A 113,382-nucleotide genomic window follows, 5' to 3' on the forward strand; every position below is an offset into this window, starting at 1 on the left:
CCGGAGTCCGGCGCTGACGCGGTCGTCGACGTCCGTCATCTCGGCGGGGGGGGGGGGGGGGGGGGGGGGGGGGGGGGGGCGGGGGGGGGGGGGGGGGGGGGGGGGGGGCCCCCCCCCCCCCCCCCCCCCCGACTGGTTTTCCGAGGTTCTGCCACCGCCTGGGCCTGCCATCGCTCGGCGTACCGCTGGACGTCTGCTGCTCGCCGTCGCCACGGGGTCCTGCTGGCGACGCCCGTCGCCCGGATCGGGCTGTGTGCCGCCCGGATCGGGCTGTGTGCCGCCCGGATCGGGCTGTGTGCCGCCCGGATCGGGCTGTGTGCCGCCCGGATCGACTGCCGGCGATCCGCCTGCGAAATCCGCATTGCCTTCCCTTTACGCGCTGACTCCAATCGGCTGAAATAAGTGATATAGATCACACGCTGACAGTTTGCTGATTTCTTCCGTTTGACCGAAATGCGCGGGAGAATCGGCGATGTTACTGCTGGTACGGACGTGACTCCTGGGGCAGTAGTTTCAATTACACAGTGCCTACCTGAACTGATTCGCGTCCGGCGCGCATGCGCCAGGCACGGTCACCTGCCGCCCTCGCGCGATGACGCTGGTGATGCCGTGCGTTAGCCAGAGTCGTCGAACGGCGCCTCTGTCAACCGGGCTAAGGAAGGGACGAGCACGTGCCGAGGAGACCGTTGCGCCGCACCGCACTCGGGTTCTTGCTATCTATCACCGCGACTTTTACGCTCGCCGGCACCGCCTGGTGCGACACCGGCAGTGCCTCCGGCCTCGGGCTGGGCAATGGATCCGGATCGGCGATCGGCGCCGGACTCAACAGCGGTTCGGCCGGGATACCGCTGCCGGTGCCCAGTGCGACCGGACTGTTGGCGCTGGCAGCCGCGACGACACAGCTCGGTAAACCCTATGAGTGGGGCGGCACCGGACCGTTCAGCTGGGACTGCTCGGGTCTGGTGCAGTGGGCTTTCCGACAGGCCGGGGTGAGCCTTCCACGCACGACCTGGCAGCAGGCCAAGGTGGGCACGCCGGTCCCGCGGGCCATTCTGATGCCCGGCGATGTGGTGGTACTGAACCGGGACGGTTCGCACGTCGGCATCTACGCGGGTCTCGGCCAGGTGCTGAATGCCTACGGCTCGGGTGTGCCGGTCGGCTTCACTCCGCTCGCCCAATTCGACATCTACGCCATTCGTCGCTTCTGACCGCAGCGCACTCGGCGGCGCCGGTGGGCATCGCACGCCGATTCGCCGGGCCTGTCCGCGACCGGAACATGGGAACGCCACACCGTGGAGCTACGGCAGTCGGAGTCCCGTCGGGTGGCACCGTCATTCGATTCGAACGAACGCGGTGTCATGTGCGTCCAAGGCTCATTGCCCGCTGATAGCGGTGGGCTATGGAACCGCATCTGCGCAATATCAGTACGTCGCCGGCGCCGGGCAACCGGTGACGTCAAACACAAGCCGAACGGCAAGTTGTACGCGGCCGAACCGATCCGATCCGGTCCGCACCGTCCTCGGGATCGTCAGGTGTCGAGGTCCTCGGCAAGAGTGCGCAGTACCGGGCCGTATTGCTGATGCGCCAGCGCCGAAGCGAATTGCGCGACCAAGTAGTCGGCCGGATTGCCGGTGTCGTACCAGCGGCCACGGATCACCTGACCGAACACGGGATTGTTCGCGGCGTGCACGTTGATCGCGTCGGTGAGATACACCTCCCCGGTGCGGTGCTCATGCCACGCTTCGGTCTGGGCGCGCAATTCCTCGATAATCCCCGGTGTGACCACGTAGCCGCCGATCGCGGCAAACGACGAAGGCGCGTCTTTGGGCTTCGGTTTCTCGCGCAGCCCGGTGATGCGCAGCAGACCGTTGCCGTGGTCGTCGGCCACCACCGGCACGCCGTAGCGTTGCGAGTGCGCGGGGTCCATCGGCATGAGCGCGAGGACGGGCGCTCCGGTGGCCTCGTAGGCATCGATGAGCTGCTGGGCGCGGGGCACTTCGGCCACGAAGACGTCGTCGGGCCACAGCACCAGCATCGGCTCGTCGCCGAGATTGCGGGCGGCGTTGAGCACCGGGGTGCCGTTGCCGTACGGGCCGTGCTGGTCGAGGTAGGTGATGTGGCCGAGCCGGGACAGTTCGCCGATCTCCTCGACCGCTTCGGCGAAGGCGGTCTTCCCGTCCGCGCGCAGCTGGGCGGCCAGTGCCGGGTTGGGGCGAAAATGGTCCTGGATCAATGATTTTCCGCCGCTGACCACGATGGTGATGTCGGTGATGCCCGAGGCGACCAGCTCGCGGACCGTGTGCTCGATCACCGGCTTGTCGCCGACCGGCAGCATCTCCTTGGGGATTGCCTTGGTCAGCGGAAGCAGCCGGGAGCCGATACCAGCGGCCGGGATGACGGCCTTGCGGATATTCATGGTCCGATCATCACATACCGAAGCCCGGGTCCGGCTGTGCGTACGCGGTACGTCGGCGGCTGTTCGAGACGGTTCGGTACATCCTCCGGCGCCGGAAATGGCGAGATCAGGACTCTTGTGGTGGGCGGGGATGGGCATCGACCAGGACTACGCGCCACGCCTGAAACCGATCGGGAACCCACAGTTGGCGCACAGCCACCGGATAGCGTCACCACCTGCCGGGACATGTCGGCGGTCGGGCGTACATTGCTGCCGTGGGTACCGGGAAGGCATGCGTGCGAGGCAGCGCCGGCCTGCTCGCCGTAGGCGATCCCTGGGCCGGGCGACCTATGGCGAAACGCCGGTGAGCAGCATGCGTCCGCCCGTGCTCACCGACGCGGACAGCGCTGCCCGGCGCTGGGTTCTGCACATCGATATGGACGCGTTCTTCGCCTCGGTCGAGCAGCTGACCCGGCCGACGCTGCGCGGACGGCCGGTGCTGGTCGGCGGCACCGGCGCGCGTGGTGTGGTGGCCGGAGCCAGTTATGAGGCCCGGGTGTTCGGCGCTCGCTCGGCGATGCCGATGCATCAGGCGCGCAGGCTGGTCGGAGTCACGGCCGTGGTGGTGCCGCCGCGTGGCGCGGTCTACGGGGTGGTGAGCGGACAGGTCTTCGACGTGCTGCGCAGCCGGATTCCGGTGCTGGAGACGCTGTCGTTCGACGAGGCGTTCGGCGAACCCGCCGAGTTGGCGGGCGCGACGGTGGCGGGGGTGCACGCGTACTGCGAAGAACTGCGCGCCCTGGTGCGCGAAAGCACCGGGCTGACCGCATCGGTGGGCGCGGGCACCGGAAAGCAGCTGGCCAAGATCGCCTCCAACCTGGCCAAACCCGATGGGGTCCGGGTGATTTCGCCGGTCGAGCAACCGCGGCTGCTGGCGGGGCTGCCGGTGCGGAAACTGTGGGGGATCGGGCCGGTTGCCGAGAGCAGGTTGCGCACGCTCGGCATCGAAACCGTCGGCGCCTTCGCGGCCGTGCCGGAATCGGAGGCGATGTCGATCCTCGGCGGCAGCGTGGGCGCCGCGCTGCACCGACTGGCACGCGGTATCGACGACCGTCCGGTCGCCGAACGGGCCGAGGCCAAGCAGATCGGCGCCGAGACCACCTACGAGAACGACATCGTCAGCCTCGCTCAGCTGCGTCCGGCCATCGAGGAGATGGCCGCGGCGGCGCACCGGCGCTTGATCGGGGACGGGCGCGCCGCCCGCACGGTGGTGCTCAAGCTGAAGAAGTCGGATATGAGCATTGTCACCCGATCCTTCACCTTGCCCTATGCGACCGAGGATCTGGCCACGCTCACCGCGGCTGCGCACCGCTCGGCGCTCGACCCGCTGGACCTCGGCCCGATCCGGCTGGTCGGGGTGAGTTACGGCGGCTTGTCCACGGTCCGTCAGGAATCGTTGTTTCCTGAGCTCGATCGCGGCCCGGTCGGCGAGATCCCCGCGGCGCAACCGGAAGCCGAGCCGATGCCGCGGGCCCAGGTGGCCGGCGCTGCACAGCCGGCCCCGGCGGTCACTGTTTGGCGTCCGGGCATGGACGTGACGCATCCTGAGCACGGTCATGGCTGGGTGCAGGGTGCGGGCTTGGGCGTGGTGACCGTTCGCTTCGAAACTCGTTCGACCGGTCCGGGTCCCGCGCGCACTTTCGCGGCCGATGACGCGGCGCTCACGCGGGCCGACCCACTGCGCAGTATGTTCTGACCCGCTGGGTGGCGGCTCGACATCGCCCGGCCGGACGCGTACGTTCGCTGCCGACGATATCCGGTGATCCGGTGCGAATCCGGGCGGCGGTGCCCGGTGCCGGTAGCCTGGGGCCTCGTGCAGCGCCGCCGATTCGGGTGGCGGTTGCCATGGTGGAGAACACGACACGGACCTCTCGAACGCAAAGGACGAGCAGTTGAAGCTTGGTAAGACTGGACGCATCGCGATCGCCGGCCTGGCGATCGTCGCCGCGCTCGGCATGACCGCGTGCGGCAACGACGACAAGGACAGCAAGCCCGCCGCCAAGACCTCGACCAGCGCCAAGGCGTCGGCGAACGCGAGCGCGAATCTGCCGCCGGTCCCGACCGCGTCGGAGCTGAACACCGCCCTCGCGCGGGCCCTGGACCCCACGGTCCCGGGTTCGGAGAAGCTCGATAACGTCCAAGGCGTCGAAGCCGATCCGACGCTGCCGGACCGCCTGTCCCAGGCCGCCTCCGGCGCCGACGTGAAGATCGAGGTCACCGACGTCACGTCGTTCGGCGACAGCGTCAACGCGAAGGCCAAGTTCATCCTGAACGGCCAGGAGAACATCGTCGACGTCCCGTTCGTCGCCGACAACGGCAAGTGGAAGATCCAGAAGGCCTGGGTGTGCACCATGCTCACCAACCTGGGCCAGCAGTCGCCGGCCTGCGCTTAGTCCGCGCGATCGGTGGGGCGGCCGCCGGGGTGAATCCGGCGGCCGCGCTTTCGTGAATCACCTCGCGCCACTGTGTGCTTCGAGCGGCCGCGGAATTCGGCGGCCCATGCCGGTCCTGCTGGATCGCGCACGTCGCGGTGGCCTGCGCGTAGCGAGTTCAGGTATGGCCGGTTGCGATGTAGCCGGGTGGGTCATGCGCCGGTCGTTCGTGTCGGCTGTTCGGTGGCGCTGCGGCGCGGCCGGGCGTGGCGGGCGCGCCGCAGCGCGTCGGTGGTGAAGATCGCCAGTGCGGTCCAGATCAGCGCGAAACCAGCCCAGCGGGAGGCGGGCATCGGCTCGTGCGCGATGGCGAGACCCCAGGTCATCTGGAGTGCTGGCGTGAGATATTGCAGTAAGCCCAGAGTGGACAGCTCGACCCGTTGGGCCGCGACGGCGAACAGTAGCAGGGGGACGAGGGTCACCGGTCCGGTCGCCATCATCAGTGCGAGATGACCTGGGCTGGAGGCGAATTCGCTGCGTCCGGTGACCGCGAGACCGATCGCGAAGACCAGCGCGAACGGTGCGGAGACGATGCCCTCGGCGGCGATGCCACGCAGGGCGTCCAGCGGGATCACCTTCTTGACCAGGCCGTAGGTGGCGAAAGAACAGGCCAATGTCAGGGCGATGATCGGCGGCCGGCCGTAGTCGACGGTGAGCACAACCACCGCCGTCGCGCCGAGGGCGAGCGCGGCCCACTGCGGTCTGCTCAGGCGCTCGCGGAAGATCACCACGCCGAAAGCGACCGTGACCAATGGGTTGACGAAGTAGCCGAGCGCGCACTCCACGATGTGGCCCGAAATGACGCCGTAGACGTACACACCCCAATTGAGCGCGATCGCCGCCGAGGCGACGGCCGCCAGCTGCCAGGTGCGTCGGCTGATGCCGCGCAGTTCGCGCAGCCGCCCGCCGGCCGCGAGTACGGCGAGCACCACCACGAGCGTCCAGACGATCCGCTGGGCCACCACTTCGCTCGCGTCGGCGAACGCCAGCAACCCGAAGAACGCGGGGAACAGTCCCCAGAGGAAGAACGCGCTCGTGCCGAACGCCGCACCGGGGAGGGACCTGCTTCGCCGCACGATGACGACCGTAGTTGTCCCGTAGCCTTGCGGTCATGTCGATTACCGCGCAGGCCTTGGCAGCCACCGGACTCACCGCGGCGGAGGTCGAGCAACGCCGCCGCGACGGCCGGACCAACGACGTGCCGGATCGGGCCGGCCGGTCGGTGCGCGACATCGTGCGCGCGAACGTCTTCACCAGGATCAACGCGATCCTCGGTGTGCTATTCGTGCTGGTCCTGGCCACCGGATCGCTGATCGACGGCATGTTCGGTCTGCTGATCGTCGCCAACAGCGCGGTCGGCATCATTCAGGAGATCCGCGCCAAACGCACCCTGGACCAGTTGGCTATCGTCGGGCAGGTCAAGCCGACCGTGCGCCGGGACGGCGCGGCCGTCGAGATCGCGCCGCGCGAGGTGGTACTCGACGACCTGATCGAGCTCGGACCCGGCGACCAGATCGTGGTGGACGGCACGGTCGAGGAGTCCGCGCAGCTCGAAGTGGACGAATCGCTGCTCACCGGCGAGGCGGACCCGATCGACAAGGCGGTGGGCGCCTCGGTGATGTCCGGCAGCTTCGTGGTTTCCGGGTCGGGCGCCTACCGGGCCACCAAAGTCGGCCGGGACGCCTACGCCGCGCGGCTGGCCGAGGAAGCGAGCAAATTCACGCTGGTGCACTCCGAGCTGCGCAGCGGTATCGACAAGATCTTGAAGTTCATCACCTATCTGCTCATCCCCGCGGGTTTGCTGAGTATCTACAACCAGCTGGTCGCCAGCAACGAGTCGTGGCGGCCCGCGGTGACCGGGATGGTCGCTGCGCTGGTGCCGATGGTGCCCGAGGGGCTGGTGCTGATGACCTCGATCGCGTTCGCGGTCGGTGTGGTGCGGCTGGGCCGGCGCCAGTGCCTGGTGCAGGAGTTGCCCGCCATCGAGGGGTTGGCCCGCGTCGACGTGGTGTGCGCGGACAAGACGGGCACGCTGACCGAGAACGGTATGCGCCTGTCGGACCTGAAGACGCTGAACACCTTCGACGACGCCGAGATCCGCACCGCGCTGGCCGCGTTGGCCGCTGATGATCCACGACCGAACGCGAGCGTGCAGGCGATCGCCGAGGCCCTGCCGGACGGTCCCGGCTGGCAACGCACGGCTGTCGCGCCGTTCTCCTCGGCCAAGAAGTGGAGCGGCTGCTCCTACGGCGAACACGGCGACTGGCTGCTCGGCGCGCCGGATGTGCTGCTCGACCCGGGCTCCGCGGACGCGCGTGTAGCCGAGGAACTCGGTGCCTCTGGCCTGCGAGTCCTGCTGCTGGCCCGTGGTGACCGTCCAGTGGACGCCCCGGACGGCCCCGGCCCGGTGCGGCCCGCCGCCCTGGTGGTGCTGGAGCAGAAGGTCCGGCCCGATGCCCGCGAGACGCTCGAATACTTTGCGGGCCAGAATGTTTCGATCAAGGTGATCTCCGGCGACAACGCCGTGTCGGTCGGTGCGGTGGCTTCCTCGCTCGACCTGCCCGGCGGCGACCACGCGATCGACGCGCGGGAGTTGCCGCAAGACCGCGACGGACTCGCCGACGTGCTGGATCGCAATACCACCTTCGGCCGCGTGCGGCCGGAGCAGAAGCGCGCCATGGTGGCGGCCCTGCAGTCCCGGGGGCACACCGTGGCGATGACCGGCGACGGCGTGAACGACGTTCTCGCGCTGAAGGATTCGGATATCGGCGTAGCCATGGGCGCGGGCAGCCCGGCGACCAGGGCGGTGGCGCAGATCGTGCTGCTGGACAACAAGTTCGCCACGCTCCCCTACGTAGTCGGCGAGGGCCGCCGGGTGATCGGCAACATCGAGCGGGTCTCGAACCTGTTCCTCACCAAGACCGTCTATTCCGTGCTGCTCGCGTTCCTGGTCGGTGCCGCCGGAATCGGTTCGCAGCTGTTCGACTACGAGCCGATCGGCTACCCGTTCCTGCCGCGGCATGTGACGATCGCGGCCTGGTTCACCATCGGCATCCCGGCGTTCATCCTCTCGCTCGCGCCCAACAACGAGCGTGCCCGCACCGGCTTCGTCGGGCGCGTCATGCGGTTGGCGATCCCGTCGGGCGTCGTGATCGGCGTGAGCACCTTCGTCGCCTACCTGATCGCCTACGCGGGGCCGCACGCGAGCGAGGAGCAGAAGGTCCAGGCCGGCACCACCGCGCTCATCACGCTGATCATGATCGCGGTGTGGGTGCTGGCCATCGTGGCGCGGCCGTACGTGTGGTGGAAGGTCGTGCTGATCGCGGTATCGGTGGCGGCGTACGTCTTCCTGTTCACTGTTCCGTTCACCCGCGAGTTCTTCAAACTCGACCCCTCCAACCTCGCGCTCACCGGCGCGGCGGTGGCCTGCGGCATCGTCGGCATCGTGCTCGTCGAGGCGGCCTGGTGGGTGAGCGCGGTGCTGCTCGGCGATAAGCGGCAACTGCTGCCCAGCTCGCCCGGCGGGGCCGCCTGACGGACTGGGCGGCTGACTTGCCGCGCGACGAGAAGCCTTGTGCGAGGCGGTCATTCAGGGTTGGGGTAGCTTCTCGGATATGGAGGTACTGCTGCACCAGATCGACGCGTTCGCCGACGCACTGTTCTCGGGCAACCCGGCCGCGGTGATGCCGCTCCCGTCGTGGCTGCCGGATGCGTTGCTGCAACAGCTTGCCGAGGAGAACAACCTCGCCGAAACCGCGTTCTACACATCGCACCTACCTCCCGAGGCGGGTGTGCCGCCGGGCGACTGGCCCGCCTTCCACCTGCGCTGGTTCACGCCGAAGGTGGAGGTCGCCCTGTGCGGGCACGCCACCTTGGCCAGCGCCGCGCAGATCCTCGTCGATATGCACCCCGGCGAGGATCGGGTGAGCTTCTACACCCGCAGCGGCTGGCTGCACGTCGAGCGCACCGTCGACGACGAGTTCGTCCTCGACCTGCCGGCCGTGCCGAGCGTTCCGGTGCGGCCCGACCCGGCGCTCGTCGCGGCGCTCGGGGTGCGTCCGGTGTGCGCCTACTCCGGCACCGACGAGGTGATCGTCGTGGCGACCGAGCAGCAGGTGCGCGACGTCGCCCCGGTGTTGGCCGCGTTCCCGGCGCTGCCGCGTGCCGCGATCGTCACCGCTGCCGGTGACGCGGTGGACTTCGTCTCCCGGGTCTTCGCCCCCGGGGTGGGCGTCCCCGAAGATCCGGTGACCGGCTCCGCGCATGCCCAGTTGGTTCCGCTGTGGAGTGAGCGGTTGGGTCGTACCGAACTGCGTGCCAGGCAACTGTCGCGCCGCGGCGGGAGCCTGCGCTGCGAGCTGACCGATGATCGGGTGCTGCTGTTCGGACGCTGCCACCGATACCTCGACGGGGTCGTCACCCTGCCGGACTGACAACTCTCCCGGGATGGATACGTGGACGTGCTACGGAGCCGGGACCGGGCCATCGTCGGGGCCGGGGAGGACGACGTCCTGGTATTCGCGCAGTAGCGGTACTACCGCGAAGCTACCCGCGACCGCGTCCGCGGGAAGCGCTTGGACGGCGCGGATACCGTTCTGTGCGGCCAGGTTTCGCAATTGAGCCAGTGGGCCGCGCACGACGAGTCCGACCACGCAGGCGCAGCCTGCCCGCAGGCGTTCGGCGGATACGGCGACGATACGGGCGGACCGGTCGTCGGCGGGGCGGGGCAGCAGCCAAGCCGCGTACTGCGCCGAATCCACCGCCGCCTCGACGCTTTCCGGGACCGGGACGGTGACCAGCGGGGTGTGCACGCGCAGCAGCGATATCCGATACAGCACCTGAGCGATGCGCATCCCGCCGCTGTGCGCCGGAATGTCTGCCGCAACCAAGGGCTCGGTGAACGAAACCAGCGCCCAGTGCTGTTGCTCGTCGGCACCAGCCAGCGAATCCCGGGCACGCGATAGATAATCCGCGACCTGTTCGCCCTGATCCGGCCCGAGCCGGTCGGTGGACACTCCGGCTTGGCGTGGCGGATTCAGCACGCCGAGCGCGATGATCAGCGTGATGAGCGCGCCGGTCGCCGCCGCGAGGACGACCTCGCGCCACGGCGACCGGCGTGGGTCAAACATTGCGCAGGACGTCCAGGGCGTTTTTCAGGTCGTCCGGGTACTCGCTGGTGATCTCCAGGTAGCGACCGTCGGCGGGATGCTGGAACCCGAGCGACCGGGCGTGCAACCATTGGCGTTCCAGCCCGAGCCGCTCGGCCAGACGCGGGTCCGCGCCGTAGGTGAGATCACCGCAGCAGGGGTGGCGGATCGCCGAGAAATGCACCCGGATCTGGTGGGTGCGGCCGGTTTCCAGATGGATGTCCAGCAGGCTGGCCGAGGGGAACGCCTCGACGGTGTCGTAGTGCGTGATGCTCGGGCGTCCGTCGGCGGTGACGGCGAACTTCCAGTCGTTGCCCCGCGCCCGGCCGATCGGGGCATCGATGGTGCCGCTGCTGGGATCCGGATGTCCCTGGACCACGGCGTGATACCGCTTGTCGACCGTGCGCTGCTTGAACGCGCGCTTGAGCACGGTGTACGCATGCTCGGACTGGGCGACCACCATCACCCCGGAGGTGCCGACATCGAGGCGGTGCACGATGCCCTGCCGTTCGTGGGCACCCGAGGTGGAGATGCGGTAGCCCGCGGCGGCCAGCCCGCCCACGACGGTCGGCCCGCTCCAGCCGACACCGGTATGCGCGGCCACGCCGACCGGCTTGTGCACCGCGACGATGTCGTCGTCGGCGTAGAGGATCTTCATACCCTCCACGGGTTCGGCCTCGATGGTCAGCTCCCGCTTGGGTTCCGGGAACACCACCTCCAGCCATGCTCCCGCCGTGAGCCGGTCGGACTTGCCCGCGGCGATGCCGTCGAGCTGCACCGAGCCCGTCTCGGCCAGCGTGGCCACGGCGGTGCGGGACAGACCGAGCAAACGGGACAACCCCGCGTCCACGCGCATCCCGTCGAGCCCGTCGGGGACCGGCATGGTCCTGGTCTCGCTCATGCCGCGCTGCCCTCGCTCGCGTCGGCCTTGTCGCCGCGACCGACACGCGTGCCGTTCGGCTCGAAGCCGAATACGGTGAGCAGCACCAGCAGAATCGCCCCGCACACAATGGCGGAGTCGGCCACGTTGAACACCGGCCACCAGCCGATCGCGACGAAATCGACCACATGACCCTGCAGCGGTCCCGGCGCGCGGAACAGCCGGTCCACCAGGTTGCCGAGCGCGCCGCCGAGCACCATGCCCAGGCCGATCGCCCACCACAGCGAGCGCAGGGTGCGGCCGATGCGCACCACGCCGATCACGACCGCGGCGGCGACCAGCGTCAGCAACCAGGTCATGCCGGTGGCCATGGAGAACGCCGCGCCCGGATTGCGTACCAGGGTCAAACGCGCGAAGTCGCCGATGATCGACACCGGTTCACCCGGCGTCAGGTTCGCGACCGCGATGGTCTTGGTGAGCAGATCCAGACCGAGGAGAACCGCGGCGATGACGAGCAGGATCCCCAGCCGCTGCGGCGGGATCTCCGTCGTCGGATCGGCGGTGTTGGTCGGGCTTTCCTCAGGTGGCCGGTCGTCACTCACACCGACCATCATCTCTCGAGCGCAATCGCGACCGGTACGCGCGTGGCGATTGCCCCGGCCAGGCGGCGCGGTTCGGGTTCGTATGGCACGCCCACTCGATGTCCCAGCTTGCACTCAGGAAGCGGTCGTAGTCTGTTGCTCGTGACGGTGTTGTCTTACCCCCACCATCGCCGGATCGCGCGCTCGGGTGTGCTGCTCATGGTGCTCGCGGTCGGGCTGTCCGCCTTCGGTGTCGGTTGCGCCGACGGCACCGAATCGCGCGGTGAGACCGACGGCACCGAGCCGGTCGGCATGCGCAAAGAAGTGACCGTGCCCATTCCGGCCGCGGTGACCACGGTCATGTCGGCCGGCGACGAGCCGCGTTCGCTGCTGCGGCCGGACTACCCGGCGGGCACGGTACAGCGCGTCACGCTCTACACCGCCCACCACATCGAGCAGCAGCTCGACGACCAGCCGATGCGCGATTTCTCCACCCCCGCGCTGACCATTCCGATGACCGCGCAGACCACCGCCGAGGGCATCGATCTGACCCTCGGTACGGTCACCTCACCGGACCCGACGCTGGCCAAGGCGCTCACCAAGATCGGCGGCTCGCACGCGGGCTTCGACCTCACCGATCTGGGTGCGATCACCGCGCTGCGGCTGGAGCCGGCGCCGGACGCGTCCAACACCGCGCGCGCCGCGCTCGAGCAGGCGTTCTACCAAGCCGTCTACCGCTCGATCGCGTTCCCCGACCAGCCGGTCGGGCCGGGCGCGGTGTGGACGGTGCGGCAGGAGGTCAACGGCGGCGTGCTGCTCGACCAGGTGACCACCGCGACGCTGACCGAGCGCGACGGCGACCGGCTCACCATCGAACTGCAGGTCACACAGACGCCGAAGTCGCTGGTGTGGAACCTGCCGAACCACGCGGGCACCCTGGACATCCGGGACTATGTCATGCAGGGCACGGGCACCATCACGGTGGATCTCGGCTTGCCGCTGCCGGTGGCCGGTTCGGTCACCGTCGGCGGGCACCAGTCCTACCGTGATCCGCGCAGCGCCAGCACGTTGCGGCAGACGCTCGGTACGCAGGTGTCGTGGACCGAATGATCCGCGCGTGCGGCCCGCTGACCGCCGCCGCCTCCGTTCTGCTCGCCTCGGGCTGTGGTTCGGCCGAGCCCGCGGCCGGATTGCCCGAGCTGCCGCCGCCGGGCGCGGTCGTCGCCGCCGCCCCGGTGACGGTCGCACCCGAGTCCGATTCCGATCGGCTGCGTGATCGGTTACTCAGCGACGCCGACCTGCCGCCCGGCTTCACCGAACTGCCGCCGCGCGCCGACGTGGGAACGGCACCGGCCGGCGCGTCGCCCACGAATCCGGTGGAATGCGCCAAGGTGCTCACGCCGCTCGGCGCGCAATATGCCGGCGCGCTGGCACAGGCCGCCACCCAATTCGCCGGGCCGAACTTCTCCAGTATCGATATCGACGCAGCGAGTTATCCGCACGACGCGGTCGCCGGCGCGTTTTCGGCTGTGCAGCAGCTGCTGCGCCGTTGCGTGCACTACTCGGGCGCGGATGCCACCGATATTCCGGTGGAGTATCGGATCGGCGGGCTGGCCCAGCCGCCTGCCGGCGATGCGCTCGCCTCCTTCCAGATGCGCGCCACCAGTGACGGTTTGACGCTCGGGTCGTCGGTGGCGATCGTGCAGGTCGGAAGCACCGTGGTCCAGGTCGCCGTGACTGCGCCGGAGGCGGTGGATCCCGGTGTGCTGAGTGCGTTGACCGATGTGCAGGTGCGTCGACTGGACGGCGTCGCGGGTCCCTGATTCCGGCGATCCGGCCCAGCGTGGCGGTCGGCGGGAATAGGCTCGGCATGATCCGACACCATGCCTCGACCGGAGGTCAACCATGTCTGATGTCAAACCCATTCCCGAGGGATATCCGGTGGTCTCGCCCGGACTGGCCATCGACGGCGCGGCGGCGGCGGTCGATTTCTACAAGAACGTTTTCGGCGCCACCGAACGAATGCGCATGCCCGGCCCGGACGGGAAGATCGCGCACTGCGAGCTGATGTTCGGCGATTCCGTCGTCATGCTCGGTGACCCGGCGCCGGATATGAACTTCCTCGACCCGAAGACGGTCGGCGGCACCCCGGTCAACCTCCATGTGTACGTCGAGGACGCCGACGCCGCCTTCGCCACCGCGCTGGCCGCGGGCGCCACCGAACTGGCGCCCATGACCGCACAGTTCTACGGTGATCGCAGCGGCTCCTTCGAGGACCCGTGGGGACACCGCTGGACCGTCGCCACCCACGTCGAGGACGTGCCGCCGCAGGAGATGGACCGGCGCATGGCCGAACAGTTCGGCGGCTCGTGAGCCGAGCCGCGCAGGTCAGCCGGCGATAATCGAATCACCTTCGACCCGAATGCTTTTCCGGGCGAGTGGGTCGGCGGCCGGCCCGTTCGCGACCGAGCCGTCGAGACCGAACCTGCTGCCGTGGCAGGGGCAGTTGATGGTGCCGCCGGACACTTCGACGACCTTGCATCCCGCGTGGGTACAGATCGAGGACAGCCCGACGAAGGCGCCGGCGCTGGGCTGGGTCACCACGGTGTCGCCGAGGACCACACCGCCGCCGACCGGGATGTCGGTCGTTTTGGCGAGCACCGTTGCCGGCTGACTCGCCGCGGCGGGCCGGCCATCCGGAGCGGGATTCGTCCCGGGTGTCGCGTTGTCTTTCGCCTCGGTGGTACAGGCGGCGAGGGCCAGGGCGGCCGCGGCGGCGCCGGCGCCGGCGATCACCACGTTGCGCCGGGTGTGTTCGTCGAATGTCATGTGTCGCGCTCCTTGCCAACCGCGGCCGGCGAGATGCCTGCCGTCGAGCGATCGCGGTAGTCGCCGGGGTTGTGCCGGTGCCGCTTTCGCCTTGTTCACGGAAGGGGCGGCCCTGCGGTTCAATTGGGCCGGATCCCGGGCGCGTCGGCGCGGCAGGGAGCTGGACGAGGTGGCCGAAACACCTGTCGGTACGACGATTCGGTGCGAATTGTCTCAGTGCGAATTGGGGTGGGCGCGAACGGCGGACCCGGGTCCCCTCATCTGTTCCGGCCGGGTCCGCCGTCCTCTTGTGGTTACCCGACCGGATCGTTTCGAACACGTCGATCTCGCGGCGGGCAACCTCGGGCGCCCCGCCTCGGTGCTGAGCGCCCCGGAGCACAACACGTCCCGGGGCCGGCCCAGGAGCGCGGGCGCTCACCCGCGACGGCGCGCTGCGTCGCCGCCGTGCAGTGCTCGGCCGAGTCGGTGTGCGGGCTTTCCCGGGCCGGCGGCCTGCCCGCGGGGTCTTCCGGCGCGAGCGCCTCGGCGCCGGTGAGCGCCCGCAGGTGCGGTGCCGAGTGCACCGCCTGCTCGGCGGGGGTGTTCACCACCCGGCGGCGGGTCCGCGAGCAGACAACAGCGCACGGCGATCAGTGCCGCCGCGGCAACGCGGGGGTGGCGGTCATGGCGGGGTTCGGCGTGGGGCGATTGTCGCCTCGACTCATCGCCTCGACCGGATTCGCGGATCACTCGCGGAAATCGGCCGCTCGCGCGGCGAGTCGCCAGGACGCGCCAGTGGTTGTTCGCACCGACACGCCGGGCGCCGAGGAGTTGCCGGTGTGCCGTGAAAAACCCGTCGGTGCGCACCCCTAGAATCGGTCCAGCCAACCCCCGTCGCGACCTTGGGAGGAAGGAACATCTTGGCCGCCTCGTCCGGATCGTTCGTCCATCTGCACAACCACACCGAGTACTCGATGCTCGACGGTGCCGCCAAGATCTCGCCCCTGTTCAGCGAGGCGAAACGGCTTGGGATGGACGCGGTCGGAATGACCGACCACGGCAACATGTACGGGGCGGCGGAGTTCTACAACTCCGCCAAGAAGCACGACATCAAGCCGATCATCGGCATCGAGGCGTACATCGCGCCCGGCTCCCGGTTCGACAGCAAGCGCGTGCAGTGGGGCGATCCGAGCCAGAAGGGCGACGATGTCTCCGGCTCGGGTGCCTACACCCACATGACCATGGTCGCCGAGACCGCGACCGGTCTGCGCAACCTGTTCACGTTGTCCTCGCTGGCCTCGCTCGAGGGCCAGCTCGGCAAGTGGGCGCGCATGGACGAGGAGATCATCGCCCAGCACGCCGAAGGCATCATCGCGACCACGGGCTGCCCCTCCGGTGAGGTGCAGACCCGCTTGCGCCTCGGCCACGACCGCGAGGCGCTGGAGGCCGCGGCCAAATGGCAGGAGATCTTCGGTAAGGACAATTTCTTCCTCGAGGTGATGGACCACGGCTTGTCCATCGAGCGCCGGGTCCGCGAGGGACTGCTGAATATCGGCAAGCAGCTGGGTATTCCGGCGCTGGCCACGAACGACTGTCATTACGTCACCAAGGATCAGTCGACCAATCACGAAGCGCTGCTGTGTATTCAGACCGGCAAGACGCTCAGCGACCCGACCCGGTTCAAGTTCGACGGTGACGGCTATTACCTGAAGTCCGCCCAGGAGATGCGCGCGATCTGGGACGCCGAAGTGCCCGGCGCCTGCGACAACACCGTACTCATCGGCGAGCGTGTGCAGTCCTACGACGATGTGTGGGCGCACCGCGACCGGATGCCGATCTTCCCCGTCCCCGAGGGCCACGACCAGGGCAGCTGGCTACGCAGCGAGGTCGACCTCGGGTTGCGGCGCCGATTCCCCGACGGCGCACCCCGGGAATACCTCGACCGCGCCGCCTACGAGATCGGCGTCATCCTGGAGATGGGTTTCCCCGCCTACTTCCTGGTGGTCGGCGACCTGATCAACCACGCTCGTGAGGTCGGCATCCGAGTCGGCCCCGGCCGTGGTTCCGCGGCAGGCTCCCTGGTCGCCTACGCGCTCGGCATCACCAATATCGACCCGCTGCCACACGGTCTGCTCTTCGAGCGGTTCCTCAATCCCGAGCGCGTCTCGATGCCCGATATCGATATCGACTTCGACGATCGCCGCCGCGGTGAAATGGTGCGCTACGCGAGCGAGAAGTGGGGCACCGACCGGGTCGCCCAGGTCATCACCTTCGGCACCATCAAGACCAAGGCCGCCATCAAGGACTCGGCGCGAGTCCTGTACGGCCAGCCCGGTTTCGCCATCGCCGACCAGATCACCAAGGCGCTGCCGCCGCCGATCATGGCCAAGGACATCTCGGTCTCCGGCATCACCGACCCGGACCACGAGCGGTACAAGGAAGCCGCCGAGGTCCGCGAACTCATCAACACCAATCCGGATGTCGCCAAGATCTACGAGACCGCGCGTGGTCTCGAGGGGCTGATCCGCAACGCGGGTGTGCACGCCTGCGCGGTGATCATGTCCTGCGATCCGCTGATGGACGCGATCCCGCTGTGGAAGCGGCCCCAGGACGGCGCCCTGATCACCGGCTGGGACTATCCGTCCTGCGAGGCCATCGGCCTGCTGAAGATGGACTTCCTCGGCCTGCGCAACCTCACCGTGATCGGTGACGCGCTGGAGAACATCAAGGCCAACCGCGGCATCGAGCTGGACATGGACAACCTGCCGCTCGACGACGGCGCGACCTATGAATTGCTTTCCCGCGGCGACACTCTCGGCGTTTTCCAGCTCGACGGTGGACCTATGCGCGATCTGCTGCGCCGTATGCAGCCGACCGCGTTCGAAGATATCGTCGCCGTCGGCGCGTTGTACCGCCCCGGCCCGATGGGCATGAACGCGCACAACGACTACGCCGACCGCAAGAACAAACGGCAAGAGGTCAAGCCGATCCATCCGGAGCTGGCCGAGCCGTTGAAGGAGATCCTCGGCGAGACCTACGGTCTGATCGTCTATCAAGAGCAGATCATGCACGTCGCGCAGAAGGTGGCCGGGTACTCGCTCGGCCGCGCCGATATCCTGCGTCGCGCGATGGGCAAGAAGAAGGCCGAGGTGCTGGCCGCGGAGTTCGAGGGCTTCGAGGAAGGCATGCAGGCCAACGGCTATTCCAAGGCCGCGATCAAGGCGCTGTGGGACACGATTCTTCCGTTCGCCGGGTACGCGTTCAACAAATCGCACGCCGCCGCCTACGGCCTGATCTCCTACTGGACCGCCTACCTCAAGGCCAACTACCCGGCCGAGTACATGGCGGGTTTGCTCACCTCCGTCGGCGACGACAAGGACAAGGCCGCGGCCTACCTGTCGGATTGCCGCCGCCTCGGCATCACCGTGCTGCCGCCGGACGTCAACGAGTCCGAGCAGAACTTCGCCTCCGTCGGCAAGGACATCCGTTTCGGTCTCGGCGCGGTGCGCAATGTCGGCGCGAACGTCGTCGCCTCGATCATCCAGGCGCGCAAGGAGAAGTCGAAGTTCACCGATTTCTCCGACTACCTGAACAAGATCGACGCGATCGCGGCGAGCAAGAAGGTCACCGAATCGCTCATCAAGGCAGGCGGTTTCGACTCTCTCGGGCACCCGCGTAAGGGCCTGCTGCTGATCCACTCCGATGCCATCGACGCGGTGATGGCGACCAAGAAGGCGGAGGCGATCGGGCAGTTCGACCTGTTCGGCGGCTTGGACGCGGACGAGTCGGTGACCTCGGTGTTCAACGTCAAGGTGCCCGACGACGAGTGGGAGTCCAAGCACCGGCTCGCCCTGGAGCGGGAGATGCTCGGGCTGTACGTGTCCGGGCACCCGCTCAACGGTGTCGAGCATGTCCTTGCGGCACAGGCGGATACCCAGATCCCGGTCATTCTGGAAGGCGACCTCAAAGACGGCACGCAGGTCACCGTCGGCGGCATCCTGGCTTCGGTGAACCGGCGCATCAACAAGAACGGCCTGGCCTGGGCGTCGGCCCAGCTGGAAGACCTCACCGGCGGCATCGAGGTGCTGTTCTTCCCGCAGGCGTACTCGGTGTACGGCATGGACGTCGTCGAGGATGCCGTGGTGCTGGTGAAGGCGCGGGTCTCGGTCCGCGACGATCGCATCTCGCTGATCGCCAACGATCTCGCCGTGCCCGACCTGTCCGCGGTCGGCGTGGCGAAGCCGCTCTCGGTCACCATCACCACCCGCATGTGCACCCCGGACAAGATCGGTGAACTCAAGCGGGTCCTGTCCCGGCACCCCGGCACCTCGGATGTCCATGTCCGCCATGTCGGCGCCCGAGACAAGACCACGCTGTGGAAACTGGACCACGCCCTGCGCGTTTCACCGTCCTCAGCCCTGATGGGCGACCTGAAGGCCCTGCTCGGGCCAGGGTGCCTGGCCAGTTGACCGGCGCAGCGTGCCTTCGGTTTCCTGATGGCAAGCGGCTGTTAAGCATTCGATAGGCGGGTTCGTGGAGAGTTCGGGGCGAAGGTCGTTCACTCCGAGGAAACGAGGATCGTCATGCAAGCCATTCTCCGCAGCCTGCGTCTGCTGATACTGGGCGTCACCCTGTTCGTGCCCGCGTTCGCTGTCGCGACGGTCGGCGCGGGCGCCGCGAACGCGGGCTCTATCTACGAGATCAAGTTCGCGCCCGGGACCGATCACGCGTCCGTCAGCGGCGCGGTGATCCGTGGCGACGCCGACACCTACGTGCTCGAGGCGCGGGCGGGGCAGACGCTGACCACCGATCTCTCCTCCGTCGAGGGCAATGCCCGATTCACCACCACCGCCCCGGACGGGCGCGTGCTGTGTGTCGAGGAGACCTGGAGCCGGATCACGCTGCCGCAGAGCGGGTACTACACCATCTCGGTGGCGCCGAGCCGCGGCAATGCGACCTACACCCTGTCGGTACGCATCGTCTGATTCCTCAGGGCGAGACCGCGACACCGAGCGTCTGGGCGACCAGGAAGCGCGGGGCCTGTTCCCCGTAGAACGACTCGGCCTCGCGGATCTCGAAACCGGCGGCTGTCACCAGAGCGCGGATATCGCGGTTCAGGTGGCATCCGCCGAACAGTCGTTTCTGGACCGGATTCAGCCGGTTCTGCCACACCCGCACGTTCTCGTCCGGCGCCCGCCCGTGTTCGACGAAGTGCAAGGTCCCGCCGGGAACGAGTACCCGGCGCACCTCGGCCAAGGCAGCGGCGATGTCGGGGATGGTGCACATGGTCCAGGTCGACAACGCGCAGTCGAAGGTATTGTCGGCGAACGGTAGCGCCTGCCCGTCCAGCCCGGCCCGCTCGATGGGCACGGTGGCAGCGGCGGCTCGTTTGCTCGCCAGCCGCCAGCCGAGATCGGCCGGTTCGACCGCGCTCACCGAGGCGACCGTCGCCGGGTAGAACGGCACGTTCAGGCCCGAACCGAAGCCGATCTCCACGACGCGTCCGTGCAGTCCCGCGCACACCCGCTCGCGCAGTGGGGCGAGGAACCGCATCCCGCAGGCCACGTTCACGATCCGGGGTAGCACCTGGTCGCCATAGATACCCACACCTCCACTCTGGCAGGGATCACCCGTTCCGGCCAGACCCAGCGACGCGTGTAGCGCAACAAGTGAGGAGCGGGTTCCCGGCGCCGGCGTCCACCCGGCGAGCGGCCCAGGCCCGTGGGATGCTGGCGCAGTGACTGTGTTCGAGGTGTGGGCGCCGCGGCCGGAGTCGGTACGGCTGGACCTGGATGGTGTGGACCACCGGATGACGCGGTCGCCGGACGGATGGTGGCGCGCCGACGTACCCGCCGCGTGCGGAGCCAGGTACGGGTTCCTGCTCGACGACGACCCGACCGTGCTGCCCGATCCGCGCTCGCCGCGTCAGCCCGACGGAGTGCACGCCCGCTCGGCCCTGCACACCCTCGATCCGGCGGGATGGACCGACGCGAGCTGGACCGGGCGGCCGCTGGCCGGAGCGGTCTACTACGAACTGCACATCGGGACCTTCACCGCGGCGGGGACCTTCGACGCCGCCATCGAGCGGCTGGACCACCTGGTCGAGCTGGGCGTCACCGTGGTCGAGGTGATGCCGGTGAACGCCTTCGACGGCACCCACAACTGGGGCTACGACGGGGTGCTCTGGTACGCGGTCCAGGAAAGCTACGGCGGCCCCGACGGCCTGCAGCGGTTCGTGAACGCGTGCCATGCCCGCGGGCTGGCGGTCTGCCTCGACGTCGTCTACAACCACCTCGGCCCGTCCGGCAACTACCTGCCGCGCTTCGGGCCCTACCTCACGCAGGATCGCAACACCTGGGGACAGAGCCTGAACCTGGACGGCCCGCAGTCCGACCACGTGCGCCGGCATGTCATCGACAACGCGCTGCGCTGGCTGCGTGATTTCCATATCGACGCCCTGCGGCTGGACGCGGTGCACGCCCTGGTCGACCGGACCGCCACACACGTGCTCGCCGAGCTCGCCGTCGCCACCGAACGCCTCGCCGCCCACCTGCGCAGGCCGCTGACGCTGATCGCGGAGAGCGATCTGAACGATCCGAAACTGATCACTCCGCGCGCGGCCGGCGGCTACGGGCTGACCGCGCAGTGGAACGACGACCTGCACCACGCTGTCCACGCCGCCGTCTCCGGCGAGCGGCAGGGCTACTACGGCGACTTCGGTTCGCTGCGTTGCTTGGCCGAGACGCTCACACACGGGTTCTTCCATGCCGCAACGTATTCCAGCTTCCGCGGCCGCACGCACGGCCGCCCGATCGACCCCGGCCTGGTTCCGGGCAGCGCGCTGCTTGCTTTCACCTGCGATCACGACCAGATCGGGAACCGAGCCCTCGGCGACCGGCCGAGCGCCTACCTGACCGACGGCCAGTTGGCGATCAAAGCGGCCCTGGTGCTGTGCTCGGCATTCACACCGATGCTGTTCATGGGCGAGGAGTGGGGGGCCGGCACACCGTTCCAGTTCTTCACTTCCCATACCGATCCGGTTATCGCCGCCGCGACCGCGGCCGGGCGCCGGGAGGAGTTCGCCGAACACGGCTGGCCCACCGACGAGGTGCCCGACCCGCAGGATCCGCGCAGCTTCCACCGGTCCAAGCTGGACTGGGACGAACTCGGGAAGCCGGCCCACGCCCGGCTGCTGTCCTGCTATCGAACCCTGCTCGCCGTGCGCCGGGACCGGCCGGAGCTAAGCGACCCGTTGCTGACCCATGTTTCGGTGAACTACGACGAGGTCGCCCGCTGGATCGTCGTGCATCGCGGCACGCTGGCCCTGGTGTGCAATCTGGGCGAGGACCAGGCCGTCGTGCCGGTCGCGGGCCTGCCGCTGCTGTCCTGGGAATCGCCGACCGCAGGCCCTGCTACGACAACCCTTCCCGGCCATTCGTTCACGCTGCTGGAGACGGCGCCGCCGGGCGCGCGGTGAGCGCGGCGGAACATAAGAACCGGTCCCTATCTGGGAGTTTGGTAAATAACGTACTCGCAACTGTCCGAAACGAAACTTTGCCCGCGTGTTCCACGCTATTACCGTGGAGGAATGAGCAACGTCGCTCCCGGGGACCTCGCGGTTCTTCCCCTGGGCATGGGTGGCAGCGCTGCCGCCGAATTCGCGCCATTCGTGCGCGCGTTCGCGCGCGCGTTCGGCAACCGCGCAGGTGCGGGCGCGGCGTTCACACTGCAGCGGTACGGTGAGCCGCTGATCGACGTCTGGATCGGCTCCGGTGGCGACGCCCCGTGGAGCAGGGACACCGGCACGATCATCTTCTCCGCCACCAAAGCGATCTCCGCCACGGTCGTGCACCGTCTCGCCGACCGAGGGTTGCTCGATTACTCCGCTCCGGTCGCCGAGTACTGGCCGGAGTTCCGGGCCAACGGCAAACACAAGATCACCGTCCGCCAGCTGATGACGCACCGAGCGGGGCTGTCCGCGTTGGCTCCGATCGCCACCGGCCTGGCCGACGTGCTGGATCATCGGCTCATGGAGCAGCGTCTGGCCGCGGCGAAGCCGGACCGTCTGCTCGGCGTTCCCACCTACCACGCGCTGACCTTCGGTTGGTTGGTCGCGGGCCTGACCCGCGCCATCACCGGCACCAGCCTGGCGGAGCTGATCCGTACCGAGGTCGCCGAGCCGCTCGGCATCGACGACGGTTTGCACTTGGGCAGGCCGCCCGCGGACGCGGCGATCAGCTACGCGCCGCTGGCGGGCACCCAGCTGAGCATGGCCGGAAAGCCGCTCGGCGCGGCGGTTCTCGGCCGCAGCCATCGGATTCCGGGTGCGCTCGGCGCCGCCACACGCTGCCTGTTCCTGCCCGGCCTGGAAGCGATTCTGGAGGGCAGGAATCCGCCGATCCTGGACACCGAGCTGGGCGCGGGCAACGGCGTGTGCACCGCGCGCGCCCTGGCCACGATGTACAGCGCGCTCGCCAACGACGGTGTTCTGGCCGGCCGCAGGTACCTCGGCGGCCACACCATGAAGGCGCTGCGCCGCATCGAGACCTACCAACCCGACCGCGCGCTGTTCTACACGCCGATGCTGTGGCGCCTCGGCTACCACTCGCTGCCGATGCCCGGCGCGCACGCCGGGTTCGGGCATGTCGGTCTCGGTGGCTCGTTCGGCTGGGCCGAGCCGCGGCTGGGTCTGTCGGTCGGGTTCGTGCACAACCGGCTCTCGGCCGCGCAGCTGCACTACGACCAGTCGGCCGCCTTCTGGCTGCTGCCGCCCATGCTGAACTGCCTACGTGCGACCCGCCGTCGGGTGCCGGAGACGGAGACGCCGAAGGCGGCCTGATCTCGGCGAGCCGGATCGCCCCGATCGCCGCGCAGCGCAACCGCCGTGCCTGAACCGGCCCGGCCGGCTCAGGTCAGGTAGCGGTAGGCAGGCGTGTCCGGCTCGAGGCGCTCGCACTGGATCGGGGACTGCCGCATCCGTTCCAGCAGCGGACCGAGGCCGTCTCGCGCGCCCAGTTCGATGCCGACCAGCGCCGCGCCCGTCTCGCGGTTGTTGCGTTTGACGTACTCGAACATCGTGATGTCGTCGTCGGGTCCGAGCACCTCGTTGAGGAAGCGGCGCAGCGCGCCTGGCTCCTGGGGGAAGTCCACCAGGAAGTAGTGCTTGAGGCCGCGGTGCACGAGCGAGCGTTCGATGATCTCGCCGTAGCGGGAGACGTCATTGTTGCCGCCGGATACCAGGCAGATCACCGTAGACCCCGGCTCCACGGTGATCTCGGCCAGTGCCGTCACGGCGAGCGCGCCCGCGGGTTCGGCGATGATGCCCTCGTTCTGGTACATGTCGAGCATGGTCGTGCAGATCGCGCCCTCATCGACCTGCATCATCTGGAAAGCGCCTGCACCCCTGGGGGATTCGGTGGTGGTCAGCAGCGGAAGCGAGGCATGCGAGACCACCCGCCCGCCGAAGCCGGACACCGCGGCGAACGGCACCGCGCCGACCCGCCGCACCGCGGCGCCGTCCACGAACGGATCGATCTCCGGCAGCGTCACCGGTGCGCCCGCTACCAGGGCCGCGGTCATCGACGCCGCGCCCGCGGGCTCCACGCCGAGGATGCCGGTGCGCGGGGACCTGCCGCGCAGGTAGGTGCCGATACCGGCGAGGCAGCCGCCGCCGCCCACCGGCACGATCACCAGGTCGGGCGAGGTGCCGAGCTGGTTCAGGATCTCCGCGGCGATGGTGCCCTGACCTGCCGCTGTGCGCGTGTCGTCGAAGGGCGGCACCATGGTCGCGCCGGTGCGCGCCACATCGTCGGTGGCGGCCGCGGCGGCCGCGTCGTAGGTCTCGCCGATGGCGATCAGCTCGACGAACTCACCGCCGTGCACCCGGATGCGATCGCGCTTTTGCTTCGGCGTCGTGGTCGGCACGTAGATGCGGCCTTTGATCTCCATCGTCCGGCACGCGAACGCGACGCCCTGCGCATGGTTGCCCGCGCTGGCCGTGACCACGCCCGCGGCGCGCTCGTCCTCGGACAACTGGATGACGAGGTTGTAGGCGCCACGCAGTTTGTAGGAGCGGACCGCGCCGAGATCTTCGCGCTTGAGGTAGACGTTCGCCCCGGTCAGCTTCGACAGCCGCTCACTGCGCTGTAATGGGGTCGGATCGATGACGTCGGCAATTCGCTCGGCGGCAGCATCGATCTCGTCCGCGGTGAGCGCGGGACGAGTGGCGGACAGTGCGTCGAGGACCTCGAGCGGATTGGACACCCGAAATATGCTGCCACCTGCCGCGGCGGCACGGTGCGGCGGGTGGCAGTGCCGTGGTCGCCCGGCCTACCGGGGAGTGAGGACGAAGAGCGGGATCTGGCGGTCGGTCTTGGTCTGATAGTTCGCGTAATCCGGCCACGCCGCGACCGCGCGCTCCCACCACAGCGCTTTCTCGTCCCCGAAGACCTCGCGCGCGGTGTAGTCCTTGTTCACCGTGCCGTCGCGCAGTTCGACGTGCGGTTCGGCCTTGATGTTGTGGTACCAGACCGGGTGCTTCGGTGCCCCGCCGAGCGAGGCGACCACCGCGTATTCGCCGTTGTGCTCCACCCGCATCAGTGGGGTCTTGCGTAGCTTGCCGGTCTTGGCGCCCTTGCTGGTCAGCAGAACCACGGGCTTGCCCTGGATCTGCGTGGCCTCGGTGCCGCCGGAGTTCTCGTAGCTCTCGGCTTGGGTGCGGGCCCAGTCGGAGGTGCTCGGTTCGTATTCACCTGTCAATGGCATGTCTGGGGCAACACGGCACGTATCAGCAGTGTTCCCGGGGCAAAAGTTCGCTCGCCCGAACATTGATTTCCGACTACCCTGTGGGGATGGCAGTGGTGCACCCTCCGACCCGCGGCGCGACGATCGACATCGCCGGTAGTGCCTGGCCGGTGCACAAGTTCGACGCGGTGGTGATCGGGCTGGTGACCTTCCTTCTGCTTGCGCTGATCACTGGATCACCGCAGGTCGCGGTGCTGACCGCGGCGGGGGTCGGCGCGGTGCGGTGGCTCGGCGGGCTGGCGGCTGCGCAGCGATAGCTGTCCGCTATGCCGGGGTGGCGGAGATTTGTCGACCTGCCGGTGCGCGAAAAGCGATTCACCCCAGCGGAATTCGAGTACTCGAATACGCGGGCCATGGGCAGGTTGTGCACGGCAGGATGAGGTCATGAAGCGCCTCGTTGTTTGCTGCGACGGCACCTGGAAGGCCGAGTCGAGCAGCACGGTATCGAACATCATCAAGATCGCGCAGACGATCCGGTTCGACGCGCCGGGGCCTGCGGGGGAGACGATCCAGCAGTGGGTCACCTATGTGTCCGGCCCGGGCGCCCGCGGCTTCCTCTCCGATCGCGTACTGGGCGGGGCCTTCGGACTGGGGCTCGAGGCGAACCTCTCGTCCGCATACTGGCATCTGGCTCTGAACTGGGAAGAGGGCGACGAGATCTACATCTTCGGCTTCAGCCGCGGCGCCTTCACCGCCCGCAGTCTGGCCGGGCTGATCAGCCGGATCGGCATGCTGACCCCGGAAGCGATGATCGACGGCAAGTACCCGGAGGGGTTGCGGATCTATCGGCAGCGGCCGCCCGCGAAGACCCCGCAGAACCCGGATCCGCCGGAGCCCGTGCAGTGGAAGGAGTTCCGCCGGAAGTACTCCCGCAGGGCCAAGATCGACTTTCTCGGTGTGTTCGACACGGTTGGTGCATTGGGGGTGCCGGGGCTCACCTCGTTGCGGCACCGGTTCCACGACGTCAAGCTCTCACGTGAGGTGTTCTGCGCCCGCCAAGCTCTGGCCATCGATGAGCGACGGCGCAACTTCGAACCGTCGCTCTGGACGGTGCCGGTCGAACCGACCGTGAAGTACCGTCGCGGATTCCAGCGGGTCGAGCAGGTGTGGTTCCCGGGCGTGCACAGCGATATCGGCGGCGGGTACGCCGAATGCGGCTTGTCGGATGTCACGTTGCGGTGGATGATCCGGGAGGCGGAGTCGGTCGGTCTGGCTTTCGACCGGGAGCGGCTGGCGGCGCTGGCGCAACGCTGCGGCGCCGCGGGCGCGGACCACATGCGGCTACACGACTCCCTCGGCGTGGGCTACCGCGTCCTGAACGTGGTTCGTACGCTCCGCCGCCCGCGCAGCCGCCGTTTCCATTGGGATTCCTGGCGCCGGATGTCCGGTCCGACCGACCAGGGGGTCCGGTTGGCGTCGAGCATCCAGGATGCTCCGGACTACCGTCCCGCGAACCTGCGCCGGTGGCGAGAGGAACTCGGCGGCGAGTTTCCGGCGGAGCTTGTCGAGCAGGTCGACGCGGTGACCGCCGGGCCGCCGCGGTCAGCGGACCAGTAGCGCGACCGGCAGCCGGGCGAACACTTTCTCCAGCCTGGCCCGGCCCTGGAAGGTGTGGCCGGTCAGCCGGTCGGTCCAGGTACCCGAGGGCAGGTCGAGAAATGTATCGCCCCAGCCGCTTTCAGCCAGGTTCACGCTGTGGCGGGTGGTGGCGACGATCACCCCCGGTGCTTCGGCCACACGACCGCGCGCGTAGGACACCACCTTGCTCGCGTGGTCTCCGGTGGCGAACAGCGGCCGATAGCTGCCGCCGACGAAACAGTCGGGACGTTCCCGGCGCAGCCACAACGCGTAGGCGACGATCCACAGCTTCGCCGCCCCGGTGGTGTCCAAAGCCGGTGTGCCGGTGAGTGATTGCAACATGCCCGCGCGGGCGGCGAAATCCACCGGACGGCGGTTGTCCGGGTCGACGAGCGAGTCCTCCCACAGCTCGCAGCCCTGGTAGACGTCCGGGATGCCCGGGCCGCACAACTGCAGCAGCTTCTGCGCCAACGAGTCCGACCAGGCATGCGGCGCCAGTTCGTGCACCAGGTCACCGAGCTCGGAGCCGACCGGCCCGTCGATCACCGCGTCGATCCAGGCGTGCACGGCGGCCTCGAATTCGGTGTCCGGCTCCTCCCAGGACGTCTTGCTGTTCGCCTCCCGGACCGCCTTCTCCGCGAACGCGTGCAGGCGTTCGCGCAGGCCCGGCACCGACGCGGCGGGCCGACCGTCCGCGGGCCACACGCCGAACATGTTCTGCAGCAGGAACAACGCGGTCGCGCCATCCGGGGCCGGTGTGGTCTCCAGCCAGGATTCGACGCTGCGCGCCCAGGTCTGCGCGGCCTGGGACAGCACGCCGATGCGCGCGCGCACATCCTCCCCGCGTTTGGTGTCGTGCGTCGACAGCGTCGTCATGGTCGCGGGCCAGCGCAGCGCGCGGGCGCTGTTGGACAGGTGGAACTCGTTGAGCGAGTGGCCGAATCGGGCCGGGTTGCCGCCCACTTCCTGCAAGGAGACCAGCCGCCCGGCCTGGTAGAACATGGTGTCCTCGACCGCCTTGGCGGTCACCGCCCCGCATACCTGGCTGAAGCGCACCGCCGCGTCCGAGTTGGCGGCCAACGCCGCGACCAGCACCGCCAGCGGCGCGGTGAGCTCGGTGTTGCGTTTCTCCACTTCGGCGATCACCGCGCCGACCATCCCGGCCAGCGGTGCGTAGTCGGCCCGGTACACCGGCATGAACGCCAGCACCTCGATGGTGGCGTTGGTCAGCGCCATGGTGTCGAAGCTCTCGGCGTTCGCGTCCTTTTTGATCGCGGCGACCAGCCGCCGGATCTCCGGCGCCAGAATGCTTTCCGCGACCGCGCGTTTGATCCGGTGCTCGGTCTCGCCGACCCATGCGCGATCGCTGCCGTGACCGGCGACGCGACGGGAGAGCTCGGTGAGCGCCGGTTCGCCCCGGGGGTCGACCAGCACGCCGCCGAAGTCGGCCAGCGCCTCGTAACCGGTGGTGCCGTCCACCGGCAGCGTCTCGTCCAGCGGTTCCCGGTTGGCCAGGATCTTCTCCACCAGCAGCAGCCGGTGCGGGCCGATCAGTCTGCGCAGCCGGGTGAGGTAGCCGGTGGGGTCGGACAAGCCATCCGGATGGTCGACCCGCACGCCGTCGATCAAATCGTGCTCGCACCAGGCGGCGAGTTCGCGGTGGGTGATGTCGAAGACCTCGGTGTTCTCCTGACGCAGCGCCGCGAGGCTGCTGACCGCGAAGAACCTGCGGTAGCCGCACAGCCCGGCCTTCCAGCTCACCAGACGGTAGCGCTGCTTGTCGTGGATGCGCAGCGCGTTGTCGCCGTCGGTACCCGGCGCGATCGGGAAACGCAGGTCGCGCAACGCGAGCATGGGTTCGCAACCGGATCGGTCGACGGTCAACGCGGCCGGATCGTTCTCGCTGTGCAGCACCGGCAGCGCCAGCCGCCCGCCCGCGCCGTTGCCCGGGCTCCAGTCGATGTCGAAGTAGTGCGCGAACCGGGACTCCTGGCCGTTCCGCAGCACGTCCCACCACCAGGCGTTCTGCCGTGGGTCGGCGACCCCGACGTGGTTGGGCACCAAATCCACGATCAGGCCCATGCCGCGGCCGCGCACTTCGTCGGCGAGCGCCTTCAGGCCGGCCGGCCCGCCGAGGGCCGCGGACACAGTGGTCGGATCGGTGACGTCGTAGCCGTGCGTGGAACCGCGCGTCGCGGTCAGGATCGGCGACAGGTAAAGATGCGAAATGCCCAGCTGCTGAAGGTATTCCGCGATAGTGCGGGCTTCGGCGAAAGTCACCGCGTCCGGTCGCAGCTGGAGCCGGTAGGTGCTGCGGATCGTTGTCCGGGGGGCGGACCTGCGGCGCAGGGATACCGGGTCGGTCACGTGCATCTTGGTGGAATCGGGTGCGTTCATCGGCATTCGGGTCAGGCGGCCTGGCGCAGGACGAGCAGACAGCGAGCTTCGACGGGGATGGTGGCGCCGCCGCTGTGGCCGGCATCGGCCAGGCCGGTCGGCGTCGAACAGTCCAGCGCCACAGACCATTCCGCGCCGCCGTCGGTGACGGGCAGCGCGAAGTCGATGGCCTGGTCGTGGGCGTTGAAGCAGAGCAGGAATGAGTCGTCGGTGATCCGCTCGCCACGCGGGCCAGGCTCGGGAATGCCGGCACCGTTGAGATAGACCGCCAGCGATTTGCCGAATCCGCTGTCCCAATCCGCGGCGGTCATCTCCTCGCCCGATGGGGTGAGCCACGCGATGTCGCGGGCGTCGCCGTTCGACCGGAGTGACCCACCGGCGAGGAACCGCCTGCGCCGGAAGACCGGATGCTCGGTGCGCAAGGCGATCACGGTGCGGGTGAACGCGAGCAGGTCGGCATTCGTGTCCCGCAGTGACCAGTCCATCCACGCCAGCGGCGAATCCTGGCAGTACACGTTGTTGTTGCCGTGCTGGGTGCGGCCCATCTCGTCGCCGTGCGCGAGCATGGGTACACCCTGGCTGAGCACCAGCGTCGCGAGCAAATTGCGGCTCTGGCGCTCGCGCAGCGCGCGGATCTCCGGATCGTCGGTCGGGCCTTCGACGCCGCAGTTCCACGACCGGTTCCAGTTCTCGCCGTCGCGATTGTCCTCGCCGTTGGCCTGGTTGTGTTTCTCGTTGTAGGACACCAGGTCCCGCAAGGTGAATCCGTCGTGCGCGGTGACGAAGTTGATGCTCGCGCTCGGTCTGCGCCCGGTGGCCTCGTACAGGTCGGAGGAGCCGGTGAGCCGGGCCGCGAACTCGCCCAGCGTCGCGGGCTGGCCGCGCCAGTAGTCGCGCACGGTGTCGCGGTATTTGCCGTTCCACTCCGTCCAGAGGCCGGGAAAGTTGCCGACCTGGTAGCCGCCCTCACCCACGTCCCACGGCTCCGCGATGAGCTTGACCTGGCTCACCACCGGGTCCTGCTGCACCAGATCGAAGAACGTCGAGAGCCGGTCCACGTCGTGCAGTTCCCGTGCCAGCGTCGCGGCCAGGTCGAAACGGAATCCGTCGACGTGCATGTCCAGGATCCAGTAGCGCAGCGAGTCCATGATCAGCTGCAAGGTGTGCGGGTGACGCACGTTGAGGCTGTTTCCGGTACCCGTGTAGTCCATATAGCGCGACAGGTCGTCGTCGACCAGGCGGTAGTAGGCGGCGTTGTCGATGCCCCGGAAGCCTATGGTCGGGCCGCGGTGGTCGCCCTCGGCGGTGTGGTTGTAGACCACGTCGAGGATTACCTCGATGTCGTCGGCGTGCAGCGCCCGCACCATCGCCTTGAACTCGGTGACCGCCGAACCGGCGCGGTCTATCGCGGCGTACTCGTTGTGCGGCGCCAGGTAGCCGAAGCTGTTGTAACCCCAGTAGTTGCGCAGGCCCTGGTCCAGCAGCACCCGGTCGTGGAGGAACTGGTGCACCGGCATCAGTTCGATCGCGGTGACGCCCAACCCCTTCAGATGGTCGATCACCGCGGGGTGGGCGATGCCGGAGTAGGTGCCGCGCAGTTCTTCGGGCACCTCGGGGTGCGTCATCGTCATACCTTTGACGTGCGCCTCGTAGATCACCGTCTCGTGATAGGGCCGGTTCGGTGCGCGGTCGGCGCCCCAGTCGAAGTACGGGTTGATCACCACGCCGGTCATGGTGTGGCCGAGGGAGTCCAGCCCATAGGTATCGAGCGACGGATGATTGCCGAAGTTGCCGTCGAAGGCCTTGCCGTACGGATCGAGCAGCAGTTTGCTCGGATCGCAGCGCAACCCGCGATCAGGGTCGAAGGGGCCGTGCACCCGGTATCCATAGCGTTGGCCCGGCTCGATCGCGGGGAGGTAGGCATGCCAGACGTACCCGTCGACCTCGTCCAGCGCGATCCGGGTTTCGGTGTCGTCGCCGGCGATGAGGCAGAGTTCGACCTGGTCGGCAACCTCGGAGAAAACTGAGAAGTTGGTCCCCGCGCCGTCGTAGGTGGCCCCGAGTGGATACGCGGTGCCGGGCCAGACACCCAGGGGTGTCGCGTCGCCGGGCGCTGGGTCGGGCTGAGCCATGGCAACGACAGTAGCGGCAGCCGGGCTTTTGCCGGTGCGGGTGGTTCTGCCCGGGTTCGTCAGGGGAGGTCGGAGCTGTTTTCCAGCCGGTCACGCCGATAGGGCCGGGCGCCTGCGGCCGCGGGATCCGGTCCGTCGCAGCTCGGCCAGATGCCCCCGAGGCAGCCATCCTGGCCGTCATGCAGCGCAGAAGACACTGCCGACCGGGCAGCCGTCGGAATCCGCGATCCAGGCGCGCTCGCATCGGTCGTCGTCCGGATACCACCCGCTGTGTCGGACTCGCTCAGGGCGCGCCCAGTTCGAGTGCTAACTTGAACGACGTTCAAGCCGCCCTGGGTGGGCCGGGGCGCGGACGCGAGGATTCCTGTGGCACTGACCCCTGGCGAGATCACCGCCCTCGACGCCGAGCATGTCTGGCATCCCTACGGCGGTTTCCCCGCGACGACCGAGCCGCTGGTGGTGGTGAGCGCCGCGGGCACCCGGCTGACCCTGGCCGACGGGCGGGAGCTGGTCGACGGCATGAGTTCCTGGTGGGCCGCCATCCACGGCTACCAGCATCCGGTGCTCGACGCCGCGCTGCTCGCCCAGTCGCGGCGGATGAGTCACGTGATGTTCGGTGGGCTCACCCATGAGCCGGCGGCCCGGCTGGCCGAGTTGCTGGTCGAGTCCGCGCCCGCGGGTCTGGACAAGGTGTTCCTGTGCGACTCCGGCTCGGTGTCGGTGGAGGTCGCCGTCAAGATGTGCCTGCAGTACTGGCGTTCGCTGGACAAGCCGCGCAAACGGCGCTTGCTCACCTGGCGCGGCGGCTATCACGGCGATACGTTCACCCCGATGAGCGTGTGCGACCCCGAGGGTGGCATGCACTCGCTGTGGACCGACATCCTGGCGGATCAGCTCTTCGCGCCCGTGCCGCCGCGCGACTACCGGCCCGAATATGTCGCGGAGCTGGAACGAATGCTCGGCGCGCACGCCGACGAGCTGGCGGCGGTCATCGTGGAGCCCATCGTCCAAGGTGCGGGCGGGATGCGCTGGCATCACCCCGGCTATCTCGCGGAACTGCGCAGGCTGTGCGACGAGCACGACGTGCTGCTGGTCTTCGACGAGATCGCGACCGGATTCGGGCGCACCGGAACGCTTTTCGCCGCGGATCGAGCGGGCGTCAGCCCGGACGTGATGTGCGTCGGGAAGGCCCTGACCGGTGGCTATCTCACGCTGGCGGCTGCGCTGTGCACCACGCGGATCGCCGAGACGATCAGCGCGGCGCATGGCGGTCTCATGCACGGTCCGACGTTCATGGGCAACCCACTGGCCTGCGCGGTCGCGGTCGCGTCGATCGAGTTGTTGCGCTCGCGTGACTGGCGCGGCGAGGTCGCGCGGATCGAGGCCGAGCTGGAGGCGGGGCTCGCTCCGATGCGCGGCGTGCCGGGCGTGGTGGATGCGCGGGTGCTCGGCGCTATCGGTGTGCTCGAGCTGGATCGTCCGGTGGACATGCGCGCCGCGACCGACGCCGCCGTCGATGCCGGGGTGTGGCTGCGCCCGTTCCGGAACTTGGTGTACACGATGCCGCCGTTCATCAGCACGCCGGACGACGTAGCGACGATCACCGCGGGGATGCGGGCGGCGGTCGCCGCGCAGTCCGGGCGGTGATCGCCGTCAAGCGATCCAGGGCGGGACGATCGTGCCGTCGCTGTCCGGCGTCCCGGCCCGCGCGCCCGCCGCTGCGGTGACGATGGCGGTGCAGCCTTCGCCGGTACTCACCTGGCGCAGCACTTTTGCCGGAAGGACAACCGTATCGCCCTCGGTCGCGGTGCGTTCCGTGCCGTCGGGTGCGATATCGAGCCGTCCCGTGACAACCGTCCAGATCTGCTCGGCGTCGATGAAGTGCAGCAGCCCGCTCAACGGTCCGTGAATTCGTCGCGCGCGGCGATATCCGGACGATCACTGTCGAACAACACTTCCCAGACCCGGAAGATGCAGTGGTAGTCGTCGGACCAGCCGCGCACCATCAGCAGGTAGGTGTCGCCGTCACGCAGGACGACACGGCGACCACGCAGTCGGGGATGCTCAGGGGTGTGGGCGGGCAGTACGCAGGCCAGCTTGGCCAGGGCTTGCGCGCGGGTGCCGACCACTTCCGCGAGAATGCGGGGCGACCAGCGCTTGTGATCGCCCGAGCCGGTTGTTTCCTCGACGACTATCGCCCACCGCGGCATCCGGCTGTTCCTCCGGAGTGAAGCTTCGTCACCGTAGGCCGGTGACGCCACCAACGATGGAACAACGGTACCAGCCCGGGACCGCGCCTACCTCACCTGAACGGTGTTCAAGTATGCTGCGGAGCTGTGACTACCGATCCGTTGAGCTGGTTGGACGAGCGCGCTGCCGCACGGGTGGCCGCAGGGCTGCGCCGTGAGCTGCGGCCGCGCGCCCCGCAAACGCCCTCGATCGATCTGGCCTCCAACGATTACCTCGGGCTGGTCCGCCATCCGGCGGTGGTCGACGGTGCGATCGAGGCGGTGCGCCGCTGGGGCACTGGATCGACCGGATCGCGTCTGGTCACCGGCACCACCGCCGAGCACGAGCTGCTGGAAACCGAGCTGGCCGAATTCGTCGGCGCCGAAGCCGGACTGGTGTTCTCCTCCGGGTACACGGCCAACCTCGGCGTGGTCACCGCGCTGGCCGGGCGCGGCTCGCTCGTGGTCTCCGACGCGGGCAGCCACGCCTCGCTGGTGGACGCCTGCCGGCTGTCACGGGCCCGCGTGGAGATCGCGCCGCACTGCGACGCGGCGGCGGTGGACCGGCTGCTGGCCCAACGCACCGAGGAACGCGCGGTGGTACTCACCGATTCGGTGTTCAGCGCCGACGGGGACCTCGCGCCGCTGGCCGAGCTGCATCGGGTGGCCAGGGCACACGGTGCTGTGCTCGTCGTGGACGAGGCGCACGGCCTCGGCGTGCGCGGCGCGGGCGGGCGCGGGCTGGTCCACGAACTCGGGCTGGCCGGGGCGCCGGATCTGGTGATCACCGCGACACTGTCGAAATCCCTTGCCGCGCAAGGCGGCGTAGTGCTGTCCAGTGCGCGGGTGCGGGCCCACCTGATCGATGCCGCGCGCACGTTCATCTTCGATACCGGTCTCGCACCCGCTGCCGTCGGCGCGGCGCGGGCGGCGCTGCGCCTGCTGCGCGGCGAACCGGAACTGGCCGCGCGGGTGCTCGACCGCGCCGCGGACATCGCCGGGATCGCCGGGGTGCCCGCCCCCGATTCGGCGGTGGTTTCGGTCGTGCTCGGCTCGGCGCAGGTGGCCTTCGACGCGGCTCAGGCGTGCCGGGCGCGCGGCCTGGACGTGGGCTGTTTCCGTCCGCCGACCGTTGCGGAGGGCACGTCGCGCCTGCGCCTGACGGCTCGGGCAGACCTGACCGCGGCCGAACTCGACACCATCGCAACAGTGCTCGGCGAGGTGCTGGCCGAGGCCCGGGGTGCGGTGCCCGCATGACCATCCTGCTGATCACCGGAACCTCCACCGACGTCGGCAAAACGGTCGTCACGGCTGCCGTCGCCGCTGCGGTGGACGGCCACTCGGTGGCGGTGTGCAAACCAGGCCAAACCGGTGTCGCGGCCGGTGCACCCGGCGACCTCGCGGAGGTCCGACGTCTGTCCGGCGTCACCCGGACGCTGGAACTCGCCCGCTACCCGGACCCGCTGGCGCCCGACACGGCCGCCCGCCGGGCCGGAATGCCGCCACTGACCCTCGCCGAAACCGCCGCCGCCGTCGACTCGCTCACCGACGCCGACCTCGTCCTCGTCGAAGGCGCGGGCGGATTGCTGGTGCGTCTGGGCGATTTCACCCTGCTCGACCTCGCCCAGCAGCTCGGCGCCGCGGTCCTGCTGGTCACGGCCGCCGGTCTCGGAACCCTCAACCACACCGAACTGACCACCCGCGCACTCCAGTCGGCGGGCGTGCGGTGCACCGGTCTGGTAATCGGCTCCTGGCCGGGCGAACCCGACCTCGCCGCCGAATGCAACCGAACCGATCTGCCCCGGGTGACGGGCGTCGACCTGGTCGGTGCGATACCCGAGGGCGCGGGCCGCTGGGACCGCGAACGCTTCACGGCCGCCGCCTCGAGCTGGTTCGAACCCACCTGGTCACCGTTCGGCTGACCGCCGCCCGGCTGAGTCGGACTTTCGCGGCCGGTTCGTGCTGACGACGAGCAAGGGGTTCTGGGACCGACGGTGATCGGGTGACGGGCGATCCCTATACGCATTGTGGACGCGGTGCACCGATATTGATGCGGTGCACGACCGGCTGCTGCGGGGATCGTGCCCGAGGACAACGAATTCGGCCGGCGGATCTCGTTCGGCGAGCTTGCCGCAATGGTCGAGAAGGTGGGCTGACCAGCCCAGATGTCCGGTGCCGGAGCGGGTATAGGTGGGTGGCTCGAGTCGGAGCCCGACCCGCGGACGCGCGGACGATCCCGGGGTAATGGCAGCCTTCCGCGCCCGTGCCTACAGTGGGATGGATGTCGCCGTTGGACGAGAGGCACCCGTCCACCGTCTCCGACTGGGACGACGCGCGACGCCGAACTCGGCTGCGGGACACGCGCCTGGGGCATGGGTGGAAGACGTTGCGCCGCACCAGGGTGACGCTGGTGCGGGTGGCCGCACTGCTGCTGGCCGGGCTCGTGGTCTTCGCGCAGTACTGGAAGTACGACGTCGTGCCGGAACAGGCGCGGTTGGCGCGCACCGACCCGGCCATTCTGCCCGTCGCCCCGCCGATGGACCCGAACAATTGGGACACCGTGGTGGTGGACCTCGTCGGATTGGGCGGCTTGGACGCCAGTGACACCGCCGCCGCGTTGCCGTCGCTGCGCCGGATGGGCATGGTGTGGGCGATTCGCTACGACAACCAAGGTATCGACACCAAGGTGATCGCCGACCTGATCGTCCGTGCCGCGGAACTGTCCGGGCTGCGGAATGTCGTACTCGTCGGGCACAGCATGGGCGGCGTGATCGCGTTGGAGGTGGCCGAGCACGTCCACCGGGACAGCGACCGCAGGCTGGTCGGGGTGATCCTGGACTGCACGCCGATGGACCTGAACGGGGTCCGCCCGGAAAGCCGCGGGCGCGGGGAGGACATGCTGCGATGGATGGGGTGGTTGCCCGGCGCCCGGGAAAGCCGCACGCTGCGCGCGGCCGTGGAGACCTACGCCCGCCGCGACCGCTTCCTCGACCGCGCCAATGGAGTGCCCGGTATCCGGTTCGTCGAGCTGGGCAACGTGCTGGGCGAAGTGCTGCGGGAGAAGATCATCTCCCGCGACGCCGCGAGCAATGGACTGATCGAGTCCCAGTTCACCGCCATCGTGGCAGGTGGCGCCGCCGACAATCTGCGCGCCCTGGCCGAACCCCGGCCCGGCAAGCCCCGGCCCGCCATCGTTTTCATCCGTCCGCGCGATCCGGCTCGCGATCGGGTGGTGGATGTCGAGCACTCCCATCAGGTGCTGATCGAGCGGTCCGGCGGCGTCGACGGCACGCTGCTGGTGGTGCTCGCGCGAAACACCGGGCACGCCGATCCGAGGCAGCACCCCCGCGAGTACAACATGGTGATCGAGCAGCAGATATTGCCGTTCATCCAGCGCTATCAGCAGCAGGTTCGGGGGACGATGGTCGCGGCGCCGCGCTGACGGGGGTTCGAACCAGGCTGAGACAAACCGTTCTCAGGCCGGATTCGTCTTGCTTCAATTCGCCTATGTTCCGACCAAGTACGTTCCGGTCCGGCCTCCGTGGCCGCACGACCGCCGCATTGCTCGCCGTGGCGACCGCTGCGACTCTCGGGCTCACCGGCTGCGCGAAGGACGACAAGCCGGTCGGTCCCGCCGCCAACGGTCCACTGCCCACCGAAGTTCCGGCGGGAACCACCTTGGTGGTCGCCGATCAATCCGAGCGCCTGCAGTCGGTCCTGCGCATCTCCGGTGAACTCGACAAACTTCCGTTCAAGGTCGAGTTCGCCAACTTCGTCGGCGGCCCAGCCATTCTGGAGGCGTTCCGCGCGGGCGCCGCCGATGTGGCGCAGGTCGGCGACGTTCCACCGATTCACGCGCTGGTAGCCGGGCAGGACGTTCCGATCGTCGCGGCCTTCCAGACCAGCGCCGCCTCGCTGAAACTCGCGGTGGCGCCGGCCAAGTCGGTGTCCACGCTGGCGGATCTGAAGGGCAAGAAGATCGCCTACGCCGAAGGCACCGCCCAGCAGGCAGCCGTCCTGCGCGCTCTCGACAAAGCCGGACTGAAAACGTCGGACGTGCAGTTGGTGCGGTTGCAGCTGGCCGAGTTCCCGGACGCGGTGCGCACCGGTCAGGTCGACGTCGCCCCGCTGATCGAACCGAACGTCACCCGGTTCCTGCGCACGCCGGGCGCCTCACTGGTCCCCGACTCCGAGACCGCGGGCATCTACGGCGGCCTCGCCTACCTGTATGCCCGCCGCGCCGTCGTCCAGGACCCGGCGAAGGCGGCCGCCACCCGCGCGCTGGTCGGCGCGTTCGTGCGCGGCTACCAGTGGGCCAACACGCACCCGGAGGAGTGGGCGCGCCGGTACTACGTGGAGAACCAGAAGGTGAGCGCCGACGACGCCAAGCGCATCGTGGACTCGCTGGGCACCTATACCTTCCCGCATCTGGACCAGCAGCTCGTCGCCCGTCAGCAATCCACCATCGACGCCATCGCCAAGGCGGGCGAGCTGCCCAAGAAGGTACAAGCCGCCGACGGTTTCGATCTGCGTTTCGACGCCGCGATCACGCAGGCGGTAGCCGACAGCGGTGCCGCATTCGAACCGAAGCAACGATGATGGCGACCCTGGACGCCGGAGTACTGCACCGCATCGGACTCGCCCGCCCGGGCCCGGAACGGGTGCTCGTCAAACGCAAGATCTCCCGCCCGCGACTGGGGCCCGGCCGCCCGATCCCGTTCGGCATCGCGCTGGGACCGGCTTTGCTGATCGCCGCGTGGGTGGCCGGATCGGCATCGGGCGCCTTGGATCCGGAGACCCTCCCCGCGCCGTGGACGGTCGCCCGGACCGCCGGTGACCTGATCTCCGACGGCAGGCTGCAGAGCAACCTGCTCAGCTCCCTGCACCGTGCCCTGATCGGGCTCGGGCTCGGCGTCGCGATCGGTCTGGTGCTCGCGCTGCTGGCCGGGCTGAGCCGGGTCGGTGAAGCGCTGGTGGACGGGCCCATCCAGATCAAGCGCGCCATTCCGACGCTCGCGCTGATCCCGCTGTTCATCGTGTGGCTCGGCATCGGCGAGGAGATGAAGCTGGTGGTGATCACCACCAGCGTGGCGATCCCGATCTACCTGAACACGCATGCGCACCTGCGCGGCGTCGACGCCAGGTACGTGGAACTCGCCCAGACCGTCGGCCTCTCGCGATGGGGCTTCATCCGCCGGATCGCGCTGCCGGGATCGCTGCCCGGTTTCTGCACCGGCCTACGGCTGGCCGTCACCATCTCATGGCTGGCGCTGGTCGTGGTCGAACAGGTCAACGCGACCAGCGGAATCGGGTACCTCATGACGCAGGCCCGCACCTACGGCCAGATCGATGTCATCGTGGTCGGCCTGGTGATCTACGGCCTGCTCGGGCTGTTCGGCGACATCCTGGTGCGCGCCGCGGAAAGGAAGGCGCTGTCATGGCGACAGACACTCGCGGACTGAACGTCGTCCGCGCCCGGCAGCTGCGGCGCGGATTCGGCGACCGGGTCGTGCTGCGCGACCTGGACATCGACATCGCGGGCGGCGAGTTCGTGGCGCTGCTCGGCCGCAGCGGTTCCGGCAAGAGCACGTTGCTGCGGGCGCTGGCCGAACTGGACTACGATGTGCCGGGTTCCGGGGAACTGAGTGTGCCCAGCGAACGCTCGGTGGTCTTTCAGGACTCCCGACTGCTGCCCTGGGCCCGGGTACTGGACAACGTGACACTCGGGCTCAGTGGTTCCGACGCGGCCGAGCGCGGACGGTCGGCGCTGGCCGAGGTCGGCCTCGCCGGCCGCGAGAAAGCCTGGCCCAAGGAACTTTCCGGCGGCGAACAGCAGCGCGTCGCGCTGGCGCGGTCGCTGGTGCGCGAGCCGCGGCTACTGCTGGCCGACGAGCCCTTCGGCGCGCTGGACGCGCTCACCCGCATCAAGATGCACGCGCTGCTGCAGGATCTGTGCGCCGAACATCGGCCCGCCGTGCTACTGGTCACCCACGACGTGGACGAGGCGGTGCTGTTGGCCGACCGCGTCCTGGTACTCGATGACGGGCGCATCGCGGTGGATCAGCGCATCGAGCTGGAACGCCCGCGCCGCCATGGCGATCCCGCGTTTCTGCGGCACCGATCCCTGCTGCTGGCCAGCCTGGGCGTCGACGTCCGCGACACGCCCACCGACGAAAAGAAAGCCTCATGACCGCACCACGCCAACTCAGCCTCAACGCCTTCATCTACCCCTCCGGTCACCACGAGGCCGCCTGGCGGCACCCGTGGAGCAGCCCCGAGCGGATCCACGACGTCGGTTACTACCAGGAGATCGGACGCACCGCCGAGGCGGCGAAGCTGGACGCGGTGTTCTTCGCCGACGGTCCCGCGCTGCGCACCGAGGTCAAGCACAACGCGGCCGCCGGCCTGGAGCCGATCACCCTGCTCACCGCGATCGCCACGGCGACGACCCATCTCGGCCTCATCGCCACCGCGTCGACGACGTACTACGAGCCCTATAACCTGGCCAGGCTGTTCTCCACGCTGGACCACATCTCCGGCGGCCGCGCGGGCTGGAACATCGTCACCACCGGCACCGATGTCGCCGCGGCCAACTTCGGTCTGGACAAGCACCCGGAGCACGCCGAACGATACGCGCGGGCCCGGGAATTCGTCGACGCCGTGCTCGCGCTGTGGGACAGCTGGGAAGACGACGCCATCGTCCTGGATCGGGCCTCCGGCGTGTACGCCGACCCGGACAAGATCCACCGGATCGACTTCGAGGGTGAACATCTGCGGGTACGCGGGCCGTTCAACGCGCCGCGCACGCCGCAGGGCTACCCGGTGCTGGTGCAGGCGGGCTCGTCGAACGACGGCCGCGCGTTCGCGGGCAAGTACGCCGAGGCGATCTTCACCGCGCATCAGCGGCTCAGCGACGCGCAGGCGTTCTACGCCGACATCAAAGCGCGGGCACACAGTTTCGGGCGCGATCGCGAGCATGTCAAGATCCTGCCCGGAATCAGTCCCTTCATCGCCGACACCGAGGCCGCGGCCAAGAAACTGGAGCGGGAGTTCAACGAGCTCACCGTCCCGGAGTACGGCCTGAACCAGCTGGAGGGCATCGTCGGGATCAGCCTGCGGCACCTGCCGCTGGATGAGCCCATTCCGGTCGAATTGTTCTCCGACGCGGGCGATGTCACCGACAACGTACAGAGCCGTTTGCAGGTCGTGGCGGGCATTGTGCAGCGCGAACGGCCGACCGTACGCGGCCTGCTGCATCGCCTCGCCGGTGCGCGCGGTCACCGGGTGTTCGCCGGAACCCCCGAGCAGGTCGCCGACACCATCGAGGAATGGTTCCGCAACGGCGCCGCCGACGGGTTCAACGTGATGCCGCCGTACTACCCGGGTGGACTGGAGGTCTTCGCCGAGACGGTGGTGCCGATCCTGCAGGAGCGCGGTCTGTTCCGCACCGAGTACACCGGCACCACTCTGCGCGACCACTTCGGCCTGCCCCGCCCCGACAGCCGATTCGCCCGGCAGCCCGTGCTGGCCCGGTGAGCGGCACCGGCGAAACCGACTGTCCCGCCGCAGGATCTGTGCGACGCATGCGCCGGCAGAGCTCCGGTCGATCGGCGGTCGGGCGGTGAGCGCGGCGTCCGTCGCGGCGGGTGGTTCGACGACTGCTCTGCGCCTTCGGTCGCTGACCTGGACGGTGTTCGTGCCCATGGTGGTGTACGGCATCGGCTCGGGCGCGGCGGCGCCGATGTACGCGCTGCGGGCGCTGGACTTGGGCGCGTCCGCCGGGCTGGCCGGTGTGGTCGTCGCGCTGTCCGGGCTGGGTATGGTGCTGACCGATCTGCCCGCGGGCCGGATCGTTGCGGTGATCGGCGAACGCGGCGCCATCGCGGTGGGGTCGGTGTTCGGCGTGGGCGGTGTGCTCGCGGCGATTTTCGCGCCGAATGTCGCGGTGCTCGCGCTGGGCATGGTGCTCAACGGTGCGGCGGGCGCGGTGTGGGGGTTGGCCCGGCAGACCTATCTCGTGGCAGTGGTGCCCGCGGGCGATCTCGGCCGGGCGATGTCGACGCTGGCCGGTTCGATGCGGCTCGGTTTCTTCTGCGGGCCGTTCCTCGGCGCCGCGATGGTGCATGTGCTCGGGCCGAACGGCGCGCTCTGGTTACAGTTGGCGTCCACTGCGCTCGCCGGTGTGGCGATGGCGGCTATCCGGTCAGCCGACGCGGCGGGTGCGACCACCGCGCGGATTTCACTCGGCGCGGTGATGATCGAGCACCGCAGGACCCTCGGCACGCTCGGGCTGGCCGCGCTGCTGACCGGCGCGGCCCGGGCGGCGCGGCTGGCGCTTTTGCCGCTGTGGGCCGCGCATATCGGGGTGAGCGCGTCGACCACCAGCCTGGTATTCGGTGTCGCGGGAGCTGTCGACGTACTGATGTCCTATCCATCCGGGGTGTGGCTGGATCGATACGGCAGGCGTGCCACCGGCGTCCCGTCGATGATCCTGTTCGCCGCCGGTTTCGGTGTGCTGCCGTTCACCTCCTCGGTGCTCGGGTTGTGCGTTGCCGCGGTGCTGCTCGGCCTCGCGAACGGAGTGAGCAACGGGCTGATCATGACCGTCGGCGCGGATGTCGCGCCGGACGCGCAGCGCGCCGAGTTCCTGGGCGCCTGGCGGCTCACCCACGATATCGGCATGTTCGCAGGCCCGGTGGCGGTCGGCGCGATCAGCGCCGTGACCGCGCTGGGCGCCGCGGCCCTCGCCCTTGCGCTCGCCGCGGCGGGCGGCGCCTACGCGATGCACCGTTGGTTTCCCGGTGTGATCGGGCATACGCCGCAGCGGCGGCCGGGCCACGACGAGGCCGGATAGACCTGCGCGGTCTCGGCCCGACGGCATGGGTCCGCGGACACCGTGCGTGGACCGACCGACGCGGTGCCGCTCCGGTCAGCGAGCGCGGGCGCCGAGCAGGTGGCGCACCCCTGCGACGAAAAGTTGCAGGCCGAAGTCGAAACGTGCAGTGGCATCGGGGGTTTCCGTCAGCGGCGAGGTGTCGTCGTCGAGAGCGCCCATCGAGTCCATCTGCATTCTGGACTGCTCGTCCACCGTCTGGCCCAGGACGTAGTAGAGCAGGGTGAACGCCGCGAGATCGGCCTCGTGTCGCGGCATACCCGCGCGAATCGCCGCGCTCATCAGCCGTTCCCGGCCCTTGCTCGTGGTGAGCCGGGAAGCGTATGTCGCCGAGACCAATTCGGCCCCGTCGCGATAGGCCAGCAGGCAGTCGCGCAGGCGGTGTGCCAATTCGGCGACTTGGCCAGACCAATCGTCGGCGTCGATCGGGTCCTCCATGGGGGCGAGGATCTTGTCCGCAACCGCCCCGAGCAACGCCTGTTTGTTGGGAAAGTGCCAGTACAGCGCGCCGGGCTGGACCTGAAGGGAACCGGCCAATCTGCGCATTGTCAGATCGGCGAGACCGTATCGGTCCAGAATCGCGAGGGCGCCGTCCACCACGTCTGCCCGGTGCAGCTGCACTCGAAGTCCTTCCCGGTCGTTCTTTGACTCGCTCCTACCGCTACCCTAGCCTGAACACCGTTCAAGTTGCACGGCCACCTCGGCCGGACGAAGGGATTCGTGCAGTGACCCAGGCACCTGTACACACCGGTATTTTGTCGATCGCCCGTGCGCAGGTGCTGGAGCGCGGCGAAGGTCTGAACCAGGAACAGACCCTGGAGGTACTGCGACTGGCCGACGACCAGTTGGAGGAGCTGCTCGCCTTGGCCCACGAGGTGCGCATGAAGTGGTGCGGCCCCGAGGTCGAGGTCGAGGGAATCATCAGCCTGAAGACCGGCGGCTGCCCCGAGGACTGCCACTTCTGCTCGCAATCGGGCCTGTTCCAGTCCCCGGTGCGGGCCGCGTGGCTGGATATCCCCAGCCTCGTCGAGGCCGCCAAGCAAACCGCGAAGACCGGCGCCACCGAGTTCTGCATCGTGGCCGCCGTGCGCGGGCCCGACGAGCGTCTGATGGCCCAGGTCGCCGCGGGTGTCGAGGCGATCCGCAACGAGGTCGACATCCAGGTCGCCTGCTCGCTGGGCATGCTCACCCAGGAGCAGGTCGATCAGCTGGCCGCGATGGGCGTGCACCGCTACAACCACAACCTGGAGACCTCCCGCTCCTACTTCCCGAATGTGGTCACCACGCACACCTGGGAAGAGCGCTGGGACACGCTGCGGATGGTTCGCGAAGCGAACATGGAGGTGTGCTGCGGCGGCATCCTCGGCATGGGCGAAACGCTCGAGCAGCGCGCCGAGTTCGCCGCGAACCTCGCCGAGCTCGAGCCCGACGAGGTGCCGCTGAACTTTCTCAACCCGAGGCCGGGCACCCCGTTCGGCGACCTCGAGGTGCTGCCCGCCGCCGACGCGCTGCGCGCTGTCGCCGCGTTCCGGCTCGCGCTGCCGCGTACCATGCTGCGTTTCGCCGGTGGCCGCGAGATCACCCTGGGCGACCTCGGCGCCAAAAAGGGCATTCTGGGCGGCATCAACGCCGTCATCGTCGGCAACTACCTGACCACCCTCGGCCGTCCCGCCGAACAGGACCTGGACCTGCTGGGCGAGTTGAAGATGCCGATCAAGGCGCTCAACGAAACGCTCTGACCCCGGCTCGTTGCGCGGAAGAGGCTACGAGCATGAGTACTGTCATGGACATGGACGAGCGCTACAACCCGTTCACCGGCAAGCGGATCGTGCCGGGGCTCGACGACGCGATCCCGGCGGCGGCCGCGTTGGGCCTGGAGCCGCCGCGCTTCTGCGAGCGGTGCGGGCGCCGCATGATCGTGCAGGTCAGCCCGGACGGCTGGTGGGCGAAATGCTCCCGGCACGGCGTGCTCGATTCCGCCGATCTGGAACGCCGCTAATGGTGGCGGTGACCGCGCCGCTGCCGGGCGGGATGCGCCGCGAGGTGCGTGCCGCCGCGCTGGTGGCCGTGGCGGTGGTGGCGGCGAGCGCGCTCGGCGGTGCCGGGTGGGGGCTGCTGGCGCCGACCGAGCGGCTGCTCGTGGTCGAAGCAGGTCGCGGTGTCGGGCTGACCGGCGAAAGCACGCACCAGTTCGACGCGCTGGCGCTGTTCGTGCTCGGCGGGGCGGTGCTCGGTCTGTTGTCGGCCACGGCCGCGTGGCGGTGGTGTAGCGTGCGCGGGCCGCTGCTGCAGATCGGGTTGCTGATCGGCTCCGGCGCGGGTGCCGTGGTGATGGCGCGAGTCGGCGAGCTGGTCGCCGAATCGCGGCATCCGATTCCACACGATCCGCCGGTCGGCCAGATCATCGCGCTGCCCGTCGAGGTGGGCACCGCGCTCGCGCTGATCGTGCAACCGCTGATCGCGTCGCTCGTGCTGCTGTTTCTGGCCGCACTGAACACGTCGGACGACCTCGGTACCGGCCGTGGCTTGCGCATGGGCGAATCATTCGATACCGCAGGCGCTCTCACTCCCTATGCCGATGCCGTGCACGGGGGAGAGTGGCCCTATCGTGGCTACGAGCCCGCCGCCGACTGGTATTCGCTGCCAGAGTCTCGTCCACGACACTGACACACGAGGTCGGGCGACACCGCAGGGCTGTCAGGTCTGGGGGTCCGTCGGGCGCTGTCAGTAGTCGAGGTCGGACCAGGGGATCCGGATGGGGAAGGGGAAGTCGATGTGGATGCCGTCGGTGGTCGCCGGGGTCCACTCGTCGGCCAGGATGTAGTTGGTCGGGTGCAGCGGTCGAACCCCCGCGGGGAGTTTGCCGTGACCTGTCTCCAGCGCGTAGGCACGGACGATCTCGATTCCGCGTGGGTCGCGTGCGAGTCTGACCTCCCAATACCAGGGAATAGCGGCGTCGGCGTAGCGGGCCTTTTTGGCTTCGACGTCCTTCGGTGTGTTGGATGGTGACAGTACTTCGCCCGCGAGGAGAACATCACTCGCTCTGATGTCCTGGTACTCGGCTTCGAGGCAGCGGTAGACGAGGAAATCGGGGGTCACGAAGTCGGATTTACCGCTGGATCCCAGAAAGACATTCGTTTCTGTCGAGACGCGGAAACACTGCTCGTGGTCCCCGGACATAGCTTCGAGCGCGTTCCGCCGAAGAGCGTTCCAGAGCAGGTTCGTGTAGTCCTGGTGCTCGGCCGGTCCACGCCGCACCCAGACCACTCGACCGTCCCAGAGCTCGATCTGGGACGCGATTTCCTCCGGGAGGCGCTCGAGCTCCTCCCAGGTCATGTACTCGGGAAGCTCCGGCCGATCTGCTCGGGGCGTGGACATGCCCCTCATGGTAATCAGGCGCGCGTTGGTGGCCCAGCGGGTTGATCATCGGCACCGCGGGCAGAGCCGCTGGAGAGCTTCGCCATCCCGGCCATGTGAGGCAATGAAAGAGGCCGGCACCAGCTTCGCACGCTCGTCGTTGCCGGCGGCGAGGGTGTGTCGTCGTCCGTGGCGCGAAAACAAGTGGAGGCGGGGGAGTTCCGGCGATACGGTGATCGGCCGGAGTAGGCCGGGACGCGTTGCGGGAGGCGTGAAAATGAATGGTGGACAGCGGGTGGCGGCTGAGGCGGTTTCGGCGGTGGGGGAGCGGGCTGATCTGGTCGCTTGGCGTCGGCGGGATGCGTTGCGGCGCAGCAACGCCGCGCGGCCGGTTCCGAGCAAGCGGCGGTACCGCCGCGGGCACAAGCACCGCAAAACGGCGACCCAGGACTGAGCGGGAAGACCGCCGCGCGGGTGCGAACCAGCGTGGTAATGCACGCGGTTACCGAAGCCATTCAGGTCGGCGAGAGGCGCGACGTGGGGTGCCGAGCGGCTCGTCGCCCGGATCCGGTGACCACCGGATCCGCTCAGCCGGGTGGGCGCAGGGCCGCGAATTCGTCGGTGACGCGCAGGCCGGAGTCGGTGAAGCGGTAGACGGCGGCGGGTCGTCCGCCGGCGCGGCCGGGTGCGGCGGTGGCGCCGGTGGGGGTGATCACCTTGCGGCGGGTGAGAACCCGCTGGAGGTTCGTGGTGTCCACATCGTATCCGAGTGCGGCGCAATATATTTCACGCAAGGTCGACATGGTGAATCGTTCCGGGGCCAGCGCGAAGCCGATGTTGGTATACGACAGTTTCGCGGCCAGCCGGGTGCGGGCGTGGTCGACTACGGTGCGGTGGTCGAAGGACATGTCCGGCAGGTCCGAGACCGGATGCCAGGTGGTGTCCGCGGGTAGCCGCGGGTCGGCGGTGAGCGGTACGAGGCCGAGGTAGGCCGAGGCGATGCGCCGCGGGCTCGGCACCCGGTCGGGGTCGCTGAACACCGATAGCTGTTCGAGGTGGGTCAGTTCGCGCACGTCGACCTTCTCGGCGAGCTGGCGGCGGGCGGAGGCGTCGAGGTCTTCGTCGTCGCGGAGCCGGCCGCCGGGTAGCGACCAGGTGCCCTTCTGGGGGTCGAGCGCGCGTTCCCACAGCAGCACAGCCAGTTCCGTTCGCTGATCGGACCCGCACGGTCGCGGCGCATCTGCCGTGCGGCCCGCGGCGCTTCTGCCTGCGGGGATATCGGCAGGAAAGCGGCGAACCTGGAACACCGCGGTCAGCGATTCGTGGATGGTGCTACCATGGGCCATGTTTTCGATTGTAAGTCGAAAACCTGGTTTGGTGCGAATCGGCGAGACTGCCGACCGCGCGAGGAAGGGAGCCATCCATGGCGATGACGGGTGCGAAGGTGGCGCCCCCGCTGATGGGGCAGGTGTTCGACGGACCCGCGGGGTTCGCCGGCGTCGAAGCAACGCCGGAATGGGCGCAGGAGGTCAAGCGACTCGCCAGGGAGCGCAATGCGACCATCCTCGCGCACAACTATCAGCTACCGGAGATCCAGGATGTGGCCGACCACGTCGGCGACTCGCTGGCGTTGTCGCGAATCGCGGCGGCGGCCCCGGAGGACACGATCGTGTTCTGCGGCGTGCACTTCATGGCTGAGACGGCCAAGATTCTCAGCCCGGCCAAGACCGTCCTCATCCCGGATCAGCGTGCCGGATGCTCGCTCGCGGACTCCATCACCGCCGACGAGCTGCGTGCCTGGAAGGCCGAGCACCCGAACGCGGTGGTCGTCTCGTACGTGAACACCACCGCCGAGGTGAAGGCGCTCACCGACATCTGCTGCACCTCGTCCAACGCGGTGGACGTGGTCGCCTCGATCGATCAGGACCGCGAGGTGCTGTTCCTGCCGGACCAGTTCCTCGGCGCGCACGTCAAGCGGGTCACCGGACGGGCCGGCCTGCACATCTGGGCCGGCGAGTGCCATGTGCACGCGGGCATCAACGGTGACGAGCTGACCGAGCAGGCACGCACCCACCCGGACGCGGAGTTGTTCGTGCACCCCGAATGCGGTTGCGCCACCTCGGCGCTGTATCTGGCGGGCGAGGGCGCCTTCCCGGCCGACCGGGTGCACATCCTGTCGACCGGCGGGATGATCGACGCGGCCAAGGCGGCGAAGTCGAACCAGGTGCTGGTGGCCACCGAGGTCGGCATGCTGCACCAGTTGCGCAAGGCCGCCCCCGGCATCGACTTCCAGGCCGTGAACGACCGGGCCTCGTGCAAGTACATGAAGATGATCACCCCCGCGGCGCTGCTGCGGTGCCTGGTCGATGGCCGCGACGAGGTCCATGTCGATCCGGAAACCGCTGCGCTGGGCCGCAATTCGGTACAGCGGATGATCGCGATCGGCAATCCGGGCGGCGGTGAATGAGTTCGACCTCGGTGGTCGGTCTCCGGTGGAACGTGGTGGTGCGGGCACTCGCCACCGCGAACCTCCCAGGGAGCCCGACGGATTCGCGGATCGGAAGATAGTGAGGCATGGCCGATGGAAACCCGGGTTTCGATCGACTGGGAGGCCGAGGCGGACCTGGTCGTGGTCGGCGGCGGTGTCGCCGGACTGACCGCGGCACGCGCCGCCGCACTGCGCGGCCTGCGGGTGCTGACGCTCAGTAAAGGCGGGCCGACGGACACCTCGACCCAGTACGCCCAGGGCGGTATCGCCGTTGTGGCGCCGCATGGCGATTCGGTGCAATCGCATGTGCTCGACACCGTGGAAGCGGGCGCGCAGCTGTGCGATGCCGATGCCGTGCGCTCCATCATCGAGGGAGGCCGAGCGGCGGTGGCCGCGCTGACCGACCTGGGCGCGGTGTTCGACCTCGGCGGCGACGGCCAGATCTCCCGGACCAGGGAGGGCGGGCACAGCACCCGACGGATCATCCACGCGGGTGGCGACGCGACCGGCGCGGAGGTGCAGCGGGCACTGAACCAGGCCGGTCTGCCGGTGCTGTTCGGCACCGCGGTGGGGCGGATCGTCACCGGGCGCGGCGGTGTGCAGGGTGTCGTGGTCGTGTCGGACAAGGGATTCGGCGTCGTGCACGCGCCCGCGGTGCTGCTGGCCACCGGTGGGATCGGCCAGCTGTACGCGCTGAGCACAAACCCGCCCGGCGCCACCGCGGATGGCGTCGCGCTGGCGCTCTGGGCCGGAGCCACCGTGGCCGACCTGGAGTTCGTGCAGTTCCACCCGACCGTGCTGTACACCCCGGGCGGGGTGGGGCGCAGGCCGCTGATCAGCGAGGCGGTGCGTGGTGAGGGCGCGGTACTCGTCGATACCGAGGGCAATTCGGTGACCGGCGGTTTGCATCCGCGCGGCGACCTGGCGCCGCGCGATGTGGTCTCGCGCGCTATCGCCGCGCGCATGCGGGCGCTCGGCGCCGAGCACGTCTACCTCGACGCACGTTCGATCGATCGTTTTCCGCAACGGTTTCCGACGATCACCGCATCCTGCCTCGCCGCAGGCATCGATCCGCGCACGGACCTGATCCCGGTCGCCCCGGCCGCGCATTATCAGTGCGGCGGGGTCGTCACCGATACCCACGGCCGCACCGGAGTGCCGGGGCTGTACGCGGCGGGTGAGGTCGCGCGCACCGGTCTGCATGGGGCGAACCGGTTGGCCTCCAACAGTTTGCTCGAAGGTTTGGTGGTCGGTGAGCGCGCCGGCGTCGCCGCCGCCGAGCGGCTCGGTGAGCGGGCCGGTGTCAGCGAGGTCCCGGTTCGGGTCGCCGAGCACGCCGATCGCGACATCGTGCAGCGCTTGATGACCACGCACGCCTCGGTGGTCCGGGACGGCGCCGGTCTCGCCGAAGCGCTCAAACGGCTCGACGACGTGGTCGTCCGGCGCGATACGCTCACCGGCGCCACCCACCCGATCAGCGGCATCGAGGACGCGGCGCTCACCCTCGCCGCGCGCACCCTGCTCTCGGCCGCCCTGGCCCGCACCGAAAGCCGCGGCTGCCATACCCGGTCGGACTACCCGGACCTCGTGCACGGACTCCGCCGCAGTATCCCGATCCGGTTGAACGACGACGGCGCGCCCGAGAATCAAGCACCAATTCCCTGAACAACAGCAGTCGAGTGGGACTCCTGGAGCCTTCCAGCGAATCCCGCTCGGCTAGAAAGGAGCGCTGGCGATGGCGCTGGACGCCGGTTTGGATCGTGACGAGATACTGCGGATCATCCGCGCGGCACTGGATGAGGATCTGCGCTATGGCCCCGACATCACCACCGTGGCCACTGTGCCCGTCGACGCGGTGGTGAAGGCCTCGGTGGTGTCCCGGCAGCCTGGTACCGTCGCCGGTCTCGACGCCGGGCTGCTGGTGCTCGACGAGGTACTCGGCGCGGGCGAGTACGAGGTCACCGGCCGCGTGGCCGACGGAACCCGGGTGACGCCGGGACAATCCGTGCTGACCGTGGTCGCGCCGACCCGCAGCCTGCTCACCGCGGAGCGCACCATGCTCAACCTCGTCTGCCATCTCTCCGGCATCGCCACCGCCACGGCCGCCTGGGTCGACGCGGTCGCGGGTACCAGCTGCCGCATCCGGGACAGCCGCAAGACGCTGCCCGGACTGCGCGCCCTGCAGAAGTACGCTGTGCGCGTCGGCGGCGGCGTCAATCACCGCATGGGTCTCGGCGACGCCGCGCTGATCAAGGACAACCACGTGGTCGCCGCGGGGTCGGTGGTCGAAGCGCTGCGCGCGGTCCGCGCCGCCGCTCCCGGTATCCCCTGCGAGGTCGAGGTCGACAGCCTCGACCAGCTCGACGCGGTGCTCGGCGAGAACGTGGAACTCATCCTGCTGGACAACTTCCCGCTCTGGCAGACCCAGGCCGCCGTGCAACGCCGCAATGCCACCTCCCCACAGACGAAACTGGAGTCCTCCGGTGGCCTGACCCTCGACGTCGCCGCCGACTACGCCCGCACCGGCGTCGACTACCTCGCCGTCGGCGCCCTCACCCACTCGGTCCGCGTCCTCGACCTAGGGCTGGATATGTAGGCGGGGCCGCGCTCGAACTCGGCCGCGTCGGCGTCCGGGACTCCAAGAACCCTCTGGCACAGGCGCTGGTCTTCGCTGTCGGCGAGTGGGGAACCTTCGCCACGGGCGGTGGGTTCGATCTTCCAGTCCGATCAGGCCTTTCGTAGCGGTCAGTGCTGTCCAGGCACGACTGCCGTGCGTATACGGGTCCGGGCTGCTGTTGTATCGCAATGGGAATCACAGGATGGCTCTCACGGAGTCGGCTACGGCAGCAAGCACGGTCGCGCCGATTACTCGGTGAGTTCGCGTTCCAGTGGGGTCCGGAACCGCGGAACGGTGCGCACGTCGCCGAACCAGGTTGCGATTTGCTGCGATTGAGTGGCGATCAGCGCCTCGGCGTCCGCCCCGACGTCTTCGAGCAGGCGGTAGACGATTTCGCCATCTTTGCGCTGTGCCCAGCCGCCGACGATGCGCCCGTTCCACCAGACGGTGGGACCGATATTGCCGCTGCGGTCGAACAACCGAGCAGCGTGCGGGCCGAGAAACCAGTCCCGCGCCTGCCAGCCCATCGGGGTCGGGTCGAGGGAGGGCAGCAGCGCCGCCCAGGGCTCCGGTGCCGCGACGGGCTCGAGGTCGTCGGCGAGCAGCACGCCGGCAACGCCGTCCATATCGACCTCGACCAGGTCGAGCGCACTGAGCGCCGCGCGGACCTCGCTCGATGTCCAGCCGGTCCACCACTTGATGTCGGACACCGGCGCGGGTCCGAAGGCGCGCAACCACCGCCGGACCAGCTCGGCACGCGCCTCGGCGGCGAGCATCGTCGCAGCGCCTTCCGGCAACCATGATTCGATCGGCGCCCAGCTGTACTGGCTACTGGTCCAGCTGCCGTTGGGCCTACCGCGCACGATGCGGCCCTCGCAGCCCAGTGTCACCAGCACCCAGGTGGTGATGTTCGTGGGCTTCGAGTACGGCTTGTCCGGTGCGGTGTTCACCTGGGTGCGCAACCGGGGGACGTCCTTGCTCAGTTGTGCGCCGGTCGCCGCTCCCCGCTGCAGCAAAGCCTTCTGCGTCTCGGCTTCGACCTCGGTGAGCCAGCCCTGCGCGTCGCCGTCGCCGACGCCCGCCTGCGCGAGGTACTTGCCGTACGTGCGGCGCTGCTTGTGCGCCAGCGCATCCGCGCACGACGCCTGCAGGACCGGCACCAGCTCCAGCGGCGCGACGAACATGGTGCGGCGCATCGCCAGCATGCGCAGCAGGGACCGGTCCTGATAGAGCGCCTGCTCGACATCCGCCGGAGTGAGGCCGTTGCCGCGGGCCGCGACCGAAAGGAAGACGGTGGCCGGATCGGTCGCGTGCAGCGCGACCAGGGACCTGGCTATCTCGGCGACCTCGGCGGAGCGTTCCGGCGTCGCGAGCCGATGGCGCAGGGCCAACCGAGCGCGCCGTTGCGCGGCATCAATCGAACGCATAGGCGAATCGTAGCCTCGATTGGGACAGTGGGAGCCCGATCCGGTGTGCTCGTTGGGCCGGGGCGGTTCAGCCGCGACGCGTGACATGACTCGAGCGGCGCCGGGATCCGATGTTCGCGGTGTGCGGTGTTCTGATGACCTGTTCGTGGCGACAGATGTTGCCGCGCATCCGGTTTCGACGGCAAGGCCGTGCGCGGCAGCCGTAGCGGTACGGCCTGTACCGCTGAGCGCCGACGGGGAGAGCGCGACCGGCCCGGGTCTCTGGCCTAGCGTCTGCCGCCCTGCGGAGCCTGTCGGCGGCCCGGATCGGACTATATCGTGGACGTCGCGCACGGCGTTGTCACCGCTGTGTCCGCCCCGCCCGGTGCCGAGTACGCGGCGTGATTCGATCGCGGGGAACATGATCGCAGCGCCGAGTGGTTGATCATGCCGGAACCGACGATTGAGCGAGGATGCTATGACCGAGCCGACTGACCCGGCGTACCACTGGAACGGCGCTGAGCTCGACCTGGACGCCTATCTGGCCCGGATCGGCTTCGACGGCGAGCGCGGGCCCACCGTGGTGGCGCTGCACGATCTGGTGCGGGCGCAGATCACCGGCATCCCGTTCGAGAACCTGGAGATCATCCTCGGCCGCTCGATCGAGCTGGACCTGGCTACGCTGCAGGACAAGCTCGTCCGGCGCCGCCGCGGCGGTTACTGCTACGAGAACGCCGGACTGTTCGCGGCGGCGCTGGAACGGCTCGGTTTCGGTGTTACCGGTCTCAGTGGTCGGGTGAGCATGGGCGCGGGCCGAATGTTTCGGCCTGCCACCCACGCCCTGCTGCGTGTGACGACCGCCGACGACGACCGGATCTGGCTGTGCGATGTCGGTTTCGGCTCCGGTCCGCTCGCACCGTTCGAGTTGTCGACCGAGACCGGTGAATTCACCGTCGGCGAGTGGAAATACCGGCTGGAACGCACGCCCGGCGAGCTGGATTCCGACGTGTGGGTGCTGCATCACTTCGGCCGGAAAGGCTGGGTCGACCGCCACAGTTTCACGCTGAACCCGCAGTACCGCATCGACTACGCTGTCGGCAACCACTTCGTGTCCACCTCGCCGCGTTCGCCTTTCGTCACCCGGCCGTATGTCCAGCGGTTCCACCCGGACGTGCATTACGAACTGGACGGCACCACGCTCATCGCCGAATACCCCGACGGAACAAGCGACACACGGGAATTGGAACCGGCCGAGCTGCCGAAGATCCTCGCCGAGATGTTCGGCATCGAACTCGCCGATGCCGATGCCTCGATGCTGGCGGAAGCTCGGTGGGTGCGTGACTGACACCGCGACCTGAGCGAAGGCCAGGTAGCCGCTTGCGCCCTCGGCTCACTCCGGCCCGATAGTGTCGGTGGGGTGCGTACCAACCGGAACCTCCTCGTCCTGTTCGCCGCACCAATGCTCGTGTTGGCCGCCTGCTCGTCCGGGCCGGACCGGCCCGACACCGTAGCCGGGCGGTTCGCTGAGGCGCTCAATCGCGACGACGTCCCCGCGGCCGCCGGGCTGACCGACAATCCGGCCGCGGCGGCCGACACGCTCGGCAGGCTTTACGACGGACTGGGCAAGAACGTGCGCTTCGAGGTCGACTCGGCCGATGACAACGGCTTCGTGCTGGCCGCGACCTGGAAGCTGGGCGAGGGCGGCAGGACCGAGTGGTCGTACACCACCAAGGGCGCCGCGAGCGACAGTGGTTCGGGGTGGAAGGTGAAGTGGGATCCGGCGACGCTGGCCCCCGGACTGGCTTCCGGGCCGTTGAGCTACAGCCGGGTCTATCCGAAACCGGCCCGCGTCCTCGATTCCGCCGGCGGCGACCTGATGACCGAGCAGGTCGTCACGCTGGTGAATGTTGTTCCGGGCGCCGACCTGGTGGCGGTGGCGGATCTGCTCGGCCCGCTCGCGCCCGGTCTCACGGCGCAGTCGCTGCAAGCGGATCTGGGCCAGGCGCAAGGAAAGCCGGTCACCGCGATCACCCTGCGTGCGACGGATATCGCCCCGATCCAGGATCGGCTCGCCGCGCTGCCCGGTGTCACGCTCGCACCGCAGACCCGGCTGCTGACGACCGATAAAGCGCTGGCCGCGCCGACCCTGTCCGGGCTCGCCGAGTTGTGGCAGGAATCGGCCGACGCGCACGCGGGGTGGGCGGTGCGCGCCCAGACGCCGGACGGTACTCAGCGCGTGGCCGGGCAGGACCCGACGCCCACCGCCGACATCGCGACCACCCTCGACCTCGGCCTGCAGCGGGCGGCGGAGGCGGCGCTCGCGCCGATCGCCCAGCCCGCGGCCATCGTCGCGCTGCGACCGTCGACCGGCGACGTCGTCGCGATGGCGCAGAATGCCGCCGCGGACGCGCAGGGCCCGGTGGCGTTGACCGGCCTGTACCCGCCCCGCTCGACGTTCAAGACGGTCACCGTCTCCGCGGCGCTGCAAGCGGGCACGGTCACACCCGACACGCAGGTGTCCTGCCCGGGCGTCGCGAACATCGAGGGCCGCCGAATCCCCAATGACAACAATTTCGATTTGGGCACCGTGCCGCTGCACACCGCGTTCGCCCGTTCCTGCAACACGACGATGGGTGCGCTGGCGGTGAAACTGCCCGCCGACGCCCTGACGAAAGCCGCGGCACAGTTGGGGCTCGGGATCGATTACGTCACACCGGGCCTGACGACCGTTACCGGGAAAGTGCCGTCGGCCGACACCTCCGCGTTACGTGTGGAGTCGGCGATCGGGCAGGGGCAGGTGACGGCCTCGCCGTTCGGGATGGCACTGGTCGCGGCCTCGATCGCGCATGGCGGCGTGCCCGCGCCCGTCCTCGTCGCCGGCCGGCCCGGTATCCCGGACCGGACCCAGGACGCGCTGCCGCCTGCCGTCGCCGACCAGGTGAAATCCATGATGCGCGAGACGGTCACCGACGGCACCGCGACGCAGCTGCGCGATATTCCCGGCCTGCTGGGCAAGACCGGTACCGCCGAGTACATCGATGACACCCACGCGCACGGCTGGTTCGTCGGCATCGACGGTGACCTGGCGTTCGCCGCTTTCGTCAGCGACGCCGGCGGCTCGGCTCCCGCGGTGGCGGCCGCGGGCCGGATGTTGCGCGCGGCACGGTAGTCCGTTTCGGGCGATTCGGGCCCCGAACATCGCCCGGCTGACGCGTGCGAGTATTCGGGCGCCCGCTACACTCGTCCCCGGACCGCGTGGAGTTAACAATATGCGGGATGTCACGATTTCGAGAAGGTTCGGAGTAGGCGCCATCGATACCGGTCAGTTGATCGCGGAGCATTACCGCCTGGTCGAGCGGATTGGTAGCGGCGGCACGGGCGTGGTCTGGCGTGCCATCGACGAACGCCTGCAGCGCTCCGTGGCCGTCAAACAGATCCATATCCAGCCGAGCCTGCCCGAGGCCGAACGGGATGTCGTGCGTCAGCGCGCCATCCGGGAGGCGCGCAACGCCGCCCGCTTCCAGCACCCGAACGCGATCGTTGTGTTCGACATCACCGAGCACGAGGGCGACCCCTGCCTGGTGATGGAGTATCTGAAGTCCAAAAGCCTCGCCGCGGTGATCGGCGCCCAGGGCACGCTGCCATTGACCCAGGTCGCGCGAATCGGCGAGCAGGTCGCCTCGGCGCTGATCGCCGCGCATCAGGCGGGCATCGTGCACCGCGACGTGAAGCCGGGCAACATCCTGCTCGACGATCACGGCACGGTGAAGATCACCGACTTCGGCATTTCCCGCGCGACCGGCGATGTCACGCTCACCGAGACCGGACTGATCTGCGGCACCGCCGCCTATCTCGCACCGGAGATGGCTCGCGGCGCCGACCCGACGCCAGCGTCCGACGTGTTCGCACTGGGCGCCACGCTGTTCCACGCGCTCGAGGGCCAACCGCCCTACGGAGCGGGCTCCAACCCGCTCGCGGTGCTCTACGCCGCCGCCAACGGTCAGCTGAGCGAGCCGCACAACGCCGGTCCCGCAACGGATTTCCTGCTCGATCTGCTCAGCCCCCAACCGGCCCAGCGCCCGAGCATGCGGGTGGCGCGACAGCAGCTCGCCGCGTTCGCCGACGGCGGCCCCGCGCCGGTGGCCGCCGGATTCGTTCCCGCCAGTGAGGCTTTCGCCCGGCCGAGGGCAGGCGAGTCCGAATCGGCCACCCGCACGTTGCGGCCGTCGGTGCTGCCCGCGGCGCCCTACCCACCGAACGAGCGTCCCCGACCAGCGTCGCCGGGCGCGGGAGTGGACACCGCGGCGCATCCGCACACGATGGCACATCCTCGCCCGGTTCCTCAGCGGCAGTCGGGCGCAATCCGGCGCGCGGTGCTGACCGGCGCCCTGATCGGCGCGGTCGTAGTGGTCGCCGCCATCGTGGTGAGCATGCTGAACTCATCGGGCTCGGGCACGAACGCAGCCCACGACAATTCACCGTCGGCGACCGCGTCGGTACGCCCCAGTGGCAACCCGACGTCAGCCGCTCCGGCGGTGGGGGAGTCGAAGAGCGCAGGCCCGGCCGACCCGCGGCAATCCATCGATCAAGTGGTGGACTTCTACAACAACCTGACCTATCTGAGGTTCGCCGGCGCATGGAAACAGCTGACCCCGGCTGCCCAGCAGGTCTACGGCAGCCAGCAAGCCTTCGAGGGTTACTGGACGCAGAACCGGGTCACGGCCTTCAACACCATTGACGCGGCCGGCGGCGGTGCGGGCACGAACCCGGACGGTTCCGTGGACATCAACGTGGCCAGCGTGACGTATGCGGGCCAGAACAGAGCTATGACACTTCGGTTGATCAATCCCGGCACCGGTGCTCCGCTGATCGACAGCGATACCCGTTGATGCCGGCGGGAGTGGCCCGGCCGCGCCGACCACGCCGATAACCGCTGGCATCGGCCCATTAGGCTGGAGCTGCAACTTCCTGTTGCGCCGACCAGCTGCAGACAAGGACCGACACCACATGACAACCCGCATCGAGCTCGCCCGCGTCGATCTGCGCGGTCGTACTCCCTCCGTTGCCGAGCTGCGCGCCGCGCTGCCGCGCGGGGGAGTCGACGTGGATTCGGTGCTGCATCAGGTGCGGCCGGTGGTCGAGGCGATCCGCGATGAGGGTGTTTCGGCGGTCCTGGAGTTCAGTGAGCGGTTCGACGGCGTGATTCCCGCGACGGTGCGGGTGCCGGCCGCCGAGCTGGACGCCGCGCTGGCTCAACTGGACCCGGCGGTGCGCGCGGCGCTGGAGGAGTCCATCGCCAGGGCGCGCAAGGTGCACGCCGATCAGCGGCGCACCGACACGACCACCGAGGTGGTCCCGGGCGGTACCGTTACCGAGCGCTGGGTGCCCGTCGAGCGGGTCGGCCTGTACGTGCCGGGCGGGAACGCCGTCTACCCGTCCAGCGTCGTGATGAATGTGGTGCCCGCGCAGACCGCCGGTGTCGGCTCGCTGGTGGTGGCTTCGCCGCCGCAGGCGCAGTTCGGTGGACTGCCGCACCCGACCATCCTGGCCGCCGCGCGGCTACTGGAGGTGGACGAGGTGTGGGCGGTCGGTGGCGCACAGGGCGTGGCCCTGCTGTCCTACGGCGGCGTCGACACCGACGGCGCGCAGCTCGAGCCGGTCGACCTGATCACCGGCCCCGGCAATATCTACGTCACCGCGGCCAAGCGGCTGTGCCGCGGCTTGGTCGGCATCGACGCCGAGGCGGGACCCACCGAGGTCGCGATCCTCGCCGACGCGACCGCCGATCCGGTACACGTGGCCGCCGATCTGATCAGCCAGGCCGAGCACGACGTGCTGGCCGCCGGCGTGCTGGTCACCGACAGCGAGCAGTTGGCCGACGCGGTGGACGCGGCGCTCACCAGGCAGCTGACCGTGGTCAAGCACGCGCACCGGGTGGGCGAGGCGTTGCGCGGCAAGCAGTCCGGCACGGTGCTGGTCGATGACATCGAGCAGGGCTTGCGCGTGGTGAACGCCTACGCCGCCGAGCACCTGGAGATCCAGACCGCCGACTCGTCCGCGGTCGCGGCCAGGGTGCGCAGCGCGGGCGCGGTGTTCGTCGGCCCGTACGCGCCGGTCAGCCTCGGCGACTACTGCGCTGGTTCCAATCACGTGCTGCCGACGGCGGGCTGCGCGCGTCACTCGTCGGGCCTGAGTGTGCAAACCTTCCTGCGCGGCATCCATGTCGTGGAGTACACCGAGGCCGCGCTGAAGGACGTCGCCGGCCATGTGGTGGCGCTGGCGAACGCCGAGGACCTGCCCGCGCACGGCCAGGCTGTGCAGGCGCGTTTCGAGGCGCTGTCGTGACGGGGTTGTTGCGCGCGCCCGGCGCGGGCGTGACCTTGGACGATCTGCCGCTGCGGGCCAACCTGCGCGGTAAAAAGCCTTACGGCGCACCGCAATTGACGGTTCCGGTGCAGCTGAACACGAACGAGAACCCGCACCCGCCGAGCCGGGCGCTGGTCGACGACGTCGCCGAATCGATCCGCGCGGCCGCCGCGGACCTGCACCGCTACCCGGACCGCGACGCCGTCGCGCTGCGCACCGACCTGGCGCGGTATCTGACCACACAGACCGGCGTCGCGGTGGATACCGCCAACGTCTGGGCGGCCAATGGTTCCAACGAGATCCTCCAGCAGTTGTTGCAGGCATTCGGTGGCCCCGGCCGCAGCGCTCTGGGTTTCGTCCCGTCGTACTCGATGCACCCGATCATCTCCGAGGGCATCGACACCGAGTGGATCGCCGCGCAGCGCGAAGCCGACTTCACCCTCGACGTCGATCACGCGCTGGCCGCCATCGCCGAGCGCACGCCCGACGTGGTCTTCGTGACCAGCCCGAACAACCCCACCGGGCACAGCATTCCGCAGCCGGACCTGGAACGCATCCTCGCCGCAGCGCCCGGCATCGTGGTCGTCGACGAGGCCTACGGCGAGTTCTCCGCACAACCGAGCGCCCTCGGGCTGATCGACCGGTTCCCGGCCAAGCTCGTGGTCACCAGGACGATGAGCAAGGCGTTCGCGTTCGCCGGTGGACGCCTGGGTTACCTGGTGGCCGCGCCCGCGGTGATCGACGCGATGCTGCTGGTGCGGCTGCCCTACCACCTCTCGGTGGTCACCCAGGCCGCCGCGCGCGCCGCCCTACGGCACGCCGACGAGACGCTGGGCAGTGTCGCCGCGCTGGCCGCCCAGCGCGATCGGGTCGCGGCGGCGTTGCGGGAGATGGGATTCGACGTGATCCCCAGCGACGCCAATTTCCTGTTGTTCGGCCGCTTCGCCGACGCCGCGCGCACCTGGCAGCGCTATCTGGACCAGGGTGTGCTGATCCGCGACGTCGGCATTCCCGGCTACCTGCGCACCACCATCGGCCTCGCCGCCGAGAACGACGAACTGCTGAAGGTCAGTGCCGCGTTGGCGGGCACCGACCTCGCACCGCGATGACCCAGCGCCGGGCATTCCTCGGCGACAACCCGATTGGACGTGAGCATGAGTAGGACCGCCCGGGTGGAGCGGATCACCAAGGAATCCAGCATCGTCGTCGAACTCGATCTGGACGGCACCGGCAAGACCGAGATCGCCACCGGCGTCCCGTTCTACGACCACATGCTGACCGCCCTCGGCGCGCATGCGAGCTTCGACCTGACCGTCCGCGCCGAAGGCGACATCGAGATCGAGGCGCATCACACCGTCGAGGACACCGCGATCGTGTTCGGCCGAGCGCTCGGTGAGGCGCTGGGTGACAAGGCGGGAATCCGGCGTTTCGGCGACGCCTACATTCCGATGGACGAGACCTTGGCGCACGCCGCGGTCGACGTATCCGGCCGCCCGTACTGCGTGCACACCGGCGAGCCGGACCACCTGCTGCACGCTGTGATTCCCGGCTCCGGCCCGGGCGCGCCGTACTCCACCGTGCTCAACCGCCACGTCTTCGAGTCGATCGCGTTGAACGCGCGGATCGCCCTGCACGTGCGCGTGCTCTACGGCCGCGACCAGCACCACGTCACCGAAGCCGAATTCAAGGCGGTTGCGCGGGCTTTGCGCGCCGCGGTGGAACTCGACCCGCGGGTGAACGGTGTGCCCTCCACGAAGGGAACGCTGTGAGTGTGAAATCCGTTGCCCTGCTCGACTACGGTTCCGGCAACCTGCATTCCGCCGAGCGAGCGCTGAGCAGGGCGGGTGCCCGGGTCGAGGTGACCGCCGATCCGCAGGTCGTGCTGGCCGCCGACGGACTGGTGGTGCCCGGGGTAGGCGCCTTCGCCGCGTGCATGGCAGGTCTGCGGAAGGTGCGGGGGGAGCGGCTGATCGGTCAGCGGCTCGCCGGCGGGCGTCCGGTGCTGGGGATCTGCGTCGGCATGCAGATCCTCTTCGAGCGCGGGGTCGAGTTCGGCGTGGAAACCGACGGGTGCGCCGAATGGCCCGGCACCGTCGAACGTCTCTCCGCGCCGGTGCTGCCGCACATGGGCTGGAATACCGTCTCGGCTCCCATCGACAGCGTGCTGTTCGCGGGCCTCGACGCGACCACGCGTTTCTACTTCGTGCATTCCTACGCCGCCCAGGCGTGGGATCTGCCGCCCAGCGAACACTTCGCCAGCCCGAAGCTCACCTGGGCCGAGCACGGGGTGCCGTTCCTGGCGGCGGTGGAGAATGGCGCGCTATCGGCAACCCAGTTCCATCCGGAGAAGTCCGGTGACGCGGGCGCTCAATTGCTGCGCAACTGGGTGAACTCGCTGTAGGACGATCCCGCGCGGACGGCGCGGGATCGTCTACCCGTCTACCGGCTCAGCGCGATCCGACTTTACTCACCAGCCAGCGTCCGTCGACATTGTCGATGGTCACGGTCATCGCCATGCGACTGGTCTGCGGAAGCCCTTCGGTTTCGTCGCTGGTCACTGTCCGTGTGACGGTCACGTCGACGACGGCCCGGTTTTCGTCACCGGAGACGACGCGGCAGTCCGCCGAATCGGCGTGGGCGCGCAGGTGGGCGGCCTCCGCGCTCGCTTGAATATTGGTGCGGAAGTTGTCGAACTCGGCCCGGAATTCTCCGGTGCTCAGCTCGAGCATCGTGCGGACGTGGTCGCCGAACCGCGCGTAGTCGTATGTCGCTGCCGCAGTGCCGAATGCGCACCCGGCCAGGCGCGCTTCCTCCGGCGGGGCCGCGGCGGCGACGGGAGCGGCGATCATCGCCGCGGAGCAGGTTGCTGCCGAAAACAACAGTGCGGCAGCGAGTGTGGATCGTGACATGCACTTCCTCGGTGCGAGGTGAAAGCGGCGACCGGGGTTGATCGCCGAGCGCAGACGATACCGGCCGGCCGGACCAGCCCGCGGCGATCTCCCGAGTGCGATCACCGTCGCCGGCTACCGCGCACAGGTGCCGCCGCCACCTGCTCACGGACGGGTGCCGGCGGACCAGATCGGAGTGGTCTGCACCCGCGACAATCGCCAGCCCTGCGCGGTGCGCACCGCGTCGAAGTGGTAGATCTCGCCAAGGGTGTATTGCGGTCGCGGGATCGTCGTATCAGTCGGGGCAGGCGCACCCGCATCGACCGCAGCGACGTCGTTGCCGCGGTGAACGATCTCGCCGCGCGTGAGCTGGTCCAGCGCAGTCCCGATCCCGCCGACCGGCGCCGCAACATCGTCACCCTCACCGCCGCGGGCGCCCAGCATCTGGACGATCTCGACGATCGCCTTGCGGGAGCCCAGGACGAGTTGCTCGCCGGATTCTCCGCCGCGGACCGCCGCACCCTCGTCACACTGCTGACCCGCATCCTCGATACCCACAGCGGCTGAGCGCGGCCGATGATCGCGGTCCCATTCGCCCAGGCCCGTGACTCGGTCGCGGCCGGGTAACCACTAGGCTGCTCTCGTGAGTCTTGTGCTGCTACCCGCCGTCGATGTCGCCAACGGAGAGGCTGTGCGCCTCGTGCAAGGAGAGGCCGGCAGCGAAACCAGCTACGGTTCGCCTCGCGAGGCGGCGCTGGCCTGGCAGGAAGCCGGCGCGGAATGGGTGCATCTGGTCGATCTGGACGCGGCCTTCGGGCGCGGCTCGAACCGGGAGCTGCTCGCGGGCGTCGTCGGCGAACTCGACGTCAAGGTGGAACTGTCCGGCGGCATCCGCGATGACGAGAGCCTGGAGGCGGCGCTGGCCACCGGCTGCGCCCGGGTGAACCTCGGCACCGCGGCGCTGGAGGACCCCCTCTGGTGCGCCAGGGCCATCGCCCGCCACGGCGAGCGCATCGCCGTCGGCCTGGACGTGCGCATCGTCGACGGTGAGCACCGGCTGCGTGGCCGCGGCTGGGTCAGCGACGGCGGCGATCTGTGGGAGGTGCTGGAACGCCTGGAACGCGACGGCTGTTCGCGCTACGTCGTGACCGACGTGACCAAGGACGGCACGCTCACCGGCCCCAACCTGGATCTGCTGCGCGAGGTGTGCGCGGCCACCGACGCGCCGGTCATCGCGTCCGGCGGCGTCTCCACCATCGACGACCTGGTCGCGATCGCCGAGCTGGTGCCCGACGGCGTCGAGGGCTCGATCGTCGGCAAGGCGCTCTACGCGGGCCGGTTCACCCTGCCCGACGCGCTGGCCGCGGTGAGATGACCCAGTCACTGTCGGCACTGCTCGCGGTGGCGAGCGAGGTCCTGGACTCGGTGTGCTCGCGGTTCATCGAGGGCGTCGGCGCGCCGAGCGCGGTCGCCAAGGGCCGCAACGACTTCGCCACCGCGCTGGACCTGGAGCTGGAACGCACCGTCTCGGCCGAGCTGCAGCGGCGCACCGGCATCGAGGTGCACGGGGAGGAGTTCGGCGGCCCGCAGCTCACCTCCGGTACCGCGTGGGTGCTCGACCCTATCGATGGCACCTTCAACTACTCGTCCGGCCATCCGCTCTCGGCCATGCTCCTGGCGCTGGTACGCGACGGCGAGCCGGTGCTCGGCCTGACCTGGCTGCCGCTGCTCGGTCGTCGCTACGCGGCCATGGCCGGTGGACCGGTGCTCCTGGACGGCCACCCGTTGCCGCCGCTGCCGCGGGGCAGGCTGGCCGAGTCGATGATCGGTTTCGGCGCGTTCAACGTCGACTCGCACGGCCGCATCCCCGGACAGTTCCGCTTCGATCTGCTCGGCCCGTTGAGCAGGCTGTCCTCGCGGGTGCGCATGCACGGCTCCACCGGCATCGATCTGGCGTACACCGCCTCCGGCGTGCTCGGCGGAGCGATCGTCTTCGGGCACCATCCCTGGGACAACGCGGCGGGTGTCGCGCTGGTGCGCGCGGCCGGGGGCGTGGTCACCGACATTTCCGGCCGGCCGTGGACGATCACCTCCGGCTCCGTGCTGGCGGCCGCGCCGGGCGTACACGGAGAACTGCTCGACATGATCTGCACGGTCGCCGACCCGGCGGCCGCGGCGAAAGGGTGAGGCAATGACGTTGGCGGTCCGTGTGATTCCGTGTCTCGACGTCGACGCGGGCCGGGTGGTCAAGGGCGTCAAATTCGAGAACCTGCGCGACGCCGGCGATCCGGTCGAGCTGGCCGCCCGGTACGACGCCCAAGGCGCCGACGAACTGACGTTCCTCGACGTGACCGCCTCGTCCGGCGACCGCGGCACCCTGATCGACGTGGTGACCCGCACCGCCGAGCAGATCTTCATCCCGCTCACCGTCGGCGGCGGGGTGCGCACGGTCGAGGACGTGGACCGCCTGCTGCGTGCGGGCGCGGACAAGGTCTCGGTGAACACCGCGGCCATCGCGCGGCCCGAGGTGCTGCGTGAGATGTCCGAACGGTTCGGTTCGCAATGCATCGTGCTGTCGGTGGACGCGCGCACTGTCGCGGACGGCCGGCCGGATACCGACTCCAGCTGGGAGGTGACCACGCACGGCGGCAAACGCGGCACCGGAATCGACGCCGTCGAATGGGCGGTGCGCGGCGCCGAACTCGGTGTCGGTGAGATCCTGCTGAACTCGATGGACGCCGATGGCACGAAGGCCGGTTTCGACCTGCCGATGATCCGCGCCGTGCGGGCGGCGGTCACGGTGCCGGTGATCGCCAGCGGAGGCGCGGGCGCGGTCGAGCACTTCGCGCCGGCCGTGCACGCGGGCGCCGACGCGGTGCTCGCGGCGAGCGTGTTCCATTTCGGCGAACTGACCATCGGCCAGGTCAAGGATTCGATGCGAGCGGAGCAGATCGTCGTCCGGTAGTGGCGGCAGGTGCGGGCACCGGGCGCCGGCACTGTTATAACGGTGCCATGAGTTTGGATCCCGCCATCGCCGCACGTCTCAAGCGCAACGACGCCGGGCTGGTGTCCGCCGTCGCACAGGAGCGTTCCAGCGGTGCGGTGCTGATGGTCGCCTGGATGGACGACGAAGCGCTGGCGCGGACGCTGCAAACCCGCAAGGCGACGTACTATTCGCGCTCCCGCCGGCAATACTGGGTCAAAGGGGAGACCTCCGGTCACACCCAGTATGTGCACGAAGTACGGCTGGATTGCGACGGCGACACGATCCTGCTGGTCGTTGATCAGGAAGGCGCGGCCTGCCACACCGGCACGCACACCTGCTTCGACTCGGATGTATTGCTGGCCGAGCGATCCTGAACGTGGTTACGCGCTGGATTGGTGGGTGTCGTCGTTGCCCGCCGAAGTGAGTCCGCCGGACTGGTCGAGCCGGTCGGCCAGCTGTGCGGCCAGTAGCTCGGCCAGTTCGGCGAGCTGGGCCTTGCGCCCCTCGTCAAGGCCGTCGAAGACCAGGTGGCGTACGGCGTCCACGTATCCCGGCGCGGCCTCGACGATTTTCAGGTAGCCCGCGTCGGTGAGCGCGGCGTACACGCCACGGCGTCCCGCGGTCGCCGAGCGCTCAGCCCAGCTCATGCGCTCCAGCTTTGACACCACATGCGACAGCCGCGATAGCGATGCGTTTGCTTTATGGGCAAGATCGCTCATCTGAAGCCGGTGTCCCGGTTCTTCCGAGAGCAGCGTCAGCACCCAGTACTCGAAGTGTGTCACGCCGGACTCGCGCTGCAGTTGGGTATCCAATGCGGCCGGCAAACGTGTCATCAGCGCCACAATGGCGCGCCAAGCTCGTTGTTCGACGGGATCGAGCCACTTCGTCACTGTGTGCCTTCTTTCGAGCCAAGTGACGTGGTTGCGTTCGCGGTGCTAGCGATCATCCGCGACCAATAGTTTGCCATGAATTCGCTCGACCGGTATGCGGATCGCATATGACGTGAGTTCCTTCACATCTTATCGGGCCCTGCCGTTGGCGCCTCGGACGTGCGCGGGTGCGCTTGCCGCCATTTGCGCAGCAGCAGCAAGCCCACCGCGACGAGGAACAACAGCATCGCCACGATTGCGCCGACGAGCGCGGCGCCACGGAATGCGGGCGCGTCGACATCCATGATCCGCTCGCCCGCGTGGGCCGCGCTGCCATTGCCCAACACGACGGTCAGCGTCATCAGGTTGGGTATGGCGAACCCGATCGCGACGACCGCCGCGGCGCCCGCCAGGAACCGGCCGCCCTTCCGCCGCCAGACCAGCACGGCGAACAGCAGCAGGAACAGCGCTACAGCGGTGCACAATCCGCCGTAGAACAGGCCCCAGCCGATGCCCTCGGCGAAGCTGCCGCCCACCATCGCCCCGACCCGCTGGGCCCACCAGCGCGGGATGAACGCGGACAGGATCAGATAGGCCAGGACGAGGAATGCGAGCATCGCGGCGACCACGATGATCCGTGTGCGCCAGACGGCAGCCGTGGATTTGCGTGCGCCGGGCTGAACGTCGGTCGAAGTCATGCATAAAGCCTATGCGGCGGCCTCGCCTTCGCCCGGTCCGGCGCGCGTCGCGCGGACGTCGTCCTGCTCCGTCCATCGGCGCCGACCGATGCGTGTGTCCCGACGGTCACCCGGCTCGACCAGCATCTTGTCGCCGTACCACCGCCCGGCATACCCGGTCGGACACGCACGCCCTTGCCCGCGTTTACCGGGAGCGCAGATACGCCAGCGCTTGGTCGGCGTGCACGTTGGCGCGCAGCTCGCCGGTGATGATCTTCCGGATGGTGCGGTCGGTGTCGATGACGAAGGTCTGCCGCTTGACCGGCGCCAGTTTGCCCAGCAGTCCGCGCTTCACGCCGAACTGCGCGGCCACCGCGCCGTCGGCGTCGGACAGCAGCGGATAGCCGAGGCGCTGCTTCTCGGCGAACCCCGCTTGCGTATCCACCCCATCGGTGCTGATACCGACGCAGGTGGCGCCCACGGCGGCGAATTCGGCGGTCAAGTCACGGAAATGGCAGGCTTCGGCCGTGCACACCGGGGTATTGGCCGCGGGATAGAAGAAGAGGACCAGTGGGCCATCGGCCAGCAACGCGTCGAGTGAGCGGGGTGTTCCGGACTGATCGGGAAGCTCGAACTGCGGGGCGGGCTGTCCTGGTTGCATACCCGAGAACTTACCGGCCATTTGATCTACGTGGGCGTCAGCGCGGCCTGGCGGTGAGGTGCGGCCAGGTGGTGAGGTATCGAGCGACCGGCCGAATCACCGGCACCGCTCATCGGCTTGTCGGTCCGGCCTGGGATGATGGACCTATGCCAGGCACGTCCACGCCCACCACCACGACCCGCGAGCAGTTCCATCTGCTGGCCGCAGAGCATCGGGTGGTCCCGGTGACCCGAAAAGTGCTGGCGGACTCGGAGACTCCGCTGTCGGCCTATCGCAAGCTGGCCGGCGATCGGGCGGGCACGTTCCTGTTCGAGTCCGCGGAGACCGGACGGTCCTGGTCGCGCTGGTCGTTCATCGGGGCGGGCAGCCCCTCCGCGCTCACCGTCGTCGGCGGCGAGGCGGCCTGGCTCGGGCACATCCCGGCCGACGCGCCCTCCGGGGGCGATCCGCTGGTGGCGCTGCGCGAGACGCTGGAGTTGCTGCGCACCGAGCGACTGCCCGGCCTGCCTCCGCTGACCGGCGGCATGGTCGGCTACCTCGGCTACGACGCGGTACGCAGGATAGAGCGGCTGCCGAACCTGACGCTGGACGACCTGGACCTGCCGGAAATGGTGCTGCTGCTGGCCACCGACCTGGCCGCGTTCGACCACCACGAGGGCGCGATCACGCTGATCGCCAATGCGGTCAATTGGAACGGCACCGCCGAGCGGGTCGACGAAGCCTACGACGACGCAGTGGCCAGGCTGGACCGGATGACCGCCGCGCTCGGCGCGCCCGCCGATTCCACCGTGTCGGTGTTCGACCGGCCCGAGCCGCAGTACCGGCGCAGGCGCACCACCGAGGAGTTCGGCGCGGGGGTGCGCCGCCTGGTGAAGGAGATCGAGGCGGGCGAGGCGTTCCAGGTCGTCCTGTCGCAGCGTTTCGAGATGGATTACGACGGCGCGCCCCTCGACCTCTACCGGATGCTGCGCGCGTCGAATCCGAGTCCGTACATGTACCTGCTGCACATCCCGGACAGCGAGGGCGGCACCGCGTTCTCCATCGTCGGCTCCAGCCCGGAAGCGCTGGTGACCGTGAAAGACGGTGTGGCGACGACCCATCCGATCGCGGGCACCCGCTGGCGCGGCGGCACCGAAGAGGAGGACCTGCTGCTGGAGAAGGGCCTGCTCGCCGACGAGAAGGAGAACGCCGAACACCTGATGCTCGTCGATCTCGGCCGCAACGATCTGGGCCGGGTGTGCGAGCCGGGCACCGTGCGGGTCAACGAGTACCGGCACATCGAGCGCTACAGCCATGTGATGCACCTGGTGTCGACGGTGTCGGGGCGGCTGGCTGCCGGCCGCATCGCGCTGGACGCGGTGCGGGCCTGTTTCCCGGCGGGCACCCTGTCCGGCGCGCCGAAGGTGCGGGCCATGGAGCTGATCGAAGAACTCGAGCCGACCCGCCGCGGCATCTACGGCGGTGTCGTCGGCTACCTGGACTTCGCGGGTGACGCCGACACCGCGATCGCCATCCGCACCGCCCTGTTGAAAGACGGCACGGCCTACGTGCAGGCGGGCGCGGGTGTGGTCGCGGACTCGAACCCGGAGTACGAGGACGTGGAGTCGCGCAACAAGGCCATGGCGGTGCTGAAGGCGATCGCGGCGGCCAGCACGGTCCGGGCCTACGGTATGGCACCGGATGTGGCGGGCGGCGATCCGCGATGACAGCGCCAGATCCGGAGCAGGAACCAGGTCGGGCCCGTGAGCCCGCCCTGGACGTGGGCGCCCCGGCGGAACCGGAATCTGTTCCCGCGACGCCCGCGGAATCGTCTCCTGCCGATGCCGATGCCGCCGATTCGCGGCGCGGGTATCCGGTGGGCGCCATCGTGTTGCTGGCCATCGCCGCTGCCGCGCTCTGGGCCTCGTCGCGGATGACGTGGGTGACAGTCAGCTCCTCCGATGGTCTCACCCAGCCGCGCACCGATCGCCTCAACGGCGGGCTGTGGTTCGGCGCTCTGACCCCGCTGGCGCTCGTGCTGCTCGCCTCGATCGCCGCCGCGGTGGCCACCAGGGGCTGGTTGCGCCGGGTGGTGGGTGTGCTGATCGCTCTGGTCGCCGCGGCGGCCGCGGTGCCGGCTTTCGCGCTGCTGACCAACTCCGGCAAGATCGCCGAACGGGCCGCGCAGCTCGCCGAGCTCCCGGCGCGCGCCCAGGTGCAGGAGGCGACCGCATCGGCTTTCCCGGCCGTGCTCGCCCTGCTCGGCGCGATCGCCGCGTTCGGCGCCGGCGTCCTGTTGGCCCGGATGTCCGCGGGAACGGCGCGGCTGTCCGGCAAATACGACAACCCGGTCTTCCGGCGCGCGGCCGCGACGGCGGAGGTCGCGCAGCGGCGTGCGCAGTCGCCGGATGACGGATCGTCGCCCCAGTTGTCCGAGCGTGTGCTGTGGGACGCGCTGGACGCCGGCACCGATCCGACCGAGGCGCCGCCGGACGATCCGGGCCCTGGCGAGGCGGACCGACGTGGGCGTTGAGCTGCCGCTGCGCGGCGAGTGTGGCGGTTACCACCTTGCGTCGAGCACTTCGCCGTGGTTGAACTCCGGCCCCGGCGCGGGCGCGCCCGGTAGGTCCATTTATTCTTTGTCAGCATCGGTGAGACAGCGCCTGGGGGGATTCTCAGGTAGCAAGTCCGTCTCCCCAGAAAGGATTCGAGCCAGATGACGGTACTCGACTCGATTCTCGACGGGGTCCGCGCGGATGTGGCCGCTCGGGAAGCCCTTCTCGACTTCCAGGCGGTCAAGGCCGCCGGCGCCGCCGCGCCCACCCCCCTGGACGCCCGCGCCGCGCTGCTCGAGGACGGCATCGGCGTGATCGCCGAGGTCAAGCGGGCCAGCCCGTCCAAAGGCGAGCTTGCGGACATCCCCGACCCGGCGAGCCTGGCCAAGGCCTACGAGGACGGTGGCGCGCGGATCATCAGCGTGCTCACCGAGGGCCGCCGCTTCAACGGGTCGCTGGACGATTTGGACGCGGTTCGCGCCACGGTGAACATTCCGCTGCTGCGCAAGGACTTCGTCGTCGGCCCGTATCAGATCCACGAGGCCCGCGCGCACGGCGCGGACGTCATCCTGCTCATCGTCGCGGCGCTGGAGCAGGACGTGCTGTCCGCGCTGATCGACCGCACCGAATCGCTGGGGATGACCGCGCTGGTCGAGGTGCACACCGAGGAGGAAGCCGATCGCGCACTGGAGGCCGGCGCTTCGGTGATCGGTGTGAACGCTCGCAACCTCAAGACGCTCGAGGTCGATCGCGACGTGTTCGCCAGGATCGCGCCCGGACTGCCCACCGATGTCGTCCGGATCGCCGAGTCCGGCATCCGTGGCACCGCGGACCTGCTGGCCTACGCGGGCGCGGGCGCGGACGCCGTTCTCGTCGGCGAGGGCTTGGTGACCAGCGGCGACCCACGCTCCGCGGTGTCCGAGCTGGTGACCGCGGGCACGCACCCGTCCTGCCCGAAGCCGGCGCGGCGGGGCCGGTGATGGGTATGGCGGCATTACCTCAGGCCAGCGACGGCGTTGCCCACCGCAGCGGCCACGAGCCGGACGCGGGCGGGCACTTCGGCGTCTACGGTGGCCGGCACGTCCCCGAGGCGCTGATGGCGGTGATCGAGGAGGTCACCGCCGAGTATGAGAAGTCCCGGATCGATGACTCGTTCCTCAACGAGCTCGACCGGCTGCAACGCGACTACGCCGGCCGCCCGTCGCCGGTGTTCGAGTGCAAGCGGCTGGCCGAGCACGCGGGCGGCGCGCGCATCCTGCTCAAGCGCGAAGACCTGAACCACACCGGATCGCACAAGATCAACAACGTGCTCGGCCAGGCGCTGCTGGCCAAGCGGATGGGCAAAACCAGGGTGATCGCCGAGACCGGCGCGGGCCAGCACGGCGTCGCCACCGCGACCGCCTGCGCGCTGCTCGGCCTGGACTGCGTCATCTACATGGGCGCGGTCGACACCGCGCGCCAAGCGCTGAACGTCGCCCGCATGCGTCTGCTCGGCGCCGAAGTGGTCTCGGTGACCTCCGGTTCGCAGACCCTCAAGGACGCCATCAACGAGGCGCTGCGCGACTGGGTGACCAACGCCGACAACACCTACTACTGTTTCGGCACGGCCGCGGGTCCGCACCCGTTCCCGATGCTGGTGCGTGATTTCCAGCGCGTCGTCGGCCTGGAAGCCCGCAGCCAGGTGCAGGCATCGACCGGTCGCCTGCCCGATGCGGTCGTCGCCTGTGTCGGCGGCGGATCCAATGCCATCGGTATCTTCCACCCGTTCCTCGATGACGCCGACGTCCGGCTGATCGGCTACGAGGCGGCCGGCGACGGCGTCGAAACCGGCCGCCACGCGGCCACCTTCACCGGCGGGACCCCGGGCGCCTTCCAAGGCGCGTACTCCTACCTCTTGCAGGATGAGGACGGGCAGACCATCGAGTCGCACTCGATCTCGGCGGGCCTGGACTACCCCGGCGTCGGCCCCGAGCACGCCTATCTCAAAGACATCGGCCGCGCCGAGTACCGGCCGATCACCGACACCGAAGCGATGGACGCGCTGTTGCTGCTCAGCCGCCGCGAGGGCATCATCCCGGCGATCGAGTCGGCGCATGCGGTGGCGGGTGCGCTGCAGCTGGGCAAGGAGCTCGGTCCCGGCGCGATTATCCTGGTGAATCTTTCCGGGCGGGGGGACAAGGACATGGACACGGCAGCGCAGTGGTTCGGGCTGTTCGACACCGAGACCGAGGAGGCGGACCAGTGAGCGAGCATCAGCGCGGCGCAGCCTTGCGCGAGCGGGCCGTAGCGACTGTCACGCAGCCCAGTGGGGCACAGCGGTGAGCCAGCAGTCTCGTCTGGCGAACATCTTCGCCACCTGCCGCGCGCAGGGACGCGCCGCACTGATCGGCTACCTGCCCGCGGGCTTTCCCGACCTCGCCGGGTCGATCGATGTCGTGCGCGCGATGGTCGAATCCGGCTGCGACATAGTCGAAGTCGGCGTCGCCTACTCCGATCCCGTGATGGACGGCCCGACCATCCAGGCCGCCGCCGTGCAGGCGTTGCGCGGCGGAGTGCGGGTGCGCGACGTGTTCTCCGTGGTCGAGGCCATCACCGGCGTGGGAGGTCAGGCGGTGGTGATGAGCTACTGGAATCCGGTACTCCAGTACGGCGTCGATCGCTTCGCGCGGGATCTGGCCGCGGCGGGCGGGTCCGGCATCATCACCCCCAACCTGATTCCGGATGAGGCCGACGACTGGTTCGTGGCCTCGTCCACGCACAACCTGGACCGCATTTTCCTGGTGGCGCCGTCGTCCACCGAGGAGCGCCTGGTGAAGACGCTCGAGGCCACCCGCGGTTTCGTGTACGCGGCCTCGACCATGGGTGTCACCGGCGCTCGCGACGCGGTGTCTTCGGCCGCGCCCGCGCTGTGCGCGCGTATCCGGGCCCATTCCGACATCCCGATCGGTGTCGGGCTCGGTGTGCGCTCCGGCGCGCAGGCCGCCGAAATCGCTGCCTACGCCGATGGCGTCATCGTCGGCTCGGCACTGGTGAGCGCGGCGGACCAGGGTTTGGACGCGGTCCGCGCACTCACGGCGGAACTCGCCGAGGGCGTGCGGTCGGCGACCGTCGCGTCGTAGGATCTCGACACGCCGCGCGACCTGCGCCGTCATACGACCAGGTGTGGGTAACGGCGCTCTGGACCGTCTGTATGACAGGGCCCGGCAGTCGGTACCGGCCGCCGTCACGCGCATCAACCGATCGCGGCGGACGCTCTGGAGCCGCGGTGACGAGCTTGGCCGCGGCGTGGGTGGTGCGGTGGTGGCGGGGCGGTTGAGCATCTCCGCTACGGTGGCCCCGTGACCTTTCCAGTCCTGGCAGACAGTGTCCTGGCCAACGGCGGCATCAGCGACGCCGTGCTTGCCTACATTCCCAGCCCCGCGCAGGGTGTGTGGCAGATCGGGCCGTTCCCCCTGCGGGCGTATGCCTTGTGCATCATCCTCGGCATCGTCGTCGCGATCTGGTGGGGTGAGCAGCGCTGGCGCGCGCGTGGTGGGCAGCCCGGCGCGATCCTGGATGTCGCGATGTTCGCGGTGCCGTTCGGTCTGGTCGGCGGCCGGCTCTATCACGTGGCCACCGACTGGCAGAAGTACTTCGGGGCGGACGGGAACCCGATCGCCGCGCTGAAGATCTATCAGGGCGGACTCGGCATCTGGGGTGCGGTGCTGGTGGGCGGCATCGGCGCGTGGATCGGGTGCCGGGTGTATCGAATCCCGTTGCCCGCGTTGGGCGACGCGGTCGCCCCGCCGATCTTGCTCGCCCAGGCCATCGGCAGACTCGGCAACTACTTCAACCAGGAGCTGTACGGCCGCGAGACCGACGTGCCGTGGGGTTTGCAGATCTTCCGCCGGGTGGGCGACGACGGTCAGCTGGACATGATGAACGGCGTCTCCACCGGCGTGGTCGACAAGATCGTGCATCCCACCTTCCTGTACGAGATGATCTGGAACCTGCTCGTCGTCGTGCTGCTGGTGTACGTGGACAAGCGCTTCCGGATCGGGCACGGGCGTCTGTTCGCCCTCTACGTCGCCGGCTACTGCTTCGGGCGGTTCTTCGTCGAGTTGATGCGCGCCGACGAGGCGACCAAGATCGCGGGTATCCGGATCAACTCGTTCACCTCCGCGGTGGTATTCCTGGCAGCGATCGCCTACTTCGTGTTCGCCACCAAAGGCCGGGAGACCCCGGAGCAGTTGCAGCCCGGCGCGAGCCCGCGCCCGTGGCAGCTTCGCGCGCTGCGCGCCGCGGGTACGGCGCAGGCCGAGAAGCCTTCGGACGCCGCCGCATCCGGGGAGACAGTGGCCGATGCGGCCCCGGGCGGGACCACCGAGAAGACGATCGGTGCGGAACCGTCCGGCGTCGAGTCCGTCGAGACCGGTTCGGATCAGGCCGGTCCGGACAAGAGCTGATTTCGTCCGGTCCGGCCTGGGCGACAGCGACGATCCGGCCGGCTATCCGAATTCTCCTCCACGGCAACGAATCGGCGGCGCACCGCGATATCTACTCGCAGGACCGAGAACATCGAGCGCGACAACTCGGTCGATCCCGGCGACAATGTCTCGTGATCGTCGCGAGCGGCAAATCGGCGGTCCGGCAAGGACGGGGGCCGAGCAGAAGGTGCCCGCACGAATGAGGAGGACCTGAGTGACCGATCCTGAGCAGCGCATTCCGGGCGCCACGGGCTCGGCATCGCCCAGTTGGTGGTCACGCTCGTCACCTGCGGTATCGGCGGCATCTGGGGTGTCATCGACGGCATCCTGATCCTGGTCGGCAAGGTCCCTGATCCCCAAGGCCGCCCGCTGCGCGACTGATCGCGACGGTCGGCACAACAGGGAGGCGGGCGCCGGGATCCCCGCCTCCCCGCGTACTCGACGGCCGCCCGCTGAATCTCGCTCATCCGCGGCACTTCGCTGCCGGCGCGGTTGTTCCTCATGTGTTGGGCGCCGCCGCAATCCGGATCGCGATCGACCGTATCGCCGGCCGCCGTGGCTTCGCCTTCAGTCGCAACGCGGGTGGCGCTGTCGTGCTGACTGTCGGGTTCGAGGGACCCGGCTGGAAACGAGGTCCATCTCTCCGGTCGCGCGCTGATTATTTGTTTGTAGCGGCTATCACGCTCGCGTTCATATTTTTCACCTACGTTTCACCATGGCCGCAGCAGGACCTATGGACCAGCGGGACTAGGCTCTACCCGTGATGCGACGGACGAAGATTGTGTGCACGCTCGGCCCGGCCACTGCCTCCGAGGACCGTATCCGCGAACTCGTCGAGAGCGGCATGGACGTAGCTCGGCTGAACTTCAGCCACGGCGAGCACGCGGACCATGCCGAGAACTACAAGAAGGTGCGGCAGGCCGCCGACCACCTGGGCCGCGCTGTCGGCATTCTCGCCGACCTCCAGGGACCGAAGATCCGCCTCGGCCGCTTCCTGGAGGGCAAGACGGTCTGGGCGACGGGCGAAGAAGTGCGCATCACCGTCGACGACATCGACGGGACCCACGACCGGGTGTCCACCACCTATAAGGAGCTCGCCAAAGACGCCAAGCCCGGCGACCGCCTCCTGGTCGACGACGGCAAGGTCGGCTTGGTTGTCATCCGCGTCGACGGTAACGATGTGGTCTGCCGGGTCACCGAGGGCGGCCCGGTCTCGAACAACAAGGGCGTTTCGCTGCCGGGCATGGACGTCTCAGTGCCCGCGCTGTCGAACAAGGACATCGAGGACCTGGAGTTCGCGCTGAAACTCGGCGTCGACTTCATCGCGCTGTCGTTCGTGCGGTCCCCCGCCGATGTCGAACTGGTGCACGAGGTGATGGATCGCGCTGGCCGCCGGGTACCGGTGATCGGCAAATTGGAGAAGCCGGAGGCGATCGACAACCTGGAGGCCGTGGTCCTCGCCTTCGATGCGGTGATGGTCGCCCGCGGCGACCTCGGCGTCGAGCTGCCGCTGGAGCAGGTGCCGATCGTGCAGAAGCGCGCCATCCAGATGGCCAGGGAGAACGCCAAGCCGGTCATCGTCGCCACCCAGATGCTGGAATCGATGATCGAGAACTCCCGCCCCACTCGCGCCGAGGCCTCGGACGTGGCGAACGCGGTACTCGACGGCGCCGACGCGGTGATGCTGTCGGGTGAGACCTCGGTGGGCAAGTACCCGATCGAGACGGTGCGCACGATGGCGCGCATCGTGCACGCGGTGGAGACCGAGTCGACCCGTGTCCCTCCGCTCACCCACGTGCCGCGCACCAAGCGCGGCGTGATCTCCTATGCCGCCCGGGACATCGGCGAGCGGCTCAATGCCAAGGCGCTGGTGGCTTTCACCCAGTCCGGGGACACGGTGCGCCGCCTGGCCCGGCTGCACACGCCGCTGCCGCTGCTGGCGTTCACGCCGCTGCCTGAGGTGCGTAGCCAGCTGGCGCTGACCTGGGGCACCGAAACCTTCATTGTCCCGACGGTGAGCACCACCGATGCGATGATTCACCAGGTGGATGTAGCGCTGCTGTCCATGGACCGATACCAGAAGGGTGATCTGGTGGTCATCGTGGCGGGATCGCCGCCCGGCACCGTCGGCTCCACCAATCTGATCCACGTGCACCGCATCGGTGAGGAGGACCATTAGTGAGTGCTTCCCTCAGCAGCCCGGTCAGCGTCGAGGAGCCGTCTGCGCGGCGCTGCGACCTGGACGTGCTGCTCGGCCTGCTCGATCTGGAGCAGATGGACGAGGACGTGTTCGTCGGCCAGCATCCGGAGAAGGTATGGAGCCGGACCTTCGGCGGTCAGCTCGTTTCGCAGGCCATCATCGCCGCGGGCCGGACGGTCGGTGACCGTCCGGTGCACGCGGTGAACGCGCATTTCGTGCGTGGCGGCGACGTGAAGAAGCCGATCGAGTACCGGGTGGAGCGGCAACGCGACGGTCGCGCGTTCGCCAACCGTACGGTCACCGCCATCCAGGACGGCCAGGAGCTGTTCGTGATGCTCGCCGCTTTCCAGGATTGGGGTAAAGGGCTCGAGCACGCGCACGCCCAGCCGGAGGTTCCCGATCCGGAGACGCTGCCTCGCGTGGAGGAGAGCTTCGAAGGCTTCGAGGACAAACTGGAGATGTTCGTCAAGGCGCCGCATCCGATCGACATGCGTTACACCAACGACCCGGCCTGGATTCTCAAGGGCACGGGGGAGCGGCTCAACCACAATCGGGTGTGGATGCGTGCGGATGGCAGGCTGCCCGACGACCCGCTGATCCACGTGGCGACGCTCGGTTATTCGTCCGACACCACGGTGCTGGACTCGATCCTCACCACCCATGGGCTGTCGTGGGGCCTGGACCGGATCGTGGCGGCCACGGTCAACCACTCGATCTGGTTCCACCGCCCGTTCCGCTTCGACGAGTGGGCGCTGTACGCCACCGAGTCGCCGGTGGCGGCGGGCTCTCGCGGTCTGGCGACCGGGCGGTTCTACTCGCGCCGCGGCGACCTGCTCGCCACCACGGTGCAGGAAGGGCTCATCCGGCACTTCCCGGCGAGCTCGCAGGACTGAGCGGCGGTCTGCGCTTTCGCTTCGGCTTCGGCCCGCGGCCGAGCCTGCGCTACAGCAGTTCGCGCTCGCGATCGATGTCGAGATCGACGTCGGTGCGTTGGCTGGCGCGGATCGAGACCGGGATCTGGCGTTCCGGCTCGGTGCGCGCGAGACCGGAGATCCCGTGCAGCAGCTGCCGTTCCAGCGTGGCTACGCCGTCGTCGGTCAGCTGGTTCGGCTCCCCGACCAGGCTCAGTGCGATTTCGTAGGTGCGGCGGTTTTCCGGTTCGTTGTCGAGCCGGTCGCCACCACAGTGGCTCACCAGGGCCACGTGGGCCGGGTCGTCGGAATCGAGCGGCAAGGTGAACCGCCAGGCGAAAATGTCGCGGTCGATGAGGTGGTCGTCCACCACCTCGCGCACGATATCGACGACGCGTTCGAGCGTTTCCGGTGTCACATAAACATGGAGCGCAACATCCGAAATTCGCTTCGGCATGTCTGATTCCTGTTCTGTGTCGAAGCAGCAGCGGCGAGAGTGGTGTCCGCGGGAGTTTAAACTGTCCCGGCCCGAAATGGATATAGCCGACCCGTGACGGGCGGGTGATCCGGGGTATTCGACGGTGCCCGAGTGGGTTTCCCTTGTGCTGCCGGTAGTTACCGCGTGCGCTGGGCGGCGAGGAAAGTCGCCAGGGGCGCGGGCGACGCGCCGGGCCGGATCACCAGCCCGGCGCGCTCGTCGTCCTGCGGGCGCAGTTGCTCGTCCGGTGCCAGCGCCAGCAGCAGCGGTCCGAGCGCCTCGGCGATGCGGTCGCCGACCTCGCAGAACGACTGCGCGGACAGCCCGACCGGGTCGGCGATGTTCTCCCGGCCGACGAGCGAGAGGTCGTCGCGCGCGGTGTGCAGGTCGGCGATGGTGCGAGCACCAGTGACGTGGGCGATGCGGTGGGCTTCCAACAGTGTGAAAGTGCGGGGGCGGGCACCGAAGGCCATTTCGATCGCCTGGTCGCGAATCTGTTCGGTCATCGCGAGGACCAGGTCGGCCCGGTCGATCATCTCCGCCTTGAGGCGGCGGGCCCGGAAGTTGCTCGGGTCCGCGCCGAGTCCCGCGATGGTCTGTGCGGCGAGCGGTTCGACCGGAAATCCCACCAGCGCACGGGTTCCCGCGCTTTCGGTGGTGAGGTTGGGCAGAGCGTGTTCGGCGGCGAGGGCGCGGGTAAGCCGCTCGGCGATTACCGAACGGCAAACGTTGCCGTTGCAGACGAACAGGATGTGCATACGAACACGGTAATCCGCTCGGGGCTTACCGGAACGGCCCCGATTCGATAGTCCCAGGTGTGGGAACAACATATTCATCTGTTCGTAGTGCGCCGTACACTGAGTACGCCGCTTTCCCGCCTCGGCTCGCCACGTACGTCACGCAACTGGCGGTGCGGTCGATTCCTCCCACCGGATGTACCCAGTGGCGGGCGCCGCGAAACACTGCGTTGTGATTGCTTCGTGATATGACCCGGATGCGGCGGCTACTCGGATTCGCTGTCGTAGTAAGTGGATTCGCGTACGACCGGCTCCAGCTCGGCGGGTCGGTCCTCGACACGTCCACGGGTGGTGAACCTTCGGCCGCGTGCGGGGATGACCGGCGCGAACCGCGCCAGGCCGGTCGCGGGGTCCATATCGTCGTACATGGCGTCGATGCCACCGCGCGCGAAGTAGGCCTCATGCCAGAGCCCGGTGCCGCCCGAGTCGCGCAGGAACTTCTGCCACCAGTCGCGGTGCGGTGCGGTGCGGGTCCACGCTTCGAGGCTGTCCAGGTCGCGCCAGTATTGCCGCGCACCCCAGTGCGGCGGGAACAGTGACCAGACGACGTCTTCGTGCAGGAGCAGCCCGTCCGGCCGGTCCCGGTGTGACCGATAGAGTTCGGGTCCGAGTCCGAGCAGTCGCAGCATCCCCCTCGGCCGCCGCACCCGCATTCCGAGATAGATCACCACCAGATCCGGATATTCCGACAAGTCCACGGTGGTCCTGTTCACCCGCATCGCACACCTCCGCTGTGCTCGGTTGCAACGCCCGCGGCTACGACCTGGGACCAGGGCATTGCACCCTTGAGAATACGACGAGCTACCCGAGGTCGGCGCCGCCGGCGAGCCGGATGCCGGCCTTCGGATGCTGCCAATGACCGCTGAGCCATCCTGGGCTGAGGGAGGGTCGTGTCCAGGGGCGCTCTTTCCCTTGAGTCGGCCGAGTGGGGTCAGACAATCGGGCATGTACAACACCGCCGACCCCGACCGCTATGGGGGTGAGATCGACACGCTCGCCGGCGAAGCCGGATGGATCCCCGACGACCTGGACGACGATCCCGAGGAGACCGTCACCGATTCCGAACACCTCGAGGTCCTGTGCGCGGCGGCCGGCTGAGGCGCACTCACCGGCGAATTCTTCGAGTTTCTCGGCGTCGACCAACCTGCGGTGATCGAGTACCTCACAGCCGCCGGGGTCGTGGGCTGACCGTGGCGTCGTAGGCGTCTGCACCATCTGAGTCACAACGACCCGCCTACGGCTCTGTCTGTCGTTGGATTCGTTCAGCAATTTAACCGCGCAGGTCAGCTCGGTTTCGAACTGCTCGATGGGGTTCGGTTGCAGTTTGCCATGATCGGCGGATGGAATTTGTACTCGATCCGCCACACGGGGTTGGTCCGCTGAGGCTCGGGATGACGCCGGACGAAGCGCGGGCGGCGTTGGAAACACTCGGTCCGCTGAAGCCCGCAACCCATGGTGAGGTGGCGCTGAACTTGCCCGGTGGGCTCGGTTTCAGTGTGCACTTCGGAGCTGGTCCGACCGGCAACAAAGTCAACGCGATCGAGGTCTGGTCTCCCAGTGAGGAAGACGTGGTCCGTTATCACAGCGTCGATGTCTTCGGCCTGCCCGCACTGGAGGTGGTAGAACGGCTTCGTCGTCATATCGACCTGCGGGAGAATGAAGACGACGATGGATTCACCTCGCCTGAGCGGTACCTTGCGTTGTGGCGACCGTTCGCAGCGGATGACGACCCGGACGAGGCGCAGGGCTACTTCTTTCAATCGGCGCTCGTGGCGCGGCCGGGATACGGCGACACCCCCGCAGAGGCAGCGGCTCGATTGGCTATTGGTGGTGAGCCTGGATACTGACTGCGAGGACTTTCCGGTGGCCGGACCACAGCCGGGCGATACGCCGATCGTGCCTATACGGGTAAGACCGTCACCCGCGCGCATCCTGGACCGACCGGAGAAGTGTCGAACCTGTTGAGGCTCAACGGATGCGCTACCGTTCCTGAACCACAAGGGCGGCTACCTGGCATCGACGGAATTCCGGTGGGTGTTCGATCAGGCCGTGAAGGACGCTGGGCTGGCTGGAGTCGTGCCGCATGGATTGCGTCATACGGCCGCGTCGCTCGCGATAAGCGCTGGGGCGAACATCAAGGTCGTTCAGCGGATGCTCGGGCACAAACGGCGACGTTGACCCTGGACCTCTACGGGCACCTGTTCCCGGACGATCTCGACGCCGTGGCCGATGGGATGGACGCTGGAGCGCGGGCAGCTGCGGACTACTTGCGGACTGCGTGAGTGGAGGGAATGTGGGCGGGATCGGAAAAACCGCCCACTACCTTGGTGCCGAGTGTGGGACTCGAACCCACACGTCCTTTCGGACAACGGTTTTTGAGACCGTCGCGTCTGCCAGTTCCGCCAACTCGGCGCACCGGGTGGAAACTATAGCGGGTGGGGTGCCGCGGAAGCGAATGGGCTGGTGCAGACGGCGGCCTGACGCGGTTTACGCAGGGTATATGCGTTCTATGCTGAAGTGATAGGTACTCTCTACATCACTCGGCAGTCCGGTGATCGGCTGGTGGTCGTCAGTGCGATCGCGGCATATTTTCGGCGTGTCGGGTACAGGCATCGCAAACCAGAGGGGTCTACCTATGAGCACAGCAGCTGGGGGCGCCGGCACGAAGCGGGACGCCGGGGCGAAGCGGGTCGTCGTCGCCGAGGACGAGGCGCTCATTCGCATGGATCTGGTCGAGATGCTGACCGAAGAGGGTTATCACGTGGTAGGCGAGGCGGGCGACGGCCAGCAGGCGGTCGACCTCGCGGTCGAGCACCGGCCGGATCTGGTCATCATGGACGTCAAGATGCCGCGCCGGGACGGGATCGACGCGGCGGCCGAGATCGCGTCCAAACGTGTTGCGCCGGTGGTTATTCTGACCGCGTTCAGCCAGCGTGACCTGGTGGAGCGGGCGCGGGACGCGGGTGCGATGGCCTACCTGGTGAAGCCGTTCACCAAATCGGATCTGGTGCCCGCTATCGAATTGGCGGCCAGCCGCTTCCATGAGATCACCGCGTTGGAGAGCGAGGTGGCGAATCTGGCCGATCGGCTGGAAACGCGGAAGCTGGTCGAGCGCGCAAAAGGTGTGCTGATGCAGACCCAGGGCCTGTCGGAGCCGCAGGCGTTCAAGTGGATTCAGCGCACGGCAATGGATCGGCGCACCACCATGAAGGCGGTCGCGGAAGTCGTGTTGGAGAATCTGACACCGAAGTGACGTCGCCGCCGCGTAACGGCGGAAAATTTACACAGTCGAAACATGATCGTGAACAAGGATTCGACACAATGTCGCGCGCATGACCCGAATGTGATGCGGATCTAACGTACCGACGCTATGTTCTGACCGGGCTGACGTAGTCGGCCTCCTCGGCGATCCGGGGGAGCACAGAACTAGATGAGGTGAAACGTGCTTAGTTCGACATGGCGCAGTCGCTCGACGATAGCTTTTCTGGCCGTCGGCGCTGCCGCCGCGCTGGTGCTGACCGGTTGTAGCGACAAATCCACCAGCAGCGGTTCGGATTCCTCGGGTACCAACGGCGCGGGTGGCCTGTCCATTCAGCCGGTTTTGCAGGTCGACCAGCAGGGTAAAGAGGTGCCGAAGGCCGATGCGGCCGCGGCGGCCGATCCCGCGGGCGACGGTAAAGCGACCTGTGCGCCGGGTACCGCGATCGCCATGGCCGGCGCGCTGACCGGTCCGGATGCCGCGCTCGGCATCAATATCGTCAACGGCGTCAAGCTTGCCCTCGATCAGCACAACAAAGCCAACCCCGGATGCAAGATCGAACTCAAACAGTTCGACACCGAGGGTGACCCGCAGAAGGCCACCCAGGTGATCCCGCAGATCGTCAACGACAAGTCGATCATCGGCCTGGTCGGCCCCGCGTTCTCCGGCGAGACGAAGGCGACCGGCAAGATCCTCAGCGACGCGGGCCTGGTTTCGGTCACGTCGTCGGCAACCAACGCGACACTGACGCAGAACGGCTGGACCACCTTCTTCCGCGGCCTGGCCAACGACGACGTGCAGGGCCCGTCGGTGGCGAAGTACCTGGTCAACACGGCGGGCTACAAGAAGGTCTGTGTCATCCAGGACAACACCGACTATGGCACCGGCCTGGCGAAATCGATCACCGAGGGCCTCGGCGCCGCGGCCGACCCGGCGTGCGCGGCCAGCATCAAGAAGGGCGACAAGGACTTCTCCGCGACGGTCACCAAGGTGGCGGCCGCGAATCCGGACGCGATCTTCTACTCCGGCTACTACTCCGAGGCCGCGCCGCTGGCCCAGCAACTGAAGTCCGGTGGCGTGAAGGCGGTCTTCGTATCCGCGGACGGCACCAACGACCCGCAGTTCGTCGCGCAGGCGGGCAGCGCGGCCAAGGGCGCGAAGCTGTCGTGCCCGTGCGGTCCCGCGCCGGAGAAATTCGCCGAGGACTACAAGGCCCTGAACGGTCAGGCGCCCGGTGTCTATTCGGTCGAGGCCTACGACCTGACCACCATCCTGGCCAAGGGCATCGACGGCGGTAAAGTGACCCGCCCGGATCTGCTCGGGTATGTGCGGACATACGACGGTGCCGGCCTCGCGCGTCAGTACAAGTGGAATCCGAATGGTGAGCTGTCGAACGCGCTGATCTGGGTTTACGAGGTCAAGTAGCCCCGAATCTCGGACGCACGGCACGTACTGGGATGGCGCCCCGGTACGTGCCGTTGTTCGGCGGGCGAAAGGATGAGGGCAGAAGTAAATGAACTCAATGGCATTGGCCGATGGAGCACAACTCTTCGGTGGCTCGGTCGACTTCAACTACGAAGGGTTGATAGATAACTTCTGGCGACTGACCGTCGACGGAGTGACCTATGGCGCCATCTACGCCTTGGTCGCTGTGGGCTATACCTTGGTCTACGGCGTATTGCGGCTGATCAATTTCGCCCATTCGGAAATCTTCATGCTCGGCCTGTTCGGGCAATTGCTCGGGTTGATGATCTTCGGATTCGTCGCCAGCCCCGATGCTTATACCCAGGGTGTCGTGCTCACCGTCGTCTATCTGGGCTTGGCGATGGTCGTCGGCATGCTGGTGTCCGGCGGCGCGGCCGTCGGATTGGAACGGGTGGCCTATCGTCCGCTGCGTAAGCGGGGCGCCAAACCGCTGGCCTTTCTGATCACCGCGATCGGCATGTCTTTCGTGCTCCAGGAACTGGTGCACTTCGTGCTGCCGAAGATCCGCCCGGACCTCGGCGGCACCAACGCACAGCAGGCGATCCGGCTCGTCGAGCCCACCGTGCAGTTCAGTTTCGGCGGTGCGGATGTCACCAACATCATGCTGCTCATCGTGATCGCCGCGGTCGTGCTGGCGATCGTCACCGAGATCCTGATCAACCAGACCAAATTCGGCCGCGGAATCCGAGCGGTGGCCCAGGACCCGGATACCGCGACGCTGATGGGCGTGTCGCGGGAACGGGTCATCATGCTGACCTTCCTCATCGGCGGCGTTCTCGCGGGCGCGGCGGCGATGCTGTACACGCTCAAGATCCCGAACGGGATCATCTACTCCGGCGGATTCATCCTCGGCATCAAGGCGTTCAGCGCCGCGGTGCTCGGCGGCATCGGCAATCTGCGCGGTGCGCTTCTCGGTGGCCTGCTGCTCGGTGTGGTGGAGCAGTACGGCCAGATCCTGTTCGGCACCGAATGGCGTGACGTGGTCGCGTTCGTAGTGCTGGTTCTGGTGCTGATGGTTCGCCCGACCGGCATCCTCGGGGAGAGTCTCGGAAGGGCACGCGCATGATCGACACGACCAAGACGGCGCCCGCGCCCGAGGCAGCGCGCCGCGGCCTCGGCGATGCGATCCGCACCTGGTGGGAGGGTCTGAGCAGGCCGGCGCAGTGGGGGGTCGGCGTTCCGATCCTGTTCCTGCTCGCGCTGCTGCCGCTGTTTCCGCCGCCGCTGCTGAACACCCCCTCCTACAACTTCGGCCTGGTGATGGCGCAGGTGGCGATGTACGCGCTGCTGGCCATCGGTCTCAATGTGGTGGTCGGGCAGGCCGGCCTGCTCGACCTCGGCTACGTCGGTTTCTACGCCGTCGGCGCCTATACCGTCGGGCTGCTCACCAGCCCCAACAGTCCGTGGAACCAGACCGACGGCGGCTGGCTGGATCCGCAGTGGGCGTGGCTGGCCTGCCTGCCGATCGCGGTCGCGGTGACCGCGGTCTCGGGTCTGATCCTCGGTTCGCCGACGCTGCGCCTGCGCGGTGACTACCTGGCGATCGTGACGCTCGGCTTCGGTGAGATCGTCCGGCTGCTGGCCGAGAACCTCACCGAGCTCACCAACGGCAGCCTGGGTCTGTCGGGCGTGGCCTATCCGCATATCGGCGCGTCCGAGAGCAGGCCGGAAGGTGTGTTCTCCGGTGGCAACAGCGGCGACCCGGATGCCGCGAACCTCCTCGACCGGGCCGGCTACGGCACCTACTGGTACTGGTTCGGCATGGCGCTGGTGGTGCTCGTGCTGCTGGTGGTGGGCAATCTGGAGCGCAGCCGGGTCGGCCGCGCCTGGGTGGCCATCCGGGAGGACGAGGACGCGGCCGAGATCATGGGTGTGCCGACGTTCAAATTCAAGCTGTGGGCGTTCATGATCGGCGCCGCGGTGGGCGGCATGTCCGGCGCGATCTACGCCGGACAGGTGCAGTTCGTCAATCCGGCCGGGTTCAACATCATCAACTCGATGCTGTTCCTGTGCGCTGTGGTCATCGGCGGTCAGGGCAACAAGCTCGGCGTGATCTTCGGCGCGTTCGTCATCGCCTATCTGCCCGCGCGGCTGCAATCGGTGAACCTGGTGAGCAATGAGTCGACCGGGTACGTCCTGCTGGCCATCGACGTCGCGGTGTTCGTCGTGCTGATCGTCGCCTGGCGGCTGTGGGCCGGCCGGCTGGGCCGGTGGCCACGACGCGGCGTGATCACCGGCATGGTGGCGACCGGTGTGCTGGGGTTGCTGCTGCTCGGCAGTGTGTTGCTGTTCCGCAAAGGCGGCGCGCAATCGCTGGGTGACCTCAAGTATCTGTATTTCGGTATCGCGTTGGTGGTGATGATGATTCTGCGTCCGCAGGGTCTGTTCCCGGTGCGGCAGAAGCTGCTCACCTACGGCAGGCAGGTATATCAGGCGGTGCGCCGACCGGCGGCCCGTGAGCTGGTCGGAGCCGGGCGATGACCGGCCCGGGTGCGGGCGACGCACTGTTCGACAACGAGGACATGGCGGCGGGTTACGCGCCGGAGCAGCCGGTCGAGCGGGTGGGCACGGTGGACGTGACCGCGGTGATCCCGGATCTCGCCGATTCCGGGACGGTCGCGGAAGTCGTCGCGCCGCATCGCGTCATCGAGACGGCAGTGGGCGAACCGCTGCTGCGTACCGATGGCTTGACGGTGCGGTTCGGTGGTCTCACCGCGCTGGACGACGTGAGCTTCGAGATCCGCCGCGGCGAGATTCTCGGCCTCATCGGTCCCAACGGCGCGGGTAAGACCACCTGCTTCAACGCGATCACCGGTGTGTACCAGCCCGCCGCCGGACTGGTGTACTTCGACGGCAAGCCGCTGACGAAGACCAAGCGCAACGCGATCACTCGCCTCGGCATTGCGCGCACCTTCCAGAACGTGCGCCTGTTCGGTGAGATGACCGCCTTGGAGAACGTGGTGGTCGGCACCGACGCACGGCACAAGACCTCGGTGCCCGGTGCGGTGTTCCGGACGCCGCGGCACCGGCGTGAGGAACGTGACGCCATCGAACGCGGCATGGCGCTGTTGGAGTTCGTCGGTATCGCGCCGCGCGCGGTGGAGAAGGCGCGCAACCTCTCCTACGGCGACCAGCGCCGCCTGGAGATCGCTCGCGCGCTGGCCACCGAGCCGAAGCTGCTGTGCCTGGACGAGCCGGCGGCTGGGTTCAACCCGAGCGAGAAGTCCGCGCTCATGGATCTGATCCGCAAGATCCGCGACGACGGGTTCACGGTGCTGCTGATCGAGCACGATATGCGCCTGGTGATGGGCGTGACCGACCGGATCGTGGTGCTGGAGTTCGGCCGCAAGATCGCCGACGGGCTGCCCGCCGACATTCGGGACAACGCGGCCGTGATCGCGGCATATCTCGGCGTGCCGGACACCCAGGTGGGCGCCGCCGGCGCTGCCGCAGACGAATCCGCTGGTACCGCTGGCGCATCCGGCAGTTCTGCAGCGGGAACTGATGCGGCCGCCGACGATATCCGGTCCGGGTCGCAGCAGGCGCAGCCGGGCAATCCGACGTCCGCGCAGTCGGCGCCGCCCGGCAAGCCCGCCGATGCTCCGCTGCTCGAAGTCGAGGACATGGTCGTCAATTACGGCAGAATTCAAGCGCTGCATGGAATTTCGCTGACCGTCGCGGAGGGTGAACTGGTTACGCTGCTCGGCGCCAACGGCGCGGGTAAGACGACGACCATGCGTGCCATGTCCGGGCTGCTGCCGCTGACCCGGGGGCGAATCCTGTTCGAGGGCCGCGACATCACCCAGATGAAGGCGCACGAGCGGGTGACCAGGGGACTGATCCAGGCGCCGGAGGGCCGGGGCGTGTTTCCCGGTATGACGGTGCAGGAGAACCTCGACATGGGTTGTTACGGACGGGGTTTCAAGCAGAAGGCCGAGTACGACCGGACCCTGGAGTGGGTTTTCGAGCTGTTCCCGCGTTTGCTCGAGCGGCGCAAACAGGTCGGCGGCACGCTCTCCGGCGGTGAGCAGCAGATGTTGGCGATCGCCCGCGCGCTGATGGCTCGGCCTCGGCTGCTGCTGCTCGATGAGCCGTCGATGGGCCTGGCGCCCATGGTGATCCAGCAGATATTCCGGATCATCAGCGAGATCAACCAGCAGGGCACCACCGTGTTGCTGGTCGAGCAGAACGCGCAACAGGCGTTGGCCCGCAGCCACCGCGCCTACATCATGGAGACCGGCGAGGTCACCAAGACCGGCCGCGGCCGCGAATTGCTCACCGATCCCGCGGTGAAGTCGGCTTATCTCGGTGTGGGGTAGCGGCTACCGGCGCAGGCGGTCGGCGGACGTCGTCCGGCTGCGTCCATAACGTGCCCGCTGCGGCCTGTGCTCCCGGTGGGAGCGCAGGCCGTAGTCATATGCCACGTCACCCGTTTCGGCGAGATTCGGCCGTGCAACGTCGCCACGATCCGCGAGAGGTGGGCGGGGCGCCGAGCAACGGCTCGCCGCCGGGCAACCGAACCTGCACTATCATCCGAGCGTGCTGGGCGATGCGGTCCGGTCGGCGTCGCGACGACCTGCGGCGTCATCCTCCACGGCTTGCCTGCGCTGGGCGCGTGCGCTGATCCCGTTGCGCCGGGTGTCCGGGTCACCACTTGTCGGTGCCGGTCCCTAGACTCATGCCCGTGAGTTCACCGACGACTGCCCAGCCTTCCGCCACCGCGTCCGACCCCGGGGGAGACCGGCCGACGCTGTTGCTGCTGGACGGTCATTCGATCGCCTACCGCGCTTTCTTCGCGCTACCGGCGGAGAACTTCAAGACGGTCACCGGGCAGACCACGAACGCGGTGTACGGCTTCACCGCGATGCTGATCAATCTGCTGCGCGATGAGAAGCCGACGCACGTCGCCGCGGCCTTCGACGTGTCCCGCCAGACCTTCCGTGCCGAGGCGTACCCGCAGTACAAGGCCAACCGCGCCACCACGCCGGACGAGTTCCGCGGGCAGGTCGAACTCACCAAGGACGTCCTCGGTGCGCTCGGCATTCCGGTGATGGCGATCGATGGCTTCGAGGCCGACGACATCATCGCCACACTCACCACGCGCGCGGCGGCCGAAGGTTTCCGCGTGCTCATCGTCACCGGCGACCGGGACGCCATCCAGTTGGTCGACGAGAACGTCACCGTGCTGTATCCGCGTAAGGGTGTCTCCGATCTGACGAGATTCACCCCCGACGAGGTGATGGCCAAGTACGGCCTCACACCGATCCAGTACCCCGACTATGCGGCGTTGCGCGGCGATCCGAGCGACAACCTGCCGGGTATTCCCGGTGTCGGAGAGAAAACCGCCGCCAAATGGATCCGCGAGTACGGCGATCTGAATGCCCTGGTCGACAAGGTGGACGAGGTAAAGGGCAAGGTCGGCGACGCACTGCGGGCCAACCTGAGCAGTGTGGTGCTCAATCGGCAGCTCACCGAGCTGATGCGTGCGGTGCCGCTGCCGTACACGCCCGATCAGCTGGCGCAGGGGCCGTGGGATCGGGAGAAGATCCACCGACTGTTCGACGATCTCGAGTTCCGCGTGCTGCGCGATCGGCTGTTCGAAACGCTGGCCCCGCCGGAGCCGGAAGCGGAGGCCGGCTTCGAGATCAGCGGCGGCGCGCTGGAGATCGGCGCCGTCGCCGCGTGGCTCGCCGAGCACGCGAAAGCGGGTGTGCGCCACGGTGTCTCGATTGTCGGAACCGGTATCCCGGCGCAGGGTGATGTGCGTGCGCTCGCCATCGCGGCCGGTGATGGCGAGAGCGGCTACATCGATGTCACCGTGCTCACTCCGGCGGACGAGGCGGCGCTGGGCGCATGGCTCGCCGACCCGGCCGTGCCCAAGGCGCTGCACGAGGCGAAGGCCGCCGTGCATGCACTGCGCGGCCGCGGCTGGACCCTCGGCGGCCTGACCAGTGATACGGCGCTGGCGGCCTATCTGGTCCGCCCCGGCCAGCGCACGTTCAATCTCGATGATCTCTCGCTGCGCTACCTGCACCGGGAACTGCGCGCGGAGGCTGCCGAGGCCGCGCAGCTGTCGCTGCTCGACGAGGAGGACACCGTCGACGCGGAGCTGGCGCGGGCGCAGATGCTGCGCGCTCGCGCCGTCGCCGACCTGGCCGACGCGCTGGACCAGGAACTGCACCAGATCGAGTCCACGCCGCTGCTCGCCGATATGGAACTGCCGCTGCTCGGCGTGCTGTCCACGCTGGAGGACGCGGGCATCGCGGTGGACACCGACCAGCTGGCGACGCTGCAGCGGCAATTCGCCGACCGGGTCACCAATGCGGCCGACGCGGCCTACGGGGTGATCGGTAAGCAGATCAATCTCGGCTCGCCCAAGCAGCTGCAGGTGGTGCTGTTCGACGAACTGGACATGCCCAAGACCAAGCGCACCAAGACCGGCTACACCACCGACGCGGACGCGCTGGAGTCGCTGTTCGAGAAGACCCAGCACCCGTTCCTGGAGCACTTGCTCGCGCACCGCGACGCCACCCGGCTCAAGGTCACCGTCGACGGTCTGCTCAAATGCGTCGCCGAGGACGGCCGGATCCACACCACGTTCAACCAGACGATCGCGGCGACCGGCCGGTTGTCCTCGACGGACCCGAATCTGCAGAACATCCCGATTCGCACCGACACCGGCAGGCTGATCCGCGACACCTTCGTGGTCGGTTCCGGCTACGAGTCGTTGATGACCGCGGATTACAGCCAGATCGAGATGCGCATCATGGCACATCTGTCCGGCGACGAGGGCTTGATCGAGGCGTTCAACTCCGGTGAGGACTTGCACAGCTTCGTCGCCTCGAAAGCGTTCGACATCCCGATCGCCCAGGTGACGCCGGAGTTGCGCCGCCGGATCAAGGCGATGTCCTACGGCCTGGCCTACGGGCTGAGTTCCTACGGCCTGTCGGCGCAGCTGAAGATCAGCACCACCGAGGCGAAGGAACAGATGGACGTCTACTTCGCCCGCTTCGGACGGATCCGCGACTACCTGTACGAGGTGGTCGAGCAGGCACGCAAGGTCGGCTATACCGAGACGCTGTTCGGCCGCCGCCGCTACCTGCCGGATCTGGACTCCAGCAACCGGCAGCGCCGGGAGTCGGCCGAGCGGATGGCGCTCAACGCCCCGATCCAGGGCACCGCGGCCGACATCATCAAGGTCGCGATGATCAACGTGCACCGGGCGATGCGGTCGGCCGGGCTGCGTTCCAGGATACTGCTGCAGATCCACGATGAACTGCTCTTCGAGGTCGCCGAAGACGAGCGGGAGGCGCTGGAAACGCTGGCCTGCGAACAGATGTCCTCGGCGATCGCCCTATCCGTGCCGTTGGAGGTCTCCGTGGGTGTCGGTCGCAGCTGGGACGCTGCCGCGCACTGAGGAAAGCGCAGCCCGCGGCGGATGTTGGTGGCGGTCGAAGCACCAGGCCGCGCCAGCGGGTCCGCTACTCCGGTGATGTCCGCTCAACGCGGTGTCCGGGGTCGGCCACAATCGGATTAGAGTGTTCAAAGTGCCTGGTCCACTGCATTTCGATGCCCACGCTGAGGTCTACGACCGGGCCAGGCCGCGGTATCCGGCTGCTGTGTGGGCCGAGCTGCAAGATCTCGGGTTGCTGCGGCCAGGGATCCGGGCGATTGATCTCGGTGCGTGTACTGGACTGGCCACGGGGCCGCTTCTCGAGGCGGGCGCGTCGGTCGACGCGGTCGAACCGGGCCCCGCCCTGGCCGATCGTCTGCGCCGGCGCTGGCCGGCGGCAGTCGTGCATGTCGGCACGGCCGAGCAGGTTGAGCTGCCGGCGGCAGTCTTTGATCTCGCGGTCGCGGCGACCGCTGTGCATTGGTTCGATCTCGAGGTGGTCGTCCCGAAGTTGCATCGCGTGCTGCGCCCCGGCGGCCATTTCGCTGTGTGGCGCAATGCCTTCGGTGACCCAACAGTCTCGATCACGCCGTTTCGCGAGCGAGTCGCCCAGATCGTGGCCCGCCGCGAAGCCGTAAATCCACAACGCGGGCATGGTGAACTCGACACCCACGCGTGGGCAGCTCGCCTGGCCTCCAGTGGGCATTTCGTCACCACGCACATTCGCCACTTCTCCTGGTCGATCGGCATGCGGACCGACCAGATCCGCGATCTGTTCACCACATTCAGCAACTGGGAGGCCGCCGAAGTGGATGAGGCAGCTCGCGCTGTGGACGAACTCGGGGGGCAGGTGACCGAGCACTATGTCACGCCACTGATCGTGCTGCGACGCAACACACTTCCCGACGCCTGATACAGGGTGTAGCAGCCGGGACCGCCTGAACCGTCGCCGCATGTTGCGCTGAGACACCGGCCGCTGAGCGTCCGCTCGGCAGCTTCCTGGAACTGGTAAGTATTGGTTTTCGAGTGGTCTGAAGTCAGCCAGGCGTGGCCAGCCCAGCCCCGTCCTCATTTGGGGCGTTAGCTATTGACAAGAAACTAATTGGTTGAAGCGTAGGCGGTGTGCGGGCCCTGGAAGTAGCCGCGGACGCGGTCGGGGAGCTTCTGGACACGGTGGAAGAACGAGCGGACGGCGGTGTGCATCTGGTCGCGGCTGGTGATGATCTGATCGGTGAGGGTGCGTTTGAGGTCGGCGTTGACCAGTTCGTCGGGATTGAGGTGCGGTGCGTACGGGGGCAGGAAGTGCAGCTCGATCTGGTCGGCGTGCTCGGCGACCCAGGCTGCGACCGCTTGGGATCGGTGCACGGGGTGGCCGTCGAGGATCAGGTGGATCTTCTGGGTGTGCTGACCCAGCAGCCGTGCGAGGAAGTCGAGGAGCTGTTCGGTGGCGAACCGGCCTTTGAACAGGGTGAAGTTCAGGTCACCGCGCGGGGAGATCGTCGACATCGCGTTGAGGGAGAGCCGTTTCCCGCTCCGGGCCACGGTCGGGGTCTGGCCCTTGCGACCCCACGTACGGCCCGACAGATGGTCGCTGCGAACGCCGACCTGGTCACCGAACAGGATGATCGCGCCCTCCCGCTTGGCACGCGCCGCCAGCTGCGGATACGTCTGCGTTACCCATACACGCATGGCTTCGGGGTCGGCCTCGATCGCGCGCCGGTCCGGGCGCTGGAACGTGAAACCCATGCGGCGCAGCACTTTCCCCATACCTTGCTCGGTGTAGGTGACGCCGAACAGTCGCCGTGCCAGCTCGGCGACTTTCCGCAGAGTCCACAACAGCCCACCAAGGTTCAGATCCTCGGGAGTGAACACAGTCAACGACTCGACCAGGGCCTCGGCCTGCGACGGTGTCAATTTCGTCTTCTCCCCGGCCCGCCGCCCCGGCCGGCCCGAGTCCAGGCCATCAGCACCTTTCTCGGCGAACCGGTTGCGCCAGTTACGGATAGAGCCCTCCGACACCCCGAACACCCGCTGCGCCTCACCGGACGTCATCCCATCCAGCAGCGCGGCCATCACCCGCTTCCGCACCGCCTCCTGCTGACCAGGGGAAAGCCTGCGCATATCCATCCGAAGATCATCACCCACACCCGAAACATCAACCAGCGCAACCGATTCGTTTCAAATCAATAACCGTTGGCGTCGCCCGATTTCTCCGTCGGCCGCTCCCGGCTTGAAATCGGATGAGGTATCCGTCGGGGTCGGCGACGAGGAACTGTTGGACTCCTACTTCTTCGGTGTCACCGACGCGGTACCACTTCGTTTCCGGTGGCATGAACAGTGGGTAGTCCGCTTCGCGTAGTGAGGACAGGATCGGCGCAAGGTCGGCGACGGTGACCTGGAAGTTGATTCCGCGCCCGAAAGGCCGATCGAGTTGGGCGGTGATCCAGTTCCGACCGATGCCGCGTTGTTCGAGCATGATGTGGGCCGTGCCGCGCGAGATGTATGCGAAGCCCTCTTCCGCGCGCTGATAGTTGATCTCGAATCCGCAGAGCCCGCACCAGAACGCGATGCTCCTCGCCGTGTCGGTGACGAGAAGCTCGGGAACGAGTGCGGGTTCGGTTGCGGTGGAATTCACGTCGTCATGCTCTCAGATCCTTCAACCGATGGAGACTTCCGATCTCGCGAAGTGTCAAGCCCGGTGGGCTTTCGTCCGGCACGACGCTCCAACTCCTCGGCTGCGGACATCCCCCAGCAGTTCCGCTGTTCCATCTCACGACACACCAATCCAACACCCCGGCTTGACAACCCAGCCCACACCCCGAACTGCGCGGCATTGCCGATCATGCCCCGGAGAGTACTCGCAGCTTCACGCCGTGGCGCTGGCACCAGTCGCGGCCGGCCAGGATGTCGGCGAGGTCGCCGCGCTGCCGGTACAGCTCGGACACGGTGAGCCGGTCACCAGGGCGCGCGTATCCGGCCAGCCGGCGGAAGCCGGCGCGGTCGAGCGCGGGGATCTTGGCGGAAGTGGCCGGGTCGGCGAGCAGGTGGGTCTGACGCAGGGTGCTCTGCTCGTCGGTGGACACCCGTGTGTAGACGAGTTCGGCCATGACCACAACGTCCCTTCATCGAGCCCGGTTGCTTCCATTCACCGGTCCTATCACGATGCCGGGTGGCCCCTAGACTCTGCTGCCATGGCCTCCGTAATCCTGGGATTCGATGAATTCGTTGTGCGGTATCGGTACCCCGGCCGCGGGATCGTGCTCGGGCGCGATTGCGCCGGAGAGGGTTTCGCGGCGTACTGGCTGACCGGGCGTAGCGAGGCGAGCCGAGCGCGGCGGATGGTCGTGGGTCCGGACGAGCTCGAGATCGTCGAGACCAGCGCGGGCCCAGCGGATCCGCTGCGGCATTACGTCGCGATCATGCGAACGAATGGCCTCCGTATCGTGGTCGGCAACGGTACCCAGGTGGGCGAAGTCGTGGCGAATTTCTCGGCCGGAGCGACGATGTGGGAGGCGCTGACCGCGCTGGAGTGCGAGCCGGACCCGCCGATCCTGACCCCGCGCATCACCGCGACCGCAGTCGTGAACGGCGCAGGGGTGCGGGAGGTGATCGTGTCCGGCGTGGTGGCGCACTCGCGCTGGCCGGATGCGCCGTCCTCGCAACACCGCCTGGTGCATGTCCCGGCGCTGGCCGGCGGCGAGGCGTACGCGGCGACCACGTACGCCGGAGACACCACTGCGGTGCTGACCAGCGGGCAACCGGTCGCTGTAGAGATTGATACGAAGTGGCCGGACCTGCTCGAGCGGATCTGGGATGGTCTGGATCCGGAGCTGCGGGTCGCGGTCGCGGTGGTCCCGCTGGCCGGGGACCTTCGTGACGGCCGATTCATCGGCCGCCACGACCCGCTTATTCTTCAGGCCGGCACCGGCAGCGCCACCACGTGAGTGCCTCCGGCCCGCTGGAGGTGCCGTCGATGTTCGATGCTCTACCGGGTCCTGCCGTTTGGGTGCTCGCTGCCAGAGCGGGTATCGTCACTCACATGCGGGGGTGCGTGATCTGCGACAAACACCGTGGGACCGGACCGCTGATGAGCCCGGTGATTCATGCCGATGACCTCGTGGTGGTGACCCACCGGCCTGCGGCCGGCGAGTGGGTGCGGCCGGGGTACCTGTTCGTCGAGCCGCGCCGCCACGTTGCGACCCTCGATCTGCTCGACGACACCGAGACAGTAGCGTTTGCCCGCGCTGTCCGCTCGTCGATCGGCGCCCTGCGCCGGGTCCTCGAACCCGCCCACGTCTTCACCTTCGTCGCGGGCCTGAGTGTGGCAGGTGTCCACCTTCACCAGCATGTCTTCACTCGCCCATCCAGCACCGCACGGCATGTGCCGTGGCACAACGCCGATTCCCCGGATGCGCCTCGGATCCTCGCATCCGGACTGGATGCGCTGTGCGCCGAACTGGCTGCGGCATTGCCAGGCTGAGGTGCTTCCACGGTTGTACTTCCACAGGGAACCGCGCGACACATGACGTCGACGCAGCATCAACGCTGCCGGCTACAGATCGTCGGTCAGGACCTCGTCGATGATCCGCAGACTGGTGATCTCGTGGTCGTGGTCTGGGGCCTCGATCAGGGTGAGCAAGGCTTTCCACAGCGCCCAGCCTCGCGCCCGCGTCCACGTGTCATCGTCGTGGGCGAGTACTCGGCGAAACGTCGCGCGGCTGTCCGCGGACAGCATCGTCCAGGCGAGGACCAGATCGCAGGCAGGGTCGCCGATACCGCAAGTACCGAAGTCGATGACAGCCGTCAATTTCCCCTCGGCTACCAGCAGATTGCCGGCAGCGATATCGCCGTGGAACCACACCGGGGTCCCGGTCCACTCTGCCGCCAGAGCGGACTCCCAGACCTCGGTAGCCCGTCGAACCTCGACACGTTCGGCCAACACTTGTAGGCAGCGCCGGGTCTGCTCGTCGTACTGCGCTGGGTGGCTCCCGCGGTAGAAGCTGTGCGCGCCGGCTAGAGGGGCGCCGCCGATATCGCATCGCTGCAGCGCGCAAATGAACTCCGCAACGTCGGCAGCGAACTCGGTCATATCGCCGATAGCGGCCCGGTCGGCCGTGTCGCCGGGCAGCCAATCACGCACCGACCAGGAGAACGCATATCCATAGTCCGGAGCTCCCACAGCGAGCACCGTCGGGATCGCGACCGGCAGCATCGGTGCCAGCCGAGGCAACCAGACGCTCTCTTTCGCTACTGCCGGCGCATAGGCAGCCGCGGTCGGCAGCCGCACCGACATGTCCGCGCCCAAACGGTAGGTGCGGTTGTCCCAGCCGTCCGCAGGCACCGGCGAGACCAGCAGATCACCCCACTGCGGAAACTGCGTCCGGATCAGGCACTCAACCAATACCGCGTCGATCCCGGCACGACCATCGACGGGAACATCACCCACCAAGTCATCCTGGACCTGAACCATCAGCCCCGGCAACCCAATTTCCATCGCCGACCGAGAGCTCGCCGCCCACGACTCACCCGCCTTACCACGACCAACACGCTGGCGAGGATCTGGCGCGAAACCGTCGACAAATAGCGCAGCGATCGAATACATGCACTCCACCGGTGCGATGTGTGCCAACCCGATCGCGCGCATCGTCACCAGTCCATTCGTGCCGCACAAGAACACGATCCGGGGTCTTCGATGTCGCCACGGGTGTTCTGCACGAAGCCGCCCGCTGGCGCAAAGAGTGTTGCAGCGCCACAGCGAGATTCGGGCTGTCGACGCGGCACGTCATCCCGGCAGCCGCCGCACCAGGCGCGCCGAACCGCCGGCGAGATCCACCTCGTCGCGCGGTGGCGCGCCATCGGATTTGTCTTCCCGATGCATCAGCGTGGTCATTCGCTGCTCGAATTCGTGATGCTTCGCGCCCTGAAACAACGCGGTCACCTCTTCGAAGCCCGCGGCAGCCAGCGGAGGTCCCGACCGTTCGCGGGTCCAGGGCAGTACGCGGCTTCCGGTGATTTTTGCCCACGCGACTTCGGCGAAGGCAAGCGCGATGAGAAGCAGGGACAGGCCCGGGATGGTCATGGCGACGAGACCCATGCCGCCGACGCTACGCTACGATCCCCCGCAACGTCCTGAACTGCGCGAATAGTACTCGTCAGTAGACAAATCGTGCACCGGAAATGGTTGCTATCGCGCCGCGATATCCCTATCCTCGAACGCGTGCCGAATCCCGCAGATCGCCACAACACAGCGCTGCGTGTCGCCTTCCGCGACCGCGCTGTGTCCATGGCGTCGCTCAACGGGCCCTCCGTGGTTGCGTCGGCTATCGCCGAACCGGAGGTTCGCGCCCGGCTGATTCCGCTTACCGCGATGGTGGCACAGCGTCGTCGAATTCTCGTAGTAACCCGCCGTAGCGGGGTCTGATTCGGGCCGGCCCCTCGCTGCGGCTGTCTCGACTTGCTAGTGCTGGTCCCCTCTGTCAACTGAGCAACGACATTCTTCGGGAAGACCTACTGTCAATGACCATCCTGTTTCTCGATACCGACGCTTTCCACGCCGCCGCTCCCCAAGGCCTGCGGGCCGAGAGCGCAGGTCTGACCTCGGCGCAGTTCCACCGCCACTACTGCGAGCACAGTGGCCCGATCCGGCTCGGTGACTGGTCACCTGCGGGCAGCCGTACCGCTGAGTTCACCGCCACCGTCGAATTCGCCGGGCACCTGCGGACCGTTGTCGCCGCAGGCAGCCCGGTCGCGGCGATGACCTCGGCTCTCTATGACGAGGGGTTCCCCGTGGAGATCTTGCAGTTTCACCAGCGGCGCACTGCGAGCGGCACCGCCACCTTCGTGCAGTGCGAGTGCAACGGCCGGCGCGGCTGGGGAGCGGCCCTGGCCGACGACAGCGCCGAGTCGACTGTTCGCGCGATGATCGCGGGCGTCAACCTGCTCGGGACTGCCTGATCCGAAATCTTCGATACCGCGGGGAGATAGTCCGCCGGTAGTCCAAGCCTGCGCCGGGCCCGATACGAGACCGGGCCCGGCTACAGCGTTCCTGCTACCGGCACTCCGTGTCCGGGCTTGCGCCGATGTCGTTGCGGCGCAGTAACTTACCGCGCTGCGCCCACTACTGACCGGCCTGCTGTTCGGCCAGTTGTTTGCGCACCTCGTCCATGTCCAGCGCCTTGACCTGGGAGACCAGATCGTCGAGCGCGGCGGGCGGCAGCGCACCGGGCTGTGCGAACACGAGCACGCCCTCCCGGAAGGCCATGATGGTCGGAATCGAGCGGATGTTGGCGGCTGCCGCGAGGCCCTGTTCGGCTTCGGTGTCGACCTTCCCGTGCACCACGTCGGGGTGCTTGTCCGAAGAGGCCTCGAAAGTGGGTGCGAAACTCTTGCACGGACCGCACCACTCGGCCCAGAAATCGACGAGTACCACGTCGTTTCCGGTGACGATCTCGTCGAAATTCTGCTGGGTCAGCGTCTGGGTGGCCATGACGTCCTCTCGTCTTCGGTGTGCCAGCTACAACACGAGCTGCCTCGGTTATCTTCCACGCCGGATCCGGCCCACCGGCCACTCGCGCCGCTGATCGCCGTCCCATCGACGGATACCCAGCACGGTCGCCGGAAAATCGCGGTCCCGCGCCACGGCGTGGATCGCCTCGCCGAGTTGGTGCGGTGCCACGCGCCTGGCCAGCGTGATGTGCGGTGTCCAGGCGTCTGGATACAGGTTGGCCGGGATACCGGGGCATGGGGAGATCGTGTGGAAGATCCGCCGTTGCAGCGCGAGCAGCGCTTCGGTCGGGACCACCAGTCGCACCAGGATGAAACGGCGGGCACCGAAGACCACCACGCCGCCGAGCCGCACCGGGATCGGTGCGAAGACCTGCTCGTCCAGCACCTGCTCGATGCGCGGCCAGATCTGCCTGGCCACCCCGGCGGTGATGTGCGGACGATTGGCTTCGTCGGTACGCGCGGCGAGACTGCGCACGCCGGCCTCCGCGAGCATCTGCCACTGCCGGCGGATCTCCGTGTCGGCGGCCTCGTCGAGAAGTAGTTCGACCGACTGCACCATGGTCCTCCGAAGGTAGCCGCAACCGGCGTGTCCGCGGGCCGCTTCCAGCAGCCGGGCGCGCCGGCGGGAAATCGCCACCGCCGACCTCGGCGGACAGGCTTCGACGAGCGAATTCACCGAGCAGGTGTGCGCCAGGGTGCACAAGCGTTAGCGGAATATCGAAAACCTCTGGGCTCAGCGCGATCCTGATCGGACCATCGGCCGGGATTTACGCTGAAATGTGCACGTGCTCAGCGCCGACCGCGCAGGCGCATGCTCTGGTCGCTCGTGCAGCCGGTCCGCATCCCAAAAGCCGCTGTTCATCGAGCAGGACAGTCGGTCGCGGCCGAGCGCCGACCCGTGGACCACCGCGCGCCGCGCAACGACTTCGTGACGCAGTTCGAGACTCTCCAGCGCGAACCGTTGCGTTCGCTTAGATTGCCAAACAGGTGATGGCACCCAGGTTGCGTGTATCCGAAATGTGGAGGGCTGCTGTGTCTGATTGGTCGTTTCCCGGTGGGCGTGCTCTGCGCGCCGGACTGGGTGTGCTCGCCGCGGGTGCACTGGTGCTGACGGGCTGTACCACCAACACCGAGGAATCCGGGCCCTCGGTGCCCAAGGTGCAGGTGGACAAGGTCGACGAGATCGCCGCGCAGCTTCCTGACAAGATCAAACAGTCCGGCAAGATCGTGGTCGGCGTGAACATCCCCTACCAGCCCAACGAGTACAAGGACGCCGGCGGCCGGATCGTCGGGTTCGATGTGGACGTGATGGACGCGGTCGCTACCGTGCTCGGCGTCAAGGCCGAATACGTCGAGTCGGCCTTCGAGAAGATCATCCCCGCGATCCAGGCGGGCACCTACGACGTGGGCATGTCCTCGATCACCGACTCCAAGGAACGCGAGCAGCAGGTCGACTTCACCACATACTTCAACGCGGGCATCCAGTGGGCCCAGCAGAGTGGCAAGCCGGTCGACCCGAACAATGCCTGCGGCAAGAAGGTCGCCGTGCAGGCCACCACCGTGGAGCACACCGACGAGGTGCCCGCCAAGAGCGCCAAGTGCGTCGCCGAGGGCAAGCCCGCCATCGACATCAAGCCGTTCGACGAGCAGAGCGCCGCGACGAACGCGTTGGTGCTCGGTCAGGTCGACGCCATGTCGGCCGACTCCCCGGTGACGGCGTACGCGATCAAGCAAAGCGCCGGCAAGATCGAGAACGCGGGCCCGGTGTTCGATTCCGCGCCCTACGGCTGGGCGGTGGCCAAGGGCGCGCCGCTGGCGGCGGTACTGCAGCAGGCCGTCCAGCACCTCATCGATAGCGGCAAGTACCTGGAGATCACGAAAAACTGGGGTGTCCAGGACGGCGCCATCACCAAGTCTGTCCGCAACGGCGCCGTGAGCTGAGCACATGGCCGACAACGACACCCGCCCGGCGCCCGGTGCCGCCGGGCCCGGCGGGCCGGACTCGACGCGCGAGCCGGAGCCGATCAAGGCGGTGCCGCTGCGCAGGCCCGGTCGTTGGATAGCAGCGGCGTTCATCCTGGTGCTTGCGGCGCTGTTCGTCTACGGCGCCGCCACGAACCCGGCGTATCGCTGGGATACCTATGCGAAGTATCTGTTCGACAGCCGGATCACCGCCGGCGCCATCGTGACGCTGGAATTGACCGTGCTCGCAATGGCCATCGCCATCGCGCTCGGAACGGCACTGGCTGTGATGCGACTGTCCCCGAACCCGGTCCTGCGGGCCTCGGCGTGGGTGTACCTGTGGATTTTCCGCGGTACGCCGGTGTTCGTGCAGTTGGTGTTCTGGGGACTGTTCCCGTCGCTGTATCGGCAGATCCACCTCGGCATTCCGTTCGGACCGCAATTCTTCGAGCTCGACGTGCAGGGGCTGCAGGCGGCGTTCGCCTTCGCGGTGATCGGCCTCGGACTCAACGAGGCCGCCTACATGGCCGAAATCGTCCGGGCGGGGATCAATTCCGTCGGCGAAGGGCAGCGGGAGGCGTCCATCGCGCTCGGTATGTCCTGGAGCCAGACCATGCGCCGGACCGTTCTGCCGCAGGCCATGCGGGTGATCATTCCGCCGACCGGCAACGAGCTCATCGGCATGTTGAAGACCACGGCGCTGGTCACGGCGATTCCGCTGAGCACCGACCTCTACGGCCGGGCCCGCGATATCTACGGCGTGAATTTCCAACCGATTCCGCTGCTGCTGGTCACCGCCACCTGGTATCTGGCGATCACCAGCGTGCTCATGGTCGGGCAATACTATCTGGAGCGCTACTACTCGCGCGGCGTCTCCCGGCAGCTGACCGGCAAGCAGCTGCAGGAACTCGCCGACGCGCAGGTGGAGACAGCGAAATGAGCGACACCGAGAACACCGCGGCCGCGGCGATGATTCGCGCGGATCGGGTCTGCAAGAACTTCGGTGCGCTGCAGGTGCTCAAGGGCGTCACGCTCGAGGTGCGCCGCGGCGAAGTGCTGTGCGTGATCGGGCCGTCCGGTTCCGGCAAGTCCACGTTCCTGCGCTGTATCAACCACCTCGAGCAGGTGAACGCCGGGCGGCTGTACGTCGACGGCCAGCTGGTGGGGTACCGGGAGAAGAACGGCAAGCTCTACGAGTTGCACCCGCGGGACGCGGCCCAGCAGCGCCGCGAGATCGGCATGGTGTTCCAGCATTTCAACCTGTTTCCGCACCGGACCGCGCTGGAGAACGTCATCGAGGCGCCCACTCAGGTCAAGAAGGTACCCAAGGCGCAAGCGCTGGTCAGGGCGCGGGAGCTGCTGACCCGGGTCGGCATGGCCGAGAAGGCGAACGCCTACCCGGCGCAGCTGTCCGGCGGCCAGCAGCAGCGCGTGGCCATCGCCCGCGCGCTGGCGATGGACCCGAAGCTCATGCTCTTCGACGAGCCCACCTCCGCGCTGGACCCGGAGCTGGTCGGCGAGGTGCTCACGGTGATGCGGGAACTCGCGGAATCGGGCATGACGATGGTGGTGGTCACCCATGAGATGGGTTTCGCGCGGGAAGTCGCCGACCAATTGGTGTTCATGGACGGCGGCGTGGTCGTCGAGGCGGGGCCGCCCCGCGAGCTGCTGGCAAACCCGCGGCACGAACGCACCAAGGCGTTCCTTTCGCGGCTGCTGTGAACCTGGAACCCACGTTCCCCGGCCCGGCGGCGGGCGGATAGGCACCAGGCCGACTGTGGGCGACCAATCCTTTCCAGCGGTAAAGACCGTTTTCTGTCGCCGCTTGGACCGTCGCGCCGGACCTGCCGCGCGGGTGTGCGGTTCGATGTGGTGGCCAACCGAGACTGGCTGTCGGCTCGATATCGGCCGGATTCGCTACCGGCGGTGGGCTCCGAGATCGGCGGGGGCTTCGGACTGGCGGTTGACCGGGGACTGCCCGTTGGCTCGAGACCGGCAACCGGCTCCAGATCGGCGGTTCGGATGAAGACAGGCAACCAGCCCGAGACCGACGATCAGCTCGAGATCGGCGGTGGCTCGGTACCCGTGATCGAGTCACGCGCGCCTTACGTGCCCGCCCGCAGGGCGATTCGTAGCCGGCCGAGAAGCACCTTGGCTGCCGGGCTGCCGGGACGGTCGGTGCGCCAGGCCAACGCGAGCTGTCCGCGCAGTTCGGGCTCGACAATGCGCACGGCCCGCACCCCGAAGGCCGCGGCTTCCTGCGTGGTGAGCGCGGGCACCACGGCGACGCCGAGGCCACGCGCGGCCAGTCGCAGCAGCAGCGGGGGTGCGGCCGCCTCGTAGGCGATGGTGGGCTCGAAACCCGCAGCGGCGCACGCACGCTGGAACACGCCGCGAATGCCGGTGCCGGGGGGCAGGCAGATCAGCGGACGATCCTGCAGCGCGGCGAGTGGAATCTCGGCCTCGTAGCCGGCGTCCGCCACCGGAACCGCTGCCACTATCGCCGTGTCCAGCACCACGTCGATGCCGATGCCGGGATCCAGTTCCGCGCCCGGCAGCCCGACCAGTGCGATATCCAGCTCACCTCTGCCGAGGGCGGCGAGCATCCGGTCGGAGGTGTCCTCGGTGAGGCTGATGCCGATCTGTGGATGGTCGTCGTGGAAATCCGCGAGCACGGCGGCGGCGTCGAATTCCTCGACCGCCGCGCCCGAGATGAGGCCGACCCGGACCTGTCCGCGGAGCAGTCCGGTGAACTCGTCCACCGTCTGCGTGATCCGCTCGGCCGCGGCCAGCGCCGCCTGCGCGTGCCGCAGTACGGCGGCGCCGACCTCGGTCAGCGTCACCGTACGTCCGCCGCGGTCCAGCAGCGGCTGGCCGAGTTCGCGTTCCAGTTGCCGGATCTGTGCGCTGAGCCCGGGCTGGGCCAGATGCAATCGGGCCGCGGCCCGGGTGAAGCCGGCCTCCTCCGCGACCGTGACGAAGTAGCGAAGCTGACGCATTTCCATAGCTATTGATTCTAGAAGCTATAAAAGCTATCTGTTTTACTTCTTACTCCCGGCAGGGAACTGTCGGAGTCATGGGAAACGACACCGCACAGACTCTTGCCATCGACGCCTTCACCGGCCCCGTCTTCCGTCCGGGCGACCCGGACTATGACACGGAGATCGCCGGTTTCCAGACCGCCTACACTCACCGGCCCGCGCTGGTCGTCGGCGCGGTGCACACCGAGGACGTGCGCGCCGCAGTGGAATACGCCGCGCGCCACGATCTTCCGATCGCCGTGCAGGCGACCGGGCACGGGCTGTCGGTCGCGGCCGACGGGGGAGTGCTCATCAGCACGCGCCGGATGACGGGCATCCGGATCGATCCGGCGAGCCGGACGGCGCATATCGGCGCGGGAGTGCGCGCGGGCGCGCTGGTCGAAGCGGCGGCCGAACACGGACTTGCGCCGCTGAACGGTTCCTCGCCCTCGGTCGGCGTGGTGGGCTATCTGCTCGGCGGCGGAGTCGGGCTGCTCGCCCGGCGGTACGGGTACGCCGCCGAGCACGTGCGCGCGATCGAGCTGATCACCGCCGACGGCCGGGTGTGGACACTCACGCCGGGCGACGAGCTGTTCGGCCCCGTGCTCGGTAGCGGAGGCAATTTCGGCGTCGTCACGGCCCTGGACGTCGAACTGCTTCCACTCACCGAGGTGTACGGCGGGCAATTGGTGTTCGACACACCGCTGGTCGAACGGGCGCTGGACGCGTGGCGGCGGTGGACCGCCACCGTGCCGGACGAACTGACCTCGACGGTCACCATGCTCGCCTTCCCGGACATCCCGCAGGTGCCGGCGCCGTTGCGCGGGCGGTACGTCGCCTCCATCCGGACCGCCTTCGCCGGCCCAGCCGAGGAGGGCGAGCGCCTGGTGGCGCCGTTGCGCGCGGTCGGCGACCGGTTGAAAGACGACGTGCGCGCGATGTCCTACACCGAGTCGCACACCATCCACAGCGACCCCGACCATCCGCACGCCTACGTCGCGACCAACGCGATGCTCGACGAGTTCACCGAAGACGCGGCCGCGGCACTACTGGTCGCGGCGGGCCCGGAGTCCGGCGCTGACGCGGTCGTCGACGTCCGTCATCTCGGCGGCGCGCTGGCTCGTCCGAGCGAAGCCGCGATCGCGGTCGACCATCGCGAAGCCGGGTACATCGTGCGAATCATCACCGGGCCCGAGGGCACCGCGACCCAGGCGCGGATCCGTGCCGCGCTGGCGCCGTGGACGCTGGGGAACAGCCTGAACTTCCTCTACGGCGCGGGCAGCGAAGCCGACGAGGCGCAGACTCGCGCGGGCTATCGGCCCGAGACCTACGCACGGCTGGCCGCGCTCAAGGCGGAGCACGACCCGGCCAACCTGTTTCGTTTCAACCGCAATATCCGGCCCGCCCACTGAGGCCCGTCTCGCCGTCGCGCTCTGGCCGGCGCGACGACGACATGCTATCTTCGTGATATCACTCTGATATTGGGAGGATGTCATGCAGTTTCGTTCCGCGTTCCGGGTCAACGGCTTTCTGGTGCTGCTGGGCTGGTTCGTGCTCACGGTCGTGTTCGGTGGCGCCGCGGTGCTCGGTTTCGTCGTGGGAGCCGGGCACGACAATCCGCTCGCCATCGGCGGCGCGGTGGCCGCGATTGTCGTCGTGGTGGTCCTGCTGTTTCTCGTCACGGGTCTGACGGTGGTGAATCCGAACGAGGCCAAAGTGGTTCAGTTCTTCGGCCGCTATGTCGGCTCGGTGAGCGACCCAGGGTTCTTCTCGGTGCTGCCGTTGACCGACCGCAAGAGCATCTCGCTGCGCGTCCGCAACTTCGAGACCCAGAAGCTCAAGGTCAACGACGCCGATGGCAACCCGGTGGAGATCGCCGCCGTGGTGGTCTACCGGGTGGTGGACAGCTTCAAGGCCGCTTTCGCCGTCGACGACTACGAGGAGTACGTCGAGACCCAGTCCGAGGCGGCGGTCCGCCATCTGGCCACTACGCACCCCTATGACGCGCACGACGCCGACCGCACCAGCCTGCGCGACGGCGCCGAGATCGCCGAGGAACTGACGGTCGAACTGCGTGAACGCACCGAGATGGCGGGCATCGAGGTGCTGGAGGCCAGGATCACCCACCTCGCCTACGCACCCGAGATCGCCCAGGCCATGCTGGTTCGGCAGCAGGCCGCCCAGGTGGTCGCCGCGCGCGCCAGAATCGTGGAGGGCGCGGTCGGCATGGTCGGCCTCGCGCTGCAGCGGCTCGCCGCGGAGGGCATGGTGGAGCTGGACGAGGAGCGCAAAGCGGCGATGGTGTCGAATCTGCTGGTCGTGCTGTGTGGTGATCGTCCGGCACAGCCCGTGGTCAACGCCGGTTCGCTCTACTCCTGAGGCGGCGGCCCATGGCTGAGCGCAAGAAACTGCTGCTACGCCTGGACCCGGCCGTCCACGACGCCATCGCGAAGTGGGCGGCCGACGACCTGCGCAGTATCAACGCCCAGATCGAGTACGCGCTGCGCCTGGCGCTGGAACAGGCCGGGCGCAAACCGAAGCGCGAAAACGGATCGGGGCCGGCCGAGGCGACCGAGTGACGCCGGGGTGTCGGTTGGCGATCCGGCGACGTGACTACGGTGCGCACGCGCGCTACCGACCGAAATACTCGCGACCCCGGCTGGTGCGCGACATCTCCGGCGCGAAGATTGGTTACCAGCAACTTTCCAGCGCCGAAAGGGGAGTCCGATGACCACGACAGTGCACGTCGACGACACCGTGCGCGACTACGACACGTGGAAGACCATGTTCGATGGTTGGGAACAGTTCCGCGCCGAGGCCGGAGCCCGCACGTGCCGGGTGGAGCGGTTCACGCACAACCCGAACCGGGTGCTCATCGACCTGGATTTCGACACCGCCGCGGCGGCCGAAGCCTTCCGGGACGAACTGCACAAGATCACCCACCATGCGCAGGTTCAGGCGATGCTGGTCTCCCATGAGGTGTCCATCCTCGAACTGGTCGACGAGCATCACCCTTCCTCGCTCACGGCTTCCTAGCCACGAAGATGGCGGTGCCGGGGAACAGTTCGCCGCGCAGCGGGCTCCACTGCCCCCATTCGCGGTCGAGCCATTCCGGCCATTCCGGCTCGATGATGTCCTCCACCAGCAACCCCGCCGCGACGATCTCGCGCACCCGGTCACCGATGGTCCGGTGATGCTCGACGTAGGTGGGCACGCCCGCGGCGTCCACCTCGACATACGGGGTGCGGTCGAAGTAGGGGATGGTGGCCGTCAGTCCGGCCGCGCCGGGATCGTCGGGGAAGATCCAGCGCATCGGGTGATTCACCGAGAACACCCAGCGCCCGCCCGCGCGCAGCACCCGGGCCACTTCCCGCATGACCAGTGCCGAGTCGGCGACGAACGGCACCGCGCCGAATGCCGAACAGGCCAGGTCGAACGACCCGTCGGCGAACGGAAGCGCCTCGGCGTCCGCCTGGATCAGCGGCACTTGCGGGCCGCCGCGCGCCATCGCCGCAAGCCCGCGTTCCAGCATGCCGCGCGACAGGTCAAGCCCCACCGGCCGCGCGCCCTGTCCGGCCAGCCAGCGGGCGCACGGCGCCGAGCCGCAGCCGATCTCCAGGACCTGTTTGCCCGCGACGTCACCGAGGAAGTGCATATCCCCCTCGTGCAAGCCCTCCGGACACCAGATGAACTCGCCGTCGGGCGAGTCCACACCCAGGAACTCCGCGTGCGTCTCGTGGTACTGGGCGGCGTCGGCGTCCCACCAGCGTCGGCTGGCCAGCTGGCTGGCCGCCGATCCGATCCGGGTCCGCGTGGTGCTTGCCGTTCCGAGCAGTGCATTTGCTTGCGCATGGCGATCTTCCGACACGCCGGACAGACTATCGGCGTGGCGGCTCGACCGGTTTGCCCGGCCGGACCACGGTCGCGTACGCTGAACGCGCGAGTGTCTTCCGTACAGCCGTACCGGAGTTCAACCCGTGCTGTGTTTCACGCGCGTCGCGTGCGGTACGTTCCTCAGTGTCCGTCTTCACACCTCGCAGTGAGATCGCAGCGTACCGAAAGTTCCAATGTCCGCAACCGACCACAATCCGTCCGGAGCAAACCGACACATGCCCACCACCGTCACCTCGCCGCAGGTAGCCGTCAACGACATCGGCTCCGCCGAGGATTTCCTCGCCGCCATCGACGCCACGATCAAGTACTTCAACGATGGCGACATCGTCGAAGGAACCATCGTCAAGGTCGATCGTGACGAGGTCCTGCTCGACATCGGTTACAAGACCGAAGGCGTCATCCCCTCTCGCGAACTCTCGATCAAGCACGATGTCGACCCCAATGAGGTCGTTTCCGTGGGTGATGAGGTCGAGGCTCTTGTGCTCACCAAGGAGGACAAGGAAGGCCGCCTGATCCTGTCGAAGAAGCGGGCGCAGTACGAGCGTGCGTGGGGCACCATCGAGGAGCTCAAGGAGAAGGACGAGGCCGTCAAGGGCACCGTCATCGAGGTCGTCAAGGGCGGCCTGATCCTCGACATCGGCCTGCGCGGCTTCCTGCCCGCCTCGCTCGTCGAGATGCGCCGGGTGCGCGATCTGCAGCCGTATGTCGGCAAGGAGATCGAAGCCAAGATCATCGAGCTGGACAAGAACCGCAACAACGTCGTGCTGTCCCGCCGCGCCTGGCTGGAGCAGACCCAGTCCGAGGTTCGCAGCGAGTTCCTGCACCAGCTGCAGAAGGGCCAGGTCCGCAAGGGTGTGGTCTCCTCGATCGTCAACTTCGGCGCGTTCGTCGACCTGGGCGGCGTAGACGGCCTGGTGCACGTCTCCGAGCTGTCCTGGAAGCACATCGACCACCCGTCCGAGGTCGTCGAGGTCGGCAACGAGGTCACCGTCGAGGTGCTCGACGTCGATCTGGACCGCGAGCGCGTCTCGCTGTCGCTCAAGGCAACTCAGGAAGACCCGTGGCGCCAGTTCGCCCGCACGCACGCGATCGGCCAGATCGTGCCGGGTAAGGTCACCAAGCTCGTTCCGTTCGGCGCGTTCGTTCGCGTCGAGGAGGGCATCGAGGGCCTGGTGCACATCTCCGAGCTGGCCGAGCGCCACGTCGAGGTCCCGGACCAGGTCGTCACCGTCGGCGACGACGCGATGGTCAAGGTCATCGACATCGACCTGGAGCGTCGCCGGATCTCGCTGAGCCTCAAGCAGGCCAACGAGGACTACCACGCCGAGTTCGACCCGTCGAAGTACGGCATGGCCGACAGCTACGACGAGCAGGGCAACTACATCTTCCCCGAGGGCTTCGACCCCGACACCAACGAGTGGCTCGACGGCTTCGAGAAGCAGCGCGAAGAGTGGGAAGGCCGCTACGCCGAGGCAGAGCGTCGCCACAAGATGCACACCGCGCAGATGGAGAAGATGGCGGCTGACGCCGAGGCCGAGGCCGCAAACGGCGGCGGTGCGTCGAACTACTCCTCCGAGAGTGGTGCGCAGTCCGCGGCCAACCAGGCCGAGCCCGCCGGCGGTTCGCTCGCCAGCGACGCCCAGTTGGCGGCTCTGCGGGAGAAGCTCTCCGGCAACGCCTGATCAATACCCGCCTGAACGACTGTGTCCCAACCGGATTTCCGGTTGGGACACAGTCGTTTTTCGATGCCGCATCGGACTGTGGACAGCGCACAGCAGAGTGGCCCAGCCTTGGCGAGGGCTGGGCCACGTCGACTTCGGGATTCAGGTTGCTGCGGCAGGTACCCAACGGACCGCTGGTGCGGTCGAGCGCTTCCGCGTGACGGTGAAACTGTGCCGCGCGGGACTGATGAACGCGGTGAACCAAGAGCGACGGTGCTCGGCGAGCGCCGCCGCTACAGCAGGGATTCGAATGCAGTGCACTCGCCCCGCCACACCCAGGCGGTGGCGACCCGTCTGGTTGATTCTGGTGCCCAATGTTGTTCCTTTGCTTTTGCTGGTGTCGGCCTGGATCGCCACGGCGAAGATTAGCTGAACAAAAGTGCTCGCCAAAGTATTTTGCGCGAGTAATTGTCTCGGCGTGTCGGAATATTCGCCCGCCGAACCGGAAACCTGTGGAATTGTTTCGAATCGGTCTCGGCCCAGTCACGGATCGGGCAAAGGATCGCAGAGCTGGTGGAATGCGCGGCCGCATCGGGTGATCGAGCACATTTGCTGCCGATGGACGGTCGGCCTGTTCCAGTGGCGCGGTACACGGCGGCGCGGCCCGGCTCCTGCGGCCGCCGGGATCGGGGCGGCGAAGGCGAACGTCGCAGGCTGGTGCAAGACTGGTCGAATGTTACGAATCGGCCTCACCGGAGGCATGGGAGCGGGCAAGTCGACGGTGGCCCGGGCGCTCGGGGACCTCGGCGCGGTGATCATCGACTCCGATCTGATCGCCAGGGAAGTGGTCGCGCCGGGCACCGAGGGCCTCGCGGCGCTGGTCGAGGCGTTCGGCGCCGATATTCTCGCCGCCGACGGAAGTCTCGACCGCCCCGCTTTGGCGGCCAAAGCATTCGGCGACGACGCCGCCCGCGCGAAACTGAATTCGATTACCCACCCGCTGGTCGGAAAACGCACGGCGAAATTAATTGCGGATGTGCCGTCGGACAGCATTGTCGTGCAGGATATTCCACTGCTGGTGGAAAATGGGCTGGCGCCGCTGATGAATCTCGTGCTCATCGTGGATGTCGACGTCGAAACACGCATTCGCCGTCTCGTAGAATTCCGCGGCGTGGTCGAAGCGGATGCGCGGGCGCGTATTTCGGCGCAGGCCACCGACGAGCAGCGCCGGGCCGTTGCCGACGTATTACTCGACAACAGCGGCGCGCCCGGCGAAGTCGAGACCGAAGTGCGTACGCTGTGGGCCCGGCGGCTATTGCCGTTCGAGCGCAACCTCCGGACCGGGACCCCGGCACGCCGCACCGACGTGCGGATCCTGCCGCCGAATCCGGATTGGCCCGCGCAGGCCCAGCGGCTGATCGCCCGGCTGTGGGTGGCTTGTGGCGCTACCGCGTCCCGGATCGACCATATCGGCTCGACATCGGTACCGGGGCTGGTCGCCAAGGATGTGATCGATCTCCAGATCACCGTCGCCGACCTGGCCGCAGCCGACAGCCTGCGGGACGCACTCGGCGCCGCCGGGTTCCCGGTTCGGCCGGAATGCACTCAGGACAATCCGAAGCCGACGCCGCAGGACCCGGCGGGTGCCGATACCGCGCTATGGACCAAGCGATTTCACCAGAATGCCGATCCCGGCCGGTTGGCCGATGTGCATGTGCGGGCTGCGGGCTCGCCAGGTCAGCAGTATGCGCTGCTGCTGCGCGACTGGCTGCGCGCCGATGCGGCCGCCCGCGCGGACTACGTCGCGGTGAAGCGCGAGGGTGCGGCCAAGGCTGCGGGACTGACGGGTGCGGAGGCGGCCGCGGCCTACCTCGCGGTCAAAGAGCCATGGTTCGACGCCGCCTATCCGCGGGCCCTTGCCTGGTGGGGCCGCTAGCCCCGAGGAACGGCGCGAGCGTTCACTGCGTTGCTGATCGGTACTCGCGCCGGGCGCATCATCGCCGCGACTGCCGCTACCGCTGCGGCCGAAGCTGTCCGCGGCGCGGTCGGTCGGCCGCAGTAGTCCCGCGGGAGGACATCACAGCCAGGTCAGGCTGATGTCCATCGACTCCATCCAGCCCTCGAAGGTGTGGCCGTTGGCGGCGATGCCGTCGATGGCGGCGCTCGCGTGCTGCACGGCGGCTTCCGCCTCGCCGAGGGTGATCAGTCCGGCGACATGCGCGGCGAACAGTTCATCGACATCGAGCAGTTGGGTCTCCCGCGACGAGCGCACGACGATGTCGAGATAGTGGTCGACCGATTTCCACTTTTTCGGTGCGACCACGGTGAATTCACCCACGTCGAGGTAGTAGTCCTGGTCGCGCCGATGGGCGGGCAGGTAGTGGAAGACGGTGGCGCGGAGGAAGAGCTTCGGCAGCAGCCAGGACTCGATGTAGTGGAATTGCGGGTGGTCCGAGGTGCGGGCCATGTACAGACCCCACGGCTCGACGTGGTATCGCTCGACCGGGCGCACGAAGCCTTTCGGGTCCGTGTTGGTCAGGTCCGCGATATTGAAGTACTCGACTTTGGGCCGGTGCACGTCGACGGTAGGTGCCTGCGTCATGCATCCAGAATCTACCGCCGCCCCGGATGCGTCGAGTCGGACGCGGTAATCGGCCGGCTACATCCAGGTGAGCGTGATGCCGCGGGTGGCGAGCCAGTCCTCCACGCTGTGGTCGTGCGCCGCGAGTGCCTCCAGCACCGTCGTGGCGCGCTCGAATGCCCGATGCGCGTGCGTCGGGTCGACGAGCCCGGCGGCGTGCGCGGCCAGCAACTCGTCGACACCGAGGAGTTCGGCGGGGCGCCCACGGCGCACGACGATGTCCAGGTAGTGGTCGACCGCCTTCCAGCGTTTGGGGCCGATGCGGGTGAACTCGCCGATGTCGAGGCGATAACCCGCGTCCCGGTGATGCGCCGGGCTGCGGCGCACGACCGTGGCGCGCAGCGCGAGTTCCGGCAGCAGCCAGGACTCGAGGTAGTGCGAATCCGGCCCGTCGACCGCCCGCGCCATGTACAGGCCCCACGGCTCGACGTGGAACCGTTCGACCGGACGGACGAACCCCTTGGCGTCGGTGTTGGTGAGCTCGGCGAGGTTGAAGTACTCGATCCTCGGCCGGTGTGGCGCCGCAGCGGGCGTCTCGCCGGGGCCGGGTGGTGCGGTCGTGGCGGTGGCCGCCATAGCGGGAACCATCGCGCGGAGATCTCGGGCGACGTATCCGGCGAGGCCGGTGACAGCGGGTGCAGCGACGAGCAAGGGAATCAAACCGCTCATGGTTCATCCTTCAACATCCGAGCAACCCAGCCAGGTTACACCCGGTACGGACTGATTGCGCGGTGCAGGATAGGGTGTTTTCCAACACGAAACCTGTTGCAGCAACGGACATTTCAGACATTTGCCCGAATGCGGTGGAAGTCTGGTGGGCACTGCGCCGGCCGCCGCCCGACTCCGATGTGGTCGCTCGAAATATCGTCCTGAATACCCCCGGCGCGTGGCCGCAAACGCGGCTCGACCACATCATCGGATCGGCCGATTCACCACCCGCGAAATCTGTCGGTGGCTGGGCATAGGCTGGTGAGCATGGCATTCGCAACCGAGATTCCGGCCGAGGGCTACGAGAACCGGGCCGCCGAGCAGCCGCTCGCGCGCTCGCAGTTCCGCCCCGTCGGCGAGCTCGAGCGGGTCGGCGGCCGGTTCGAGGTGGTCAGCGAGCATCAGCCGGCCGGTGATCAGCCCGCCGCGATCGCCGAGCTCGAGCGCCGGATCAGGGCGGGGGAGCGCGACGTCGTGCTGCTCGGCGCGACCGGCACCGGCAAATCGGCCACCACGGCCTGGCTGATCGAGCGGTTGCAACGGCCCACATTGGTGATGGCGCCGAACAAGACCCTGGCCGCCCAGTTGGCCAACGAACTGCGCGAGATGCTGCCGAACAACGCCGTCGAGTATTTCGTCTCCTACTACGACTACTACCAACCCGAGGCATACATCGCCCAGACCGACACCTACATCGAGAAGGACAGCTCGATCAACGACGACGTCGAGCGGCTGCGCCATTCGGCGACCTCGAGCCTGCTGTCGCGCCGCGACGTGGTGGTGGTCGCGTCGGTGTCGTGCATCTACGGCCTCGGCACGCCGCAGTCGTACCTCGACCGGTCGGTGCAGCTGCAGGTGGGCTCCGAGATCGACCGGGACGCGCTGCTGCGGCTGCTGGTCGACGTGCAGTACACGCGCAACGACATGACGTTCACCCGCGGCTCGTTCCGGGTGCGGGGTGACACCGTGGAGATCATCCCGTCCTACGAGGAACTCGCGGTCCGGATCGAGTTCTTCGGCGACGAGATCGAGGCGTTGTACTACCTGCATCCGCTCACCGGTGACGTGGTCCGTCAGGTCGACACGCTGCGGATCTTCCCCGCCACCCACTACGTGGCGGGGCCGGAGCGGATAGAGCGCGCGGTGCGCGATATCGAGGCGGAACTCGAGCAGCGGCTGGCCGAACTGGAGCGTCAGGGCAAATTGCTCGAGGCGCAGCGCCTGCGCATGCGTACCCAGTACGACCTGGAGATGATCCGGCAGGTCGGATTCTGCTCCGGCATCGAGAACTATTCGCGCCACATCGACGGCCGCCCGGCCGGTTCGGCTCCCGCCACGCTGCTGGATTACTTCCCGGAGGATTTTCTGCTCGTCATCGACGAGTCGCACAACACTGTCCCCCAGATCGGCGGCATGTTCGAGGGAGACATGTCCCGCAAGCGCAACCTGGTCGAATACGGGTTCCGGCTGCCGTCGGCGGTGGACAACCGGCCGCTCACCTGGGAAGAGTTCGCCGACCGCATCGGTCAGACGGTCTACCTGTCGGCGACGCCCGGCTCATACGAGCTCGGGCAGACCGGCGGCGAGGTGGTCGAGCAGGTCATCCGGCCGACCGGCCTGGTCGATCCCAAGGTCGTGGTGAAGCCGACCAGGGGCCAGATCGACGACCTGATCCACGAGATCTCCGAACGCACCGAGCGCGACGAACGGGTGCTGGTCACCACGCTCACGAAGAAGATGGCCGAGGACCTCACCGATTATCTGCTCGGGCTCGGGATCCGAGTGCGCTACCTGCATTCGGAGATCGACACCCTGCGC

Annotated in this window: 107 protein-coding genes, 1 tRNA gene and 3 pseudogenes (1 of these 111 only partly in view); 75 read left to right on the forward strand and 36 right to left on the reverse strand. The window is 68.2% G+C overall.

The features are described from left to right. Positions 1-671: 671 nt before the first annotated feature. Entirely contained in the window at positions 672-1,208 is a 537-nt protein-coding gene (locus ACT86A_RS18140; protein ID WP_445093343.1) for a C40 family peptidase, read from the forward strand. A 320-nt stretch (positions 1,209-1,528) separates the two neighbouring features. On the opposite strand, the gene ACT86A_RS18145 is transcribed toward ACT86A_RS18140, so the two are convergent. After that, positions 1,529-2,416, reverse strand: coding sequence for a UTP--glucose-1-phosphate uridylyltransferase (locus tag ACT86A_RS18145; RefSeq protein ID WP_445093344.1), 888 nt, complete (start codon positions 2,414-2,416; stop codon positions 1,529-1,531). Between the two features lie 352 nt (positions 2,417-2,768). On the opposite strand from ACT86A_RS18145, the gene ACT86A_RS18150 reads away from it, so the two are divergent. Further along, positions 2,769-4,151, forward strand: a complete 1,383-nt coding sequence (locus tag ACT86A_RS18150; protein ID WP_445093501.1) for a DNA polymerase IV — start codon at positions 2,769-2,771, stop codon at positions 4,149-4,151. Between the two features lie 196 nt (positions 4,152-4,347). Then, complete coding sequence (locus ACT86A_RS18155; RefSeq protein WP_445093345.1) at positions 4,348-4,848, forward strand: WKL family lipoprotein; 501 nt, start codon at positions 4,348-4,350, stop codon at positions 4,846-4,848. Positions 4,849-5,039: 191 nt separating this feature from the next. On the opposite strand, the gene rarD is transcribed toward ACT86A_RS18155, so the two are convergent. Further along, complete coding sequence (rarD, locus tag ACT86A_RS18160; RefSeq protein ID WP_445093502.1) at positions 5,040-5,966, reverse strand: EamA family transporter RarD; 927 nt, start codon at positions 5,964-5,966, stop codon at positions 5,040-5,042. 32 nt (positions 5,967-5,998) lie between these two features. Here rarD and ACT86A_RS18165 point away from each other — a divergent pair, with 32 nt between their 5' ends. Together ACT86A_RS18165 and ACT86A_RS18170 are read left to right on the forward strand one after the other, a co-directional pair. Continuing rightward, on the forward strand, positions 5,999-8,422 hold the full coding sequence (locus tag ACT86A_RS18165; RefSeq protein ID WP_445093346.1) for a cation-translocating P-type ATPase: 2,424 nt from the start codon (positions 5,999-6,001) through the stop codon (positions 8,420-8,422). A 79-nt stretch (positions 8,423-8,501) separates the two neighbouring features. Next, positions 8,502-9,320: a PhzF family phenazine biosynthesis protein gene (locus ACT86A_RS18170; RefSeq protein WP_445093347.1), complete on the forward strand. Its 819-nt coding sequence runs from the start codon at positions 8,502-8,504 to the stop codon at positions 9,318-9,320. Between the two features lie 30 nt (positions 9,321-9,350). Here ACT86A_RS18170 and ACT86A_RS18175 read toward each other — a convergent pair whose 3' ends face one another. Genes ACT86A_RS18175 through lspA form a run of 3 tightly spaced genes read right to left on the reverse strand, consistent with a single transcriptional unit; the run spans position 9,351 to position 11,528 of the window. After that, positions 9,351-10,016 (reverse strand): hypothetical protein, encoded by a 666-nt coding sequence (locus ACT86A_RS18175; protein ID WP_445093348.1) that lies wholly within the window; start codon positions 10,014-10,016, stop codon positions 9,351-9,353. Beyond that, a complete protein-coding gene (locus ACT86A_RS18180; protein WP_445093349.1) occupies positions 10,009-10,935 on the reverse strand; it encodes an RluA family pseudouridine synthase in 927 nt (308 codons plus the stop codon). Before ACT86A_RS18180 ends, ACT86A_RS18175 begins: the two co-directional genes overlap by 8 nt. Further along, on the reverse strand, positions 10,932-11,528 hold the full coding sequence (lspA, locus tag ACT86A_RS18185; protein ID WP_445093350.1) for a signal peptidase II: 597 nt from the start codon (positions 11,526-11,528) through the stop codon (positions 10,932-10,934). Before lspA ends, ACT86A_RS18180 begins: the two co-directional genes overlap by 4 nt. A 186-nt stretch (positions 11,529-11,714) precedes the next feature. On the opposite strand from lspA, the gene ACT86A_RS18190 reads away from it, so the two are divergent. From ACT86A_RS18190 to ACT86A_RS18200, 3 genes are all read left to right on the forward strand, one after another. Then, positions 11,715-12,605, forward strand: a complete 891-nt coding sequence (locus ACT86A_RS18190) for a hypothetical protein (RefSeq protein ID WP_445093503.1) — start codon at positions 11,715-11,717, stop codon at positions 12,603-12,605. Continuing rightward, on the forward strand, positions 12,602-13,318 hold the full coding sequence (locus ACT86A_RS18195; RefSeq protein WP_445093504.1) for a hypothetical protein: 717 nt from the start codon (positions 12,602-12,604) through the stop codon (positions 13,316-13,318). Before ACT86A_RS18190 ends, ACT86A_RS18195 begins: the two co-directional genes overlap by 4 nt. 82 nt (positions 13,319-13,400) lie before the next feature. Then, the gene (locus ACT86A_RS18200) at positions 13,401-13,868 is read left to right on the forward strand and encodes a VOC family protein (protein WP_445093351.1); all 468 of its coding nucleotides are present in this window, start codon (positions 13,401-13,403) and stop codon (positions 13,866-13,868) included. Between the two features lie 15 nt (positions 13,869-13,883). Here ACT86A_RS18200 and ACT86A_RS18205 read toward each other — a convergent pair whose 3' ends face one another. Then, on the reverse strand, positions 13,884-14,324 hold the full coding sequence (locus tag ACT86A_RS18205) for a QcrA and Rieske domain-containing protein (RefSeq protein ID WP_445093352.1): 441 nt from the start codon (positions 14,322-14,324) through the stop codon (positions 13,884-13,886). 899 nt (positions 14,325-15,223) lie between these two features. Between ACT86A_RS18205 and dnaE the strand changes: the two genes are divergently transcribed. Both dnaE and ACT86A_RS18215 read left to right on the forward strand, forming a co-directional pair. Continuing rightward, positions 15,224-18,772, forward strand: a complete 3,549-nt coding sequence (gene dnaE / locus ACT86A_RS18210; RefSeq protein ID WP_445093353.1) for a DNA polymerase III subunit alpha — start codon at positions 15,224-15,226, stop codon at positions 18,770-18,772. A gap of 114 nt (positions 18,773-18,886) precedes the next feature. Beyond that, positions 18,887-19,288: a hypothetical protein gene (locus tag ACT86A_RS18215; protein WP_445093354.1), complete on the forward strand. Its 402-nt coding sequence runs from the start codon at positions 18,887-18,889 to the stop codon at positions 19,286-19,288. Positions 19,289-19,292: 4 nt separating this feature from the next. On the opposite strand, the gene ACT86A_RS18220 is transcribed toward ACT86A_RS18215, so the two are convergent. Further along, complete coding sequence (locus ACT86A_RS18220; protein ID WP_445093355.1) at positions 19,293-19,910, reverse strand: class I SAM-dependent methyltransferase; 618 nt, start codon at positions 19,908-19,910, stop codon at positions 19,293-19,295. Between the two features lie 130 nt (positions 19,911-20,040). Here ACT86A_RS18220 and treZ point away from each other — a divergent pair, with 130 nt between their 5' ends. Then, the gene (gene treZ, locus ACT86A_RS18225) at positions 20,041-21,780 is read left to right on the forward strand and encodes a malto-oligosyltrehalose trehalohydrolase (RefSeq protein ID WP_445093356.1); all 1,740 of its coding nucleotides are present in this window, start codon (positions 20,041-20,043) and stop codon (positions 21,778-21,780) included. A 111-nt stretch (positions 21,781-21,891) separates the two neighbouring features. After that, positions 21,892-23,142, forward strand: coding sequence for a serine hydrolase domain-containing protein (locus tag ACT86A_RS18230; RefSeq protein WP_445093357.1), 1,251 nt, complete (start codon positions 21,892-21,894; stop codon positions 23,140-23,142). 68 nt (positions 23,143-23,210) lie between these two features. Here ACT86A_RS18230 and ilvA read toward each other — a convergent pair whose 3' ends face one another. Together ilvA and ACT86A_RS18240 are read right to left on the reverse strand one after the other, a co-directional pair. Then, complete coding sequence (gene ilvA, locus ACT86A_RS18235; protein WP_445093358.1) at positions 23,211-24,566, reverse strand: threonine ammonia-lyase IlvA; 1,356 nt, start codon at positions 24,564-24,566, stop codon at positions 23,211-23,213. A 66-nt stretch (positions 24,567-24,632) separates the two neighbouring features. Then, the gene (locus tag ACT86A_RS18240) at positions 24,633-25,067 is read right to left on the reverse strand and encodes a nitroreductase family deazaflavin-dependent oxidoreductase (RefSeq protein WP_445093359.1); all 435 of its coding nucleotides are present in this window, start codon (positions 25,065-25,067) and stop codon (positions 24,633-24,635) included. Positions 25,068-25,153: 86 nt separating this feature from the next. On the opposite strand from ACT86A_RS18240, the gene ACT86A_RS18245 reads away from it, so the two are divergent. Next, the gene (locus ACT86A_RS18245) at positions 25,154-25,363 is read left to right on the forward strand and encodes a hypothetical protein (protein ID WP_445093360.1); all 210 of its coding nucleotides are present in this window, start codon (positions 25,154-25,156) and stop codon (positions 25,361-25,363) included. A gap of 127 nt (positions 25,364-25,490) precedes the next feature. Further along, the gene (locus tag ACT86A_RS18250; RefSeq protein WP_445093361.1) at positions 25,491-26,663 is read left to right on the forward strand and encodes a T6SS phospholipase effector Tle1-like catalytic domain-containing protein; all 1,173 of its coding nucleotides are present in this window, start codon (positions 25,491-25,493) and stop codon (positions 26,661-26,663) included. Here ACT86A_RS18250 and treY read toward each other — a convergent pair. Together treY and glgX are read right to left on the reverse strand one after the other, a co-directional pair. Then, on the reverse strand, positions 26,649-29,057 hold the full coding sequence (treY, locus tag ACT86A_RS18255) for a malto-oligosyltrehalose synthase (RefSeq protein WP_445093505.1): 2,409 nt from the start codon (positions 29,055-29,057) through the stop codon (positions 26,649-26,651). The two genes, ACT86A_RS18250 and treY, sit on opposite strands and share 15 nt — an antisense overlap. 35 nt (positions 29,058-29,092) lie before the next feature. Beyond that, entirely contained in the window at positions 29,093-31,213 is a 2,121-nt protein-coding gene (gene glgX, locus ACT86A_RS18260; RefSeq protein ID WP_445093362.1) for a glycogen debranching protein GlgX, read from the reverse strand. 366 nt (positions 31,214-31,579) lie between these two features. Here glgX and ACT86A_RS18265 point away from each other — a divergent pair, with 366 nt between their 5' ends. Continuing rightward, on the forward strand, positions 31,580-32,860 hold the full coding sequence (locus tag ACT86A_RS18265; RefSeq protein ID WP_445093363.1) for an adenosylmethionine--8-amino-7-oxononanoate transaminase: 1,281 nt from the start codon (positions 31,580-31,582) through the stop codon (positions 32,858-32,860). A 6-nt stretch (positions 32,861-32,866) separates the two neighbouring features. Here the strand turns inward: ACT86A_RS18265 and ACT86A_RS18270 are convergent, their stop codons facing one another. Together ACT86A_RS18270 and ACT86A_RS18275 are read right to left on the reverse strand one after the other, a co-directional pair. Continuing rightward, complete coding sequence (locus ACT86A_RS18270; protein ID WP_445093364.1) at positions 32,867-33,112, reverse strand: hypothetical protein; 246 nt, start codon at positions 33,110-33,112, stop codon at positions 32,867-32,869. After that, complete coding sequence (locus ACT86A_RS18275; protein ID WP_445093365.1) at positions 33,109-33,423, reverse strand: hypothetical protein; 315 nt, start codon at positions 33,421-33,423, stop codon at positions 33,109-33,111. The genes ACT86A_RS18270 and ACT86A_RS18275 overlap by 4 nt, the downstream gene beginning before the upstream one ends. 126 nt (positions 33,424-33,549) lie before the next feature. Between ACT86A_RS18275 and ACT86A_RS18280 the strand changes: the two genes are divergently transcribed. The 8 genes from ACT86A_RS18280 to ACT86A_RS18315 all read left to right on the forward strand — a co-directional run bounded on the left by ACT86A_RS18280 (position 33,550) and on the right by ACT86A_RS18315 (position 42,295). Beyond that, positions 33,550-34,698, forward strand: coding sequence for an 8-amino-7-oxononanoate synthase (locus ACT86A_RS18280; RefSeq protein WP_445093366.1), 1,149 nt, complete (start codon positions 33,550-33,552; stop codon positions 34,696-34,698). Continuing rightward, complete coding sequence (gene bioD / locus ACT86A_RS18285; RefSeq protein WP_445093367.1) at positions 34,695-35,363, forward strand: dethiobiotin synthase; 669 nt, start codon at positions 34,695-34,697, stop codon at positions 35,361-35,363. Before ACT86A_RS18280 ends, bioD begins: the two co-directional genes overlap by 4 nt. A gap of 359 nt (positions 35,364-35,722) precedes the next feature. After that, complete coding sequence (locus ACT86A_RS18290; RefSeq protein WP_445093368.1) at positions 35,723-36,883, forward strand: alpha/beta fold hydrolase; 1,161 nt, start codon at positions 35,723-35,725, stop codon at positions 36,881-36,883. A 65-nt stretch (positions 36,884-36,948) separates the two neighbouring features. Next, a complete protein-coding gene (locus tag ACT86A_RS18295; protein ID WP_445093369.1) occupies positions 36,949-38,040 on the forward strand; it encodes an ABC transporter substrate-binding protein in 1,092 nt (363 codons plus the stop codon). Continuing rightward, positions 38,040-38,903: an ABC transporter permease gene (locus tag ACT86A_RS18300; protein WP_445093370.1), complete on the forward strand. Its 864-nt coding sequence runs from the start codon at positions 38,040-38,042 to the stop codon at positions 38,901-38,903. The genes ACT86A_RS18295 and ACT86A_RS18300 overlap by 1 nt, the downstream gene beginning before the upstream one ends. Next, on the forward strand, positions 38,879-39,631 hold the full coding sequence (locus ACT86A_RS18305) for an ABC transporter ATP-binding protein (RefSeq protein ID WP_445093371.1): 753 nt from the start codon (positions 38,879-38,881) through the stop codon (positions 39,629-39,631). The genes ACT86A_RS18300 and ACT86A_RS18305 overlap by 25 nt, the downstream gene beginning before the upstream one ends. Beyond that, positions 39,628-40,977 carry an LLM class flavin-dependent oxidoreductase gene (locus ACT86A_RS18310; protein WP_445093372.1) on the forward strand — a complete coding sequence of 450 codons (1,350 nt, stop codon included), beginning with the start codon at positions 39,628-39,630 and terminating at the stop codon, positions 40,975-40,977. Before ACT86A_RS18305 ends, ACT86A_RS18310 begins: the two co-directional genes overlap by 4 nt. A gap of 85 nt (positions 40,978-41,062) precedes the next feature. Beyond that, positions 41,063-42,295: an MFS transporter gene (locus ACT86A_RS18315; RefSeq protein WP_445093373.1), complete on the forward strand. Its 1,233-nt coding sequence runs from the start codon at positions 41,063-41,065 to the stop codon at positions 42,293-42,295. Positions 42,296-42,370: 75 nt separating this feature from the next. Here the strand turns inward: ACT86A_RS18315 and ACT86A_RS18320 are convergent, their stop codons facing one another. After that, a complete protein-coding gene (locus ACT86A_RS18320; protein ID WP_445093374.1) occupies positions 42,371-42,955 on the reverse strand; it encodes a TetR/AcrR family transcriptional regulator C-terminal domain-containing protein in 585 nt (194 codons plus the stop codon). A 104-nt stretch (positions 42,956-43,059) separates the two neighbouring features. Here ACT86A_RS18320 and bioB point away from each other — a divergent pair, with 104 nt between their 5' ends. From bioB to ACT86A_RS18335, 3 genes are read left to right on the forward strand one after another with little or no spacing between them, the layout of a single operon-like run. Next, entirely contained in the window at positions 43,060-44,073 is a 1,014-nt protein-coding gene (gene bioB / locus ACT86A_RS18325; RefSeq protein ID WP_445093375.1) for a biotin synthase BioB, read from the forward strand. A gap of 32 nt (positions 44,074-44,105) precedes the next feature. Next, the gene (gene bsaP / locus ACT86A_RS18330; RefSeq protein WP_445093376.1) at positions 44,106-44,333 is read left to right on the forward strand and encodes a biotin synthase auxiliary protein BsaP; all 228 of its coding nucleotides are present in this window, start codon (positions 44,106-44,108) and stop codon (positions 44,331-44,333) included. Continuing rightward, positions 44,333-45,001, forward strand: a complete 669-nt coding sequence (locus ACT86A_RS18335; protein WP_445093377.1) for a DUF2567 domain-containing protein — start codon at positions 44,333-44,335, stop codon at positions 44,999-45,001. The genes bsaP and ACT86A_RS18335 overlap by 1 nt, the downstream gene beginning before the upstream one ends. A 57-nt stretch (positions 45,002-45,058) precedes the next feature. Here the strand turns inward: ACT86A_RS18335 and ACT86A_RS18340 are convergent, their stop codons facing one another. Further along, complete coding sequence (locus ACT86A_RS18340) at positions 45,059-45,712, reverse strand: Uma2 family endonuclease (protein ID WP_445093378.1); 654 nt, start codon at positions 45,710-45,712, stop codon at positions 45,059-45,061. 566 nt (positions 45,713-46,278) lie between these two features. Continuing rightward, entirely contained in the window at positions 46,279-47,037 is a 759-nt protein-coding gene (locus tag ACT86A_RS18345) for an NUDIX hydrolase (RefSeq protein WP_445093379.1), read from the reverse strand. A 77-nt stretch (positions 47,038-47,114) separates the two neighbouring features. On the opposite strand from ACT86A_RS18345, the gene nadA reads away from it, so the two are divergent. From nadA to ACT86A_RS18365, 4 genes and pseudogenes are all read left to right on the forward strand, one after another. Beyond that, positions 47,115-48,158, forward strand: coding sequence for a quinolinate synthase NadA (nadA, locus tag ACT86A_RS18350; RefSeq protein ID WP_445093380.1), 1,044 nt, complete (start codon positions 47,115-47,117; stop codon positions 48,156-48,158). A gap of 114 nt (positions 48,159-48,272) precedes the next feature. Further along, on the forward strand, positions 48,273-49,844 hold the full coding sequence (locus tag ACT86A_RS18355) for an L-aspartate oxidase (protein ID WP_445093381.1): 1,572 nt from the start codon (positions 48,273-48,275) through the stop codon (positions 49,842-49,844). A gap of 70 nt (positions 49,845-49,914) precedes the next feature. Then, complete coding sequence (gene nadC / locus ACT86A_RS18360; RefSeq protein ID WP_445093382.1) at positions 49,915-50,775, forward strand: carboxylating nicotinate-nucleotide diphosphorylase; 861 nt, start codon at positions 49,915-49,917, stop codon at positions 50,773-50,775. 20 nt (positions 50,776-50,795) lie between these two features. After that, positions 50,796-50,921, forward strand: a pseudogene (locus tag ACT86A_RS18365) (DUF397 domain-containing protein); the annotation flags it as partial. A 123-nt stretch (positions 50,922-51,044) separates the two neighbouring features. Here ACT86A_RS18365 and ACT86A_RS18370 read toward each other — a convergent pair. Beyond that, positions 51,045-52,223: a winged helix DNA-binding domain-containing protein gene (locus ACT86A_RS18370; protein ID WP_445093383.1), complete on the reverse strand. Its 1,179-nt coding sequence runs from the start codon at positions 52,221-52,223 to the stop codon at positions 51,045-51,047. A 457-nt stretch (positions 52,224-52,680) separates the two neighbouring features. Here ACT86A_RS18370 and ACT86A_RS18375 point away from each other — a divergent pair, with 457 nt between their 5' ends. The 7 genes from ACT86A_RS18375 (at position 52,681) to hisH (ending at position 60,969) form a co-directional block, all read left to right on the forward strand. After that, complete coding sequence (locus tag ACT86A_RS18375; RefSeq protein WP_445093384.1) at positions 52,681-53,547, forward strand: arylamine N-acetyltransferase family protein; 867 nt, start codon at positions 52,681-52,683, stop codon at positions 53,545-53,547. A gap of 114 nt (positions 53,548-53,661) precedes the next feature. Further along, positions 53,662-55,371, forward strand: coding sequence for a penicillin-binding transpeptidase domain-containing protein (locus ACT86A_RS18380; RefSeq protein WP_445093506.1), 1,710 nt, complete (start codon positions 53,662-53,664; stop codon positions 55,369-55,371). Positions 55,372-55,471: 100 nt separating this feature from the next. Next, positions 55,472-57,091 (forward strand): serine/threonine-protein kinase, encoded by a 1,620-nt coding sequence (locus ACT86A_RS18385; protein WP_445093385.1) that lies wholly within the window; start codon positions 55,472-55,474, stop codon positions 57,089-57,091. Between the two features lie 118 nt (positions 57,092-57,209). Beyond that, complete coding sequence (gene hisD / locus ACT86A_RS18390) at positions 57,210-58,547, forward strand: histidinol dehydrogenase (protein WP_445093386.1); 1,338 nt, start codon at positions 57,210-57,212, stop codon at positions 58,545-58,547. 5 nt (positions 58,548-58,552) lie between these two features. Further along, positions 58,553-59,677: a histidinol-phosphate transaminase gene (locus ACT86A_RS18395; RefSeq protein ID WP_445093507.1), complete on the forward strand. Its 1,125-nt coding sequence runs from the start codon at positions 58,553-58,555 to the stop codon at positions 59,675-59,677. Positions 59,678-59,722: 45 nt separating this feature from the next. After that, complete coding sequence (gene hisB, locus ACT86A_RS18400; RefSeq protein WP_445093387.1) at positions 59,723-60,337, forward strand: imidazoleglycerol-phosphate dehydratase HisB; 615 nt, start codon at positions 59,723-59,725, stop codon at positions 60,335-60,337. Beyond that, positions 60,334-60,969, forward strand: coding sequence for an imidazole glycerol phosphate synthase subunit HisH (hisH, locus tag ACT86A_RS18405; RefSeq protein WP_445093388.1), 636 nt, complete (start codon positions 60,334-60,336; stop codon positions 60,967-60,969). The genes hisB and hisH overlap by 4 nt, the downstream gene beginning before the upstream one ends. Before the next feature lie 46 nt (positions 60,970-61,015). Here the strand turns inward: hisH and ACT86A_RS18410 are convergent, their stop codons facing one another. After that, on the reverse strand, positions 61,016-61,477 hold the full coding sequence (locus tag ACT86A_RS18410) for an Rv1363c family protein (protein ID WP_445093389.1): 462 nt from the start codon (positions 61,475-61,477) through the stop codon (positions 61,016-61,018). A gap of 228 nt (positions 61,478-61,705) precedes the next feature. Here ACT86A_RS18410 and ACT86A_RS18415 point away from each other — a divergent pair, with 228 nt between their 5' ends. The 5 genes from ACT86A_RS18415 (at position 61,706) to hisI (ending at position 64,816) form a co-directional block, all read left to right on the forward strand. After that, positions 61,706-62,023, forward strand: a complete 318-nt coding sequence (locus tag ACT86A_RS18415; protein WP_445093390.1) for a MarR family winged helix-turn-helix transcriptional regulator — start codon at positions 61,706-61,708, stop codon at positions 62,021-62,023. A gap of 76 nt (positions 62,024-62,099) precedes the next feature. After that, positions 62,100-62,831 carry a bifunctional 1-(5-phosphoribosyl)-5-((5-phosphoribosylamino)methylideneamino)imidazole-4-carboxamide isomerase/phosphoribosylanthranilate isomerase PriA gene (gene priA / locus ACT86A_RS18420; protein WP_445093391.1) on the forward strand — a complete coding sequence of 244 codons (732 nt, stop codon included), beginning with the start codon at positions 62,100-62,102 and terminating at the stop codon, positions 62,829-62,831. Beyond that, positions 62,828-63,643 (forward strand): inositol monophosphatase family protein, encoded by an 816-nt coding sequence (locus tag ACT86A_RS18425; RefSeq protein WP_445093392.1) that lies wholly within the window; start codon positions 62,828-62,830, stop codon positions 63,641-63,643. The genes priA and ACT86A_RS18425 overlap by 4 nt, the downstream gene beginning before the upstream one ends. A gap of 4 nt (positions 63,644-63,647) precedes the next feature. Beyond that, positions 63,648-64,421: an imidazole glycerol phosphate synthase subunit HisF gene (hisF, locus tag ACT86A_RS18430; protein WP_445093393.1), complete on the forward strand. Its 774-nt coding sequence runs from the start codon at positions 63,648-63,650 to the stop codon at positions 64,419-64,421. A gap of 47 nt (positions 64,422-64,468) precedes the next feature. Beyond that, positions 64,469-64,816 (forward strand): phosphoribosyl-AMP cyclohydrolase, encoded by a 348-nt coding sequence (gene hisI / locus ACT86A_RS18435; RefSeq protein ID WP_445093394.1) that lies wholly within the window; start codon positions 64,469-64,471, stop codon positions 64,814-64,816. A gap of 6 nt (positions 64,817-64,822) precedes the next feature. On the opposite strand, the gene ACT86A_RS18440 is transcribed toward hisI, so the two are convergent. The 3 genes from ACT86A_RS18440 to ACT86A_RS18450 all read right to left on the reverse strand — a co-directional run bounded on the left by ACT86A_RS18440 (position 64,823) and on the right by ACT86A_RS18450 (position 66,649). Then, positions 64,823-65,275, reverse strand: coding sequence for a MarR family winged helix-turn-helix transcriptional regulator (locus ACT86A_RS18440; protein WP_445093508.1), 453 nt, complete (start codon positions 65,273-65,275; stop codon positions 64,823-64,825). A 179-nt stretch (positions 65,276-65,454) separates the two neighbouring features. After that, positions 65,455-66,009, reverse strand: a complete 555-nt coding sequence (locus ACT86A_RS18445) for a permease (RefSeq protein ID WP_445093395.1) — start codon at positions 66,007-66,009, stop codon at positions 65,455-65,457. 184 nt (positions 66,010-66,193) lie between these two features. Further along, on the reverse strand, positions 66,194-66,649 hold the full coding sequence (locus tag ACT86A_RS18450; RefSeq protein ID WP_445093509.1) for a peroxiredoxin: 456 nt from the start codon (positions 66,647-66,649) through the stop codon (positions 66,194-66,196). Positions 66,650-66,795: 146 nt separating this feature from the next. On the opposite strand from ACT86A_RS18450, the gene ACT86A_RS18455 reads away from it, so the two are divergent. The 9 genes from ACT86A_RS18455 (at position 66,796) to ACT86A_RS18490 (ending at position 76,742) form a co-directional block, all read left to right on the forward strand. Beyond that, a complete protein-coding gene (locus tag ACT86A_RS18455) occupies positions 66,796-68,355 on the forward strand; it encodes an anthranilate synthase component I (RefSeq protein WP_445093396.1) in 1,560 nt (519 codons plus the stop codon). Further along, the gene (locus ACT86A_RS18460; protein WP_445093397.1) at positions 68,352-69,161 is read left to right on the forward strand and encodes a TIGR02234 family membrane protein; all 810 of its coding nucleotides are present in this window, start codon (positions 68,352-68,354) and stop codon (positions 69,159-69,161) included. The genes ACT86A_RS18455 and ACT86A_RS18460 overlap by 4 nt, the downstream gene beginning before the upstream one ends. Positions 69,162-69,344: 183 nt before the next feature. Then, positions 69,345-70,163: an indole-3-glycerol phosphate synthase TrpC gene (gene trpC, locus ACT86A_RS18465; RefSeq protein WP_445093398.1), complete on the forward strand. Its 819-nt coding sequence runs from the start codon at positions 69,345-69,347 to the stop codon at positions 70,161-70,163. A gap of 5 nt (positions 70,164-70,168) precedes the next feature. Further along, positions 70,169-71,428, forward strand: a complete 1,260-nt coding sequence (gene trpB, locus ACT86A_RS18470; protein ID WP_445093399.1) for a tryptophan synthase subunit beta — start codon at positions 70,169-70,171, stop codon at positions 71,426-71,428. Positions 71,429-71,501: 73 nt separating this feature from the next. Next, positions 71,502-72,302: a tryptophan synthase subunit alpha gene (gene trpA, locus ACT86A_RS18475; protein WP_445093400.1), complete on the forward strand. Its 801-nt coding sequence runs from the start codon at positions 71,502-71,504 to the stop codon at positions 72,300-72,302. Positions 72,303-72,521: 219 nt separating this feature from the next. Then, positions 72,522-73,628, forward strand: a complete 1,107-nt coding sequence (gene lgt, locus ACT86A_RS18480; RefSeq protein WP_445093401.1) for a prolipoprotein diacylglyceryl transferase — start codon at positions 72,522-72,524, stop codon at positions 73,626-73,628. A gap of 288 nt (positions 73,629-73,916) precedes the next feature. After that, positions 73,917-74,030 carry a TM2 domain-containing protein gene (locus ACT86A_RS27545; RefSeq protein ID WP_508104366.1) on the forward strand — a complete coding sequence of 38 codons (114 nt, stop codon included), beginning with the start codon at positions 73,917-73,919 and terminating at the stop codon, positions 74,028-74,030. A 379-nt stretch (positions 74,031-74,409) separates the two neighbouring features. Beyond that, positions 74,410-75,828, forward strand: a complete 1,419-nt coding sequence (pyk, locus tag ACT86A_RS18485) for a pyruvate kinase (RefSeq protein WP_445093402.1) — start codon at positions 74,410-74,412, stop codon at positions 75,826-75,828. A gap of 95 nt (positions 75,829-75,923) precedes the next feature. After that, positions 75,924-76,742 (forward strand): acyl-CoA thioesterase, encoded by an 819-nt coding sequence (locus ACT86A_RS18490; RefSeq protein WP_445093510.1) that lies wholly within the window; start codon positions 75,924-75,926, stop codon positions 76,740-76,742. 49 nt (positions 76,743-76,791) lie between these two features. On the opposite strand, the gene ACT86A_RS18495 is transcribed toward ACT86A_RS18490, so the two are convergent. From ACT86A_RS18495 to ACT86A_RS18505, 3 genes are all read right to left on the reverse strand, one after another. After that, positions 76,792-77,217: a hypothetical protein gene (locus ACT86A_RS18495; RefSeq protein ID WP_445093403.1), complete on the reverse strand. Its 426-nt coding sequence runs from the start codon at positions 77,215-77,217 to the stop codon at positions 76,792-76,794. 158 nt (positions 77,218-77,375) lie between these two features. Beyond that, positions 77,376-77,996, reverse strand: a complete 621-nt coding sequence (locus tag ACT86A_RS18500) for an arsenate reductase/protein-tyrosine-phosphatase family protein (RefSeq protein ID WP_445093404.1) — start codon at positions 77,994-77,996, stop codon at positions 77,376-77,378. A 245-nt stretch (positions 77,997-78,241) separates the two neighbouring features. Then, complete coding sequence (locus ACT86A_RS18505) at positions 78,242-78,754, reverse strand: monooxygenase family protein (protein ID WP_445093405.1); 513 nt, start codon at positions 78,752-78,754, stop codon at positions 78,242-78,244. Positions 78,755-78,980: 226 nt separating this feature from the next. On the opposite strand from ACT86A_RS18505, the gene ACT86A_RS18510 reads away from it, so the two are divergent. From ACT86A_RS18510 to ACT86A_RS27550, 3 genes and pseudogenes are all read left to right on the forward strand, one after another. After that, the gene (locus ACT86A_RS18510; protein WP_445093406.1) at positions 78,981-79,133 is read left to right on the forward strand and encodes a hypothetical protein; all 153 of its coding nucleotides are present in this window, start codon (positions 78,981-78,983) and stop codon (positions 79,131-79,133) included. A 242-nt stretch (positions 79,134-79,375) separates the two neighbouring features. Then, positions 79,376-79,882, forward strand: a complete 507-nt coding sequence (locus tag ACT86A_RS18515) for a hypothetical protein (protein ID WP_445093407.1) — start codon at positions 79,376-79,378, stop codon at positions 79,880-79,882. A gap of 127 nt (positions 79,883-80,009) precedes the next feature. Continuing rightward, positions 80,010-80,317 (forward strand): annotated as a pseudogene (locus ACT86A_RS27550) (tyrosine-type recombinase/integrase); the annotation flags it as partial. A 43-nt stretch (positions 80,318-80,360) separates the two neighbouring features. On the opposite strand, the gene ACT86A_RS18525 reads toward ACT86A_RS27550, so the two are convergent. Next, a tRNA-Leu gene (locus tag ACT86A_RS18525) sits at positions 80,361-80,447 on the reverse strand. 223 nt (positions 80,448-80,670) lie between these two features. Between ACT86A_RS18525 and ACT86A_RS18530 the strand changes: the two genes are divergently transcribed. From ACT86A_RS18530 to ACT86A_RS18565, 8 genes and pseudogenes are all read left to right on the forward strand, one after another. After that, positions 80,671-81,288 (forward strand): ANTAR domain-containing response regulator, encoded by a 618-nt coding sequence (locus ACT86A_RS18530; protein WP_330231888.1) that lies wholly within the window; start codon positions 80,671-80,673, stop codon positions 81,286-81,288. Between the two features lie 189 nt (positions 81,289-81,477). Continuing rightward, the gene (locus ACT86A_RS18535; RefSeq protein ID WP_445093409.1) at positions 81,478-82,719 is read left to right on the forward strand and encodes a branched-chain amino acid ABC transporter substrate-binding protein; all 1,242 of its coding nucleotides are present in this window, start codon (positions 81,478-81,480) and stop codon (positions 82,717-82,719) included. 88 nt (positions 82,720-82,807) lie between these two features. Continuing rightward, the gene (locus tag ACT86A_RS18540; protein WP_445093410.1) at positions 82,808-83,845 is read left to right on the forward strand and encodes a branched-chain amino acid ABC transporter permease; all 1,038 of its coding nucleotides are present in this window, start codon (positions 82,808-82,810) and stop codon (positions 83,843-83,845) included. After that, entirely contained in the window at positions 83,842-85,260 is a 1,419-nt protein-coding gene (locus tag ACT86A_RS18545) for a branched-chain amino acid ABC transporter permease (protein WP_445093411.1), read from the forward strand. The genes ACT86A_RS18540 and ACT86A_RS18545 overlap by 4 nt, the downstream gene beginning before the upstream one ends. After that, positions 85,257-86,210, forward strand: a pseudogene (locus tag ACT86A_RS18550) (ABC transporter ATP-binding protein); the annotation flags it as partial. The gene ACT86A_RS18545 and the pseudogene ACT86A_RS18550, both read left to right, overlap by 4 nt. A 192-nt stretch (positions 86,211-86,402) precedes the next feature. Next, the gene (locus ACT86A_RS18555) at positions 86,403-87,098 is read left to right on the forward strand and encodes an ABC transporter ATP-binding protein (RefSeq protein WP_445093511.1); all 696 of its coding nucleotides are present in this window, start codon (positions 86,403-86,405) and stop codon (positions 87,096-87,098) included. A gap of 359 nt (positions 87,099-87,457) precedes the next feature. Further along, complete coding sequence (gene polA / locus ACT86A_RS18560) at positions 87,458-90,196, forward strand: DNA polymerase I (RefSeq protein WP_445093412.1); 2,739 nt, start codon at positions 87,458-87,460, stop codon at positions 90,194-90,196. A 130-nt stretch (positions 90,197-90,326) separates the two neighbouring features. Then, entirely contained in the window at positions 90,327-91,085 is a 759-nt protein-coding gene (locus ACT86A_RS18565) for a class I SAM-dependent methyltransferase (protein WP_445093413.1), read from the forward strand. Between the two features lie 185 nt (positions 91,086-91,270). On the opposite strand, the gene ACT86A_RS18570 is transcribed toward ACT86A_RS18565, so the two are convergent. The 3 genes from ACT86A_RS18570 to ACT86A_RS18580 all read right to left on the reverse strand — a co-directional run bounded on the left by ACT86A_RS18570 (position 91,271) and on the right by ACT86A_RS18580 (position 93,279). Then, complete coding sequence (locus ACT86A_RS18570; RefSeq protein ID WP_445093414.1) at positions 91,271-92,317, reverse strand: IS630 family transposase; 1,047 nt, start codon at positions 92,315-92,317, stop codon at positions 91,271-91,273. 10 nt (positions 92,318-92,327) lie between these two features. Next, positions 92,328-92,807, reverse strand: coding sequence for a bleomycin resistance protein (locus ACT86A_RS18575; RefSeq protein WP_445093415.1), 480 nt, complete (start codon positions 92,805-92,807; stop codon positions 92,328-92,330). Between the two features lie 205 nt (positions 92,808-93,012). Further along, positions 93,013-93,279 (reverse strand): recombinase family protein, encoded by a 267-nt coding sequence (locus tag ACT86A_RS18580; protein WP_445093416.1) that lies wholly within the window; start codon positions 93,277-93,279, stop codon positions 93,013-93,015. 84 nt (positions 93,280-93,363) lie between these two features. On the opposite strand from ACT86A_RS18580, the gene ACT86A_RS18585 reads away from it, so the two are divergent. After that, a complete protein-coding gene (locus ACT86A_RS18585) occupies positions 93,364-94,116 on the forward strand; it encodes an IMP cyclohydrolase (protein WP_445093417.1) in 753 nt (250 codons plus the stop codon). Between the two features lie 143 nt (positions 94,117-94,259). Then, positions 94,260-94,652 (forward strand): HIT family protein, encoded by a 393-nt coding sequence (locus ACT86A_RS18590; RefSeq protein ID WP_445093418.1) that lies wholly within the window; start codon positions 94,260-94,262, stop codon positions 94,650-94,652. Positions 94,653-94,724: 72 nt separating this feature from the next. Here the strand turns inward: ACT86A_RS18590 and ACT86A_RS18595 are convergent, their stop codons facing one another. Further along, complete coding sequence (locus ACT86A_RS18595) at positions 94,725-95,618, reverse strand: aminoglycoside phosphotransferase family protein (RefSeq protein WP_445093419.1); 894 nt, start codon at positions 95,616-95,618, stop codon at positions 94,725-94,727. Positions 95,619-95,954: 336 nt separating this feature from the next. Then, positions 95,955-96,266: a DUF6191 domain-containing protein gene (locus ACT86A_RS18600; RefSeq protein WP_445093420.1), complete on the reverse strand. Its 312-nt coding sequence runs from the start codon at positions 96,264-96,266 to the stop codon at positions 95,955-95,957. Between the two features lie 422 nt (positions 96,267-96,688). On the opposite strand from ACT86A_RS18600, the gene ACT86A_RS18605 reads away from it, so the two are divergent. Beyond that, complete coding sequence (locus tag ACT86A_RS18605) at positions 96,689-97,126, forward strand: 2-isopropylmalate synthase (protein WP_445093421.1); 438 nt, start codon at positions 96,689-96,691, stop codon at positions 97,124-97,126. 163 nt (positions 97,127-97,289) lie between these two features. Here the strand turns inward: ACT86A_RS18605 and trxA are convergent, their stop codons facing one another. After that, entirely contained in the window at positions 97,290-97,658 is a 369-nt protein-coding gene (gene trxA, locus ACT86A_RS18610; RefSeq protein ID WP_445093422.1) for a thioredoxin, read from the reverse strand. A 48-nt stretch (positions 97,659-97,706) separates the two neighbouring features. Further along, entirely contained in the window at positions 97,707-98,315 is a 609-nt protein-coding gene (locus tag ACT86A_RS18615) for a 2'-5' RNA ligase family protein (RefSeq protein WP_445093423.1), read from the reverse strand. Positions 98,316-98,695: 380 nt separating this feature from the next. Between ACT86A_RS18615 and ACT86A_RS18620 the strand changes: the two genes are divergently transcribed. From ACT86A_RS18620 to ACT86A_RS18630, 3 genes are read left to right on the forward strand one after another with little or no spacing between them, the layout of a single operon-like run. Beyond that, positions 98,696-99,619, forward strand: coding sequence for an ABC transporter substrate-binding protein (locus ACT86A_RS18620; RefSeq protein WP_445093424.1), 924 nt, complete (start codon positions 98,696-98,698; stop codon positions 99,617-99,619). Between the two features lie 4 nt (positions 99,620-99,623). Beyond that, positions 99,624-100,580 carry an amino acid ABC transporter permease gene (locus tag ACT86A_RS18625; protein ID WP_445093425.1) on the forward strand — a complete coding sequence of 319 codons (957 nt, stop codon included), beginning with the start codon at positions 99,624-99,626 and terminating at the stop codon, positions 100,578-100,580. 29 nt (positions 100,581-100,609) lie between these two features. Then, complete coding sequence (locus ACT86A_RS18630) at positions 100,610-101,362, forward strand: amino acid ABC transporter ATP-binding protein (RefSeq protein ID WP_445093512.1); 753 nt, start codon at positions 100,610-100,612, stop codon at positions 101,360-101,362. 383 nt (positions 101,363-101,745) lie between these two features. Here the strand turns inward: ACT86A_RS18630 and ACT86A_RS18635 are convergent, their stop codons facing one another. Beyond that, positions 101,746-102,645 carry a LysR family transcriptional regulator gene (locus tag ACT86A_RS18635; RefSeq protein WP_445093426.1) on the reverse strand — a complete coding sequence of 300 codons (900 nt, stop codon included), beginning with the start codon at positions 102,643-102,645 and terminating at the stop codon, positions 101,746-101,748. Positions 102,646-102,716: 71 nt separating this feature from the next. On the opposite strand from ACT86A_RS18635, the gene ACT86A_RS18640 reads away from it, so the two are divergent. From ACT86A_RS18640 to ACT86A_RS18655, 4 genes are all read left to right on the forward strand, one after another. Next, on the forward strand, positions 102,717-104,072 hold the full coding sequence (locus tag ACT86A_RS18640) for an FAD-binding oxidoreductase (protein WP_445093427.1): 1,356 nt from the start codon (positions 102,717-102,719) through the stop codon (positions 104,070-104,072). An 82-nt stretch (positions 104,073-104,154) separates the two neighbouring features. Further along, entirely contained in the window at positions 104,155-105,039 is an 885-nt protein-coding gene (locus ACT86A_RS18645; protein ID WP_445093428.1) for an SPFH domain-containing protein, read from the forward strand. Positions 105,040-105,050: 11 nt separating this feature from the next. Next, complete coding sequence (locus tag ACT86A_RS18650; RefSeq protein ID WP_445093429.1) at positions 105,051-105,239, forward strand: type II toxin-antitoxin system antitoxin; 189 nt, start codon at positions 105,051-105,053, stop codon at positions 105,237-105,239. 148 nt (positions 105,240-105,387) lie between these two features. Continuing rightward, a complete protein-coding gene (locus ACT86A_RS18655) occupies positions 105,388-105,696 on the forward strand; it encodes a hypothetical protein (protein ID WP_445093430.1) in 309 nt (102 codons plus the stop codon). On the opposite strand, the gene ACT86A_RS18660 is transcribed toward ACT86A_RS18655, so the two are convergent. After that, on the reverse strand, positions 105,683-106,528 hold the full coding sequence (locus ACT86A_RS18660; protein ID WP_445093431.1) for a class I SAM-dependent methyltransferase: 846 nt from the start codon (positions 106,526-106,528) through the stop codon (positions 105,683-105,685). The genes ACT86A_RS18655 and ACT86A_RS18660 overlap by 14 nt on opposite strands. A gap of 241 nt (positions 106,529-106,769) precedes the next feature. Between ACT86A_RS18660 and rpsA the strand changes: the two genes are divergently transcribed. Then, positions 106,770-108,236, forward strand: coding sequence for a 30S ribosomal protein S1 (gene rpsA, locus ACT86A_RS18665; RefSeq protein ID WP_445093432.1), 1,467 nt, complete (start codon positions 106,770-106,772; stop codon positions 108,234-108,236). Positions 108,237-108,948: 712 nt separating this feature from the next. Then, positions 108,949-110,151 (forward strand): dephospho-CoA kinase, encoded by a 1,203-nt coding sequence (coaE, locus tag ACT86A_RS18670; protein WP_445093433.1) that lies wholly within the window; start codon positions 108,949-108,951, stop codon positions 110,149-110,151. Between the two features lie 141 nt (positions 110,152-110,292). Here the strand turns inward: coaE and ACT86A_RS18675 are convergent, their stop codons facing one another. Both ACT86A_RS18675 and ACT86A_RS18680 read right to left on the reverse strand, forming a co-directional pair. After that, positions 110,293-110,817, reverse strand: a complete 525-nt coding sequence (locus ACT86A_RS18675) for a ribonuclease FAU-1 family protein (RefSeq protein WP_445093434.1) — start codon at positions 110,815-110,817, stop codon at positions 110,293-110,295. Between the two features lie 57 nt (positions 110,818-110,874). After that, the gene (locus ACT86A_RS18680) at positions 110,875-111,525 is read right to left on the reverse strand and encodes a ribonuclease FAU-1 family protein (protein ID WP_445093435.1); all 651 of its coding nucleotides are present in this window, start codon (positions 111,523-111,525) and stop codon (positions 110,875-110,877) included. A gap of 306 nt (positions 111,526-111,831) precedes the next feature. On the opposite strand from ACT86A_RS18680, the gene uvrB reads away from it, so the two are divergent. Continuing rightward, positions 111,832-113,382, forward strand: the 5' portion of a protein-coding gene (uvrB, locus tag ACT86A_RS18685; protein ID WP_445093436.1) for an excinuclease ABC subunit UvrB. It continues 639 nt past the right edge of the window; only the first 1,551 of its 2,190 coding nucleotides appear in the window; its start codon is at positions 111,832-111,834; the stop codon falls past the right edge of the window.

This window comes from Nocardia glycosmidis (assembly GCF_052545115.1).

Excerpts from the sequence above, each read along its gene's own strand:
- ACT86A_RS18145 (WP_445093344.1), bottom strand. The coding sequence starts at position 2,416 with ATGAATATCCGCAAGGCCGTCATCCCGGCCGCTGGTATCGGCTCCCGG.
- ACT86A_RS18150 (WP_445093501.1), top strand. The coding sequence starts at position 2,769 with ATGCGTCCGCCCGTGCTCACCGACGCGGACAGCGCTGCCCGGCGCTGG.
- ACT86A_RS18165 (WP_445093346.1), top strand. The coding sequence starts at position 5,999 with ATGTCGATTACCGCGCAGGCCTTGGCAGCCACCGGACTCACCGCGGCG.
- ACT86A_RS18170 (WP_445093347.1), top strand. The coding sequence starts at position 8,502 with ATGGAGGTACTGCTGCACCAGATCGACGCGTTCGCCGACGCACTGTTC.
- ACT86A_RS18175 (WP_445093348.1), bottom strand. The coding sequence starts at position 10,016 with ATGTTTGACCCACGCCGGTCGCCGTGGCGCGAGGTCGTCCTCGCGGCG.
- ACT86A_RS18180 (WP_445093349.1), bottom strand. The coding sequence starts at position 10,935 with ATGAGCGAGACCAGGACCATGCCGGTCCCCGACGGGCTCGACGGGATG.
- lspA (WP_445093350.1), bottom strand. The coding sequence starts at position 11,528 with ATGATGGTCGGTGTGAGTGACGACCGGCCACCTGAGGAAAGCCCGACC.
- ACT86A_RS18190 (WP_445093503.1), top strand. The coding sequence starts at position 11,715 with ATGGTGCTCGCGGTCGGGCTGTCCGCCTTCGGTGTCGGTTGCGCCGAC.
- ACT86A_RS18195 (WP_445093504.1), top strand. The coding sequence starts at position 12,602 with ATGATCCGCGCGTGCGGCCCGCTGACCGCCGCCGCCTCCGTTCTGCTC.
- ACT86A_RS18200 (WP_445093351.1), top strand. The coding sequence starts at position 13,401 with ATGTCTGATGTCAAACCCATTCCCGAGGGATATCCGGTGGTCTCGCCC.
- ACT86A_RS18205 (WP_445093352.1), bottom strand. The coding sequence starts at position 14,324 with ATGACATTCGACGAACACACCCGGCGCAACGTGGTGATCGCCGGCGCC.
- ACT86A_RS18215 (WP_445093354.1), top strand. The coding sequence starts at position 18,887 with ATGCAAGCCATTCTCCGCAGCCTGCGTCTGCTGATACTGGGCGTCACC.
- ACT86A_RS18230 (WP_445093357.1), top strand. The coding sequence starts at position 21,892 with ATGAGCAACGTCGCTCCCGGGGACCTCGCGGTTCTTCCCCTGGGCATG.
- ACT86A_RS18240 (WP_445093359.1), bottom strand. The coding sequence starts at position 25,067 with ATGCCATTGACAGGTGAATACGAACCGAGCACCTCCGACTGGGCCCGC.
- ACT86A_RS18245 (WP_445093360.1), top strand. The coding sequence starts at position 25,154 with ATGGCAGTGGTGCACCCTCCGACCCGCGGCGCGACGATCGACATCGCC.
- ACT86A_RS18250 (WP_445093361.1), top strand. The coding sequence starts at position 25,491 with ATGAAGCGCCTCGTTGTTTGCTGCGACGGCACCTGGAAGGCCGAGTCG.
- treY (WP_445093505.1), bottom strand. The coding sequence starts at position 29,057 with ATGCACGTGACCGACCCGGTATCCCTGCGCCGCAGGTCCGCCCCCCGG.
- glgX (WP_445093362.1), bottom strand. The coding sequence starts at position 31,213 with ATGGCTCAGCCCGACCCAGCGCCCGGCGACGCGACACCCCTGGGTGTC.
- ACT86A_RS18275 (WP_445093365.1), bottom strand. The coding sequence starts at position 33,423 with ATGCCGCGGTGGGCGATAGTCGTCGAGGAAACAACCGGCTCGGGCGAT.
- bioD (WP_445093367.1), top strand. The coding sequence starts at position 34,695 with ATGACCATCCTGCTGATCACCGGAACCTCCACCGACGTCGGCAAAACG.
- ACT86A_RS18290 (WP_445093368.1), top strand. The coding sequence starts at position 35,723 with ATGTCGCCGTTGGACGAGAGGCACCCGTCCACCGTCTCCGACTGGGAC.
- ACT86A_RS18295 (WP_445093369.1), top strand. The coding sequence starts at position 36,949 with ATGTTCCGACCAAGTACGTTCCGGTCCGGCCTCCGTGGCCGCACGACC.
- ACT86A_RS18300 (WP_445093370.1), top strand. The coding sequence starts at position 38,040 with ATGGCGACCCTGGACGCCGGAGTACTGCACCGCATCGGACTCGCCCGC.
- ACT86A_RS18305 (WP_445093371.1), top strand. The coding sequence starts at position 38,879 with ATGGCGACAGACACTCGCGGACTGAACGTCGTCCGCGCCCGGCAGCTG.
- ACT86A_RS18310 (WP_445093372.1), top strand. The coding sequence starts at position 39,628 with ATGACCGCACCACGCCAACTCAGCCTCAACGCCTTCATCTACCCCTCC.
- bsaP (WP_445093376.1), top strand. The coding sequence starts at position 44,106 with ATGAGTACTGTCATGGACATGGACGAGCGCTACAACCCGTTCACCGGC.
- ACT86A_RS18335 (WP_445093377.1), top strand. The coding sequence starts at position 44,333 with ATGGTGGCGGTGACCGCGCCGCTGCCGGGCGGGATGCGCCGCGAGGTG.
- ACT86A_RS18340 (WP_445093378.1), bottom strand. The coding sequence starts at position 45,712 with ATGTCCACGCCCCGAGCAGATCGGCCGGAGCTTCCCGAGTACATGACC.
- ACT86A_RS18345 (WP_445093379.1), bottom strand. The coding sequence starts at position 47,037 with ATGGCCCATGGTAGCACCATCCACGAATCGCTGACCGCGGTGTTCCAG.
- nadA (WP_445093380.1), top strand. The coding sequence starts at position 47,115 with ATGGCGATGACGGGTGCGAAGGTGGCGCCCCCGCTGATGGGGCAGGTG.
- ACT86A_RS18355 (WP_445093381.1), top strand. The coding sequence starts at position 48,273 with ATGGAAACCCGGGTTTCGATCGACTGGGAGGCCGAGGCGGACCTGGTC.
- nadC (WP_445093382.1), top strand. The coding sequence starts at position 49,915 with ATGGCGCTGGACGCCGGTTTGGATCGTGACGAGATACTGCGGATCATC.
- ACT86A_RS18370 (WP_445093383.1), bottom strand. The coding sequence starts at position 52,223 with ATGCGTTCGATTGATGCCGCGCAACGGCGCGCTCGGTTGGCCCTGCGC.
- ACT86A_RS18375 (WP_445093384.1), top strand. The coding sequence starts at position 52,681 with ATGACCGAGCCGACTGACCCGGCGTACCACTGGAACGGCGCTGAGCTC.
- ACT86A_RS18380 (WP_445093506.1), top strand. The coding sequence starts at position 53,662 with ATGCTCGTGTTGGCCGCCTGCTCGTCCGGGCCGGACCGGCCCGACACC.
- ACT86A_RS18385 (WP_445093385.1), top strand. The coding sequence starts at position 55,472 with ATGCGGGATGTCACGATTTCGAGAAGGTTCGGAGTAGGCGCCATCGAT.
- hisD (WP_445093386.1), top strand. The coding sequence starts at position 57,210 with ATGACAACCCGCATCGAGCTCGCCCGCGTCGATCTGCGCGGTCGTACT.
- hisB (WP_445093387.1), top strand. The coding sequence starts at position 59,723 with ATGAGTAGGACCGCCCGGGTGGAGCGGATCACCAAGGAATCCAGCATC.
- ACT86A_RS18410 (WP_445093389.1), bottom strand. The coding sequence starts at position 61,477 with ATGTCACGATCCACACTCGCTGCCGCACTGTTGTTTTCGGCAGCAACC.
- ACT86A_RS18425 (WP_445093392.1), top strand. The coding sequence starts at position 62,828 with ATGACCCAGTCACTGTCGGCACTGCTCGCGGTGGCGAGCGAGGTCCTG.
- hisF (WP_445093393.1), top strand. The coding sequence starts at position 63,648 with ATGACGTTGGCGGTCCGTGTGATTCCGTGTCTCGACGTCGACGCGGGC.
- hisI (WP_445093394.1), top strand. The coding sequence starts at position 64,469 with ATGAGTTTGGATCCCGCCATCGCCGCACGTCTCAAGCGCAACGACGCC.
- ACT86A_RS18440 (WP_445093508.1), bottom strand. The coding sequence starts at position 65,275 with ATGACACGTTTGCCGGCCGCATTGGATACCCAACTGCAGCGCGAGTCC.
- ACT86A_RS18445 (WP_445093395.1), bottom strand. The coding sequence starts at position 66,009 with ATGACTTCGACCGACGTTCAGCCCGGCGCACGCAAATCCACGGCTGCC.
- ACT86A_RS18450 (WP_445093509.1), bottom strand. The coding sequence starts at position 66,649 with ATGCAACCAGGACAGCCCGCCCCGCAGTTCGAGCTTCCCGATCAGTCC.
- ACT86A_RS18455 (WP_445093396.1), top strand. The coding sequence starts at position 66,796 with ATGCCAGGCACGTCCACGCCCACCACCACGACCCGCGAGCAGTTCCAT.
- ACT86A_RS18460 (WP_445093397.1), top strand. The coding sequence starts at position 68,352 with ATGACAGCGCCAGATCCGGAGCAGGAACCAGGTCGGGCCCGTGAGCCC.
- trpC (WP_445093398.1), top strand. The coding sequence starts at position 69,345 with ATGACGGTACTCGACTCGATTCTCGACGGGGTCCGCGCGGATGTGGCC.
- trpB (WP_445093399.1), top strand. The coding sequence starts at position 70,169 with ATGGCGGCATTACCTCAGGCCAGCGACGGCGTTGCCCACCGCAGCGGC.
- ACT86A_RS18490 (WP_445093510.1), top strand. The coding sequence starts at position 75,924 with ATGGACGAGGACGTGTTCGTCGGCCAGCATCCGGAGAAGGTATGGAGC.
- ACT86A_RS18495 (WP_445093403.1), bottom strand. The coding sequence starts at position 77,217 with ATGCCGAAGCGAATTTCGGATGTTGCGCTCCATGTTTATGTGACACCG.
- ACT86A_RS18500 (WP_445093404.1), bottom strand. The coding sequence starts at position 77,996 with ATGCACATCCTGTTCGTCTGCAACGGCAACGTTTGCCGTTCGGTAATC.
- ACT86A_RS18505 (WP_445093405.1), bottom strand. The coding sequence starts at position 78,754 with ATGCGGGTGAACAGGACCACCGTGGACTTGTCGGAATATCCGGATCTG.
- ACT86A_RS18510 (WP_445093406.1), top strand. The coding sequence starts at position 78,981 with ATGTACAACACCGCCGACCCCGACCGCTATGGGGGTGAGATCGACACG.
- ACT86A_RS18515 (WP_445093407.1), top strand. The coding sequence starts at position 79,376 with ATGGAATTTGTACTCGATCCGCCACACGGGGTTGGTCCGCTGAGGCTC.
- ACT86A_RS18530 (WP_330231888.1), top strand. The coding sequence starts at position 80,671 with ATGAGCACAGCAGCTGGGGGCGCCGGCACGAAGCGGGACGCCGGGGCG.
- ACT86A_RS18540 (WP_445093410.1), top strand. The coding sequence starts at position 82,808 with ATGAACTCAATGGCATTGGCCGATGGAGCACAACTCTTCGGTGGCTCG.
- ACT86A_RS18545 (WP_445093411.1), top strand. The coding sequence starts at position 83,842 with ATGATCGACACGACCAAGACGGCGCCCGCGCCCGAGGCAGCGCGCCGC.
- ACT86A_RS18555 (WP_445093511.1), top strand. The coding sequence starts at position 86,403 with ATGGTCGTCAATTACGGCAGAATTCAAGCGCTGCATGGAATTTCGCTG.
- polA (WP_445093412.1), top strand. The coding sequence starts at position 87,458 with ATGCCCGTGAGTTCACCGACGACTGCCCAGCCTTCCGCCACCGCGTCC.
- ACT86A_RS18580 (WP_445093416.1), bottom strand. The coding sequence starts at position 93,279 with ATGGCCGAACTCGTCTACACACGGGTGTCCACCGACGAGCAGAGCACC.
- ACT86A_RS18585 (WP_445093417.1), top strand. The coding sequence starts at position 93,364 with ATGGCCTCCGTAATCCTGGGATTCGATGAATTCGTTGTGCGGTATCGG.
- ACT86A_RS18590 (WP_445093418.1), top strand. The coding sequence starts at position 94,260 with ATGAGCCCGGTGATTCATGCCGATGACCTCGTGGTGGTGACCCACCGG.
- ACT86A_RS18600 (WP_445093420.1), bottom strand. The coding sequence starts at position 96,266 with ATGGGTCTCGTCGCCATGACCATCCCGGGCCTGTCCCTGCTTCTCATC.
- ACT86A_RS18605 (WP_445093421.1), top strand. The coding sequence starts at position 96,689 with ATGACCATCCTGTTTCTCGATACCGACGCTTTCCACGCCGCCGCTCCC.
- trxA (WP_445093422.1), bottom strand. The coding sequence starts at position 97,658 with ATGGCCACCCAGACGCTGACCCAGCAGAATTTCGACGAGATCGTCACC.
- ACT86A_RS18620 (WP_445093424.1), top strand. The coding sequence starts at position 98,696 with ATGTGGAGGGCTGCTGTGTCTGATTGGTCGTTTCCCGGTGGGCGTGCT.
- ACT86A_RS18625 (WP_445093425.1), top strand. The coding sequence starts at position 99,624 with ATGGCCGACAACGACACCCGCCCGGCGCCCGGTGCCGCCGGGCCCGGC.
- ACT86A_RS18630 (WP_445093512.1), top strand. The coding sequence starts at position 100,610 with ATGATTCGCGCGGATCGGGTCTGCAAGAACTTCGGTGCGCTGCAGGTG.
- ACT86A_RS18635 (WP_445093426.1), bottom strand. The coding sequence starts at position 102,645 with ATGGAAATGCGTCAGCTTCGCTACTTCGTCACGGTCGCGGAGGAGGCC.
- ACT86A_RS18640 (WP_445093427.1), top strand. The coding sequence starts at position 102,717 with ATGGGAAACGACACCGCACAGACTCTTGCCATCGACGCCTTCACCGGC.
- ACT86A_RS18645 (WP_445093428.1), top strand. The coding sequence starts at position 104,155 with ATGCAGTTTCGTTCCGCGTTCCGGGTCAACGGCTTTCTGGTGCTGCTG.
- ACT86A_RS18650 (WP_445093429.1), top strand. The coding sequence starts at position 105,051 with ATGGCTGAGCGCAAGAAACTGCTGCTACGCCTGGACCCGGCCGTCCAC.
- ACT86A_RS18655 (WP_445093430.1), top strand. The coding sequence starts at position 105,388 with ATGACCACGACAGTGCACGTCGACGACACCGTGCGCGACTACGACACG.
- rpsA (WP_445093432.1), top strand. The coding sequence starts at position 106,770 with ATGCCCACCACCGTCACCTCGCCGCAGGTAGCCGTCAACGACATCGGC.
- coaE (WP_445093433.1), top strand. The coding sequence starts at position 108,949 with ATGTTACGAATCGGCCTCACCGGAGGCATGGGAGCGGGCAAGTCGACG.
- ACT86A_RS18675 (WP_445093434.1), bottom strand. The coding sequence starts at position 110,817 with ATGACGCAGGCACCTACCGTCGACGTGCACCGGCCCAAAGTCGAGTAC.
- ACT86A_RS18680 (WP_445093435.1), bottom strand. The coding sequence starts at position 111,525 with ATGAGCGGTTTGATTCCCTTGCTCGTCGCTGCACCCGCTGTCACCGGC.